The sequence below is a fragment of the Paenibacillus sp. O199 genome (assembly GCF_001636635.1).
Taxonomy (GTDB): Bacteria; Bacillota; Bacilli; order Paenibacillales; family Paenibacillaceae; genus Paenibacillus; species Paenibacillus marchantiae.
The window spans coordinates 1-86,616 of sequence record NZ_LGRP01000021.1 but is presented as its reverse complement, the minus strand read 5'-3'; the positions used below and the strand labels follow the sequence as shown (position 1 = coordinate 86,616).

Annotated in this window: 82 protein-coding genes and 1 other RNA gene; 77 read left to right on the top strand and 6 right to left on the bottom strand. The window is 46.5% G+C overall.

Translation table 11 applies throughout. From position 1 onward, the window contains the following. From A6049_RS23860 to rnpB, 26 genes are all read left to right on the top strand, one after another. Nucleotides 1-1,242: SbcC/MukB-like Walker B domain-containing protein (locus A6049_RS23860; RefSeq protein WP_275078663.1), on the top strand; the 1,242-nt coding region annotated here is incomplete at its 5' end. A 423-nt stretch (nucleotides 1,243-1,665) separates the two neighbouring features. After that, nucleotides 1,666-2,004, top strand: coding sequence for a hypothetical protein (locus tag A6049_RS23855; protein ID WP_063567035.1), 339 nt, complete (start codon nucleotides 1,666-1,668; stop codon nucleotides 2,002-2,004). Nucleotides 2,005-2,207: 203 nt separating this feature from the next. After that, nucleotides 2,208-2,567 carry a histidine triad nucleotide-binding protein gene (locus tag A6049_RS23850; RefSeq protein WP_024628477.1) on the top strand — a complete coding sequence of 120 codons (360 nt, stop codon included), beginning with the start codon at nucleotides 2,208-2,210 and terminating at the stop codon, nucleotides 2,565-2,567. A gap of 189 nt (nucleotides 2,568-2,756) precedes the next feature. After that, a complete protein-coding gene (gene rpsU, locus A6049_RS23845) occupies nucleotides 2,757-2,930 on the top strand; it encodes a 30S ribosomal protein S21 (RefSeq protein ID WP_005547957.1) in 174 nt (57 codons plus the stop codon). Between the two features lie 15 nt (nucleotides 2,931-2,945). Beyond that, nucleotides 2,946-3,389, top strand: coding sequence for a GatB/YqeY domain-containing protein (locus A6049_RS23840; RefSeq protein WP_053781272.1), 444 nt, complete (start codon nucleotides 2,946-2,948; stop codon nucleotides 3,387-3,389). 336 nt (nucleotides 3,390-3,725) lie between these two features. Then, a complete protein-coding gene (locus A6049_RS23835; RefSeq protein WP_090810045.1) occupies nucleotides 3,726-5,048 on the top strand; it encodes an NfeD family protein in 1,323 nt (440 codons plus the stop codon). Nucleotides 5,049-5,210: 162 nt separating this feature from the next. After that, nucleotides 5,211-6,221, top strand: coding sequence for a flotillin-like protein FloA (floA, locus tag A6049_RS23830; protein WP_162493573.1), 1,011 nt, complete (start codon nucleotides 5,211-5,213; stop codon nucleotides 6,219-6,221). A gap of 13 nt (nucleotides 6,222-6,234) precedes the next feature. Continuing rightward, complete coding sequence (locus A6049_RS23825; RefSeq protein WP_063567032.1) at nucleotides 6,235-6,852, top strand: hypothetical protein; 618 nt, start codon at nucleotides 6,235-6,237, stop codon at nucleotides 6,850-6,852. Nucleotides 6,853-7,024: 172 nt separating this feature from the next. Then, complete coding sequence (gene yqfC, locus A6049_RS23820; protein WP_024628472.1) at nucleotides 7,025-7,318, top strand: sporulation protein YqfC; 294 nt, start codon at nucleotides 7,025-7,027, stop codon at nucleotides 7,316-7,318. Next, nucleotides 7,315-8,508, top strand: a complete 1,194-nt coding sequence (yqfD, locus tag A6049_RS23815) for a sporulation protein YqfD (RefSeq protein WP_063567031.1) — start codon at nucleotides 7,315-7,317, stop codon at nucleotides 8,506-8,508. Before yqfC ends, yqfD begins: the two co-directional genes overlap by 4 nt. Before the next feature lie 6 nt (nucleotides 8,509-8,514). Further along, the gene (locus tag A6049_RS23810; RefSeq protein ID WP_063567030.1) at nucleotides 8,515-9,486 is read left to right on the top strand and encodes a PhoH family protein; all 972 of its coding nucleotides are present in this window, start codon (nucleotides 8,515-8,517) and stop codon (nucleotides 9,484-9,486) included. A 15-nt stretch (nucleotides 9,487-9,501) separates the two neighbouring features. Further along, entirely contained in the window at nucleotides 9,502-11,751 is a 2,250-nt protein-coding gene (locus A6049_RS23805; RefSeq protein WP_063567029.1) for an HD family phosphohydrolase, read from the top strand. Nucleotides 11,752-11,784: 33 nt separating this feature from the next. After that, nucleotides 11,785-12,282, top strand: a complete 498-nt coding sequence (ybeY, locus tag A6049_RS23800; RefSeq protein WP_063567028.1) for an rRNA maturation RNase YbeY — start codon at nucleotides 11,785-11,787, stop codon at nucleotides 12,280-12,282. Continuing rightward, nucleotides 12,282-12,653 carry a diacylglycerol kinase family protein gene (locus A6049_RS23795; protein ID WP_063567027.1) on the top strand — a complete coding sequence of 124 codons (372 nt, stop codon included), beginning with the start codon at nucleotides 12,282-12,284 and terminating at the stop codon, nucleotides 12,651-12,653. Before ybeY ends, A6049_RS23795 begins: the two co-directional genes overlap by 1 nt. Nucleotides 12,654-12,940: 287 nt before the next feature. Beyond that, on the top strand, nucleotides 12,941-13,354 hold the full coding sequence (locus A6049_RS23790; protein WP_063567026.1) for a cytidine deaminase: 414 nt from the start codon (nucleotides 12,941-12,943) through the stop codon (nucleotides 13,352-13,354). A 41-nt stretch (nucleotides 13,355-13,395) separates the two neighbouring features. Beyond that, complete coding sequence (gene era / locus A6049_RS23785) at nucleotides 13,396-14,295, top strand: GTPase Era (protein WP_063567025.1); 900 nt, start codon at nucleotides 13,396-13,398, stop codon at nucleotides 14,293-14,295. 104 nt (nucleotides 14,296-14,399) lie between these two features. After that, nucleotides 14,400-14,540 (top strand): YqzL family protein, encoded by a 141-nt coding sequence (locus A6049_RS32710; protein ID WP_079696207.1) that lies wholly within the window; start codon nucleotides 14,400-14,402, stop codon nucleotides 14,538-14,540. A gap of 33 nt (nucleotides 14,541-14,573) precedes the next feature. After that, nucleotides 14,574-15,326 carry a DNA repair protein RecO gene (gene recO, locus A6049_RS23780; protein WP_063567024.1) on the top strand — a complete coding sequence of 251 codons (753 nt, stop codon included), beginning with the start codon at nucleotides 14,574-14,576 and terminating at the stop codon, nucleotides 15,324-15,326. Between the two features lie 408 nt (nucleotides 15,327-15,734). Next, entirely contained in the window at nucleotides 15,735-16,622 is an 888-nt protein-coding gene (glyQ, locus tag A6049_RS23775) for a glycine--tRNA ligase subunit alpha (RefSeq protein WP_063567023.1), read from the top strand. Further along, nucleotides 16,615-18,690 carry a glycine--tRNA ligase subunit beta gene (gene glyS, locus A6049_RS23770; RefSeq protein WP_063567022.1) on the top strand — a complete coding sequence of 692 codons (2,076 nt, stop codon included), beginning with the start codon at nucleotides 16,615-16,617 and terminating at the stop codon, nucleotides 18,688-18,690. Before glyQ ends, glyS begins: the two co-directional genes overlap by 8 nt. Before the next feature lie 228 nt (nucleotides 18,691-18,918). After that, nucleotides 18,919-19,386, top strand: coding sequence for a YaiI/YqxD family protein (locus A6049_RS23765; RefSeq protein ID WP_371121653.1), 468 nt, complete (start codon nucleotides 18,919-18,921; stop codon nucleotides 19,384-19,386). A 47-nt stretch (nucleotides 19,387-19,433) separates the two neighbouring features. After that, the gene (gene dnaG / locus A6049_RS23760) at nucleotides 19,434-21,254 is read left to right on the top strand and encodes a DNA primase (RefSeq protein ID WP_063567020.1); all 1,821 of its coding nucleotides are present in this window, start codon (nucleotides 19,434-19,436) and stop codon (nucleotides 21,252-21,254) included. 43 nt (nucleotides 21,255-21,297) lie between these two features. Then, entirely contained in the window at nucleotides 21,298-22,437 is a 1,140-nt protein-coding gene (gene rpoD / locus A6049_RS23755; protein ID WP_053781258.1) for an RNA polymerase sigma factor RpoD, read from the top strand. A 184-nt stretch (nucleotides 22,438-22,621) separates the two neighbouring features. Beyond that, nucleotides 22,622-23,380, top strand: coding sequence for a tRNA (adenine(22)-N(1))-methyltransferase (locus tag A6049_RS23750; protein WP_063567019.1), 759 nt, complete (start codon nucleotides 22,622-22,624; stop codon nucleotides 23,378-23,380). Further along, on the top strand, nucleotides 23,356-24,471 hold the full coding sequence (locus A6049_RS23745; protein ID WP_063567018.1) for a Nif3-like dinuclear metal center hexameric protein: 1,116 nt from the start codon (nucleotides 23,356-23,358) through the stop codon (nucleotides 24,469-24,471). The genes A6049_RS23750 and A6049_RS23745 overlap by 25 nt, the downstream gene beginning before the upstream one ends. Before the next feature lie 81 nt (nucleotides 24,472-24,552). Next, an RNA gene (rnpB, locus tag A6049_RS23740) (RNase P RNA component class A) lies at nucleotides 24,553-24,962 on the top strand. Between the two features lie 237 nt (nucleotides 24,963-25,199). Here rnpB and A6049_RS23735 read toward each other — a convergent pair. Further along, a complete protein-coding gene (locus A6049_RS23735; RefSeq protein WP_063567017.1) occupies nucleotides 25,200-26,429 on the bottom strand; it encodes an aminotransferase-like domain-containing protein in 1,230 nt (409 codons plus the stop codon). 109 nt (nucleotides 26,430-26,538) lie between these two features. On the opposite strand from A6049_RS23735, the gene pdxR reads away from it, so the two are divergent. Together pdxR and A6049_RS32705 are read left to right on the top strand one after the other, a co-directional pair. Next, nucleotides 26,539-28,059, top strand: a complete 1,521-nt coding sequence (gene pdxR, locus A6049_RS23730; RefSeq protein ID WP_063567016.1) for a MocR-like pyridoxine biosynthesis transcription factor PdxR — start codon at nucleotides 26,539-26,541, stop codon at nucleotides 28,057-28,059. A gap of 84 nt (nucleotides 28,060-28,143) precedes the next feature. Beyond that, entirely contained in the window at nucleotides 28,144-28,401 is a 258-nt protein-coding gene (locus A6049_RS32705; protein ID WP_064636406.1) for a hypothetical protein, read from the top strand. Between the two features lie 96 nt (nucleotides 28,402-28,497). On the opposite strand, the gene A6049_RS23725 is transcribed toward A6049_RS32705, so the two are convergent. Continuing rightward, entirely contained in the window at nucleotides 28,498-30,375 is a 1,878-nt protein-coding gene (locus A6049_RS23725; RefSeq protein ID WP_063567015.1) for a S8 family peptidase, read from the bottom strand. 288 nt (nucleotides 30,376-30,663) lie between these two features. On the opposite strand from A6049_RS23725, the gene A6049_RS23720 reads away from it, so the two are divergent. From A6049_RS23720 to thiI, 6 genes are all read left to right on the top strand, one after another. Further along, nucleotides 30,664-31,170, top strand: a complete 507-nt coding sequence (locus A6049_RS23720) for a YpuI family protein (RefSeq protein WP_063567014.1) — start codon at nucleotides 30,664-30,666, stop codon at nucleotides 31,168-31,170. 167 nt (nucleotides 31,171-31,337) lie between these two features. Beyond that, nucleotides 31,338-31,556, top strand: coding sequence for a DUF1540 domain-containing protein (locus A6049_RS32700; protein WP_064636410.1), 219 nt, complete (start codon nucleotides 31,338-31,340; stop codon nucleotides 31,554-31,556). Nucleotides 31,557-31,590: 34 nt separating this feature from the next. Further along, nucleotides 31,591-32,010 carry a hypothetical protein gene (locus tag A6049_RS23715; protein ID WP_371121652.1) on the top strand — a complete coding sequence of 140 codons (420 nt, stop codon included), beginning with the start codon at nucleotides 31,591-31,593 and terminating at the stop codon, nucleotides 32,008-32,010. A 242-nt stretch (nucleotides 32,011-32,252) separates the two neighbouring features. Next, nucleotides 32,253-33,014 carry a lytic transglycosylase domain-containing protein gene (locus tag A6049_RS23710; RefSeq protein WP_063567013.1) on the top strand — a complete coding sequence of 254 codons (762 nt, stop codon included), beginning with the start codon at nucleotides 32,253-32,255 and terminating at the stop codon, nucleotides 33,012-33,014. Between the two features lie 174 nt (nucleotides 33,015-33,188). Then, nucleotides 33,189-34,337, top strand: a complete 1,149-nt coding sequence (locus tag A6049_RS23705) for a cysteine desulfurase family protein (protein ID WP_063567012.1) — start codon at nucleotides 33,189-33,191, stop codon at nucleotides 34,335-34,337. Nucleotides 34,338-34,343: 6 nt separating this feature from the next. Continuing rightward, on the top strand, nucleotides 34,344-35,588 hold the full coding sequence (thiI, locus tag A6049_RS23700) for a tRNA uracil 4-sulfurtransferase ThiI (RefSeq protein WP_063567011.1): 1,245 nt from the start codon (nucleotides 34,344-34,346) through the stop codon (nucleotides 35,586-35,588). 129 nt (nucleotides 35,589-35,717) lie between these two features. Here thiI and A6049_RS23695 read toward each other — a convergent pair whose 3' ends face one another. After that, nucleotides 35,718-36,419: a TerC family protein gene (locus A6049_RS23695; RefSeq protein ID WP_063567010.1), complete on the bottom strand. Its 702-nt coding sequence runs from the start codon at nucleotides 36,417-36,419 to the stop codon at nucleotides 35,718-35,720. A gap of 105 nt (nucleotides 36,420-36,524) precedes the next feature. Here A6049_RS23695 and A6049_RS23690 point away from each other — a divergent pair, with 105 nt between their 5' ends. From A6049_RS23690 to A6049_RS23665, 6 genes are all read left to right on the top strand, one after another. Further along, nucleotides 36,525-37,184, top strand: coding sequence for a TerC family protein (locus tag A6049_RS23690; RefSeq protein WP_063567009.1), 660 nt, complete (start codon nucleotides 36,525-36,527; stop codon nucleotides 37,182-37,184). A 288-nt stretch (nucleotides 37,185-37,472) separates the two neighbouring features. Then, nucleotides 37,473-37,967, top strand: coding sequence for a hypothetical protein (locus tag A6049_RS23685; protein WP_063567008.1), 495 nt, complete (start codon nucleotides 37,473-37,475; stop codon nucleotides 37,965-37,967). A 177-nt stretch (nucleotides 37,968-38,144) separates the two neighbouring features. Next, complete coding sequence (typA, locus tag A6049_RS23680) at nucleotides 38,145-39,986, top strand: translational GTPase TypA (RefSeq protein WP_063567007.1); 1,842 nt, start codon at nucleotides 38,145-38,147, stop codon at nucleotides 39,984-39,986. Nucleotides 39,987-40,297: 311 nt separating this feature from the next. Further along, entirely contained in the window at nucleotides 40,298-40,594 is a 297-nt protein-coding gene (locus tag A6049_RS23675) for a YlaH-like family protein (RefSeq protein WP_053781242.1), read from the top strand. Nucleotides 40,595-40,684: 90 nt separating this feature from the next. Continuing rightward, nucleotides 40,685-41,746, top strand: coding sequence for an LCP family protein (locus A6049_RS23670; RefSeq protein WP_063567006.1), 1,062 nt, complete (start codon nucleotides 40,685-40,687; stop codon nucleotides 41,744-41,746). A gap of 99 nt (nucleotides 41,747-41,845) precedes the next feature. Further along, nucleotides 41,846-42,298, top strand: a complete 453-nt coding sequence (locus A6049_RS23665; RefSeq protein ID WP_063567005.1) for a pyridoxamine 5'-phosphate oxidase family protein — start codon at nucleotides 41,846-41,848, stop codon at nucleotides 42,296-42,298. 7 nt (nucleotides 42,299-42,305) lie between these two features. Here A6049_RS23665 and A6049_RS23660 read toward each other — a convergent pair whose 3' ends face one another. Next, nucleotides 42,306-43,001 (bottom strand): YhcN/YlaJ family sporulation lipoprotein, encoded by a 696-nt coding sequence (locus A6049_RS23660; RefSeq protein WP_063567004.1) that lies wholly within the window; start codon nucleotides 42,999-43,001, stop codon nucleotides 42,306-42,308. 153 nt (nucleotides 43,002-43,154) lie between these two features. Between A6049_RS23660 and A6049_RS23655 the strand changes: the two genes are divergently transcribed. Together A6049_RS23655 and A6049_RS23650 are read left to right on the top strand one after the other, a co-directional pair. Continuing rightward, nucleotides 43,155-44,489: a PhoH family protein gene (locus A6049_RS23655; RefSeq protein WP_024628438.1), complete on the top strand. Its 1,335-nt coding sequence runs from the start codon at nucleotides 43,155-43,157 to the stop codon at nucleotides 44,487-44,489. Between the two features lie 221 nt (nucleotides 44,490-44,710). Then, nucleotides 44,711-45,991, top strand: a complete 1,281-nt coding sequence (locus A6049_RS23650) for an extracellular solute-binding protein (RefSeq protein ID WP_063567003.1) — start codon at nucleotides 44,711-44,713, stop codon at nucleotides 45,989-45,991. On the opposite strand, the gene A6049_RS33570 is transcribed toward A6049_RS23650, so the two are convergent. Both A6049_RS33570 and A6049_RS23640 read right to left on the bottom strand, forming a co-directional pair. Further along, the gene (locus tag A6049_RS33570; RefSeq protein WP_095206202.1) at nucleotides 45,983-47,062 is read right to left on the bottom strand and encodes a coiled-coil domain-containing protein; all 1,080 of its coding nucleotides are present in this window, start codon (nucleotides 47,060-47,062) and stop codon (nucleotides 45,983-45,985) included. The two genes, A6049_RS23650 and A6049_RS33570, sit on opposite strands and share 9 nt — an antisense overlap. 181 nt (nucleotides 47,063-47,243) lie before the next feature. Further along, nucleotides 47,244-47,480, bottom strand: coding sequence for a DUF2626 domain-containing protein (locus tag A6049_RS23640; RefSeq protein ID WP_053781237.1), 237 nt, complete (start codon nucleotides 47,478-47,480; stop codon nucleotides 47,244-47,246). A 316-nt stretch (nucleotides 47,481-47,796) separates the two neighbouring features. On the opposite strand from A6049_RS23640, the gene A6049_RS23635 reads away from it, so the two are divergent. The 35 genes from A6049_RS23635 (at nucleotide 47,797) to A6049_RS23465 (ending at nucleotide 86,394) form a co-directional block, all read left to right on the top strand. Further along, the gene (locus A6049_RS23635; RefSeq protein WP_063567002.1) at nucleotides 47,797-48,447 is read left to right on the top strand and encodes an RsfA family transcriptional regulator; all 651 of its coding nucleotides are present in this window, start codon (nucleotides 47,797-47,799) and stop codon (nucleotides 48,445-48,447) included. Between the two features lie 144 nt (nucleotides 48,448-48,591). Continuing rightward, nucleotides 48,592-49,554: a ketopantoate reductase family protein gene (locus A6049_RS23630; RefSeq protein WP_063567001.1), complete on the top strand. Its 963-nt coding sequence runs from the start codon at nucleotides 48,592-48,594 to the stop codon at nucleotides 49,552-49,554. Continuing rightward, nucleotides 49,554-49,928 carry a DUF3397 domain-containing protein gene (locus tag A6049_RS23625; RefSeq protein ID WP_063567000.1) on the top strand — a complete coding sequence of 125 codons (375 nt, stop codon included), beginning with the start codon at nucleotides 49,554-49,556 and terminating at the stop codon, nucleotides 49,926-49,928. The genes A6049_RS23630 and A6049_RS23625 overlap by 1 nt, the downstream gene beginning before the upstream one ends. A gap of 151 nt (nucleotides 49,929-50,079) precedes the next feature. Next, a complete protein-coding gene (locus A6049_RS23620; RefSeq protein WP_063566999.1) occupies nucleotides 50,080-51,777 on the top strand; it encodes a peptide ABC transporter substrate-binding protein in 1,698 nt (565 codons plus the stop codon). Nucleotides 51,778-51,966: 189 nt separating this feature from the next. Further along, complete coding sequence (locus A6049_RS23615) at nucleotides 51,967-52,899, top strand: ABC transporter permease (RefSeq protein WP_063566998.1); 933 nt, start codon at nucleotides 51,967-51,969, stop codon at nucleotides 52,897-52,899. 47 nt (nucleotides 52,900-52,946) lie between these two features. After that, nucleotides 52,947-53,828, top strand: a complete 882-nt coding sequence (locus tag A6049_RS23610) for an ABC transporter permease (protein ID WP_371121656.1) — start codon at nucleotides 52,947-52,949, stop codon at nucleotides 53,826-53,828. Between the two features lie 17 nt (nucleotides 53,829-53,845). Further along, nucleotides 53,846-55,609, top strand: a complete 1,764-nt coding sequence (locus A6049_RS23605; RefSeq protein WP_063566996.1) for an ABC transporter ATP-binding protein — start codon at nucleotides 53,846-53,848, stop codon at nucleotides 55,607-55,609. 155 nt (nucleotides 55,610-55,764) lie between these two features. Further along, nucleotides 55,765-57,396 carry a bacillithiol biosynthesis cysteine-adding enzyme BshC gene (gene bshC / locus A6049_RS23600; protein WP_063566995.1) on the top strand — a complete coding sequence of 544 codons (1,632 nt, stop codon included), beginning with the start codon at nucleotides 55,765-55,767 and terminating at the stop codon, nucleotides 57,394-57,396. A 45-nt stretch (nucleotides 57,397-57,441) separates the two neighbouring features. Beyond that, complete coding sequence (locus A6049_RS23595; protein WP_063566994.1) at nucleotides 57,442-58,707, top strand: adenosylhomocysteinase; 1,266 nt, start codon at nucleotides 57,442-57,444, stop codon at nucleotides 58,705-58,707. 275 nt (nucleotides 58,708-58,982) lie between these two features. After that, nucleotides 58,983-59,420, top strand: a complete 438-nt coding sequence (mraZ, locus tag A6049_RS23590) for a division/cell wall cluster transcriptional repressor MraZ (protein WP_063566993.1) — start codon at nucleotides 58,983-58,985, stop codon at nucleotides 59,418-59,420. A gap of 18 nt (nucleotides 59,421-59,438) precedes the next feature. Next, nucleotides 59,439-60,389: a 16S rRNA (cytosine(1402)-N(4))-methyltransferase RsmH gene (rsmH, locus tag A6049_RS23585; protein ID WP_063566992.1), complete on the top strand. Its 951-nt coding sequence runs from the start codon at nucleotides 59,439-59,441 to the stop codon at nucleotides 60,387-60,389. A gap of 27 nt (nucleotides 60,390-60,416) precedes the next feature. Beyond that, nucleotides 60,417-60,845, top strand: a complete 429-nt coding sequence (locus A6049_RS23580) for a hypothetical protein (protein ID WP_063566991.1) — start codon at nucleotides 60,417-60,419, stop codon at nucleotides 60,843-60,845. A 50-nt stretch (nucleotides 60,846-60,895) separates the two neighbouring features. Continuing rightward, entirely contained in the window at nucleotides 60,896-63,226 is a 2,331-nt protein-coding gene (locus tag A6049_RS23575) for a penicillin-binding transpeptidase domain-containing protein (RefSeq protein ID WP_063566990.1), read from the top strand. Between the two features lie 93 nt (nucleotides 63,227-63,319). Beyond that, on the top strand, nucleotides 63,320-65,284 hold the full coding sequence (locus A6049_RS23570) for a stage V sporulation protein D (RefSeq protein WP_053781224.1): 1,965 nt from the start codon (nucleotides 63,320-63,322) through the stop codon (nucleotides 65,282-65,284). Nucleotides 65,285-65,414: 130 nt separating this feature from the next. Next, nucleotides 65,415-66,902: a UDP-N-acetylmuramoyl-L-alanyl-D-glutamate--2,6-diaminopimelate ligase gene (locus A6049_RS23565; protein WP_063566989.1), complete on the top strand. Its 1,488-nt coding sequence runs from the start codon at nucleotides 65,415-65,417 to the stop codon at nucleotides 66,900-66,902. After that, entirely contained in the window at nucleotides 66,902-68,314 is a 1,413-nt protein-coding gene (locus tag A6049_RS23560; protein ID WP_063567039.1) for a UDP-N-acetylmuramoyl-tripeptide--D-alanyl-D-alanine ligase, read from the top strand. The genes A6049_RS23565 and A6049_RS23560 overlap by 1 nt, the downstream gene beginning before the upstream one ends. A gap of 12 nt (nucleotides 68,315-68,326) precedes the next feature. Beyond that, nucleotides 68,327-69,295: a phospho-N-acetylmuramoyl-pentapeptide-transferase gene (mraY, locus tag A6049_RS23555; RefSeq protein WP_063566988.1), complete on the top strand. Its 969-nt coding sequence runs from the start codon at nucleotides 68,327-68,329 to the stop codon at nucleotides 69,293-69,295. A gap of 3 nt (nucleotides 69,296-69,298) precedes the next feature. Next, complete coding sequence (murD, locus tag A6049_RS23550) at nucleotides 69,299-70,720, top strand: UDP-N-acetylmuramoyl-L-alanine--D-glutamate ligase (RefSeq protein ID WP_063566987.1); 1,422 nt, start codon at nucleotides 69,299-69,301, stop codon at nucleotides 70,718-70,720. 48 nt (nucleotides 70,721-70,768) lie between these two features. Next, nucleotides 70,769-71,866, top strand: a complete 1,098-nt coding sequence (gene spoVE, locus A6049_RS23545) for a stage V sporulation protein E (RefSeq protein WP_063566986.1) — start codon at nucleotides 70,769-70,771, stop codon at nucleotides 71,864-71,866. A gap of 7 nt (nucleotides 71,867-71,873) precedes the next feature. Then, a complete protein-coding gene (gene murG / locus A6049_RS23540) occupies nucleotides 71,874-72,983 on the top strand; it encodes an undecaprenyldiphospho-muramoylpentapeptide beta-N-acetylglucosaminyltransferase (protein ID WP_063566985.1) in 1,110 nt (369 codons plus the stop codon). A gap of 148 nt (nucleotides 72,984-73,131) precedes the next feature. Next, nucleotides 73,132-74,037, top strand: coding sequence for a UDP-N-acetylmuramate dehydrogenase (murB, locus tag A6049_RS23535; protein WP_063566984.1), 906 nt, complete (start codon nucleotides 73,132-73,134; stop codon nucleotides 74,035-74,037). A 17-nt stretch (nucleotides 74,038-74,054) separates the two neighbouring features. Then, nucleotides 74,055-75,338 (top strand): UDP-N-acetylglucosamine 1-carboxyvinyltransferase, encoded by a 1,284-nt coding sequence (gene murA / locus A6049_RS23530; protein WP_063566983.1) that lies wholly within the window; start codon nucleotides 74,055-74,057, stop codon nucleotides 75,336-75,338. Nucleotides 75,339-75,396: 58 nt separating this feature from the next. Next, the gene (locus A6049_RS23525) at nucleotides 75,397-76,164 is read left to right on the top strand and encodes a cell division protein FtsQ/DivIB (RefSeq protein ID WP_063566982.1); all 768 of its coding nucleotides are present in this window, start codon (nucleotides 75,397-75,399) and stop codon (nucleotides 76,162-76,164) included. Nucleotides 76,165-76,457: 293 nt separating this feature from the next. Beyond that, the gene (gene ftsA, locus A6049_RS23520; RefSeq protein ID WP_063566981.1) at nucleotides 76,458-77,741 is read left to right on the top strand and encodes a cell division protein FtsA; all 1,284 of its coding nucleotides are present in this window, start codon (nucleotides 76,458-76,460) and stop codon (nucleotides 77,739-77,741) included. Nucleotides 77,742-77,891: 150 nt separating this feature from the next. Beyond that, nucleotides 77,892-79,004, top strand: coding sequence for a cell division protein FtsZ (gene ftsZ, locus A6049_RS23515; protein ID WP_063566980.1), 1,113 nt, complete (start codon nucleotides 77,892-77,894; stop codon nucleotides 79,002-79,004). Between the two features lie 253 nt (nucleotides 79,005-79,257). Then, entirely contained in the window at nucleotides 79,258-80,238 is a 981-nt protein-coding gene (gene spoIIGA / locus A6049_RS23510) for a sigma-E processing peptidase SpoIIGA (protein WP_063567038.1), read from the top strand. Between the two features lie 11 nt (nucleotides 80,239-80,249). After that, nucleotides 80,250-80,972 carry an RNA polymerase sporulation sigma factor SigE gene (gene sigE, locus A6049_RS23505; protein WP_017687308.1) on the top strand — a complete coding sequence of 241 codons (723 nt, stop codon included), beginning with the start codon at nucleotides 80,250-80,252 and terminating at the stop codon, nucleotides 80,970-80,972. A gap of 111 nt (nucleotides 80,973-81,083) precedes the next feature. After that, the gene (gene sigG / locus A6049_RS23500; protein ID WP_063566979.1) at nucleotides 81,084-81,866 is read left to right on the top strand and encodes an RNA polymerase sporulation sigma factor SigG; all 783 of its coding nucleotides are present in this window, start codon (nucleotides 81,084-81,086) and stop codon (nucleotides 81,864-81,866) included. Nucleotides 81,867-82,102: 236 nt separating this feature from the next. Next, nucleotides 82,103-82,456, top strand: a complete 354-nt coding sequence (locus tag A6049_RS23495) for a YlmC/YmxH family sporulation protein (RefSeq protein ID WP_063567037.1) — start codon at nucleotides 82,103-82,105, stop codon at nucleotides 82,454-82,456. Nucleotides 82,457-82,507: 51 nt separating this feature from the next. Beyond that, nucleotides 82,508-83,401, top strand: coding sequence for a peptidoglycan editing factor PgeF (gene pgeF, locus A6049_RS23490; protein ID WP_063566978.1), 894 nt, complete (start codon nucleotides 82,508-82,510; stop codon nucleotides 83,399-83,401). Between the two features lie 6 nt (nucleotides 83,402-83,407). Beyond that, nucleotides 83,408-84,109, top strand: coding sequence for a YggS family pyridoxal phosphate-dependent enzyme (locus A6049_RS23485; protein WP_063566977.1), 702 nt, complete (start codon nucleotides 83,408-83,410; stop codon nucleotides 84,107-84,109). Beyond that, a complete protein-coding gene (locus A6049_RS23480) occupies nucleotides 84,100-84,567 on the top strand; it encodes a cell division protein SepF (RefSeq protein ID WP_063566976.1) in 468 nt (155 codons plus the stop codon). Before A6049_RS23485 ends, A6049_RS23480 begins: the two co-directional genes overlap by 10 nt. A gap of 7 nt (nucleotides 84,568-84,574) precedes the next feature. Further along, entirely contained in the window at nucleotides 84,575-84,844 is a 270-nt protein-coding gene (locus A6049_RS23475; protein WP_301290087.1) for a YggT family protein, read from the top strand. A 16-nt stretch (nucleotides 84,845-84,860) separates the two neighbouring features. Continuing rightward, a complete protein-coding gene (locus tag A6049_RS23470; protein ID WP_063566975.1) occupies nucleotides 84,861-85,643 on the top strand; it encodes a YlmH family RNA-binding protein in 783 nt (260 codons plus the stop codon). A gap of 241 nt (nucleotides 85,644-85,884) precedes the next feature. Beyond that, nucleotides 85,885-86,394, top strand: a complete 510-nt coding sequence (locus tag A6049_RS23465) for a DivIVA domain-containing protein (protein ID WP_063566974.1) — start codon at nucleotides 85,885-85,887, stop codon at nucleotides 86,392-86,394. Nucleotides 86,395-86,616: the final 222 nt, after the last annotated feature.

Sequence of the window (86,616 nt, the reverse complement as noted above, 5' to 3'; positions counted from 1 at the left end):
CGAGACGTGCGCGCAGAAGACATCAAGGAACGGCTGAACAAGAGCGTGACGTTCCTTGAAGAAAAGGAACAGTTGGTACAGTCCCTTCAGCAGAAGCTGGTTGAATTGGACAAACAGCTGATTCAATGGCAAACGGAATGGCAAGGAAACAGCAAACAGCTTGCCGAGAAGGAAGAACGTCTGCGTCAATGGGTTGGCGAGCAACGGGTCGAGGATTTGATTGCTGCGGCCCAGACTCGTCTGGATGGACTACGGAAAATTGCTGCCGATTCAGCACAGCGTTTCAAGGAAGCGGATGTGTTGAAACAGGAATCGGCCAAGAAGGATGTCATGGCTCAACAAGCAGCAGCCTCGGCAGCAGAGCATTTGCAGCAGGCACAGGAACGCTGGAAGCAATTGATGGAACAATCGCCATTTGATTCGGAGAATGATGTTGTGGAGGCAGCCCTCCCTTCCCAAGAAGCGGAGCGTCTTGCCGCGGAAATTCAGCAGCATCGTGAGCGTGATCGTGAACTTATTTCTCAATTGCGTGAGCTGGAACAAAAATTGGGCGGAGTCGTTGTATCCGAGGAACAATGGTTGGCATGCTCAGAGCGACTGAAACTGTCTCGTGCAGAGGATGAAGCAGCTCTTAGAGCCAAGGCGCGTGCAGAGCGGGATCTGGAAGATGTGCAGCAGCGACACGTTCGCTGGACCGAGTTGGAGAACAAACGGGTAGAAGTGAGCAGACAAGGTGAGATGCTTAGCAAACTGCAAGCAGCTTTCAGAGGTAATGCATTTGTCGAGTATATTGCAGAAGAACAACTGATGCAGGTAAGTCAGGCTGCTTCACAGCGTCTGCGCTTCCTGACCAAACAACGTTATTCACTTGAGGTGGATTCAGGCGGGGGCTTTGTCATCTGTGACGATGCAAACGGTGGAGTTAAACGTCCGGTGTCCACCTTGTCTGGTGGAGAGACGTTCCTGACCTCATTGTCACTGGCCCTGGCTCTGTCTGCCCAGATTCAGCTGCGCGGTCAGTATCCGCTGCAATTCTTCTTCCTGGATGAAGGGTTTGGCACATTGGACCCTGAACTGCTGGATACCGTCATTACATCGTTAGAAAAATTGCATGATGACCGTCTTGCCGTCGGTATTATCAGCCACGTTCCGGAGCTGCGAGCACGCTTGCCACGCAAACTTGTAGTTATTCCAGCGGGCGAGGCCGGAGCTGGCTCTCGCGTAGTATTGGAAACATTATAGGAACTTGAACACAGAACACATACGAATGAATGACCCCAATTGGGATGCCCTCAGGAACCGGCCGTACAAGGTTGTTCCTGAGGGGGAAATCTCCTGATTGATTGAGTTTTGTTGGTTTGAATCTCATTTATATACTCGTTGTAACAGTTGAGTGAGATAGCTCACAGATACAGGTTCATCCTGTTGTTATACTACAGTTAAGCCGACAAACTTATGTTAAGCACCCCGGCGGACGTCTGATCAGGAATGATCCTGGTTAGACGTCCGCGACAGCAGACTTCCGCATGGAAACTGCAACGGGGTGCTTCTTTTTTTAATAGGCCCTTATCTTGAAACTCTTGTCATTCACAGTGTCATTTCGCCCAGATCTGAATACGATGAAAGGGTGATGAAGAGCAGAACAGATTCGGGAGGCGATCGAACGTGGAAAAGGTAGAAGCGAAGAAACTGTGTAAGGAACACATGCATCGCTATGTATGTATACAGATGCATGACGGTGCCCATTATGATGGCATTGTGGAAAATGTGGATGATGACATGATTTATTTGGCTGTTCCCGTGGGGCATGAAGCTGTGGTTAATCATGCAAACGCAAACTGGGGACCCAATATGATGCCAGTTACTTATCCCGCTCATGCACGGGGATTCTTCCCGGGCTATGGCTACCCATACCCTTATTATGGTTACGGTCGCAGACGGTTTAACAGGCTGGTCCTTCCGTTGGTCGGCCTGACTGCATTATCTTTGTTACCTTATTATTAATAGGGCCTTGAAAGCATTATCTTTTACCAATGAAAACTGAACCTTTCACATCTTCGGTGTATTCTTTGCACTTCACTGAGATGTGAGAGGTTCTTTTGTTGCTATTATTATTGAATTGAAACAGGTTAAATTGGACGTGAGTTTTCAGTTCCGGTATGATAGTAGGGTATACATAATTTTTAATTCGAAGGAGGGTATGAACAATGGATTGCTTATTTTGCAAAATTGTAGAGGGCAGCATTCCCTCCAATAAGGTACTGGAGAATGACCATGTCATCGTCTTTCATGACATCCAGCCCGCTGCACCGACCCATGTACTCGTTATTCCCAAGAAACATATTGCTTCCATGAATGAAGTAACGGCGGAAGACTTGCCGTTGATCGGTGAGATTCATTTGGCTGCGCAGGAAGCGGCCAAGCGTCTCGGCGTGGAAGAAACAGGTTACCGACTGATTAATAACTGCGGCAAGGATGGAGAACAAACCGTTCATCATCTGCACTATCATTTGCTTGGTGGGACCCGACTTGGCGTGTTGACAAGTTTGTCAGACTCACACAAATAAACGATCCAAGTTACTTTAAATCAGGATGATTCATATATGCCATAAAAGGCATGAATATGGAGCTGAAGTTCACATAAAATAAATGATCATTACGTTAAGGTTGACACCTTTATTACCTTTCGCCTATAATGAAAGGTGATGAACCGTGTTATTGCTCTTGGACGGTCTGGTCGGAGGGAGGGAAAACTGGTGTCTGAAACTAAAGTTCGCAAAAACGAGACTATTGATGCTGCACTTCGTCGCTTTAAACGTTCCATCGCAAAAGATGGCGTATTGGCTGAGGTGAAGAAACGTAAGCATTATGAGAAGCCAAGCGTAAAGCGCAAGAAAAAGTCCGAGGCTGCTCGTAAGAGAAAGTTTTAGGAGGATTTTAACTACATGAATCTTAGCGAACGATTGAACGAAGATATGAAGCAAGCGATGAAGAGCAAGGACAAGTTCAAGCTCTCCAACATTCGGTTGATTCGTTCGACGATCAAGAATCTTGAAATAGATTTGAAAAGAGATTTGGATGATAACGAAGTGCTTGATATTCTGAGTCGTGAAATCAAACAGCGCAAAGATGCCCTCCAAGAATTTGACAAAGCGGGCCGTGAAGACCTCGCGGCAAATGCAAAAGCGGAAATTGAATTACTCAGTCAGTACCTTCCCGCACAGCTTACCGAAGAAGAAATTAAAGTTATTGTACAGCAGACCATCCAGGAAACCGGTGCTTCTTCGAAAGCCGAGATGGGGAAAGTCATGTCTGCCCTTATGCCGAAAGTCAAAGGCAAAGCGGATGGCAAACTGGTAAATCAAGCAGTTCAACAATTTCTGCAATAAAGCAAATCAATAAACACCTCCTGACTTGTCAGGGGGTGTTTTTTCCATTTTACATCATTGATACGGTAATCATTTCCCAGAAGAAATTTGAAACGTAATTAGTAATCGTTCATTGGTTCATGGAAATTCACAAATATTGCTTTTAAATGGATAATATATATGATTATGGATTTAAAATGTTGCAATTGCTTCCGGTTTCAAATATAATTTTAAGATTTTGAAACGAAATGTTGCATTGTACGTAATAAATACCATAAGCTGGACAGTATAACATTAATGGAAAAGGGGGGACTATTTGTGAAGGGAAAGCGCCGGAAGAAGCTTACGGGGCCATTGATGCTCATGATGCTACTGACGCTGCTGCTTCCTGTCTGGATTGGATCACCGTCAGCGCATGCAGCTGAGAAAAGTGGCGCCGTATATATCATTCCGGTGGATAAACCAATCGAGCAGGGACTTGGCAAGTTTATGGAACGCGGGTTCAAAGAAGCAGAAGAGATGAATGCTGGCCTGATCGTTCTGGATATCAATACGCCGGGAGGGCGTGTCGACACGGCAGAAGAACTGGGTACATTAATTAAGGAAAGCCCAGTTGAAACCGTTGCATTTGTCCGTGGAGATGCTGCCTCGGCCGGAAGTTTTCTGGCTTTGAATGCAGATAAGATCGTAATGTCGCCAGGGAGTATGATTGGTGCGGCAGCGATGGTAGACAGCACGGGTAAACATGTTGATGATCCGAAGCTGGTTGCATTCTGGAAGAGCAAGATGCAGGGAGCGGCTGAGAAAAGTGGCCGTGACGGCAAAATTGCAGCCGGAATGACGGATGTTAACATGGTCGTGGAGATGCCTGAGATTAATAAAACTAAGCAAAAAGGTGAAATTATTGCTCTCTCGGCCGAAGAAGCGCTGAAAGTGGGCTATGCGGACCATATCAGCAACACGCCGGAAGAAGCTGCAGCTTGGCTTGGTTACAGTCAGGATGATGTGTTCACTGTTCAGAGAACAGCTGCAGAGAACATATCCACATTTCTCACCAATCCTGTCGTCATGACTGTATTGCTATTCCTCGGAATAGCTGGTGTGATCATTGAGTTAATTGTACCTGGGTTCGGAGTGCCTGGTATTGTTGGTATCGTGTGCTTTGTGCTTTATTTCTCAGGGAACTACATTGCCGGTTTTGCCGGAGCGGAGACATGGGTGTTATTCACTGTCGGACTCATCATGATGATCCTCGAGATGTTTATCCCGAGCTTCGGTATTCTGGGGATTTTGGGATCGATTGCGCTTGTCGCTGGTGTCGTGCGAGCTGCCTATGATACAAGTGATGCATTTATATCGTTAGGTATTGCTTTTGGAGCCGCGCTGGTAGTCATTGCAATCGTTGTTATTCTGTTTAAGGATCGAGGCATATGGAATCGATTCATATTAAGTGACAGGCTGTCTGCTGATCAAGGATACTCTTCGGCGACAGAACGCAAAGAGTTGATCGGTTTGCAGGGCATCAGTTTGACTCCACTTCGTCCCTCGGGAACAGCGATACTTAACGGAGAGCGTGTCGATGTGGTGTCGGATGGAGATTTCATTCCGATTGATACACCAATTATTGTGATCAAAGCGGAAGGTACCCGGATTGTGGTTCAACAAGCATTACCGGTGTAACCCGCTCTGTTGCCGGAGTTGATTAAAGCTTCGGCAATGTACATAACCATTCTACGGAGGCTGCTAGTCGAGTGGTGTAAATCAATGTACAGCAGCAAAGTTCCACACTGTTTTTATCATGTTTCTTACAAAAATTAAATTGCAAATGGAGGAATTTTGACTATGGAACCAACCTTGATTACGGTTTTGCTTATTGCGGTAGTTGCGATTATCGTATTGAGCGTATTCTTCAGCTTTTTCCCGGTTATGCTCTGGATCTCAGCCCTTGCATCGGGCGTACGCGTGGGGATTATCACGCTGGTAGCGATGAGACTAAGACGTGTAACACCTAGCAGGATCGTAAATCCACTGATTAAAGCAACCAAAGCTGGACTTCAATTGACAATGAATCAACTGGAGAGTCACTTCCTAGCCGGTGGTAACGTAGACCGAGTGGTCAACGCCCTGATTGCTGCACAACGTGCGAACATTCCACTCGAATTTGAACGTGCTGCTGCGATCGACCTTGCGGGTCGTGACGTATTGCAAGCCGTACAGATGAGTGTAAACCCACGTGTTATTGAAACGCCGATTGTTTCTGCGGTAGCCAAAGATGGTATCGAAGTTAAAGTAAGAGCGCGGGTTACGGTTCGTGCCAATATTGACCGCCTCGTCGGTGGTGCGGGTGAAGAGACGATTATTGCCCGTGTCGGTGAAGGTATCGTAAGTACAAACGGTTCCTCGAATTCCCATAAAGACGTCCTGGAAAATCCGGATCTGATCTCCCGTACCGTATTGTCCAAAGGTCTGGATGCAGGTACCGCTTTTGAAATCCTGTCTATTGATATCGCGGACGTGGATGTAGGTAAAAACATTGGTGCCTTCCTGCAAACGGAGCAGGCAGAGGCTGACAAACGTATTGCACAGGCAAAAGCGGAAGAGCGCCGCGCAATGGCCGTAGCCCAAGAACAAGAGATGAAAGCGCGCGTAGTGGAAATGAGAGCGCGTGTAGTTGAATCTGAATCCCAAGTACCTCTTGCTATGGCTGAAGCACTCCGTAGCGGTAAAATTGGTGTAATGGACTACATGAACCTGAAAAACATTGAAGCAGATACTCAAATGCGCAACACATTAGGAAAACCTGGTGAAAATACAAACTCCAACGATCACGGTGATTCCAAAAACGGAAGATAGGCGGTGAGTGCATATGGGCCTATTTGAATGGATTTTTAACAATCTGTATATTGTAGCAGTCATCGCTTTTGCACTCTTTTCCTTCCTTGGAAAAGCAGCCAAATCGGCTGATCCGAACAAAAAGCGTGCAAATAACGGGATGCCTACGTTTGGAGGGAGTGGTGATTCGGACCGGAATGATCGCTCGGGGGGAAATACCGCACCGCAGCAGTCATCAGCTCCTTCAGATCCCCGCTATGATGAGCAGTATGACGAACGATACGACGAGCGGTATGATGACGATCAGTACGATGATCGATATGATCAAACCTATTCGCAGCCAGCAACGACATCTGCCCGTCCTGTGAATGACGACTTTGGAGGGCAGAGTTCTCTGGGTGGAATGGAAAACTCCCTCGAAGAACAAATGAAAGTGATGGAGCAACGACAACGTGAAATTCGGGAGCGACTCGATCGTATCTCTACTGCAAATACACCGGTTGTGTCTGACTCCAGTTGGGATGAAGTTTCATCCAGCGAGTCCGGACCGTCCCAGCTCCGCCGGGAAGACATTCGTACTGGTGTGTTGTGGGCAGAGGTTCTCGGTTCTCCGCGCTCTAAACAACCCTTTGGAACACGAGGAAAACTATAACTTTATATTATATTAATAAGTGAAAAGCCGTCTCTGGTGAGCATAAATCCAGACGACGGCTTTTTTCTGTCTCGGTCTCTTTTTATTTTCACATCTAACACGTTCCGTAGTTTTCATAATTTCAGGAATCTGCGCATAAGTTGAACTGTAGAGGAAGGGGGAAGACCTTCGAATGACCCGGATCAGCCGCAAGCTGCGCAGATGGACCAGTGAAGTTCTGGATCTGCCGCAGGACGTGCTTTACGATATGCCACGGTTAACCCTGATCGGCACAAAGCAGTTGTATATAGAGAATCATCGTGGTGTCATTCATTTTACACCGGATCGCATCGTTCTGGCTCTCTCACAGGGTCAGCTGGAGATCAAAGGAACTGAACTGATGATTCGCAATATTTTGCCGGATGAAGTGGCTGTTGAAGGAACAATTCTGGATATTCATATGAATGGAGCGGAGGGGAACGGATGAAGCAGCCCAGTCTGTACAAACTGCGCGGAGCAGTCCGAATCACGGTCACTGGGGGGGATATTGAAGCATTAATCAATACGGTGGCAGAGCAGGGACTGGAAGTATGGGACCTGCGTGCCTATGATGGACGCAAGGCAGAAATGAATATTCTGCTACCGCATTTTTTCAGGCTGCGTCCTTTGCTGAAACGGACAGGCTGCCGGGTAAAGGTGACACACCGGAGTGGATTTCCTTTTTTTGCAGCCCGTTTGTTAAGAAGGAAGTTCTTTCTGGGCGGCATGCTATTTTTTGTAGCAGCTCTGTTTGCGTTATCATCAATGGTTTGGAATGTAGAAGTGAAAGGCAATGTGACGATTCCCACGGATGAAGTGCTCGCGGCAGCAAAGAAAGAAGGCATCTACCCCTTCCAGTGGGGATTTCGGCTGCAAAGCCAGGACAAGCTCTCCAGACAGCTCGCGCTGGCTCTGCCAGATGTAACCTGGATTGGGGTGAGCAAAGAAGGGACAACCATCACCATCCAGGTTGTGGAGTCAGCACAGCCCAAGCGTGAACCGCTGCTGAACCCGAGACATCTAGTCAGTAAAACAGACGCTGTAATCACTCAAATTTACGCGGAGCAGGGGCGCCCTGTCGTGCAGAAGGACATGCGTGTCAAGAAGGGGCAGGTACTGATATCCGGTATTTTGGGAGATGAAGAGAATACAAAGACCATTGTAGCCAAAGGGGAAGTGCGCGGACTGGTGTGGCGTGAATATCAAGTCGAAGTCCCTCTTGTGCAGAAACATAATACGATGACTGGAGATAGCAAGGAACGTTTTTACATTGTGCTGGGAAAATGGGCGATACAACTCTGGGGATACGGGAATACGCCTTTTACCACATTTGATACCGAAAGTGATCATAAACCGCTGACCTGGAGATCCTTCACACTTCCCATGGGATGGCTGACTGAGAAAGATTTGGAAACTCGGGAAAAAGAGGAGCAGCATACGATTGAATGGGCTAGAACGAAAGGATTGGAAGGAGCAAGAAACGATATTATCGCCAAAAACGGCAAAGGAACGAAAATTTTAAGCGAAAAAATTTTGCATGAGAAGAAAGAGAATGGTAAAGTTTATATGAAAGTATTATTTGAAGTGGAAGAAAGCATTGCGGAAGAACTTCCGTTAGTCCATAGTCAAGGAGAATGAGGCTATTTGTCAGAGCAAACACGCAGCATACGAATCTCCCTCCAAAGTGCGGGAGAGGGTCAATCTCTTTTTGGACCCCAAGATATTTTTCTGAAACTGATTGAATCCGAGATTCCCGCCCAGATCGCATCCCGTGAAGCGGAGATTGTGATCCATGGCAACATCCAGAATGTGGAATCGCTTGAACAATTATTTGATGTGTTGTTGCAATTGGTACGTAACGGATATGTGTTAACCGAAAGGGACGTTAAGTATGCCATTGAGCTTGCAAAGGAACTGCGTGCAGACCAGCTTCTGGATCTGTTCAAAGGCGAGATTACAACGACGTACCGTGGGAAGCCGATCCGTGTCAAAACGATTGGACAGAAACACTATGTAACTACAATTAAAAAACGTGATGTTGTATTTGGTATCGGTCCAGCCGGTACAGGTAAAACGTATCTTGCTGTTGTCCTGGCTGTGGCAGCAATTAAGGAAGGAAGCGTCAAGCGGATCGTGCTCACAAGACCTGCTGTTGAAGCGGGAGAGAGTCTTGGTTTCTTGCCTGGTGATCTTCAGGAAAAAGTTGATCCTTATTTACGGCCGCTTTACGATGCTTTGTACGATGTTATGGGACAAGAGCAGACTGCGAAGGCACTGGAGCGCGGTTTGATCGAAATTGCACCTCTTGCCTATATGCGGGGACGTACACTGGATGATTCGTTTATTATCCTGGATGAAGCTCAGAATACGACACCGGAGCAGATGAAAATGTTTCTGACTCGTCTCGGTTTTGGTTCCAAAATGGTTATTACCGGTGACGTGACACAAATTGATTTACCGCGCGGCAAAAAGTCAGGGCTTGTGGAAGCCAATGCAATACTGGGCCAAGTGGAAGAGATTGGATTTGTCTATTTTGCCGAGCAAGATGTTGTACGGCACTCCCTCGTCCAGAAAATCATCGTCGCCTATAACCACGCCGCAGAAAATCAAGAATAGAAAGGGATTGTCTCGATGACCTCGAAGGAACTGTCAAAAGGCAAATCTTTTCAAAATAGAGCTACAGGATGGAAGTATAGCGTGTGGGCACGCTATCTTCTGTTTTTGTTTCTGGTGATCCTCTTCTACGTGAGTCTTGCTTCCAAGCTACTCCCAGAGCGGTATGATATTCAGGAAGGCACACGAAGTGAAGTGAATATTGCTGCGCCCATGCAGATCCCGAATACCAAGGCTACACTGAAAGCACAAGAAGAAGCCGCTGAACGTGTACAGCCGATGTTTCAGATCGTGCAGATGCGGAACGAAAATCTGATGACGACTCTGCTTGATCGTATTGATCGACTGAATCAGGATGATCAGATTTCCAGTCAGGACAAGATTGACATCTATCGTGATGAAATACCGCAGCGTCAGAAAGATTTTGTTTCCAATTTCATCAACAACAACCGGAAAGCGGGTACATACTCCGAAACTCTGTTGGAAGAGATCAGAAATGTGGTACAGGAGCAAAGCTACCGTATCCCGGAAGAGACATATATCAAAATTTCACGTCTGACTTCGGATGATATTCAGGAGATGAAGGCCGTTGCTCGGGATATCGTCTCTAGATTAATGACCGACCAGATTAGTGAGGCTACAACAGCTCGTGCCAAAGTGGCCGAGATGGTGAGTGTGAGCTCTCTAAGCAAGCGTACGCAGCGTGAAGTTGTACAGGAGCTTGCTCGTCTTGTGGTAACGTCTAACCGCTTCTACGATGAAGAGGGTACAAAAGAAGCTAAAGTACAGGCTCGTGAGAACACTCAAACGGTCTTTATCAAGCAAGGAGATACGCTTGTTGCCAAGGGTGAGATGATTACCCCGGAGATGTACACCCTTCTGGGCGAGAACGATTTGCTGAAAAACGAAGTGAACTATTGGCCTCAGCTTGGACTGCTTATGCTGTCTTGTCTGTTGTCGGCAGCGATTCTCATGTATATTCAGCAATTCAGCGGAACGCATTTCAAATATAATAATGCTCAGCTGCTGATGCTTGTTCTCATATTTATTATTACGATTGTGGTTATGCATGTTACAGCGATACTCCAGACCAGTGAGAATTCATACGTAGGCTTTCTTGCTCCTGTTGCCGTAGGCGCAATGTTAATTGCATTGCTGCTGGATACATCGCTTGCCTTTGTCTGCTCGATTATTATCGGCATGCTGTCGAGCATTATTTTGAATACACATCAGGGTCAGATTTTTGATTTTGAACTTGGATTCTTCGCGGTGTTGGTATCGTTTGTTGCGATCTTCGCCACCCATCGGGCAAGTCAGCGGTCTACGATTCTAAAAGGCGCCATTATGGTCTGTCTGTTCGGATCGATCGCAGTCTTCACACTGGCTCTGATTGACTCAAGTGACTGGAATCGGACGACAACGCTCTATGGCATTGGATTTGCGTTTGCCGGAGGCGTACTGACCGCCATATTGGTTATTGGGCTAATGCCATTTTTCGAAACCTCATTTGGCATCTTGTCTGCGCTGAAGCTGGTGGAACTGTCTAATCCCAATCACCCGCTACTACGCAAACTCTTAACAGAGACACCGGGAACCTATCACCACAGTGTGATGGTAGGAAACCTGTCAGAAGCCGCCGCAGAGGCGATCGGTGCCAATGGGTTGTTATGTCGGGTCGGCTCGTATTACCATGATATTGGCAAGACCAAGCGACCGATTTATTTCATTGAAAATCAAAACAATATGGAAAATCCGCATGATTCGATTGATCCAAAGCTGAGCAAGTCCATTATCGTGGCTCACGCACGCGATGGTGTGGAAATGCAGAAGGACTACAAGCTGCCGAGGCCTATTCGGGACATTGCTGAGCAGCATCATGGAACAACCTTCCTGCATTACTTCTATCACAAAGCACTGCGTCAGGCTGAGGAAGCAGGAGTGGAACCTGATTTTACGGAAGATGATTTCCGTTATCCGGGTCCCAAGGCTCAGTCCAAAGAGTCGGCGATTGTTGGTATTGCTGACAGCGTGGAAGCTGCGGTCCGTTCCTTGCGGAAGCCTACTGTAGAGCAAGTGGAGTCCATGATCGAAAAGATTATTAAAGGTCGACTGGACGATCATCAGTTTAACGACTGTGATCTGACAATGCGGGAGCTGGATATCGTCGCCAAGACCCTTAAGGAAACCGTCATGGGCATATTCCACTCCAGGATTGAATATCCGGAAGAAATGAAGAAACCGAAGCCTACCTCGCCGGAAGCGGGTTGATTCGCTAATATAAGAAGACAGGAGTATGAAAGAATGAGTCTTAACCTAGCATGGAATAATGAACAACAGGATAAAGAAATCACCGAACCGATGATCGCAATGTTGGAGCAGCTGCTGAACCTTGCAGGGGAAGCAGAGGGTGTTGCGGACGGGGAAGTGGCCCTGACTTTCGTAGATGATGAGCAGATTCATGAGCTGAACCGTGACTATCGCGGCATTGATCGTCCAACAGATGTATTGTCTTTTGCAATGAATGAGACTGTGGATGAGGAACTGGATATCATCTACGAACTGGACGAAGATGAAGAAATGGAAGAAATGCCGGATGTTCTGGGGGATATTATTATTTCTGTTCCACGGACCATCCTGCAGAGTGAAGAATATGGGCATTCATTTGAACGTGAGCTCGGGTTCCTGTTTGTTCATGGCTTCTTGCACTTGCTTGGATATGATCATCAAGATGAAGCCAGCGAAGCCGAAATGATGGGCAAACAGGAAGCGGTACTCGCCCAAGCCGGGTTGACACGATAATGAAAAGGCGCTCCTGGGGGATGGTATTCCGCAATGCTGCGGAAGGAATCGTATACGGGCTGCGGACTCAGCGGAATGTAAGAGTTCATACAGGAGTCGCCATTTTGATGTGTGCAGCCGGCTTTTTTTTCGGGATTTCCAGAACGGACTGGATGTTTGTACTGACAGCCGTTTTTCTGGTTCTTGTGACGGAGCTGATGAATACAGCAGTGGAAGCTGCTGTAGATCTGGCGCATCCGCATATACATCCGCTGGCAAAAGCGGCGAAGGACACCGCGGCCGGTGCAGTTTTGCTGGCTGCGGTGTTCGCCGTCATCATCGGGAGTATCGTTTTCATTAAACCGGTGATGAGCTGGCTGGGTTTGCTGTGATTTTGTTTTTGTTTTGATTTTAATATTACACACAAATTATAAAGTTGGACTCATTTTTAAGTTGAACTTCTGGTTTGCACAATAACGGAGAGGTCAGAAATAACCTGTAGAAGCGAAGCGTTCGCCTTTATCACCGGATTTCACTTTGGAAAAGGGAATCAATAAAATCCGGGGATAACAGCGATCGTAAGGTTGTTCTGACAGCGGAGAGGCCAGTGCAAATATTTTTAAGTTGAACTTAACTCATTGAGTGCAACTTTATATACACCCTAAGGGAGAGATTAATTATGGATAATGATTTGTTGATGCAAGAAGCAATCAAGGCACGTACGAAAGCGTATACGCCTTATTCTCATTTTGGTGTAGGTGCAGCTTTGCTTGACAGTGAGGGACATGTGCATCATGGTTGTAATATTGAGAATGCTGCTTATACGCCAGGCAACTGTGCTGAGCGTACAGCCATGTTCAGTGCGATAGCAGGAGGTAAGCAACCACGCAGTTTCAAAGCCATTGCCATTGTAGGAGATACAGACGGCCCGATTGCTCCATGCGGCGTATGTCGTCAAGTGATGTATGAACTGTGTGAACCGGATATGAAAGTTATTCTGGGTAACATGAAAGGTGATCTGCAGGAGACTACAGTTGCCGAGCTATTGCCATGGGCTTTTGGACCATCTGATCTGAACTCTGCTAAAAAGTAAAAACCAATATATTCCAGGCCTAGGCGCCTGAGGAGGAACATATGAAAAAACAAGCATTCAAATCCGGCTTTGTAGCCATTATTGGACGTCCCAATGTAGGTAAATCCACACTGATGAACCAAGTCATTGGACAGAAAATTGCGATTATGTCGGACAAGCCACAAACGACTCGTAATAAGATTCATGGTGTTTATACATCGGAACACCAACAAATCGTTTTCCTGGATACGCCAGGGATTCACAAACGTCAATCCAAGCTGGGCGATTACATGAACCAGACCGCTTTGAATACGCTCGGAGAAGTCGAAGCTGCTCTGTTCCTGATCGATGCCTCGGAAGGCATGGGCGGTGGTGACCGTTATATTGCAGAACAATTGAAAAATGTACGGACGCCTGTCATTCTTGTCATGAACAAAATTGATAAAATTGAGCCGGAAGCATTGCTTCCGCTGATTGAGGAATATCGCAAGCTGCATGATTTCGCTGAAATCGTACCTGTTTCTGCCATGCTCGGCAGCAACGTAAGTACCTTGCTTGAGCAGCTCGGCAAGTATTTGCCGGAAGGTCCGCAGTACTATCCAGATGACCAGGTTACAGACCATCCGGAGCAGTTCGTTTGTGCTGAGTTGATTCGGGAGAAAATTTTGCAAATGACGCGTGAAGAAGTGCCTCACTCCATTGCGGTCACGATTGAGGATATGAAAGTACAGGACAACGGCGTCGTTTATATTTCTGCCGTCATTTTTGTGGAGCGTGATTCGCAAAAAGGGATCATTATCGGTAAACAGGGTGCCTTGCTTAAAGAAGTGGGGAAACGTGCCCGCCATGATATTCAAAACCTGTTAGGTTCCAAAATCTTCATGGATCTGTGGGTTAAAGTGAAAAAAGACTGGAGAAATCAGGATCGAGTTCTGCGTGACCTTGGCTTTGGCCGCGACTAATCGTCGGAATTGTATCCAGTAATTGCAACACATAGTTTACCTTGCAAGACTCCATCCTATCTGGTAGAAGCAGACGTCATTTCCGAAGAGAGGATGAAATTCCGATGCGAGATTTTTCGTGGAAGGTTTTTGCGATGACGGGGGATGTGGAATCCTATCTGTTGTATGCCGAGGCATGTAGCTCAGTGGGACAGGAGTCGGAACCTGCAAGGGAAGTGATTGAAGATGAAGAAGCCGAAGGTTAATTGGCTAATTCGGGAATGGTTAGGTGACGAGGCATGCTATACAGGGTGGAAGGGATTGTCATCCGCAGCATGGACTACGGCGAGGGAAACAAAATCATTACGCTTTGCACCGAAAGCGGCGGGAAAGTAGGGGTACTCGTCCGCGGTGCCAAAAAGCCCAAAAGCCGACATGCTGCACTGGTGCAGCCATTTACGTACGGTCAATATGTATATTTTCGTAACACCGGTCTGGGAACACTAAACGCAGGTGAGATCATCGAATCTTATCATGAGCTGCGTGAAGATCTGATTAAGGCCTCCTATGCATCTTATGCTTGTGAACTGTTGGATCGTGTGTTGCAGGATGAAGAGACAGGTACGTTCTGGTTCAAACAGTTGAAAGCCTGTCTTCAGGCGTTGAAGGAAGAGAAAGATCCGGTCGTCATCACAAGCCTGTATGAAATGAAAATATTACAGGCAGCCGGGTACGGACCTCAGCTGGATGATTGCATTTCTTGTGGTCACGAGCGTCCGGATGAGCAATTATTTGTTAGTCCAAGGCTTGGAGGCGTTCTGTGCCGTGCTTGCAAACACTTTGATCCTCCGGCGATGTCCGTGAGTCCGAAGGCGTTGAAACTCTTGCGTCTGTTTGCACAGCTGGATCTGCAAAGGCTTGGTAATATATCGGTTAGCGAAGGCACCCGGGATGAGATCAAAAAGATCATGCGGGCCTTTATGGATCATCAACTTGGCTTGAATCTAAAATCCCGTTCTTTTCTTGATCAAATGGAAAAGTACGGGATTTGAGTCGTCTTGATGTGAAATAACTAATATATCTTGACTTCGTACTTATTTTTATATATTATGAACTATAATTTCTCTTTTGGAGACATGCATTGAACGAGAAAGTAGGAGACTTGATTTATACATTCAGGAGCAGAAGAGGTCGGTTGACCTTACTAATCTTGTGTGAGCGAGCCGGGGATGGTGGGAGCCGGGTTGAATCGGTCTGTGAAACGGCACTCGGGAGCATGAATGACACGGAAAAGTGGGCTTGAATGAACAGGATCTCTGTTTATATCTAAGCCAAGTAGGGTGGAACCGCGGGAATAGCTCTCGTCCCTATGTCTGTATAACAGGCGTAGGACGAGGGCTTTTTATTGTCTGTACCGTTCTAGGCTTGTTCATCACAAACCATCGAAAAGGAGCATGATTATGAATTTTCAGCAGATGATTCTCACGCTGCAACAATTCTGGGCCGCGCACAACTGTATTATTGTTCAACCATATGATACGGAAAAAGGGGCAGGTACGATGAACCCGATGACCTTTTTGCGTTCGCTTGGACCCGAGCCTTGGAAAGTAGCTTATGTAGAGCCGTCCCGCCGTCCTTCGGATGGTCGTTATGGAGAAAATCCAAACCGTCTCTATCAGCATCATCAATTCCAGGTTATTATCAAGCCTTCGCCAGACAATATTCAGGAGATTTACCTGGAAAGTCTGAAACAGTTGGGTATTGATCCGCTCAAACATGATATTCGGTTTGTTGAAGACAACTGGGAGAACCCTTCCCTCGGCTGTGCTGGTCTTGGCTGGGAAGTCTGGCTGGACGGTATGGAAATCACCCAATTTACGTATTTCCAACAAGTCGGTGGAATCGAGACGAATCCGGTAGCAGTTGAAATTACGTATGGTATGGAGCGTCTTGCTTCATACATTCAGGAAAAAGAAAATGTGTTTGAGTTGGAATGGGTAGACGGAATTACATATGGTGATGTGTTCCGTCAGCCTGAATTCGAACACTCCAAATATACGTTTGAAGTATCTGATGTCAAAATGTTGTTTACGCTCTTCAACATGCATGAAGAGGAAGCGAACAAGGCTATGGCACAGAATCTGGTTTTCCCGGCATATGACTATGTGTTGAAATGTTCCCATACGTTCAACCTGTTGGATGCGCGCGGAGCAATCAGTGTAACGGAGCGTACTGGGTACATTACCCGTGTCCGTAATCTGGCTCGTCAAGTGGCTGCAACATATGTGGAAGAGCGTGAGAAGCTCGGCTTCCCGCTGATCAAGAAAGGGGGAGCTGAGCATGTCTAAGGATCTGTTATTTGAAATTGGTCTGGAAGAAGTGCCTGCACGCTTCATGCGAGCAGCAATTGAACAGCTGCAGGATCGTGTCGTGAAATGGCTGGATGCATCCCGCATTTCTTACGGTGAAGTGAATGCCTATGCCACACCGCGCCGATTGGCTGTTTTGATCAAAGATGTTGCCGAGAAACAGGAAGACGTGGAGGAAGAAGTTAAAGGACCTTCCCGTAAAATAGCACTCGACGACAGTGGTAACTGGAGTAAAGCTGCACTCGGATTTGCCCGTAGTCAGGGAGTTGAACCGGATCAGTTTACATTCAAGGAACTGAGCGGCGTGGAATATATCTACGCGACCAAGAGCAGTAAAGGCGTTGAAACCTCATCTGTAATTGGTCAAGGTTTGCTGGCTATACTGCATGCAATGACGTTCCCGAAATTCATGCGTTGGGCTTCGTATGATTTCAAATTTGTGCGTCCGATTCGCTGGATTGTTGCTCTGCTGGGCAGCGATGTTATTGAATTGGAAGTTGCAGGCGTAAAGTCTGGCAATGTAACACGTGGACATCGTTTCCTCGGAAAAGAGGCGATCATTTCGGATCCCGCTTCGTATGTGGAAGTGCTTCGTTCCGAGCATGTCATTGCGGATATCAAAGAACGTGAGCAGATGATTGTATCCCAGATCCAGGCTTTGGCTTCCGAGAAGAAATGGGATATTGCGATCAAGGAAGATTTGCTGGAAGAGGTCCTGTTCCTGGTTGAGACACCAACAGTGCTGTTCGGAACATTCGAATCTTCATTTTTGAATATTCCACAAGAGGTACTGATTACTTCGATGCGTGAGCATCAACGTTATTTCCCGGTGCTTGATAATGATGGACAATTGCTGCCATACTTCGTTACGGTTCGCAACGGCGGCAGTGATTCACTGGATGTCATTGCAAAAGGAAACGAAAAGGTACTTCGTGCACGTCTGTCTGATGCCAAGTTCTTCTACGAGGAAGACCAGAAGCTGGAGATTAAGGATGCATTGTCGAAACTGGAAAGTATCGTCTTCCAGGAAGAGCTGGGAACGGTTGGAGATAAAGTTCGCCGTATTCGCAAAATTGCGGATGGTCTGGCTAGCAAGCTGCAAGTACCAGCCGATGTAGCCGAAGCGGTGAATCGTTCTGCGGATATCTGCAAATTCGACCTTGTTACACTTATGGTGGGAGAATTCCCTGAACTGCAAGGTGTGATGGGTGAGGATTATGCCCGTAAAGCTGGTGAAAAAGAAGAAGTGGCCAAAGCGGTATTTGAGCACTATCAGCCACGATTCGCTGGAGATCAATCTCCTGCTTCGCTTGTTGGTGCTATTGTGAGTGCTGCGGATAAAATAGATACAATTGTAGGTTGTTTCTCGATCAATATTATTCCTACAGGATCTCAAGATCCTTACGCGCTGCGCCGTCAGGCAGCAGGGATCGTACAAATTTTGCTGGATCACAATCTTCCGCTGACATTGTCCGATGTATTCGGCGTTGCACTTCAAGTGCATGCTCAGATGAACCTGTTGAAACGTGCGGATGAAGAGGTTCGTAAAGATTTGCAGGACTTCTTCGGTCTTCGTGTGAAAAAACTGTTGTCGGAAACGGTCCGTTATGATGTTGTGGACGCAGTGATTTCTTCCGGATTTGATGATATCAGCGCGGTAGTTCCAAAAGGTGAGGCACTCATGGCAGCTGTCCAAACGGGAGATGCCTTCAAAACAACCGTCGAATCCTTCAACCGTGTCGGTAATCTGGCTGCCAAAGCATCCAATGCTTCGGTACATGCAGAACTCTTCACAGAAGAAGGAGAGCGCCAGCTGCATGCAGCATGGAGCAAAACCAATGAGGAATATCGTCAGGTATTGTCTCAGCATGCTGCTGCTGAAGCGCTCGCGATTGCATCAGCTTGGAAGGAAGCTATCACCGTATTCTTCGATTCGGTTATGGTTATGGCTGAAGACGAGGCTGTGCGTGCGAATCGTCTGGCATTGCTTGCAGCCATTGACCGTGATCTGAAAGCTTTTGCTGATTTCTCCAAATTGGTCTGGTAGTCGGGTCCTTTTCTGCTCTGAGTGGACAGATCTGCGGCAAAGCATAAATTCAGTATTAAAGAAGGATATATGAGGGTATAAATATACGGAACGGATTGTGAAAAATTTATATTTACAGCCGTTCCGTATTTTAGCCTTTGATTTCCATAGACCGGTCAGAAGGATTTTGACTGGCTGGGGTCGTATATTACAATATGCAGCTATTTTATGAAACCGGGTGGTCTGGCTTTGAGTGAGTTGAATGTACGCCACATTGTTGTGGATGGTGATGCTTGCCCGGTCAAGGCTGAGATCGCAGAAACAGCTCTCCAATTCAAAGTTCCTGTATTGATGGTTTCTTCATTTGATCATTTTCTTCAGGGCGGAGAAGGAGTGCGTACCGTTCAGGTAGATCGAAGTGATCAGAGTGCAGACCTTTACATTGCCAATCACATCAAGCCATACGATGTGGTCATTACACAGGATTATGGACTGGCGGCGCTCGCACTTGGCAAACGTTGTTATGTTTTATCATTTCGTGGTCGTGAATTTAATGATCGTGACATTGATTTCATGCTGGATTCCCGTCATACTGCCGCCAAAGCACGAAAAAGAGGACATTATGGAAAAGGCCCAAAGCCTTTCACAGAGCAGGATCGGGAAATTTTTCAACATAAACTGACAAAACTTTTGAAAGATTTGCAGGAGAATGTGTAAGTTTATCGAATAATATTTACGTGTTAAAGAGATGAAGGTGGACCAAGATGAGTACCGGACAAGGCGGTATACCCGAAAGCATTATTGAATCGGTGTTACAGCAGCATGATATCGTCGATACGGTGAGCCGATTTGTACATCTGACCAAACAGGGGAAATATATGAAAGGCCTCTGTCCTTTTCATTCTGAGAAGACGCCTTCGTTTACAGTTACGCCTGAGAAACAAATTTTCTATTGCTACGGTTGCGGCACGGGTGGAAATGCCATCAAATTCAGGATGGAAATCGAAGGGTTATCCTTTCCCGAGGCCGTCAAGACGATGGCAGAAGAAAGCCACATTTCAATGGGGGACTGGCAGGGGCGTGAATCGGCTCATGTTAATCCAGAAACCGAACGTTTATTGGAAGCATATGAGCTTACCGCGAAGCTGTATCATTTCTTATTGAAAAATACAGAGCACGGTAAAGTGGCTATGGAATATTTACGCTCACGTGGGTTTAGCGACAAACTCATTGACCAATTCCAGATTGGCTATGCGCCTAATCGCTGGGATACCTTGGTACAATTTCTGGAAAAGCGCGAATTTCCGCTTGAAGAGATGGAAAAGGGTGGTTTACTGTCACAGCGAAACGAAGGTCAGGGTTATGTGGACCGTTTCCGAGACAGGGTGATGTTTCCGATTAACGGCAGGAGCGGAAAGCCGATTGCATTTGCAGGTCGCATTTTGGGAGACGGGCAACCGAAGTACCTAAATTCACCGGAAACCCGGTTATTTAACAAAAGCCGTGTTCTCTACAATCTGCATCATGCCAAAAATGCAATTCGCAAACAAAGGCAGGCCATATTGTTCGAAGGGTATGGGGATGTTATCTCCGCCTGGGATCAGGATATCCAGAATGGTGTAGCGGCAATGGGTACCGCGCTCACTGAGAATCAGGCATTGATGCTTAAAGGCATGTGTGATGAAGTCATTGTATGTTATGACGGTGATCGAGCTGGACAGGCTGCGGCGCTCAAAAACTTCCCTATACTCGAGGAAGCTGGGTTACAGGTCAAAATTGCTCTGATTCCGGATGGACTCGACCCGGATGATTTTATCCGAAAGCATGGTGGCGAGCGGTTCCGAAACCAAATTGTGGATGGCGCCGTAACGACTACAAAATTTAAGCTTATAAACCTTAAAAAAAACCATATACTGCTAGAAGGCGGCGGACAAATCGCTTATTCCAAGGAAGCGGTGAAACTTATTGCTCCATTGTCTTCTCCTACAGAACGGGAAGTATATCTTCGGGAACTGGCTGCGGAAGTGGACGTATCTTATGAAACACTGAAGCAGGAGTGTAATGAAGAACGGGAGGCCATGAAAAATAACCTCCAGTATGGGGATAATAACCCGAAAAGGTGGAATAATGGTAGGCAACAAAATAGGCAGGTGCCTACACCCAATCTGTTGCCGGCTTATCACGCTGCTGAACGCAAACTGCTTGCCTGGATGCTTCAGGATGATGAGGCTGCCCAGTACGTGAATGAGCATCTTGGTGAAGCTTTTAACTTGGATGATCATGCAGCTATTGCTGCTTATCTATATGCCTATTATGCGCAAGGCAAACCGTCGGATACAAGCCGTTTTATGTCTTCACTTCATGACGACCGACTGGAAAAGACGGTCAGTTCAATCTCAATGATGGATGGTCCAGGTGAATGGAGTATTCAAGCACTTGACGATTGCATCAGGGAAGTGCTGAAGTATCCGCGTAAGAAAGAGTACGATCTGAAAAAAGAAGAAATGATTGCTGCAGAGCGGGCAGGTGATTCTGTACGCGCGGCACAAATTGTACTTGAAATGATTGCCCTAGAGAGACAGTGAACATCTGAATGTTGGATGTTTCTAGGGAGGAGGGAGTCGAGTTATGGCGAATGATCAGCATACTGAACTAGAAACAGAATTGACGCTGGATCAGGTTAAAGATCAATTGATTGAATCAGGTAAGAAAAGAGCTTCGTTGAACTACAAGGAAATTATAGAAAAACTCTCCCCGTTTGAGCAAGACGCAGAGCAGATGGATGAGTTCTATGAACAACTGAGTGACCTGGGTATTGATGTCGTGAACGAAAATGATGAAGAGGTAACCCTTCGCCCTAGTGAAGATTCCGAGAACAACACCAGAGAGGGAGACGATGAATTCCACTTTGATGATGATCTGAGCCTTCCACCAGGAATCAAAATCAACGACCCTGTTCGGATGTATCTCAAAGAAATCGGTCGTGTACCTTTGTTGTCTGCGGATGACGAAGTGCAGTTGGCCAAACGGATTGAAAACGGGGATGAAGAAGCGAAACGTCGTTTGGCTGAAGCTAACCTTCGTCTCGTGGTAAGTATCGCCAAGCGTTATGTTGGACGTGGCATGTTGTTCCTGGATCTGATTCAGGAAGGTAACATGGGTCTGATCAAAGCGGTTGAGAAATTCGACCACAAAAAGGGTTATAAATTCAGTACGTATGCGACATGGTGGATTCGCCAAGCGATCACCCGTGCGATTGCGGACCAAGCACGTACGATTCGTATTCCTGTGCACATGGTGGAGACGATTAATAAGCTGATCCGGGTATCCCGTCAGCTGTTGCAGGAACTTGGGCGTGAACCGACACCGGAAGAAATCGCTGCCGAGATGGATCTGAGTGTGGAAAAAGTTCGTGAGATTACGAAGATTGCTCAGGAACCGGTTTCCCTGGAAACACCGATTGGTGAGGAAGATGATTCCCATCTGGGTGATTTCATCGAGGATCAGGAAGCATTGGCTCCGGCGGATGCTGCTGCTTATGAGTTGCTAAAAGAACAGCTCGAAGATGTCCTGGATACATTGACTGAGCGTGAAGAGAACGTGCTTCGTCTGCGTTTTGGTCTGGACGATGGACGTACAAGAACGCTGGAAGAAGTGGGCAAGGTATTTGGTGTTACGCGTGAGCGTATTCGTCAAATTGAAGCCAAAGCTCTTCGCAAATTGCGTCACCCTAGCCGCAGTAAACGGCTTAAAGATTTCCTCGAATAACATCACTATGGGAGACTTTCCGCAAGACGCTTTAGCGGCGGCGGGGTCTCCTTTATTTTTAAATTGAACATCTAAATTTCTTGGTTTTGGTAATTCATCCTTGAAATGTTTTATTGGATTTCATTTTATCGCTTTTCGTTGTTCAATGCAAATCATTAAATTAAATGAATGGTGTAGGTGCTTCATGAAACTTTCGAATCGATTACAGCGGATACATGATCAAATTCCCGAAGGCAGCCGCTTGGCTGACATTGGCTCAGACCACGCTTTGCTTCCAGTTGCGGCAGTACGCAGCGGGAAAGCAGCAGGTGCAGTAGCCGGAGAAGTCAACCCAGGCCCTTATGAAGCTGCACGCAAGCAAGTCAGCGATGCAGGCCTGAAGGAACGAATTACAGTACGTCGTGGAGATGGCTTGGATGTCATCTCTGCAGGAGAAGTGGACGTTATCACCATTGCCGGTATGGGAGGAGCACTCATTGCCTCCATTCTGGACCGTGGCCTCTCCAAACTGGATGAGGTCAAGCTTCTTATTTTGCAGCCTAATGTTGGTGAGGATATTCTCAGACGTTGGTTGTTGGAGCATCACTGGGTGGTCGTTGCAGAACAGCTGCTTGAGGAAGATGGCAAAGTGTACGAGATTATTACAGCAATGCCGCAAGAACTCAGTCCGATTGCCAATGAGGAAGTGTATCGCTCACGTCCGCTTGAAGGCGGAGTGGAATTGACATCAGATTTGCTGCTGCGCATGGGGCCTTATTTAACAGACCGTCCAACGGATGTGTTTTTTGCCAAATGGGAGAGCGAAATCGTCAAGCTGCAAAGTGTCGCGCAGTCCATCTCCAAATCTGATCAGGAGTCTTCTCGGGACAAGGCGGCTGAGGTGGAGCGTCTTATTGTGAACTTGAAGGAGGTACTCTCATGTTTGCCAAAGGTCAAACTGTAATTCAATTGATGGAGCAGCTTGCTCCCAAACATCTGGCTGTGCCGGACGATCGGATTGGTCTTCAGCTTGGCAGTTTGCAAAAGGAAATTACGCACGTTCTTATCGCACTTGATGTTACGAACGAAGTTGTAGACGAGGCCATTCGGATTGGAGCCAATCTGATTATTGCGCACCATGCCATCATTTTCCGTCCGGTCAAGTCATTGAATACCGATACACCCATGGGGAAACTGTATGAGAAGCTAATCAAGCATGATATTGCGGTGTACATTAGTCATACCAATCTGGATGTGGCTGAAGGCGGCATGAATGACTGGATGGCCGAGGCCATTGGTATTGAGAGCAAGGAATCACTTGAGGATGTACATACAGATCATTTGTTCAAACTGGCTGTATTTGTACCTCGCACCCATCATGAGCAGGTACTCCAGGCGGTTCTCGAAGCGGGTGCTGGCAGTATTGGGCAGTACAACAAGTGCAGCTTCAATACGGAGGGCACAGGTACTTTTGTACCGGGAGAGGGGACACAACCTTTCATCGGTACAGAGGGGCAGATGGAGCGTGTAGAGGAAATGCGGATTGAGACCATTGTACCGCAGAGTCTGCGCAGCAAGGTTGTACAAGCAATGCTTAAGGCGCATCCGTATGAGGAAGTGGCCTATGACCTGTATGCAATGGATTTAAAAGGCCGTACGCTGGGTCTGGGGCGCTTGGGACCACTCAAACAACCAAAGACACTCGGTGAGCTTGTGGAGGTCGTTAAGGCCCAACTGGATGTGCCGTACGTTAGGGTAGTAGGCGATCTCAATCGGCAGATCAAAAAAGCAGCAGTGCTTGGCGGTTCAGGTAGCCGTTATACTCTTCCTGCACGATTCAAAGGTGCCGATGTCATCGTAACTGGAGACATTGATTATCATACGGCTCACGATGCGCTGATGGCGGGTATGTGTATCATCGACGCCGGGCATAATGCCGAGAAAATCATGAAACCGAAAACTGCGGATTGGCTGCGCTCACGTTTGGACGACAAACGTTATGACACGCAAGTGACTGCATCGGAGGTAAATACGGAAGTATTCCAATTTATCTAAAAGCACTCGGGTTCAATGCTTCCTGTAAGATTAAGCTTGTTTGTAAACTAAAATGCCTGTATACTATGTAATGTTGTTCGGAAAGCTTGACAGACAATCGCTGGTGGCCTTCGTTGCCACGAGAGGAAAGTCCGGGCTCCACAGGGCAGGATGCTGGATAACGTCCAGTCAGCGCGAGTTGAAGGATAGTGCCACAGAAATGGACCGCCGATGGCCGGATTTTCCGGCACAGGCAAGGATGGAACCGAGGTGTAAGAGACCCCGAGGAACGCTGGTGACTTCGTTCCTGGTAAACCCCATCTGGAGCAAGACCTAATGGGACACAGTCGACTCTTCGGAGAAGGCAGCCTTAGCCCGAGGTGTGTCTAGGTTGGTCGCTTGAGCTGTGCAGCAATGTATGGCCTAGATAGATGATTGTCGCTTGTGGTGGGAGGGTAGTTCCCGTCTGAACCACGAAGAGCACAGAACCCGGCTTACGGTAAGCTTTCCTAACTACAACACAAACAGTAACAAGTGCAGTCCACTGTCAGTCACAGGCAAACAGAACGATTTTACCTGATGTGCCTGACTGATCAGAAGGATGCGATTAAACTTCAAAAGAATTCCTGCACTTGCAGGTCATATAAATAAGGCGTCAGACTTCGAGCTTTCTCAGGTCTGACGCCTTATTTTTGTGTTATTCGTTGGAATGAGAAATTGTTCCTAATGATACAGTGGATGACAGTTCGTTACAGTGTAACTACACTGTCTGACTGTAATGATGCATGCCAGCGTTGAATGGCACGATCCATACGCTCTACAGCCTCGGGAAGCAGATCTGGATCCGTATGAGTAAAGTTGATCCGCATACGGTTCAGCTCCGGTGTACCCGCATAGAATGAATCCCCTGGTACAATACATACTTTTTCCTGAATTCCATAGGTAAACAGATTGCTGGCCAGCATGCCCTCAGGCAATTGCAGCCACAGGAACATTCCGCCTTGCGGTGAGTTCCAAGAGATACCTTCCCACGATTTTGCAGCCATGAGAGTGGTCATTTTTTTCATCCGTTGTTCATAATCCTGTGAAATATTGCGAATATGGCCGTCCAGATCGAAAGATTCCAGTAGTGCATGAAGTGCTCTTTGGTCGATGCTGCTGGAATGCAAATCTGCCCCCTGTTTGGCGCGGGCAGCTATTTGGATAACATCCGGAGCAGCCAGTATCCAGCCAGTGCGGAGGCCAGGAGCAACTGTTTTGGAGAATGTGCTGGTGTAGATGACATTGGATGGACCCTCATAGGATTCCGCATCCAGTTTCGCCAGTGCAGGGGCATCTAGTTGTTCCGGTTTAAAGCGGATTTCACCATAAGGATCGTCTTCCAAGATCAGTACCCCATATTTCCGGCACAGGTCTACGGCTTGCTGACGTCTGGCGCGACTCCATACTTTACCTGACGGGTTGGAGAACGTAGGGTTAATGTAAACGAGCTTTGGACGATGCAATTGCAGCTGTTCCTCCAGTGATTCAGGCAACATTCCGTCATCATCACAGGCAACACCGTGCGCCTCAGCCTGATAGGAATGAATGACTTGAAGGGCAGCCAGATAGGTTGGTGATTCAACTAGCACGCTGTCGCCTGAATCGAGCAAGATTCGGCACACCAGGTCAATGGATTGCTGGGAACCTGTAGTCAGAAGCATATGATCAGGTGAAGCGGGAATGCCCTTGGATTCAAGACGTTCTGCAATTTTGGCACGTAGTGGTCGGAAACCTTCCGTCTCTGCATATTGAAGAGCCGCTGAACCACCCATGAATACCTTTTCGTATGCGTCACGGATGGCTTCAAGCGGGAATGATGACTGGGCAGGTAAACCGCCGGCTAGAGAAATCATTCCAGGCGCCTGTGCAGCCTGTAACATGTCGCGAACGACAGAGGACGGGGTATTTTGTGCCATTTTGGACCAAGGGGTATTCATATTATTCTCATCTCCTGTTATTCACTGTTATACTGATATTATAAACTATAATAGACGGACTGCAGTATAACAGTAAAATGCTGATCATAACAGTTGGGAGGGTGCATGTGTGCATATTGAATTGAAACGGGGAAGCAGCACCAAATTGTATGTTCAGATTGCCCTTACACTTGCTGACCGAATAAGGTCTGGACTAATCGAGCCTGGAACCCGTCTGCCGTCTGTTCGTAAAATGACCACAGATCTGGGCGTCAGCCTGGTCACTGTGTCCAAAGCCTATGCCGAGCTTGAAGCCATACAGCTAATTACGTGTTCCCAGGGGAAGGGTTGTTATGTACGGGGGGCGCATGAGCTGGAGATAACGGAGGATATGGAGAGGACTCACCGCACTCATGCAAAAAATGAATCCAGCACACCTTGGAACTGGCAGATGGCCCTTGTGGATTATTTGCCCCGAGCTCAGCTCTGGAGACATTTTGATGCATCTCCACAAGTTAGATATGAGCTGCATATGTCGGCAATTCAGCCTGAATTGTTGCCAACCCGAGAGATTATCGATAGTGCGTACCGGCTTTCCTCGGATCATCCAGAGCGCATGGCTGCCTATGGGTCTTTTCAGGGAGATCGCGAACTGCGTCAGACGTTTTCCGGGCATTTTGCGGAAAGAGGTTTGCGGGTAATGCCCGAACGGATGCTGATTACGAGCGGTACCCAGCAGGGAATCGATCTTGTCGCGCGTACGTTTGTTGGTCCTGGTGACGTCGTATACATGGAAGCACCAAGCTATACCGGAGCAATAGATGTGTTTACAAGCAGAGGAGCAAAGATTATTACGGTGCCAATGGATGACGAAGGTATGCGTATAGATCTGTTAACCCGGTTATGTGATACATACCCGCCCAAGTTGATATATACCATTCCTACGTTTCACAATCCTACAGGCATTACGATGAGTGCCAAACGGCGTGCGCAACTGCTTAATCTTGCTCAAAGTTATCATTGTCTCATCCTGGAGGATGATCCGTTCGCCGATCTGTATTTCCGTGATCCTCCCCCTGCTTCCATTAAATCCATGGATGGGACGGGGCATGTGATATATATCAAAAGCTTCAGCAAAGTACTGTCTCCAGGCTGCCGTGTGGCGTGTGCGGTTGCAGACGGAAGTGTGCTCACCCGACTTGTTGCAGCCAAATCCACTGCGGATCTCGGGAGTCCGCTGCTTACACAAAAGGCCTTGCAATCGTTCATACAGCATCAATACAGTGCGTATACAGCGCGATTGAGGGATGAGTTATATTCCCGGCTTCTTGCCGCATCAACGGTACTGGAGGAACATGGTTCTCCCGGGATGTACTGGACTTTGCCTGATGGTGGACTAAACTTGTGGCTGCAATTGCCTGATGGTTTGGATATGCGTGAACTGCACCGCCAGTCGCTTGTCGCAGGTGTTTCCTTTTTACCTGGCTCTGCCTGTTATGTAGGGGAAACGGATATGGCGAGTCTGAGGATCTGCTTCACGGTTACGAATCAGGAGCTGTTATGTGAAGGTCTACGGGTATTATGCAGGGTTATTAAGAACATTACCCCTCAACAGGGTGGGGCTAAAGCGGACAGGCTCCCGCTTATTTAATTTTTGGAACACGGACATACATCCAATCCACATTGGACCCAGTGCAATACGTTATAGTATCACTTGAAAGGGAGTTGGTTTGAAATGAACCATTTCTGTCCACCGCTTTGTCCGATTGTTTGTGACCCAATCCAGGTTGTTGAAGATTATTACATCCCACAAATCGTACCCGTAATTCACCCGATCGAAGTCATCAAAAAACATCACTGTGTGCCGATCCATCATCACATGTATCCTGTCGTGGTCAAAGAAGAAGATCCTTGTTATGTTTCAAGCCACAACGGTAAGAAAAAATCCGTGAAAAAATCAAGCAAATCCCGCACAACTTCTCGCAAGCGCTAGTCGCAGCGGGTGCCCCGGGGAAATAGGTAAACATACCAAAGAGCAGCATACGCCCCGGGGCGCAGCTGCTTTTGTTTTTTTATATCCAGTGTACGGTTATTGTTTGATGTACTTTTTCATTGTATTATCCATTTGCTGTCTCACATGTTGTGGCCAGAACTGGAGTGGGGCACTGTTACCAGAGGCCGCCTCCAATGCTTTAAACACATCGATTTGACCATAACCGAAATACTTGTCATGACCTGGGTCTCCGAGATCTATGACGCTTTGACGCATGAGATCCATGACTTCTGTGTTGGTCAGATCAGGATTGAGTGAGCGAATCAAGCCTGCAAGTGCCGCTACATGGGGGCTTGCCATCGACGTTCCGGACAAGGCTGCATATTGGTTGTTCGGATACGTACTTGCAATGCTGGAGCCTGGAGCCGTCACATCGACGTAATCCCCGTAGTTGGAATAGGAAGCTTTGTTCATGTCCGCATCCGTAGCGGATACCGCAAATACTTCTGGATAAGCGGCAGGGTATCCCGGACGCTCCGTATTATCGTTACCGGTCGCTGCAATTAATACGATGTCGCGATCAAAAGCGTATTTGATAGCATCATGAAGAAATTGGGCATCGGCGTAGTTACCCAGACTCATGTTAATGACCTTGGCTCCATGATCAGCGGCCCAAATGATGCCTTCTGCCACAGCATAGGTTGTGCCTGACCCCGAATTGTCGAGCACTTTAACAGGTAGTACCTTGTTATACCAGCTCATGCCTGCTACACCTTCGTTGTTATTCACAACAGCGCCGATGATGCCTGCTACATGTGTACCATGTCCTACGTCATCAAGTGGTTTGCTCGCTGGATCGACAACGTTATAACCTTTCAGCAGCTTGCCCTTCAAATCAGGATGAGTCAGATCGACGCCGGTGTCTACCACGGCAACGATAACATCCTTGTTGCCCTTCGTAATATTCCAGCCACGGTTAGTCTCAATGGCGGGTAGGTTCCATTGGTAGTCGGAGAACAAAATATCATTGGGCACGGTTACATCTTTTTGTTCAGGTACGGTTTCATTGGTTAAATACATGTAGTGGGGTTCCATATACAGCGGATTCCATTTACGTTCGAAATAAGCATGTAATTGTTGATAATTCATATTTTCCGACCGAAAAACATACGTGTATCCCAGCTTGCGTGCCGATTGCGTCCGCAGGTCAGATTTAATGATGCGCATATCCCGTTCACCTGGATCCTGACGGAAACGGATGACGATTTCATTTTCGTAAAAATGGCTGGCATTGGCATTATCATGTCCTGTTTTTACAGTGATTTCTTTAAGGGTGTCGGGGTGCACAGACTCGATTTTGAATTTACCTTCACGCGGATAAGGGATCATGCGCAAATTTTTGCGCTGATGCTGTTCCACGGCATTCAGTACATTTTGGCTAAACAGAGCGATGACGGCACGTTCTCCATCCTTGGAAGGTTGCGCCATAACAAAAAACTTTTCCTTGCCGAGAGGAAAGGAAGAAGATTCGAAGCTTTGACGTTTGCTCACAGCTTTTTTGGCTAGGGCGAGAGAATGTTCCAGCTTTTGCTGTTCCATCTTGCTTCCTTTTGCTGCTGTTTTGTCAAAGTGCCGGCTGCGAGATCCCTTGGTATTCATTACATCAATAGACCGTATATGATCATGTGTTTGTTGTAGCTCTTTAACGTATTGACTTATTTGCACATCGTTCATTTTGGAGGTCTTATCAAGCATGATGTTAAGGTGTTGTTTGGCATCCGCACGGGTCAGCAGATCGGTTGATTTTACATCCTGAACTTTAAGACGTTGTTTGCTCGCATGCTCCTCGTGTGGAGAATCGGGCATGGCACTTGGAGCAGGAACAGGGCGATTGGACGTCGGAAGCAAAAGCGTCAAGGCAAGTGCGCCCGCACCCGCGGCAATGGCCCAGTTAACCCATTTCGGTCTGGACATAGGGGATGGAACCTCCTCGTTTATTTTGACAATCATCTTACAGTGCTCTGATTTCATCGTTGTCACTGGATATATCTATCGTTAGGAAAAGCGGTTATTTTTATGCAGGTGAACATCAGGTGAGCTGTGTGTAATGGGCATGTTCAGGGACAGAAAGGGAAAGCCTGATTAAGGGATACCGCTCGTCATCTTTTTATGGTAGGATAGTACCTGAGAATTCAAGGTCAGGGGAGAATCTCCCGTTGGCCGATCTATATGTAAGGACTTATTTAAGGGGGAGCTACCTTTATGTCAGCAGCCAATGTACAGAAAACATGTGAGTCAACTAGGGAAAAGTTAAAACCGGCTATCGATCGGATCGAAAAATTTTTGAATGAAAATGCCTTGCCTGAACTGGATCAGAATCAGACGGAGGAGTCATCAGCCTTCTACAAAGGATTTCTTTCGGATCTCCGTCATTTGCTCGTTTTTTCTGAAGTTTCTTACGAAAAACTTGGCGTTGTGCTGCGTCGTGCCAATTTTGATGTCGATTTTGCCGAAAAGGCTCTCTATAACACATACCATCAAAGCATAAACAGCTTTTTTTATCCTAAAAATGAATGTTACTCCGAAGATGGAAGATATGCTTACACTGGTCAGGATGCGATCCGATTCCGTGATAAGCCAATTCGTGCAGTACGGGATGTTATTCTTGAAATATCAAAAACGTACGAAGAGTTGCGTGATGATCTGGCCTTTTATGAAAGTGACTACCTCACGCAGCGTCGGATGCAAAATCAACGCAATCACGCGTAAATACATTTTTTAACTTATATGCGAATTGGACAAAACCGCCCTTGTGGCGGTTTTTTTGCGTGTTCTTTCAACTGGCATCGCGGATAAAGGAGCATGTCATCATCTGGCATTTCGTTGGAGAATAGCCGATTTACGGTGCGGAGACAATAGATGTCGAGGTGATAAAAATGAGCCAAGAGAAGCCGATCGTCAAATGCAGTGTTGCTAACTGTCACTTTTGGGGAGAAAACAATTTCTGCCAGGCTGATGCCATCATGATTGACATTGACCAACATGCCACCCGTCGCTTACATGAGGAATTTGCAGGAGAGACCTTTGATTCTGATCATCATGATCATGCCCGTACTTCATCTGCAACTTGCTGTCACACATTCAAACCGAAATGAGCAGTCATTCCCATTTGTATGGAGGTGCTTTGCATTGAATAATGACCGTAGAGATGATCACCCGTTGCAACGTCCAAAAACGACTCCGTTAGATGAAAAGCAGCGTCAGCGTGTAGACTATCCAAGACGTAGCCACAGGGAAGAGTATGGTGCAGAGGTAGCGCCCCCAACAGGTTCTATTCGAACAGAACCTACGGAAAGAACCGATCATACCCCTGTGAAGCGTGAAGATGACGACGGTGTCATGAAATCTACTGGCCGAATCTCCGGATATATGGGTCTGGCCTTTGGTATCGCATCCTTATTTATGTGGTCCATTGTCCTTGGTCCAGCTGCAGCGGTACTTGGTTACTATGCTTACGTCAATGGCCGGAAAACGGCGGGTGCGTGGTCTATTGGACTTGGCGCAGTGGCAACACTTAGCTATTTCTTCATGATTCCATTCGCCCGTTAATAAAGCAAAAACATGATCTGATTATCAGTACAAAAAATGATAACCGAACTGGATATGAGTTGGTTATTTGCAGCCTTCTGCTTCCACCTTACTTAAGGGGTGATTGCAGAAGGTTTTTTCGCATATACGCAATGAAGTTGTAAAATCGGTCTATTTTTTTGAAAACAATGGAACCTGCCTGTAAAATAATGTAGAATAAAGTCATAATCTACGTTTACATTATACGGGAGTGAATATAACTCATGCAGATTGATCCGCGCGCGTCGCGGCAGTTGCTGGAACTGCAATTGTCCAATAGTCTCAACGAAACAAATGCATCGGATGGAAACTCCGCTTCAACAGTGGATTTTGCCAGTATGATGGACGGGCTGCTCGGTACGAATTCAAATACTTTGAACAATACTGGTACCGTAGGCGAAGACGTGAATTCTGCTGCGATCTCCAAACGATCCAGTGACGGTCTGTTGTGGCTGCAACTGGGCAGCATGTATAACCCGGATGCAAGTTCTGTTTCTTCCTCGAACAGTAATGTGGTTTCTTTATCTTCCCTGTTAAATACTGGAGCAGTCGATTCGGGTGCATCTGTACCTACAGATTTTGAATCTTTGATTGCCTCAGCGAGCGCCAAATATGGGGTGCCTGAATCTTTGATCAAGGCGGTTATTGATACAGAATCCGGTTTCAATCCGAATGTAGTGTCTTCCGCAGGTGCCAAGGGACTAATGCAGTTGATGGATGGGACGGCAGCAGGGTTGGGAGTAAGCAACGCTTACGATCCCGCTCAAAATATAGATGGTGGAACCAAATACCTTTCTCTCCAGCTCCAGCGTTTTGGTGGCGAGGTGAAGATGGCACTTGCTGCTTATAATGCCGGACCGGGACGGGTTTCGAGTCTGGGTGTATCGAGTGACGCTGAACTGATGAGTGTACTTAACCGCCTCCCTTCGGAAACACAGGCTTATATCTCCAAAGTGGAGAAAGCACAGTCGAAATATTCGGTATAAATGGTATAGACCAAAGAAATGGCAACACAACAGTACGCCCAGGAAGAGATCAAACGCGGGAACAGCAGTCTTAAATGTGCTTAGTTCCTGTTTGGTCTTTTTGTGTTGAGCGGGGATCGTGTTACAATGCTCACTGTAGATTCCACAAAGAAGAGACAAGGAGGGGAACCTCATTTGAAATATTTTGATTATGCAGCAACGACGCCTCCTCATCCGGATGTCGTTCGTACAATGGCCGAGATTATGGAGGCGCAATATGGGAATCCGTCATCGATTCATGGATATGGTGAGCGAGCCCATCAATTGTTGCGCCGAGCGCGATCTGGTTGTGCCGCCGCAATTGATGTGAAACCGGAAGAAATCGTATTTACCTCAGGCGCAACTGAGAGCAACAATCTTGCCATTAAAGGGGCGGCATTACAGTATCAGTCTCGGGGCAAACACATTATTACAACTGCAACGGAACATGCTTCAGTTTACGAGAGTTTTGTGCAGCTACAGCAGTGGGGATGGGAGGTCACTTGGCTTCCCGTGGATTCCGATGGTCTGGTTAGCGCCCAGCAGGTAGTGGATGCCATAAGATCGGATACGGTGCTTGTGAGTCTGATGCATGTGAACAATGAAACAGGAGCGATACATCCAATTGCTGAAATCGGTGTACGACTGAAAAAGGAAGCACCAAAGGTGCTTTTTCATGTAGATGGTGTGCAGGGTTTTGGCAAGATGGAAGCTAAACCTGCGGCATGGGGCGCGGATCTTTACAGCTTGTCTGCTCACAAGATTCGTGGTCCCAAAGGAGCTGGTCTTCTCTACGTACGAAGTGGAGTCGAGCTAACGCCTTTACTGTCAGGGGGTTCCCAAGAGCAGGGACTAAGAGCGGGTACTGAAAATGTACCTTTGCTTGTGGGTATGGCGAAGGCGATGCGTCTCGCTGCGGAACGTCAGGCTGACTTTGCACAGCGTACAACGATTTTGCGAGATCGTATCATGGAGGTCATAGATACTATTCCCGGACTTGTGTTAAATAGTCGTAAGGAGGGTGCGCCGCACATTGTTCATTTTTCCTATCCTGGAATGAAGGCAGAAGTGGCGCTGCATACCCTTGAACAACTTGGAGTAACTGTTTCTACACAATCTGCCTGCTCTTCGCGATCGGCTGAACCCAGCAGGGTATTGCTTGCCATGGGCAGGGATAATGCTTGTGCTGCTGGTGGATTGCGTATTAGTCTTGGAGATGAACATACAGAAGAAGATGTGGCACTGCTGGAGCAGGCTTTACATCAGATGGTGGCGCAGCTGCGCCCGTTGGAAAGGCGGATGTGATTTTAGATGAAATATGATATGCTGCTTCTCCGTTTCGGAGAGTTTATGTTAAAAGGAAAAAACCGTGCCCGGTTCGAAAAAACAATCATCACCCAGGTACGTTCCCTGCTCAAACCTTATCCAGGTGCAAGTCTGCGTAAGGAGTTTGGACGGTTGTATGTTGATCTGGGTGGCGAATCTCATACAGAGCTGATCACTGTGCTGAAACGAGTATTCGGCGTTATGTCGATCAGTCCGGTTAAAGTGACCCCATCGGAGACTGACCAAATCGTGGAGACAGCCGTTGCTTTTATGGATGAAAGAGAGTCTGAATTCAAAGACGGTACCACGTTTAAAGTTAATGCACGGCGTGTTTGGAAAGAGTTTCCCAATTCTTCGCATGAAATGAACCATCTGGTAGGTTCTCCTATTCTTCGGAAATTCCAGCAGTTAAGCGTCGACGTGCGTCAACCTGACATTGAACTGCGCGTGGAAATTCGGGATCAGGGCACGTATATCTTCAGTGAGGTGATTCCGGCCGTAGGCGGGTTCCCCCTTGGCACAAATGGAAAAGCGATGCTGTTATTATCGGGTGGCATAGACAGCCCTGTAGCGGCATGGTCTTCGATGCGTAGAGGCCTGGAAGTGGAATGTGTACACTTTTACAGTTATCCGTTCACAAGCCAGCGTGCCAAAGAAAAGGTCATTGATTTGGCGCGTGCACTTGCTGATCATGCAGGCACAATTAAGCTGCATCTGGTCCCTTTTACGGAAATTCAAACTGCATTTACCCAACTGGGACAGGATAACTTGATCATCACACTGATGCGCCGCTCTATGTTACGTATTGCAACCAAGCTGGCTGAACGTGAGCGTGCGCTTGCACTGATTACCGGAGATAGTCTGGGTCAGGTAGCGAGCCAGACCCTGCCAAGCATGAATGTCATTGGACGTGCGACGGATCTGCCGTTGCTGCGACCACTTGTCATGATGGACAAACAGGAAATTATAACTTTATCCAAACAGATCGGGACGTATGATATATCGATTCTGCCATATGAAGACTGTTGTACTCTTTTTGTACCGAAATCCCCATCCACCAATCCGAATCTTCGCATTGTGGACAAGATTGAAGCAACCATGAGTCAACTGCCGGAATGGGTGGAGCAGGCGGTGGAGCAGACAGAAACAATTACGCTTCATGCAGGCGAGAACTTTATGGTAACCAATCAGCAGAATGAAGTTAATGACATGAAAGAAGAGTGGTTCTGAGGAACCGTATTCTGGATTGAATAACATAATAAGGACTATGTTATCTTCTTGAAGAAAAGGACTGCCGATGTATTATCGGTCAGTCCTTTTTTTATGGTTGTGTTTGATGGGAATCCCATTTAATAAAGCTTAGGAATAGGAGTGCTGCCGTTCTCCACCTGGTTTATTGCTGCTTGCACGTTTGCGATATCCTGCAAATACAACACCAGCAGTAACGAGAACGATAAATAAGATTCTCAGTGCCGGATGCTCAGTGAAGAAAGGTACAAGACGCTGCTCCTCTGTGATCATGTTTGAAGCCGTATACCCAAGCACGATAGCTCCAAGATAAATGATCCAAGGGAAATGGTTAATTAATTTGATAAACAACGTACTGCCCCACACGATAATAGGTACACTGATCAGCAGTCCGAGTATAACAAGCACCAAGTGCTGCTGTGCTGCACCAGCAACGGCGATGACGTTATCCAGTCCCATGGCAGCGTCTGCGATGACAATCGTTCGCACGGCTACCCAGAGAGAACTGCCAGCCTTGATATCCGAATGCTCTTCCCCTTGATCTGCCAATAGCTTGTACGCAATCCAGATCAGGAGTAATCCCCCAACAAGGAGTAGCCATGGCACTTTAAGCAGCCAGAGCACAATCACGGTGGCTACAATGCGAATCAAAAGTGCACCGCCTGTTCCGTAAAGAATCGCCCTTTTCTGCACAGAAGGGTGCAAATTTCGAGCTGCGAGACCAATCACGATGGCATTATCGCCAGCCAGAATTAGATCAATAAATACAACGTTCAACAACGCTAGCCAAAAAGCGGGGCTAAACAGCTCCATACGATGTCACTCCTTCTATATATCCAAACCTGAGAAAGCTTGTTCAACGTTTAAGAATAGCATGGACAACTTTGACATACAAGTTAGAGTGGGGGGATGAGGAGCATGGATACGCTATGGCTGCTGACCGAAATATTAATGATCAATCTGGTTCTGAGTGGAGATAACGCGGTTGTTATTGCACTTGCAAGCAAGGATTTGCCAGCGAGACAGCGCAAGCAGGCGGTATGGTGGGGGGCTTTCGGCGCTGTTGTTTTGCGTTGTTTGTTAACCTTTGCAGCCGTACTGCTGTTGGGCATTCCTTTTATTCAGGCGGCTGGTGGTCTGCTGTTGCTCTGGATTGCTGTCAAGCTGCTGCTTCAGAATGAAGATGAAGTACATATTCGTAAGGCGTCCACGACCTGGAAAGCGATCCAAACGATTTTGATTGCTGACTTTGTTATGAGTCTGGATAACGTTCTCGCGATTGCTGCGCTGGCGGATGGGGATTTGGCGCTCACGGTCATCGGAATTGCCATAAGTATTCCGATTGTGGTGTGGGGCAGCGGATTAATTGTCGGTTTGTTGAAGCGGTTTCCGATTCTGGTATTTGCCGGTTCAGGTATTCTGGCCTTCACAGCAGGTGAGATGGTGATGAATGATCCGAAGCTGGGACAGTGGCTCGGTGGATTGGCAGCTGAGGCACATACACTGCTGCCTGTAGCTATGGCTTGTCTTGTAATTGCGATTGGAGGAGCGCACAAGTTTGTTCGTCGAAACGTGTAAGTTGATTTGAACAAATGGAAATGTGAATTTTCTGGCGAACTGCCCGTAAAGGGCAGTTTTTTGCTGTATTTATTTGTTCAGAAGAAATGGGTGAACTTGAATAAGTCATAGACCGATCATTTTAGGGTAATACAGGATAATGGAGAGAGGCGAAGTACGACATAAAGTGTAGTTTTTTGCATACACATCGGCTACACTAGAAGAAGGCTGGGAACAGTCAGTCATCATGTTGTGCTTATAGTTTATCTTACGGGGTATATAGCCAAATGTTATAAGAGGTGATTGTAGATGAGGATGAGAAATGAAAAAGCAATCGGAATATTTATTTTTGTTGCAGGTTTAATAATTTTACTCGGTAAACTAGGTGTGTTTGGCTTTATTGGACGGCACTTCTGGCCTTTGCTCATCTTGTTGCCTGGTATTGCTCTTCATGCATTATATTATGCAAGGCTCACGCCATCATGGTCACTCGTTCCAGCAGGAACATTAACCGTCTATGGTCTGTTGTTCGGAATCACGAATACATGGGGCAGCGGATTGATGAGCAACCTGTGGCCTGCTTTTTTGCTTGGAATTGCCGTTGGTTTGCTTGAATATGCACTGGCTGATCATCGAAGACCCGCAATGGTACTTCCGGTGGCATTGGGCGTTGGCATCCTTTCAATTATTTTATTCGGATTTACACTGCTTCACACCGGTATTATCTATGTGCTGGCGGTAATTTTGATTGTAGGCGGGATGTGGTTGCTGTTTGGCCGAGGACGCCAAGGGAGAGGCTGGTAACATTCCCAGTGGTCTTTAAAGCGAAATATCTTGATTTTTACCTATGATCAACTATAATATAAGGGATATAGGCATGCGTCGGGATATCACCGACGCTTATTTTGGGTGAGTAACCTGCGAATTTGCGGGAAGTTTAGTAGATAAGAATTGAAATTGGAAAGGATATGGATACAAACCATGCATTCAAGAGAACACATTCGCAATATTGCGATTATTGCCCACGTCGACCACGGGAAAACAACGCTCGTCGACAAGTTGCTCCAGCAATCCGGTACTTTCCGTGATCACGAAACGGTACAGGAGCGCGCAATGGACTCCAACGATTTGGAGCGTGAACGCGGTATTACGATTCTGGCCAAAAACACAGCTATTACCTATAAAGATTACCTGATCAATATTGTGGATACACCAGGACACGCCGACTTTGGTGGTGAAGTGGAACGTATCATGAAAATGGTTGACGGCGTTTTGCTCGTTGTTGATGCTTACGAAGGATGTATGCCGCAAACGAAATTCGTACTTCGTAAAGCTTTGGAGCACAACCTGACACCAATCGTTGTTGTAAACAAAATTGACCGTCCAGCGGCTCGTCCGACTGAGGTTATTGATGAAGTACTGGACCTGTTCATTGAACTGGGTGCCAACGATCAACAACTTGAATTCCCTGTTGTATATGCTTCCGCATTGAACGGAACATCCAGCATGGATAATGATCCTGCAAAACAGGATGACAACATGATGGCGATTTACAATACCATCGTTAGTCATATCCCACACCCTACCGAAAATGTTGAAGAACCACTTCAATTCCTCGTTACTTTGATGGACTACAATGAATACCTTGGCCGTATTGCCATTGGTCGTGTTAACCGCGGTGTGATCCGTCAAGGACAATCGGTAACGGTTATTATGCGTGATGGTAAGAGCAAAACTGCACGTATCGAGAAACTGTTCGGTTTCCAGGGTCTCAAACGTATTGAGACGGAAGAAGCAGGAGCAGGTGACATCGTTGCGATTGCAGGAATCAAGGACATCAACATTGGTGAAACCATCGCTGATCCGAACAATCCAGAAGCACTTCCAGTTTTGAAAATTGATGAGCCTACACTGCAAATGACGTTCCTCGTGAACAACAGTCCATTCGCAGGTCGTGAAGGTAAATGGGTAACTTCCCGTAAACTTCGTGAGCGTTTGTTCAAAGAATTGGAAACTGACGTATCCCTTCGTGTTGACGAAACGGATAGCCCGGATGCATTTGTCGTTTCTGGACGTGGTGAGCTTCACTTAGGTATCCTGATTGAAAATATGCGTCGTGAAGGATATGAGCTTCAAGTATCCAAACCAGAAGTTATCGTTAAAGAAGTTGACGGTAAGAAAATGGAACCTCTAGAGCGCTTGTTGATTGATATCCCTGAAGAAAGCATGGGTTCCGTAATGGAGAGCCTGGGCGCACGTAAAGCAGAGATGGTTAACATGGTCAACACAGGTAGTGGTCAAGTTCGTCTGGAGTTCCTGATTCCAGCACGTGGTTTGATCGGATATAGCACCAACTTCCTGACATTGACTCGTGGTTACGGTGTAATGAACCATGCATTTGACAGCTACGCTCCAGTAGTATCCGGTCAAGTAGGTGGACGTCACCAAGGCGTGCTGATCTCAACTGAAACTGGTACATCTACGTTCTATGGCATGATGGGCGTTGAGGATCGCGGTACGCTCTTCTTGGAGCCGGGTACTGAAATCTACGAAGGTATGATTGTTGGTGAACATACACGTGACAATGATATCGTTGTTAACATCTGCAAAGAAAAACAACTGACTAACGTTCGTTCTTCTGGTAAAGATGATACGGTTAAAATTAAAACTCCGATTATCTTCTCGTTGGAACAGGCGCTTGAATATCTGAATGAAGATGAATATTGTGAGATTACACCAAAATCTATTCGTCTCCGTAAGAAGATCCTGAACAAATCCGAGCGTGAGCGTGCAGAAAAACAACGCAAAATGGCTACAAAATAACACCTAACTACAACTAAAATAAATGATATAAGTTAACGTTTGATGGAACACATATACACCATCGACGTCGATTACAACCCGCTGAAGTAGTGGAGGATTCGGAATCGATTCTGTAGGAGCGAAGCGTTCGCCTTTATCCCCGGATTTTACCATTGAGAAATGGATCAAAAAAATATGGGGATAACAGCGACCGAAAGAACAATCCGAATCCGAAATGGTCACATGCAGAGTTTTGTAATTTATGTTGTTGGTGTGGTTCCATCAACCAGTTAACTTATATCTAGCATGAACACGAAAGGAGCTGGCTGTGCATGCAAGCATGGTTCGCATCAAACCCGATCGTAGCCTACATCGTCATCTTTGTATTGATTACTTACGTATATAACAAGGTGTTTCGGGTACGTCAGAAATTGCCACTTGGTAAGGAAATCGTTCTCTATATATTGATGGCGATGGGCACATTCATGCTTCTTGTTTTTCAAATCGACAAGTTGCCAATTATTCAATGTTTGCTGGTGGCTGTTGGTTTGATGCTGTTAGTGAGAGTGCGCTATTTTATTGAAGGTCGTCAAAAGAAAAAAGCGGAAGCTGCCGCTCGAAACTCATAAATTCTGTATAGTATAGACCATCCGTTTTCCTTAGGGAAAGCGGTTGTCTTATATATAGGCCAAAACAGATGTGATAAAGGTGTTGAAGATATGAACTCGAATTCGAACGGCCTGCCTCCACGGAGACAGGCACCGACTCAATCCGGCGCTTCTGGATCGAAGAACGGCAAAGGCAAGCAACCAAAGAAGAAGAAAAAGATGCGAACCTTTGGCAGACTGATTTTAAGTTTATTGGTTATTGCAATTGTGGTAGGCTGCGGATATCTCTATTGGGTATACAATCAGGTAGCTGATACGGGCATTGACAAGCCAGTACCGGCTGGAATGTCAGCGAAAACCAAACCCATTACGATGTTGCTGCTAGGTACGGATAACCGTCCCGAAACAGGTACGTATCTATCGGATGTGGTTATGGTAGCTTCTCTGAATCCGGAGACCAAGACGGCAACCATTGTATCTTTACCTCGGGATACCCGTATTCAGTTGGATGGATATAAGGCGAATAAATTAAATTCCTATTATCCTAAATTTAAAGCCCAAGAAAAAACCTCTGGCAAAAATGCAGAGGAACAAATGAAAGAAATGATGGGCAAATATCTAAATGTGGATATCAATTATACAACGGTACTGAATTTTCAAGCGTTCCGTGATGCGGTTAATGCTGTAGGTGGCGTGGATGTGACAGTGGATAAAAACATGTGTTACAAAGATACGGCCGATGGCACGGATATTAACCTGGTAGCTGGTGCACAGCATTTGGATGGAAAAGAAGCACTTGATTTTGTTCGTTACCGTAAATCGAATTGTAAGCCAAAGACAGATGAATCCAACGACTTTGACCGAAATAAACGTCAGAATCAAGTGTTGAATTCTATGTTGGATCAGTTGAAATCACTGGGAGGCGTAACGAAGATTGGTAAAGTGATAGGCGCTGTTGACGATAACATGACAACAGACGTGGAATCGGAGCAGATGAAGAACTTCATTTCAACCTATTGGAATATTTCCAAATCGGATGTGCACTACACACCTGTAACCGGAGAGTGGAGAAGTCCATATGTATATATCAACGAAACTGAATTGGCTAATGCCAAACAGGCGTTGCAGGATACACTTTCAGGTAAAGTAACGGCATCTCCAACAGCCGAGTAACATTCATTCTTTTGGGATTGGAAGCGAGTTTGATGGTATGCTATAATATCATCAACAACGAATCAAGAATTGCATAAAGAAGATTAGGGGGCTGGTTGGATGTCCGAAGCCGTCACACAATTGACTGAATCTCTTTTACAGCAATTCAAGAACGAAACCTTTGTGCTCTTGAGCACCGTGGACATTGAATCTGGAGGTCCGACATCAACAGCAATCTCCTGGATTTATGCGGAGAATGCTTCTACCCTTCGTGTGGCGATTGATCATCGTTCACGTCTCGTGAACAATATGATCGAGAATCCGGCTATTACGGTCACCATTTTTGGAGAAGAGATGGTGTATGCGGTAAACGGACGTGCTTCCGTACGACAAAATCCGTTACAGGATGTTCCGTTTAATATGTGCTGTTTCGACATTTCCATTGAAGCGGTAAGGAATGCCCTTTTTTATGGAGCCCAGCTATCTTCTGTGCCTCAATTTGTCAAAATATATGATCAGCGTGCTGCTGAGAAATTAGATGAGCAGGTTTTTACTGCAATGAAAAAAGCCTAGTGAGAGATCACTGGGCTTTTTGTTGTCTTTTGTCAGAAGAATGCAGCTGCTGCATTTGTTGTTCACGTTCAACATGTTCATCCGGATTTTGACGGACTTTGACATCTTTGGGTAGTTGGGGAATGATCCGGCCCACCATGTCTGCTAGTTCTGAAGCGAAACCGGATATTGGATGACCTTGACGAATATGTTCACCGATTTCCTTAATACGCTCGGTGACATCAGCATCTGCGGTAACAATTGAATCCACACCTTCCGGATCTTTGCGGAGGGCTTCGGCTACTGAGTATTTAATTGTACCTACTCGTGCACGTTCCAGTTCACCGTCAACATCAATGCCAACTACGGCTGTATTTCCAAGAATGACACAGTTGGCATCTTTGACACCTTCCACTTGCTTGGCAAGTGTTTTGAGGTGCGTGACCCTTTTTTCATTTGGCATCCGATCGGCCTTGGTGTTGTCCATGACGTTTTTTTCATGAACCTCACCTGTATTTTCGGTCAGATGGTCCACAGCTGAAGGGTGCAACCGATCTTCCTGAGTATTGAGCATGTGAGATCCTTTCCTTTGGTCTTGCTGAGTTGTAACATTTCCTCCGTAACCTTTGGCATGCTGACCTTGTTGCTGCGAGGCATTACGTATAGAACTGTTGCAGCCTGTAAGTATAAAGATCAGAAGCAGCGTGCAAACCCAATATTTCATAAATGTTCATCCTTTCCTGGAGTTTTTCAGAATGGTTGACAATTATTTTGTCCTAGTCGAATACATTTATGTATGGGAGCATGATTGTCCATGTCGCTGCTGAAAGATCAAACTTATCCATGCCTTTAACGACGCCGCTTTGGAGGGGATTGAATGAAAAAGATTTTTGTATTGGATACGAACGTGCTTCTGCATGACCCCAATGCCATATTTGCCTTTGAGGAACATGAGGTAATCATTCCCGCGGTTGTACTGGAGGAGATCGACTCCAAAAAAAGAAATGCCGATGAAATTGGGCGTAATGCCCGTAATGTATCGAGACTTCTTGATGGGTTGCGTGAATTGGGACATTTGCACAGTGGCGTCCCTTTAGCTAATGGAGGCAATCTGAAAGTGGAACTGAATCATCGTAGTTTTGTGAAAGTACAGGAAATGTTTGGAGAAGTGTCCAACGATAATCGGATTTTGGCCGTCGCCCTGAATTATCAGATTGAGGAAAATGAGAAAGAGGTCGTTGAACGACAGGTGGTTCTGGTCAGCAAGGATGTGCTTGTTCGTATCAAAGCGGATGTACTCGGTCTTTTCACACAGGATTACTTATCAGATCGCACGGCAGGTCTCAGTGAATTATATCCAGGCTACACTGCCCTCAAGGTTCATCCTTCGGTCATTGATGAGTTTTACACATATCGCTTTCTACCGATCAAACCATTACAGTTGTCTTATTCGCTTTACCCGAATGAATTTGTAATTCTCAAGGATGAGATGGGAACCAATAAATCGGCTTTGCTCAAAGTAAATACAGAAGGAACGAAGTTGGAACCACTGTTCCTGAGTAATGATAATGTATGGGGCATCAGTGCACGTAACGCGCAACAGCGTATGGCCCTAGAACTGCTCCTGAATGATGATATTCCACTTGTCACGATTACAGGAAAGGCGGGTACAGGGAAAACCTTGTTGGCGCTTGCTGCAGGTTTGCTTAAAGTGGAGGATGATCATAAGTACAAAAAATTATTGATCGCTCGTCCAGTTGTTCCGATGGGGAAAGATATCGGTTATCTCCCTGGTGAAAAAGAAGAAAAACTAAGACCATGGATGCAGCCGATTTATGATAACTTGGAATTTTTGTTTGATACAAAAAAAGCAGGCGACATTGATAAAATTTTGATGGGTCTTGGCAGTATTCAGGTTGAGGCACTCACTTATATTCGTGGTAGGTCTATACCAGGACAGTTTATCATTATCGATGAAGCGCAGAACCTGTCTCGACATGAAGTGAAGACCATTGTATCGAGGGTGGGCGAAGGCAGTAAAATTATTTTGATGGGTGACCCTGAGCAAATAGACCATCCTTATCTGGATTCAGCAAGTAATGGTCTGACGTATATTGTGGAGCGATTCAAGCAAGAGGGAATCAGCGGACACATTATGCTGGAAAAAGGAGAACGTTCCAAGTTGGCTCAGCTTGCAGCAGATTTATTGTAAGGTAACGGAAAGTTATTTCCCGGAAAATGTTTCTATTAAACCGGCTCTTCGAGCCGGTTTTTTTGCTGAAAAAATAAAAATCAGTTATTGCACAGAACTCGATATGCTCGAAGTATGCAAAATATCGGAAAACTGTTTTTTGGCAGGATAGGACAAGAGCACTACTTATTTGTTACAATGAGTGTTGCAGGAAAAAATTAGGGAGCAAGGAGGGAAAGTTAATGAAGCGTGGACACCAGGTTGTTTTGTTCGCAGTGCTGCTGCTTTCGTTAACGATTCTGTCTCCCAGCTTTGATTTTAGAGGTTCACAGCTTAATCAGGAACGAGATCAGGAAAAAGATGCATTTCCCAACACGTCATCTCGTAGCGAAGACCAACATGCCCCACTAGAGATTGTAGTCTCGATGTCTGAGACCGACTTTAAATCATTTAAAAAGATGGCTAATGAAGTAGCAACTTCTCAACATGTGGAAATCAGTCTTCGGAATTTGGAGCCGGATACATATAAGCGAGTGCTTGATAATAAATTTTCGGTAGGAGAAAGCGGAGATATCATTCTTCTGGATAGCGCGGAAGTTCAATATCATGCCAAAAAAGGACATCTGTATCCGTTGAATGGTACAACACTGTCCAAGTCTTTGGGAGAAACTGTGGTAGGCTTACGAGAAATGACAGAGTGGAATGGTTACCAATGGGGGATGCCGTTTGATTTTGACGCTTATGTACTTGCAGCTCGCTCTCCATTCCTGGACGAAGCCGGTTTGGCAGGTTTACCGAAAAATAAGGAACAGTGGAACAAACTTGTACAACAAGCAACGCAGGATGAAACGGATTTAATAAGCATAAATTTAAATGACCCTCACGCGGTAAGTGCGTGGTTGAATCAGTTTGATCCAGGCATGGCTCCCGACAAAATTAAGAAAGCGCAAACTTCTTCGCAAACGGAGGCGTACCAACAGATCATACAGTTGATAGATCAGATCCAGTCGCATATTAACGTCGAATCAATGAATCCGACGATCTCTTCTTCGGGTGAGCAGACGGGAGTTCCTATGGTAGTAACGTTGCTGTCTCGTTTGTTGAGTGGAGATCAAGGCGTGGCAGGCGAACAGGAATCATCGGAGAAGATAGCTCTCAGTGCGTTAGAACCGCTGAGATCAAGAAGTCTTGTTATCGCAGCTGGATCACTTGAGGCGGAAGAGGCCAGCCGCTGGATTGAAGGGATGACATCCTCTGCCGTGCAATCGGAGTGGTACCAACAGGCTAACTATTTACCAGCAAAGCAACAGGAACTAGATCTTGAGTCACAGAAACTAATAACGAAGTATAATACGACTGATGTAAAATCCTGGTTTCCAGTTGACTCTTCGCAGGCTGTTATGACGGAAAGTCCTATACTAACTTCTGCCTTTCAAAAGAAGATCCAACAACTTCTCGCGGGAGAGATCACGGCTAATCAGTACGTCAAAAGCATTATTGCCTTGCAAAGCTCGTCAAAATGAAATGGCGAGCTTGACTTCAAGTATGCCTTCGCTTGTGGATACCTCTGTGGCTTTGACAAACGACAGAATTTTCTGTGGGTAAAATCCGAGATCGAATTCTCGTTCCAGCATACGACGTGTGGTATCGGGCAGTTCTAACTGATTAAACACAAGTTTATCTACATGAAATCGAATTGAATTCTGAGGTTCATTCTCAACCGTATAATGGCCTTCAATGCTTAATTGCAACTGATCACGCTGCCCAGAAGCAGTAATCCGATCTTTGTCGAACTGAAAGGCAAAGTCTTCAAAGATCGGATTCTGTGATCGTAGAAACGTATTTAACTCATCTTGTCCAATTCGAATGGTGTACGATGTTCCGGTAGTGGAGATTCCTCCGTTTTGTTCCTGGATAAACTGTGGCAGGTTCTGCATAGCTGATGCCAAAGCTTTAAAATATCGCTTGACCTCGTATATGCCAATGTTCTCCCAATAGATGGTCAACTCATCCATCAATTTCTGCATAGCTGCAGCATCCCCGCTGGCAGCTACTTTTCCGTCCACTTCTTTCTGCAAAGCTAGTACTCGTTCACGTTGATTTTGAAGATTGTTTTTGAGTTCAGACAGTTCTGCAGAGGTCTGATTAATCTGGGCAGACGTTTGCTGCATGGTGCGATATCGATCCTGATACTTGTTCAGTACGGCCTGATCCCTGCCAATAATAATCTGATAGTAATCGTATAGAATGAACAGGTCCTTAAAGGATCTTGCCCCCAGTACCGTCATCAAGAGACTATCACGCTCCCCGGTATAGTAGGATCTTACAACTGCACCCGCTCGGTCTTGCTGAGTATGTATCTGGTCTTCCTGTTCCTGAAGCTGAATGGATAACGTCTGACGCTGTTCGTCTAGCTGTTTTTGTTTGGCTGCAATACGTTCGATTTCATGATCGATTTCGACGATGGATAGGCTTTGTTGCAGTATTTCGCGTGTTTCCTCAGATGAAGGTTCTCCATAGGCATAAGTCCAAGGTAGCTGGATCAAAAATATAATACATACGATGAAGCCAGGAATGCCGTATCGACGTTTCACCTATCATTCTCCTTTCCATATCTACATATGATGCGAACAGGCTTATCTCTTCCAGACAATATATGAAATAGATACGTGAAATATCCGTAGTGGTTACATAACACAAAGAATAGTCATTTAATCTGAAAACGACAAAAAAGCAATCCGACATTAGCCGGATCGCTTTGATGCTGCTGGCGGATTAGAGCGGCAAATCCATTTGGAATACGGTCCAGTAGCTGAACCCTGTGAATGTCACGATCATATAACCCCAGAAGAGCAATATGTACGTACGTTCGGTAAATTTCAAATATCCCAAAATGACAAAAAACGCAGTCTGCAGGAAAAAAAGCAAAGCCATTTCGACCAGGTCTCCTGCAAAAGCCATCAGGCCAATCGCTAGCGTGAAGAACCCGAGTACCCGAAACATGCGCGCCACGGTAAGTCCTCCTCTCCTATGTACGATCATAGATTGTCTACACAACATTATACCGGGAAAGGAAAAAGGTGTAAACAAAATTGGATATGAAAGCGAATTCTTTTTTTTGGCCTAAAAGAGTTAAAGTATGGTTTGTTTTGCATGTGTAACGTATGAGTACTCATAAATGTGGAAATACATTTTAGTATGAAATCAATTCTATGAACTCTATGAGAGGCATAAGAATGAATGAAGCAGCTTTTATACCTAATTCACATACCGGGAAATCGGTTATGGGGACGGTTATTTTAGGATGTTGTTAGGAGGGTATTATAGCATGACTGCAGTGAGACAGGATGCTTGGAGTACAGAGGACGATTTGATTTTGGCTGAAGTTACTTTGCGTCATATTCGGGAAGGAAGTACACAACTAGCTGCTTTTGAAGAGGTTGGCGAAAAAATAGGCAGAACTTCTGCCGCTTGCGGTTTTCGCTGGAACAGCTGTGTACGTAAGAAGTATGAGTCTGCTATTAGCAATGCTAAGGCTCAACGACAAAAACGGAGTTATCTCCGCAAACAACCGGCTTTGCTTGGACCACAAGTAGCAGCTTTGTCCACCCTGGATACAGAAGAAAATCTGTACAAGGCGGATGGTATTTCGGAAGATTCTCTATCCATTGATGCAGTTATACGATTCTTGCGGCAATGGAAGGGAACTGTGCAGGAAAACGGTCGTCAGCTCAAGATGCTTGAGAAAGAGCTTCGTGAAAAAGAGGATGAACTTCATGAACTGCGTTGCGAGAATGATCGTCTGTCTAAGGAAGTGAATGAAGTACAGACTGATTATCGTGTTGTAAACGACGATTATAAAGCACTGATTCAGATTATGGATCGTGCTCGCAGACTCGCATTTCTGACAGAAGAAGAAGAGGAACTCAAAACGAGATTCAAAATGGATGCCAACGGGAATCTGGAACGAATTGAATAAAAGCAAATTGTATCTGATGATCAGCATTAGATTAGGACCCGTCACACCTCCGTTACATAACGGCGGGTATGATGGGTTTTTTGTTTGCTGTTTTTGTTCTATTATAGATGAAAGCAACTATTGGAGCAGAGGTAGGGATGCAGCATGATCATTGACGTTGTAGGATCAGGGTCACTGGGTCTTTTGTATGGAGGTAAGCTACAGGACGCAGGCAACGAGGTTCGGTTTTGGACCAGAACGGCTGAACAGGCAAATAAACTGAGTATAGAAGGATTTAAGGTCATCGAACGGGAGAAAACCATCCAGATTAAGCCTGATCATATCCAGGTCAAGCCGATTACGGAGTTAACCCGAGTGTGGCAACACTCACCTGGAGATTGGCTACTATTAATGGTGAAACAGACAGCGATACTTGATGTTATACGTGAAATTGGTTCATTGAAGACGCAAGTGCTCAACATCGCATGTTTCCAAAATGGGGTTGGGCATCTGGATCATGTGCAATCCAATATGCCGCATTCTAATATATACAGCGTCATAACTACAGAAGGGGCGAAACGTCAGCAAGATGGAGTCATCCGTGCAGGTATAGGAGAGACCTGGTTGGGCAAAAGTGCAGATGTACGTATCTCACCTCTAACGCCAATGAATCAAAATGACCCCATTCGTTTACAGGGACTTTTGCAGCAGGCAGGATTTGGCTGTACAGTGTCGAATGAAATCGATAAGCTGATTTATAGGAAGTTGTTAATCAATGCTGTCATTAACCCTCTTACCGCGATATGGCGTATTCCTAACGGTGAGTTAATTACAAAGGAAGAGCGAATCGTGTTTATGCGTCAGCTGTACGATGAGGCATTGGCGGTATACAGAGCAAGCGGAATACTTCTTGATGTTGATGTGTGGGAACAAATCCTCTCCGTCTGTCGTTCTACAGCCTCAAATACATCTTCCATGCTGTCGGATGTTCTGCATGGACAACAAACGGAGGTGCAATCCATTAACGGGCAAATCGTAAGCATGGCGTGTCGGTGTGGCCTGTCCGCTCCGATGCATGAAGTACTGCTTCATCTGATTGAAGGTATGCAACCGGAAGGAGTGAGTTAATGGGATTTTTTATTGTGCTGAGCATACTGCCGTTCTTTCCATTTTTTCTTGTGTATTGGATCATGTATGGATGGAAAAAAGATAAGCGTGTGGCGCTGCGCTCGGCAATGGATGTAACAACCTTATTCCTTATATTCTCTGTATCGGCGTTATTCAACTTAACATTTGATTCGAATTTTGGATTTTATTTAACACTAATACTCATACTAATAGCGCTTGGATTCATCGGAGGTGCACAAAATCGGCTCAAAGGTAAGGTCGATAGGGGTAGAATGTTCCGGGCCGTTTGGCGCATGGCTTTTGTCATAATGAGTTTTGGGTATGTTTTGTTTACTATATTTGGATTATTTAGATACTTCATGAAACAGATGTGAGGATACATAACGCAAAAGGGCTAAAAAATGTGTCGATTTTGTCGAAAACTGAAAAAAACATTACTTTCTGAAAAAGTAATGTAGATTTTTTTGACCGGTGGTTGTATAATCTATAAACATATACCACATCAATTTAGGGGGAAAGTGTTAGATGAAAAGGAAAAGTCTATTAGTCCTTTTGACGCTGATTTTGGCGTTCGGTACCGTACTTGCAGCGTGCGGATCGAAAAACGAAGGCACAGGTAACACCGATACTGGTTCTGCAACCGAAGGAAATGGTCTTGCTAAAGATCAAGTCCTGAAAATTAACCTGTCAGCTGAACCTCCTACGTTAGACCCGGCTCAAGCAAAAGACAGCCAAACCAACACTGTACTGAAATTCTTGTATGAAGGTCTTGTGCGTATCGACCCTGATGGCAAAGAAGCTCCAGGTGTTGCTAAAGACTGGACAATTTCCGAAGATGGTCTGAAATATGTTTTCAACCTGAACCCGGATGCTAAATGGAGCAACGGTGATGCAATCACTGCCGAAGACTTTGTACGTTCTTGGGAACGCGCTTTGAAACCGGAAACAGCTTCTCCATATGCTTACCAATTGTATTACATCAAAGGTGCTGAGGGTTACAACCTGAGCAAAGACGAAACATATAAAGGTACTAAAATCACAGACTTCTCTCAAGTAGGTGTTAAAGCTACTGATGAGCACACACTGGAAGTAACGTTGGAAAACCCAACACCTTACTTCTTGGGTCTGACAGCATTCTACACGTACTACCCAGTACACAAGTCTGCTGACACGAATGACAAATTCTTCACAGACTACAAAAACATGATCGTTAACGGACCATTCACAATGGATCAATACGCTAAAGGTCAAAAAATCGTCGTGAAGAAAAACGAAAGCTACCATGCAGCTTCTGACATCAAATTGTCTGAAATTAACATGTCCCTGACAAACAGCAGTGCTTCCGAACTGCAAGCTTATAAGTCTGGACAATTGGACTACACAGGCGCACCTAACGGTGAAATTCCTTCCGACCAAATTCCTTCTGTAAAAGCGGAATTGCCGGACGAGTTTAAAGCTACTGGTATTGCAAGTACTTACTACTACCAGTTCAACGTTAATGAAGCTCCATTTAACAACGTTAAAATCCGTAAGGCTTTTGCAATGTCAATCGAGCGTCAATTGATCGTTGACAAAGTAACACAAGGTGGACAAATTCCAGCTTTCGGCTTTGTACCTCCAGGTATCCGCGGTGAAAACGGCGAATTCCGTGATGAGCACAAAGATGACTACTTCACTGAGAACGTAGAAGAAGCTAAGAAATTGCTTGCTGAAGGTATGAAAGAAGAAGGCTACACAACATTGCCAGCAGTAACTTTGATCTACAATACTAGTGATGGTCACGCGAAAATCGCGCTTGCTGTTGCTGATATGTGGAAGAAAAACCTTGGTGTTGACGTGAAAACGGAAAACCAAGAGTGGGGCGTATTCCTTGAGAACCGTCAAAACCAAAACTTCCAAATCGCTCGTGCGGGCTGGTCTGCTGACTACAACGATCCGTACAACTTCTTGGAAATGTGGACTACTGGAAACACAAACAATGATTCCAAATTCAGCAACGAACAGTATGATAAAGATGTTAAAGAGACTGTAAAATCTGCAGATCCAGCTACTCGTATGGCTGCTTTTGCTGACGCTGAGAAAATCCTGATTCAAGATGAAATGGGCGTATTGCCGATCTATTACTACACTAACGTATCTTTGACTAAGCCTTACCTGAAAGGCATACAACTTGATTTCAGTGGAGCTATTGACTTCACTCGTGCATATCTGGAAGAGAAATAAGTTGTTCTGAAGTCTATATGATTACTTCGGGATATATATGTGGAATTCCATATATATCCCGATTTTTTTGTATGTGCACCGATTTTCCTTATAATTCTTGAAATTTCCGATAAATGGATTGGACATTATTCATGTCTAATTCTACAATCGATTTGTATACAAAATATTGTTTGTGGAGGTGTGCAAGGGTTGGTTAAGTACGTGCTGAAAAAACTGCTATTTATGCTGCTATCGCTTTTCATACTCGCATCAGCAACCTTCTTCCTGATGAAGGCCATTCCGGGTGACCCTTTTACATCCGAGAAAAAAGTATCTCCTGAAATCCGGGCACTTTTGGAAGTGAAGTATGGTTTGGACAAACCGATGTATGAACAATACCTGAAGTATATGGGTGGAATCATCAAAGGTGATTTCGGGGTTTCTATGAAATACCTGAATCAAGATGTAACTGGTATGATCACTCAAACGTTTACAGCATCGCTGAAGCTAGGAATCTTTGCGATTATTATCTCAATTGTTGTGGGTGTCTTGTTGGGGCTTATTGCCGCAGTGTACCATCGCAAGTTGATTGATGATATTACGATGATTCTGGCTGTTATCGGGATTGCTGTACCGAGTTTCTTGCTCGCATCCCTGGTGCAATATGTTTTTGCATTCAAACTCGGCTGGTTTAATGTTATGGGCTTCGATGGCCCGCTCGACTATGTGCTTCCGGTTGCCGCATTGTCAGCATCTCCAATTGCCTTTATCGCACGTTTGACGCGTTCAAGCATGTTGGAAGTGTTGCATGCAGACTACATCAAGACAGCCAAAGCCAAAGGTTTGAAATGGCCTGCTATCATGTTTAAACACGTTTTACGGAACGGTATTCTGCCAGTCGTTACTTACGTTGGTCCGATGACAGCAAATATTATCACAGGCTCCGTTGTTATTGAGCAAATCTTTAATATTGGTGGAATTGGTAAAGTATTTGTAGAGAGTATTACGAATCGTGATTACACGATGATCATGGGGATTACAATCTTCTATGGTATTCTCTTGATGCTTGCACGTTTCCTGACAGATATCGCTTACGTGTTGATTGATCCTAGAATTAAGCTAGAAAGCCGGAAGGGGGCATAACGTTGTCTGGCAAGAATAACAACAATAATGAAACGGCGAACACAGGCCTGGATAGTCAGGCAGCGTTGAAATCGCAAGAGAGTGTATCGCTATTCAAAGACGCTATGTACAGACTTGCAACCAACAAGGCCGCTATGATTAGTTTGGCTGTTCTAGTCCTTGTTGTCATTTTCTCTATGATTGGTCCAACTTCGTTGTTCTCAAGCTATAATTATTATTCCAATGATTTGTTGAATGCCAATGCTGCACCGAGTGCTGAACACTGGTTCGGAACAGATGAACTGGGTCGTGATGTATGGGTAAGAACCTGGGTAGGTGCACGTGTGTCTCTTACTGTAGGTTTGGCTGCTGCTTTGATTGACCTTGTCATCGGGGTAATTTATGGAGCCATTATGGGCTTCTACGGTGGACGTGTTGACGGCATCATGAACAAGTTCTCCGAGATCTTGTACTCCCTGCCATACATGCTCGTTGTTATCCTGTTGCTGGTTGTATTGGAGCCAAGTCTGACAACGATTATCATTGCACTTACCATTACAGGATGGATCAGTATGTCCTGGATTGTGCGTGGTGAGATTATGCAGCTCAAAAACAGAGACTTTATCCTTGCTGCTCGTTCCATGGGCGCAAGCACTGGACGTCAACTCTTCCGTCATTTGTTGCCAAATGCTGTCGGACCAATTCTCGTTACATTGACATTGTCCATCCCAAATGCCATCTTCGCAGAAGCATTTTTGAGCTTCCTCGGATTGGGTGTATCTGCACCTAAATCCTCTCTTGGATCTATGATCAATGATGCACTTACAGGCTGGACGCTGTATCCTTGGCGGATGTGGTTCCCTGCAGGTTTGATGGTTATGACAATGCTCGCATTTAACTTGCTTGGTGACGGCTTGCGCGACGCGCTTGATCCAAAATTACGTAAATAGAAATAGGAGGTGGGATTATGGAGCCGATTTTAACAGTCAAAGACCTGAGTGTGTCATTCACGACGCGTTCTGGTGAGTTTGATGCCGTTAAAAATGTGAGTTTTGAACTTGGCAAAGGAGAGACGCTGGGGATCGTAGGTGAATCCGGTAGTGGTAAGAGTGTTACTGCCCAAACCATCATGAAATTGATTCCCTCCCCGCCTTCGAAGGTCAAAAGCGGAGAAATTACTTTTCACGGGCAGGACCTGCTGAATAAGACAGATAAACAGATGGAAGCCATCCGTGGTAAAGATATCGGCATGATCTTCCAGGATCCAATGACTTCTTTGAATCCTACCATCAAAATTGGTAAGCAAATTACCGAGGTACTGCGCAAGCATCAGAATATGTCCAAAAAAGAAGCTGAAAAAAGCGCATTGGAAATGCTCGAACTTGTAGGCATCAAAAATGCGGAATCGCGTATGAACCATTATCCACACCAATTTTCCGGTGGTATGCGCCAGCGTGCTATGATTGCGATTGCCTTGGCATGTCGTCCATCCCTTCTGATTGCGGATGAGCCAACAACTGCACTCGACGTAACGATTCAAGCACAAATCTTGGATGTTATGAAAGACATGCAGCAAAAGCTTGGAACTTCGATCATGCTTATCACGCATGACCTTGGAGTAGTGGCAGGAATGTGTGATCGTGTTGTCGTTATGAAGGAAGGCGAAGTTGTTGAAACAGGAACAACTGCTGAAATCTTCAGTAATCCTCAACATCCATACACGATTAAATTGCTGAATGCTCTCCCTCGTCTGGACGAGCCTAAAAAAGAAAAGCCTACTCCAGTTGGTATTATCAAAGGTGCCAACAAGCCGCTGGTTCAAGTGAAGAACCTGAAACAATACTTCAACTTGGGCAAAGGCAACATTCTAAAAGCGGTTAATGATGTTAGCTTTGATATTTTTGAAGGCGAAACACTTGGAGTTGTAGGGGAGTCGGGCTGTGGTAAGTCCACAACTGGCCGTACAATTCTGCGCCTTTATGAGCCAACAGGCGGAAACGTTAACTTTAATGGAACGGACATCTACAAGCTGTCTCCGCGCAAGATGAAAGAAATGCGTAAAGATATGCAGATGATTTTCCAGGATCCTTATGCATCTTTGAACCCACGTTTCAACGTTATGGATATCATCGGTGAATCTCTTGATATTCATGGTCTGGCGTCAAGTCGGGCAGAGCGGAAGAGACGCGTTGAAGAATTGCTTGATCTTGTAGGTCTGAATCCTAGCCATGCACTCCGTTATCCACATGAATTCTCAGGTGGTCAAAGACAACGGATCGGGATTGCCCGTGCATTGGCTGTAGACCCTAAATTCATCATCTGTGATGAGCCATTGTCTGCATTGGACGTGTCCATTCAGGCTCAGGTCGTTAATTTGCTTGAAGAACTTCAGCAACGCCTCGGCTTGACATACCTGTTTATTGCACATGACTTGTCCATGGTTAAACATATCAGTGACCGTGTAGCTGTAATGTACATGGGTAAAGTGGTGGAGTTGGCAGAAAGTGAAGAACTTTATGCTAATCCAATTCACCCTTACACCAAAACATTGCTGTCCGCAATTCCTGTACCTGATCCGGAAGTAGAAGCGAGCAAACGTCGCATTTTGCTGCCGGAAGAACAAGCACTTAAGAATGGATCTGGTGGTCCTGCAAATGATCCATACAACCTGCAGAACGCTCAATTGATTGAGATATCCAAAGGTCACTGGGTTGCAGAACCTTACGTATAAAAAGTACAATTTTCATTTGGACTTATCCATGAATATCAAACCGCCGACTTTGTTCGGCGGTTTTTTATTTTTTGATGCACTTTCTTTTGACGAAGAGGGCTCTCATTCGGTACAATCAAGAAAGGCTCTTTGAAGCAGAATAGGAGGCAGACCTCATGAAAGGTATTACCGAGGCACTCCGCAGCGGAACGCGACTTGCAGAAGACTATGTCTGTTCAAGGGATGCTGCGCGTGGCCTTTACCAATATGACATTCGCTGGGAATCGGGGCTTCATACGCGTGCCGAGTGGCTAGACCAATCGGAGAACACACGTATTCCTCGTCAACATCTGGCAGAGTATCTACGTATATATAATAAACGTGTGAACGATCATGGTGCAGTCCATGAATCCATCACACGTCTCGCGGAACAAGAAGCGTTGGTTGTTACGGGAGGACAGCAAAGCGGCCTGCTTACAGGTCCGTTGTTTGTAATTTATAAAGCAGCAAGTGTAGTTGCAGCTGCGCGGGAAGCGGAGAACAGGCTACAACGGCCGGTCGTTCCCGTTTTTTGGATTGCAGGCGAAGACCATGACTGGGATGAAGTGAACCACACATACTTGCCTGACGCCAACGGTGACATGACGAAGATCAAGTTACAAGGGCGGTTTGCAGGCAGGGATTCTGTGAGTTATGTCCATGTGGAAACAGAACAATGGATGACCGTGCTGAAGCAGGTGGAGCATCTGTTACCGGATACGGTGCACAAACCTGGTTTGATGAAGCTGGTTACGGAAATTCATCAGTCGAGTTCGAATCTGAGTGATGCGTTTGCTCGGTTAATCTCAGCATTGTTTGGCAGCAGTGGACTTATTCTGATGGATGCTGCAGATCCAGACTTGCGCAGGCTTGAGCAGCCTGTATTTGAGCGTTTGATTCGTGAAAATGGGACATTACGCCAAGCATATGCACAAGGTGCCTCCGCATTGGAACAAGCCGGATATGCCATGCCAGCTGAAGTCGCGGAAGATGGGGCCAATCTGTTTTACATACATGAAGGGGCACGGTTGCTTCTGATGTTGAAAGACGGCTTGTACAGCGACCGTAAAGGTCTGGTTTCATTTACAGAAGAGCGACTGCTTCAGGAACTGGCTGAACATCCCGAGCGGTTTAGCAACAATGTATTGACCCGGCCATTGATGCAAGATTCCATTTTACCTGTAGCGGCTGTTATCTTAGGTCAAGGTGAGATCGCGTACTGGGGATTGACACGTGAAGCGTTTGGCCGGTTTGGGCTGCAGATGCCTATCTTGCTTCCACGTCTGTCCTTTACCATTTTGGAAGATGTTCATCACAAACATATGAAGCAGTACGGTCTTTCTTTCCAGGACGTTCAATATCATATGGAAGATAAGAAGGAACAATGGCTGGCACAGCAGGAGACCTTCCAGGTCGATGAACAATTCGAGCGCGTTCAGCAAGCATTTGCCGATCTATATCGTCCATTACTTGATCAGATCACAGAGATCCATCCTGGTCTGGACCGAATTGGAGATACCAATGTAGGTAAGATCAGCGAACAGATGCAATATCTGCAAGAGCAGACCCACAAAGCCATCAAAGATAAACACAATGTGAGTCTAAGACACTGGAACGGGATGCAAAACTCACTCTTTCCCATGAACAAACCACAGGAACGAGTACATAACGTACTCTTTTACCTGAACCGTTATGGAACCGAGTGGATCGGACAACTGATTGAAAGTCAGAACGAATTCCGTGGACAACACCAAGTGATCACATTGTAGTGACCTTTTATAATAGAAGGAATAGATAATCGAGGAGGATGAGGAATGACTACCCCTGCATTGCAAAACAGTATCGTTAAGGATATGGGACTCGCTTCGGAAGGTCATCTGAAAATTGATTGGGTAGAAGCACATATGCCGGTGTTAAACCGCATTCGTCGCCAATTTGAACAGGATCTTCCGTTTAAAGGTTTGAAAGTAGCCATTTGCCTTCACCTTGAGGCCAAAACAGCTTACCTGGCGAAAGTCATTCAAGCTGGTGGTGCAGAAGTGACGATTACACACAGCAACCCATTGTCAACACAGGACGATGTTTGTGCTGCTCTGGTGGAAGACGGCGTTACTGTGTATGCCAAACATAATCCGGACCCTGTTGAGTTCAAAGAACTGCAACTTCGTGCACTTGAAGTGAAACCTGATCTGATCATTGATGACGGTGGAGACTTTGCCACTATCATTGCATCTGAACGTCCTGACCTAGCTGCCACCATTCGTGGTGGAGCAGAGGAAACGACAACGGGCATCATTCGTTTGAAAGCTTTGGCGAAAGAAGGACAATTGCGTTTCCCAATGGTTGCAGTCAATGACGCTTATTGCAAATACTTGTTTGATAACCGTTACGGTACAGGTCAGTCTGCATTCGATGGTATCATCCGTACAACTAATCTGGTCGTTGCAGGAAAGAACGTAGTTGTAGTGGGTTATGGATGGTGTGGTAAAGGTGTAGCGATGCGTGCCAAAGGGCTAGGAGCAAATGTCATCGTAACTGAAATTGATCCTATTAAAGCCGTAGAAGCACATATGGACGGATTCCGTGTCATGACGATGGTAGAAGCTGCAAAATTGGGTGATTTCTTCATCGCTGTTACCGGCAATAAAGATGTGATTACTGGAGAGCATTACGATGTGATGAAGGATGGAGCAATTCTTAGCAATGCGGGTCACTTTGACGTGGAAGTAAACAAACCTGAACTTGCTAAACGTTCCGATTCGATTCGTACCGTACGCCGCAACATTGAAGAATATCGCTTCAAAGATGGCCGTAAGATGTATTTGCTGGCTGAAGGACGCCTCGTAAACCTGGGTGCAGCCGATGGACACCCTGCTGAGATTATGGATACAACGTTTGCATTGCAAGCGCTGGGTCTGCGTTATGTGAGCGAGAACTATGCGGAACTGGGTAAAACCGTTGTTAATGTACCTTATGATATTGACCAACAGGTTGCCAGTTACAAACTAGAAAGCTTGAATATTGCCATCGACTCTTTGTCCGCCGAGCAGGAAAAATATCTGGACAGCTGGAAATTCTAAGAGGCATCCATTAATTACAAGCTGATTAAGTGCTTCAAAGGGTTTAAAATGGTTTATTAATGATATGGCTCATATGCGGGTGTACGTGCGATTGCCCGTAAACGGGAAACGTCTTTGATCCTGAGTGACAGGATCAAAGACGTTTTTTTGCGGTTGGAAATTTAAAAAAAGTAAAGTCCGTAAGAAGGGTTTTGATTTTTTTGTGCGAATCTATTATGCTTAGGTGGTGGAAAGTGGGGCAAAGTGGGAGAAACGGGTGAGGAGTGAGTGGGCCAATGTTTATGGGGGAGTTCCAACATAGCATTGATGACAAGGGTCGGGTTATTATTCCGGCTAAATTCCGCGAATCTCTGGGACCGTCTTTCGTTGTCACACGGGGTTTGGACCAGTGTCTTTTCGTGTACCCCATGGAGGAGTGGGGGGTCATGGAACAGAAGCTCAAAGCACTGCCGTTGATGAAATCCGATGCACGTGCGTTTACCCGGTTTTTTTTCTCGGGTGCCACCGAATGTGAATTGGACAAACAGGGCAGGGTAAATTTGCCGGGCTCTCTTAGAGAGTATGCCAAGCTGGACAAGGATTGCGTTGTTCTTGGCGTGTCGAACCGGGTGGAGATTTGGAGCAAAGGCATATGGGAGAGTTATTTCAATCAATCCGAAGAAGCATTCAACGACATTGCCGAAAAGCTGGTCGATTTTAATTTTGATCTATAAAGTCAGGAGGGGTGCAGGTTGTTTCACCACATAACCGTACTCAAAGAAGAGGCAACAGAGGGATTAAACATCAAGCAGGACGGTATATACGTGGACTGCACTTTAGGCGGTGGCGGACATAGCTCCGTGATTGCATCCAAGCTCGGTCCAGGGGGACGTCTGATCGCACTGGATCAGGATGATTGGGCTTTGGATAACGCGCGTGAAAAATTGGCTCCATATGGAGAGCGGATTACATTGGTGAAAACCAATTTCCGTGATCTCGAACAGGTACTGAAAGAACTGGATGTACCGATGAAAGATGGCGTGCCACAGGTAGATGGCATTTTGTACGATTTGGGGGTATCATCGCCGCAATTCGACGAAGGAGAACGTGGATTTAGCTACAATCACGATGCTCCGTTGGATATGCGTATGGATCAGGACGCATCCCTTACCGCCAAAGAGATTGTTAACGAATGGCCGGAAGAGGAGATTGCCCGCATTTTGTATCGCTATGGTGAAGAGAAATTCTCTAGACGAATTGCGCGTGTCATTATTGAAAAGAGGAAGCAATCCACTATTGAGACTACTGGCGAACTGGTGGAATTGATCAAAGAAGGGATTCCGGCGGCGGCTCGTCGTACCGGAGGACATCCTGCAAAACGCAGCTTCCAGGCATTGCGAATTGCGGTTAATGATGAGCTGGGCGCGTTCGAAGAAGCGTTACATCAGGCCGTTCGGTGCTTGGCACCAGGCGGACGTGTATCTGTTATTACTTTTCACTCACTTGAGGACCGAATTTGTAAACAGATTTTTAGCAGTTATCTGGAGAAATGTACATGCCCTCCCGATTTTCCGTTGTGTGTTTGCGGCGGTAAGGGTACCATGCGTTTAGTGAACAGAAAGCCGCTGATTCCAACGGAAACGGAACTGGCCGAAAACTCCCGTGCTCGTTCAGCGAAGCTGCGCGTAGCCGAGAAACTGTAAATCAAGAGCGGAGGAGAGAGTCGGAGTATGGCATATACACGTGGTAATCTGGCAGTGAAAGAAAAAGCGTCCCAAGAACGTGTGGCCCAGCAGCGGTACAAGGAAACTACCAAAGTGGTGACCCGTCGTACCGGTCTTCCGGCACGCGAGAAATTTTTGTATCTGATTACTCTGGTTGCAGTCATTGTTGTGGGTGGTGTAATGATGTCGCGTTACGCTCACATCTATGATCTGAATAAGCAGGCACAGACGACGTTGTCTGATGTGAGAGACGCAGAGAAAACGATTGCAGATCTGCAAGTGGAGAAAGAAAAACTGAACAATCTGGTCATCGAGAATGCTCGCAAACTTGGTTATGTTGAGGCTTCCGGTAAGGATGTCATTTTTGTACCTCGCTCAACAAGTGCAACGAACTCGACAGGTACTGAATCGTCCTCGGATACAGCAAATAAGTAGAACATTTTGTATCAATCCATACAAAGTGCTGAAGCAAAAGAGGTGTACCGATGGTAAAAAGAATAAAGATGCGCACGCTGCTTATAGGGGGATGTATTACCCTCTTTTTTCTTGTATTAATAACCCGCATATTCTTTATTCAGGTTGTTAATGGCGGTATTTGGCAGGAGCGAGCAGCTGGTTTGGTCGAACGTGAACAAACCATCAAGGCCAGTCGCGGGACAATCACAGACCGCAATGGTAACATCCTGGCCACAGATGCACCTGCTTACACGGTATCTGTAAACCCGGAGATGATTAATAAACTTGGGATTGAAGATGTGGTTATTAACAAATTATCTAGTTTATTGGGTAAAAGCGAGAGTGAAATGCGCGCACTTGTAACAGCTAAAAAGAAAGATGGGTCATTCTTTCAACAACGTGAAGTGCGCAGTGAAGGGTATAAAATTAGCCCTGAACTCGCTGCTAAGGTAGACGAATTTCGCGAAAAACTTCAGGATGACTACAAGGCTAAAAACGCGATTGTCATGACACAGGAGTCGAAGCGATTTTATCCGGAAGAAACGCTCGCCTCTCATTTGCTGGGATACATGAGCCGTGATGGCAAAGCGGTTAACGGACTTGAGGTCTCCTATGATGAACAGCTTACAGGTACAGATGGTTATCTGAACTATCAGAAAGATGCCAAAGGGTACAAGCTGCCTGATTCCCAGGACAACTATCTTCCACCGCAGAATGGAAGTAACTTGAAACTGACGATTGATGATACAATTCAGTACTACATCGAAGATGCAATGAAAGAAGCGGTGGCCCAGTACAATCCACTGAGCATGACTGTCATTGCAGCAGATCCTAACACGATGGAAATCTTAGGTATGGCCAATTGGCCGACCTTTAATCCTAATACGTATGCGGAAACGCCGGATCAGAAAAATTTTATCAACCATGCGATACAATCCATCTATGAACCGGGGTCTACTTTTAAAATTGTTACTTTGGCGGGTGCAGTTGAGGAGAAGCTGTTTGATCCGAATGCTACGTTTGAATCCAAGCGAGTCTATATCGGCGGCTACCCAATCAGTGATAACGGTCACGCCTATGGCCGGATTTCCTACTTGGAAGGTGTCAAACGTTCAAGTAACATTGCGTTCGTTAATCTGGGCTATAACATGCTTGGCGGTGAACGTTTGCGTCATTACATAGACCAATTCGGTTTTGGTAAAAAGACGGGCATTGATCTGCCGAGTGAATCGGCTTCACCAATCAAGCCGCTGGTTTATAAATCGGAAATTGCCACAGCAGCATATGGTCATGGTCTTGTACAGGTAACGCCAATCCAGCAGGTAGCAGCCATTTCGGCCATTGCCAACGGCGGCAAACTTATGGAACCGCATCTGGTAAAGGAAATTATTAACCCGAATGACGGTACATCAGAAGTAATCAAGCCGAAGATCGTTCGTCAGGTCATTTCCAAGGAATCTTCCAAACTGGTGAGCGGGTATCTGGAACAGGTTGTAGCCGACCAAACGATTGGTACAGGGCGCAATGCTTATATCGAAGGATACCGTGTGGCTGGTAAAACGGGTACAGCAAGAAAAGTTGTGAATGGGACATACAGTAAATCCAAAGACGTCGTTTCGTTTATCGGATTTGCACCTGTAAATAATCCCAAAATCGCGATGTTAATTGTGATTGACCAGCCTGATGGTTCCAATATTGGCGGAGGTACTGCAGCTGCTCCGGTATTCAAGAAGATTGTGAGCCAGACCCTTCAATACATGGGAGTTCCCAAAGATACAGTAAAGACCACTGACAAAAAGTCAAAAACAACGCCGGTCGTTCAATCTAAAGCTCCTGATCTGTCAGGCAAGACAGCCAAACAGGCTAGAAGCCAACTTTTGAACGCAGGAATTGCCTATGAGACGCTTGGTCAGGGTGAAAATGTCATTCGCCAGTATCCTGTGGCGGGTGCAGCCATGAATCCTGGCCAACGAATCTACCTTTTGACCGAAGAGAGCAGCAAAATGAAGATCCCTGATCTGACTGGCGAATCTCTACGAGATGCACTTGAAGTGCTCTCCCTCATGAAAGTGGGCGTAACCGTTAAAGGTGAAGGATATGTGGTGAAGCAAACGGAGCAGGTGGCAGGCGAACAGAGAACGGTTGAGCTTGTGCTGCAGACGGCCAAAGCGGCAGTTACCGGTATAGCAGATGAAGCTCCTGAGTCTTCTGATCCAGCATTAGGGGACGAGACTAACAATCAGGGAGCAGCTGATGGAACGGGGAACACCGAAGAAACGGGCAAAACGGATACTACAAATCCACCTTCAAATGAGACAAAATCGTCTGGTAACACTTCGGACGGGGCTTCGCTACCATAGAGATCACAGACAGCTTGTTCTAACCCCCGGTTGTCCTGAATATTCATGAATTGAACACAATCATGATTTTGGGACGAGTGGGGGGATCTTTTCGTGAAGGGGTCAAGCGTAAATCTGCGGCGCAGGTTGTTATGGAGTTTAGTGATTTTAGTTCTGTTATTCTCAGCCTTGGTGATCAGGCTTGCTTATGTACAGTTAGGGAAAGGACCGGAACTATCTGCGAAAGCGGAAGAGTCTTGGCGGCGGAATATTCCTTATTCAGCCAAACGGGGAGAGATCCTGGATCGAAATGGAACCTCTCTCGCCTACAATATAACCACACCAACCATTATGGCGATTCCTGCCCAGGTCAAGGAAGCGGAGACAACAGCAAGAGCACTGGCTCCTTTGCTGGGGATGACCGAAGAGAAAGTGCTGGCAACCATCAAGAAAAGAGAACTAATTGTACGACTACAACCCGGTGGCCGCAAAATTACGATGGAGAAAGCTCAGCACATCCGTGATTTGAAGCTTCCGGGTATCGTTGTTGCTGAGGATAATAAACGCTTTTATCCTTATGATGATCTGGCGGCTCATATTCTTGGTTTTACGGGTATTGATAATCAGGGCTTAACGGGTGTGGAGAAAAAGTATGATGATAAACTGAACGGTTTGAATGGCAGTGTGTCCTACTTGTCCGATGCGGCCGGAAGGCTAATGCCGGGCTCATCTGAGAAGTATGTGGAACCGAAGGATGGTCTGAACCTCAAGCTGACTATTGATAAATCGATTCAGTCCATCATGGAACGCGAGCTGGATCAGGCTATGGTCAAGTTCCAGGCCAACTCGGCGCTTGCCATTGCAATGAACCCTAAGACGGGTGAAATCCTTGGCATGGCCAGTAGACCCGGATACGAACCAGCCGATTATCAGCAATATCCGGCCGATGTATACAACCGGAATTTACCGATCTGGATGACGTACGAACCGGGTTCAACGTTTAAAATTATTACGCTCGCAGCAGCACTTGAAGAGAAAAAAGTAAATCTGACGCAGGATCAGTTCTATGATCCCGGATTTGTTGAAGTTGGAGGCGCTCGCCTGCGTTGCTGGAAAAAGGGCGGCCATGGAAGTCAGACCTTCCTCCAAGTCGTGGAGAACTCCTGCAACCCTGGATTTGTTGCACTGGGTCAGAGGCTGGGCAAAGAATCATTATTCTCCTATATTAAAGACTTCGGTTTTGGCACCAAAACAGGCATAGATCTGAGTGGTGAGGCCAGCGGGATTCTGTTCAAACTGTCACGGGTCGGTCCTGTGGAGCTTGCGACCACTGCTTTTGGTCAGGGGGTATCCGTTACGCCAATTCAGCAAGTAGCGGCTGTGTCAGCAGCTATTAATGGTGGTAAACTATACAAGCCATATGTTACAAAGGCTTGGGTTCATCCCGAAACGGGTGAAGTGATGGAAGAGGCCAAGCCGGAACTGGTTCGTCAAGTCATCTCGGAAGATACGTCCAAGCAAGTACGTGAAGCACTTGAGAGTGTCGTCGCCAAGGGTACGGGACGTCCGGCGTTTATTGATGGATACCGGGTTGGCGGAAAAACGGGTACGGCCCAGAAGGTAATCAATGGACGTTACTCCTCTACCGAGCATATTGTATCCTTTATCGGTTTTGCTCCAGCGGATGATCCGCAGATTGTTGTGTATACTGCGGTGGATAATCCGAAAGGAATTCAGTTCGGCGGCGTGGTTGCCGCACCGATCGTACAGAACATTCTGGAGGATGCGCTGCATTATATGAATGTTCCGGTTCGAAAGGATCAGGTAGCCAAAGAATACAAGTATGGAGAAACCAAAATCGTGACGGTTCCCGATCTGACAGGAGCTACGGTCGAAGACCTGTATGAGGATCTGAATATGAACTTTATGCTGGCCAAATCCGGCAGTGGGAAATATGTCATTAACCAGGCTCCAAAACCAGGAGCACGGGTTGATCAGGGTTCTACTATACGCATCTATATGGGTGATGTTCTGAATGATATTCATGATCATACCAAGGAGGAAGGACAAGAGCCCTGATGGGGCTCTTGATCCCCACCGCAACAAAATGCACTGAGTTGCGTTTCATTAATTGGCTGTGTTTACGATATTAATGATTACAGAGAACTGTTGAAATTGAAGTAAACTTGGAAAAAGTGAGGTTATTCATGTGCTTTTAAAACAACTTTCATCAATGCTAACAACCGCCCGTGTCATTGGCGAACCAAATACAGAATGTCAAAACCTACAGACAGATTCTCGCCAGGTACAACCGGGAGATCTGTTTATCTGTCTTCCAGGGCATACAGTTGACGGACATAACTATGCTGAGAAGGCTGTAAACGCTGGAGCTGTCGCTCTGGTTGTGGAACGAGAGCTGGATCTGCCTGTTCCGCAGTTGCTGGTAAAAGACAGCCGTTTCGCCATGGCTGTACTGGCAGATTCCTTTTTTGACTCACCAAGCCGTAAGATGAATATGATTGGTGTAACGGGAACCAACGGAAAAACAACGACTACCTATTTAATTGAAAAAATCATGAGTGACTTTGGTCAAAAAACAGGATTAATCGGGACCATTCAAATGCGCTATGACGGGCGCACATACCCGATGTCAGGTACTACACCGGAAGCACTTGATCTACAGCGCAGTCTGAATGATATGGTTCAAGCAGGCACGGACTGTTGTGTTATGGAAGTTTCATCCCACGCTTTGGAGCAAGGTCGGGTGAAGGGGACGGAATTCCGTACGGCTGTATTTACCAATTTGACGCAGGATCATCTGGATTACCATCATTCCATGGAAGAATATCGTGGAGCGAAAGGACTGTTCTTTGCACGGTTGGGTAACGGATATACCGAGGATGCTTCCAAGCGCAAATTTGCAGTAATCAACGCAGATGATCCCGCTGCAGCTTACTTTATATCTGTAACGGCAGCTGAAGTCATTACATACGGCATGGAGGAAAATGCGGATGTACGCGCATCCCAGATTTCAATTACCTCGCAGGGGACTTCTTTCCATGTAGACACATTCAGAGGCAGCACTGATATTCGTTTACGCATGGTAGGCAAATTCAATGTGTATAACGCAATGGCTGCCATCGCTGCTGCTCTGGTTGAAGACATTCCGCTGGAGGAGATCAAACGTAGTTTGGAAACGGTACCCGGCGTAGATGGACGTGTTGAGGCTGTTGACGAAGGACAGCCGTTTGCAGTCATTGTTGACTATGCTCATACCCCAGATGGCCTGGAGAACGTATTGCGGACGGTGAAGGAATTTGCTGAAGGCCGTGTGATCTGCGTATTTGGATGTGGTGGTGACCGAGATCGCACGAAGCGGCCTCTAATGGGCAAAATTGCTGCGAAGTATAGCGATATCGTATTTGTTACTTCCGACAATCCGCGGACAGAAGATCCCGATCTGATTCTCAAGGATATTGAACAGGGCTTGATTGAAGATGCCATTCAACCTGACCGTTATACGATGATTGTGGATCGGCGCCAGGCGATTCATGAAGCTATTGAAATGGCAAGCCCTGCCGATGTAGTATTGATTGCGGGCAAGGGGCATGAGACCTATCAAATCATCGGCACAACCAAGACGGACTTTGATGATCGGATCATAGCGAAAGAAGCGATAAGGGGCAAATCCAATTGATAAAAAGAACATTGGCACAATTGGCCGAGATGTGTGGAGGAACACTAACTGACATTGCTGCTTATGGTGATGTTGGTGTTGAAGGTGTATTTACAGATTCGCGTAAGCCCGTTCAAGGCAGTCTCTTTATCCCGCTTGTTGGCGAAAGGTTTGACGGACATGAATTTGTGCAAACCTGTGTAGAGAAGGGCGCTGCCGGAACTTTATGGCAAAAGGATCATGGAGCTGCACCTCAAGGTGCTGTGATTATTGTGGAGGATACCCTGGTTGCATTGCAGGAGCTTGCGTCCTCCTATTTAAAAGAAAACAAGGCCTCCGTTGTAGGCATTACAGGCAGCAATGGTAAAACAACAACAAAGGACATTGTGGATGCCATTCTGTCTACCACGTTCAAAGTGCATAAGACCCAAGGCAATTTCAATAATCATATTGGTTTGCCGCTTACCGTACTTAGCATGGAACCAGACACTGAGATCGTAATTCTGGAGATGGGCATGAGCGGCCGAGGAGAGATTGAAGAATTATCTTTAATTGCCCAGCCGGATGTCGCAATCATCACGAATATTGGTGAATCCCATCTACTTCAACTGGGATCTCGATTGGAGATTGCTCGGGCAAAAGTTGAAATTGCTGCTGGCATGAAACCAGGTGGATTGCTGATATACAACGGCGACGAACCGTTGATTGAGCAGGTTCTGGCGGAGCCAGCGACTAAGCTGCCTGAAGGACTTCAACGGTATACATTTGGCTTGCAGACGGATAACGATGATTATCCTACTGGAATTATGAATGCACAGAGTGGGGTTGCGTTTACAACCAAGCAGTTTGGAGAGGATGCTCTTACACTGCCATTATTGGGGACACATAATGTGGTCAACTGTCTTGCTGCATTAGCGGTTGCCCGTCATTTTGGAGTGGCTGCTGAACAGATTGTAGCAGGACTGTCACGTTTGAAATTAACCGGCATGCGCATCGAGATTATTAACGGGGTCAGTGGTTTGACCATGCTCAATGATGCTTACAACGCTAGTCCAACCTCCATGAAAGCCGCTGTGGATGTGCTGGAGGGCCTTAAGGGGTATCGGACCAAAGTTGCCGTGCTCGGTGATATGCTAGAACTGGGGCCTCAGGAGCATGAGCTCCATCGGGGAATCGGTGAATATATTACACCCGACAAAATGAATATGGTGCTGGCTTATGGCCCTTTATCTGCGAGTATCGCAGAAGGAGCAAGACAAAACATGCCAGCAGAAGCCGTACACACTTTTGAGAGCAAGGAAGAATTGACCCGATATCTACTGGAGAATCTCCAATCCAGAGATGTTGTCTTGTTTAAGGCCTCCCGAGGCATGAAGCTTGAGGATGTGGTCGAAGCGCTAAAAATAGCTCCATTACAGAATAGAGTAGACTAGAGGGGTGAACCCATGGATTTTCAGGTATTACTGTTAACAATCGGTGTTTCATTTATTTTGGCGGTGATTGCTGCACCGCTCTTGATTCCATTGCTGCGTCGAATGAAGTTCGGACAGCAGGTTCGGGAAGATGGGCCACAGAGCCATCTGAAAAAAAGCGGAACACCTACAATGGGCGGAGTAGTTATTTTACTCGCGTTCACATTGGCCTTTTTGAAATTTTCAGCGGTCAAAAATACGGACTTTTACGTCCTGCTGGTGGCTACACTCGGCTTCGGTCTGATTGGTTTCCTGGATGACTACATCAAGATTGTATTCAAACGTTCACTGGGGCTGACGGCTAGACAAAAGATGATTGGTCAGTTGTTTTTCAGTGCAGTGATGTGCTATTTGCTTATCCAAAATGGACACAGCACAGCCATATCGATTCCAGGTACATCAGTCTCCTTTGACTGGACGGGATGGTTCTACTATCCGTTTGTGGTATTCATGATGCTTGCCATCACGAATGCAGTTAACTTTACCGATGGTCTGGACGGCTTGCTGTCCGGCGTGAGCGCCATCGCGTTTGGGGCATTTGCCATTGTGGCGATGCAGGCAACATCCATGCCAGCAGCGGTATGTGCGGCGGCGATGATTGGTGCGGTACTTGGATTCCTGGTATACAACGCACACCCGGCCAAAGTGTTTATGGGAGATACAGGCTCACTCGGAATTGGTGGTGCGATTGGTGCCGTCGCCATTGTGACGAAGACAGAACTTCTTTTTGTCATCATTGGCGGTATTTTCGTCATCGAAATCCTGTCCGTTATCATTCAAGTAGTATCTTTCAAAACTCGTGGCAAACGCGTGTTCAAAATGAGCCCGATTCATCATCACTTTGAACTGAGTGGCTGGTCGGAATGGCGAGTTGTCATTACTTTTTGGGCGGTAGGTGCCATTTTGGCCGCTCTCGGACTTTATCTCAACAAGGGGTTGTAAACAATGAATCATCCTGAATCATATCGTGGACAACAAGTGGTCGTGCTTGGACTGGCCAAAAGCGGCGTGCAGGTCGCCAAAGTACTGGATCGTGCCGGCGCAATCGTTACAGTTAATGATAAAAAAGAGAGAGAACAGTGTCCCGAAGCATCCGAATTGGAGGCTTTGGGAATTTCTGTTGTATGCGGGGGACATCCGGACGATCTGATTCATAGTGATGTGAAGCTTGTAGTCAAAAATCCGGGCATTCCTTATCAGGCACCTCCTGTGCAACAGGCACTTGCCTTAGGCATAGAAGTGGTGACTGAGGTGGAGGTAGCTTACCATCTATGCGCTGCGCCTATGATCGGGATCACGGGCTCTAACGGGAAAACAACCACAACAACGTGGGTAGGCAACATGTTGGAGCTTGCCGGTTTGAAACCAATCGTTGCCGGTAATATTGGAACGCCATTGTGTGAGGCGGCAGAGCAGGCTTCTGCGGATAACTGGATGGTGGTGGAGCTTAGCAGTTTCCAACTGAAAGGCACATCCGATTTCCGTCCACGCATTGCAAGTTTGCTAAACGTGGCGGAGACTCATTTGGATTACCATGGGGACATGGATGATTATGTGGCTTCCAAAGCCAAACTGTTCTCCAACCAGCAACCGGAGGATGTAGCTATCCTGAACTGGGATGACCCGGTATGTCGCGGACTGGTTCCTTATATTAAAGCAAGACTGCTCCCATTCTCGCTGACAGAGAAGCTTGAAGCAGGGGTATATGCCGATCCTCCATACGTGGATGGGGAAGAGGATGATGTGAAGCGCCAGGTGATCTATGCAGACGGTGAGGGCAACCATCACGTCATTATTGATGTGGAAGACATCGGAATACCAGGACGATTTAATGTGGGAAATGCATTGGCAGCAGTAGCTATTGCTGTCTCCGCTGGAGCCGATCCATCTGTGCTTGCTGCGCCTCTGGCTGAGTTCAAGGGGGTTGAACACCGTCTTGAGTATGTACTTGAACATAATGGAGCTAACTATTACAACAATTCCAAAGCGACTAACTCCAAAGCAACCGTAATGGCGTTGAACTCCTTCAAGGAACCGGTCGTGCTCATTGCCGGCGGACTGGATCGTGGATCAGACATGATGGAATTGCTGCCATTGTTCCAGGAGCGGGTGAAAGCTGTGGTTGCTCTTGGAGAGACACGAGAGAAAATTGCCAAGGTTGCGGAACTGGCTGGATTAAAGCAAATTAAGGTCGTCGATAATGAGGAGGACGCTGCCCAGACGTTAACCGCTGCCGTGCAGGAAGCTTCACAGTTTGCAGCTCCAGGTGATGTGGTCTTGTTATCACCAGCGTGTGCAAGCTGGGACATGTTTGCTTCCTATGAAGAGCGGGGACGCATTTTTAAAGAGGCGGCGCATAACTTGTAAGTAGGGGGGTGGAAAAGCCCCTACTTCCATGCAAGGGGTGGCCTCCTGATGAAACAGACGCGACCGGCGCCGGATTTCTGGCTCCTAATTTGTATTCTGGCATTGCTTGCCATCGGCATTATTATGGTATACAGTGCGGGCTCGGTGCTTGCTTTTCATGACTACGGTGATTCATTTTACTTTGTCAAAAGACAGCTGCTGTTCGCCGGACTTGGACTTGCTGCCATGTTTGTTACGGCAAATGTGGACTACCGGGTCTGGAGAAAGTATGCAAAGCCTATACTGATTGCCTGTTTTATAATGCTGATTGCGGTGCTGATTCCTGGCATCGGAGTGGTTCGGGGAGGGGCACGAAGCTGGTTGGGCATTGGCTCGTTCGGCATACAACCTTCAGAATTCATGAAACTGGGTATGATCCTGTTTCTCGCTCACTGGTTAAGCAAGGAACCTGGCAAAATCAAAACGTTCACGACGGGGCTTCTGCCACCGCTCGGCTTGATTGGTTTGGCCTTTGGTATTATTATGCTTCAGCCCGATTTGGGGACAGGCACCGTGATGATGGGTGCATCGATGCTGATTATTTTCACAGCAGGAGCACGGATGAAACATCTATCACTGCTTGCCCTCGGCGGTATAGCAGGGTTTGCCGGACTGATTGCGGCAGCTCCCTACAGATTGCAGCGAATAACGGCTTTTTTGGACCCGTGGTCTGATCCACTTGGTGCCGGATATCAGATTATTCAATCTTTATATGCGATCGGCCCTGGAGGACTTGCGGGCTTGGGGCTGGGTATGAGTCGACAAAAATACAGCTACGTACCCGAGCCACAAACGGATTTTATTTTTTCCATTTTGGCAGAAGAGCTAGGCTTCATTGGTGGAATGATTGTATTATTGCTGTTTCTGGTCCTGGTGTGGAGAGGGATGCGCGTAGCGATGACGGTACCGGATGCTTTTGGTAGCCTTCTGGGTGTAGGCATTGTGGGTATGGTGGCTGTGCAGGTCATTATCAACATTGGTGTCGTGATCGGGCTTATGCCGGTTACGGGGATTACGCTCCCGCTCATCAGCTATGGCGGTTCATCTCTGACCTTGATGTTGACAGCGCTAGGCATATTATTGAACTTATCCCGTTATGCGAGGTGAATGTACGATGCGAGTCGTTCTAAGCGGCGGCGGTACCGGTGGGCATATCTATCCGGCCGTTGCTATAGCAAGGCAATGTGAGGCGGAGAATCCCGACTCGACATTTTTATATATCGGTGGTACCCGTGGACTGGAAAGTAAACTGGTGCCACAAGAGAATATTCCGTTTCAATCGATTGACATTACAGGTTTTCGCCGGAAATTGTCCTTTGACAACGTGAAGACTGTGATGAGATTTCTGCAAGGTGTTCGCAAAGCCAAGAAAATGCTCAAGGAATTCAAACCCGATGTTGTCATCGGTACGGGGGGCTATGTGTGTGGGCCTGTCGTATATGCAGCAGCCAAACTTGGTATTCCAAGTGTCATTCATGAACAGAATGCCATTCCCGGGTTAACTAACAAGTTCCTTACCCGGTATGTGGACACGGTAGCTGTTAGTTTTGAGGGTTCGGAGAAAGCATTCTCTGGAGCCAAAAGGGTTGTGTATACCGGCAATCCAAGGGCTACAACGGTAGCTCAAGCTAGCCGTGATCGTGGTTTTGCGACACTGGGTGTACCGATGGACAGCCGAGTTGTTCTTGTGGTTGGTGGTAGCCGTGGTGCGAAAGCAATCAATAAAGCCATGGTGGATATGGCACCGATGCTGGCCAAGCTTGAAGATGTGCACGTGGTCTACGTGACTGGTGATTCTTATTTTGATGAAACGCGTGAAGCGATTCGCAGTTCCCTTGGAACGATGCCAAATCATCTGCATGTGCTGCCCTACGTACACAACATGCCTGAGGTTCTTGCATGCACGTCGCTGATTGTAAATCGTGCTGGGGCATCATTCCTTGCCGAGATTACATCTCTAGGTATTCCATCCATTCTGATTCCGTCACCTAACGTGACGAATAATCATCAGGAGGCGAATGCTCGTACACTTGAGGGTGGTGGTGCATCGCTTACGATGCTGGAGAAGGATCTGACAGGCCAGGCGCTATATAAAGCGATTGCTGGAATTATGAATGACGAAGCGGCGCGCAAAAGGATGGCGGAAGCCTCCAGGGAACTGGGGAAACCTGATGCAGCCGAGGTGCTTGTGAGCGAGATTCGGCGTCTTGCTGCAGGGCGTTAAAGTGCGTTTTGGGCGATTGTCACACACACGGCGGGACTGACATAAGATACCCTATAAATCGTGACAATCGTTCCATGGCGCCGCAACACGGCTTGCAGCAACGAAAACTGCCGTGCTCATCGGTTTTGAAGTAAAGGAGGATGTTAATATGCAGCAGTGGATATCGTTACTATCCCAGAACAATGTCGGCAAAGTTCTTGAAAACGAGCCGCTAGCCAAATACACCACATGGAAGATCGGCGGTCCTGCAGATGCGCTGGTCATACCGGAAAACAAGGAGCAGATGATCAATCTCATTCAATTGCTGCACAAGCATCAGATCCCATGGATGCAGCTTGGACGGGGTTCAAACATGTTGGTGTCTGACAAGGGAATACGCGGAGTTGTCGTGAAACCGGGAGAAGGCTTTGATTATGCCGAATTTCACGAGGGCGGGGTAACTGCCGGAGCGGCACATTCCTTTGTTAAACTCAGTGTTGTTGCTGCAAAGAAAGAGTGGACCGGTTTGGAATTTGGTAGCGGCATCCCCGGAACGGTCGGCGGAGCCGTATATATGAATGCTGGTGCCCATGGATCGGATGTGTCACGGATATTTCAATCCGCTGAGATTGTACTGGAGACAGGGGAATTGGTACGTTACAGCAAGGAGGACATGGAATTTGCCTATCGCCACTCTGTTCTTCATGACCGGAGAGGTATCGTGCTGGAGGCTACATTTGCACTCCAGCAGGGAGAACGCAAAGTCATTTCGGAATCGATGGCCGCTTATAAAGACCGTAGACGCCGTACACAGCCACTGCAGATGGCGTGTGCTGGCAGCGTGTTCCGGAATCCACCTGGTGATCATGCCGCCCGCCTGATTGAAGCAGCGGGGCTAAAGGGTATGACTCAAGGAGGCGCACAGGTATCCACCATGCATGCCAATTTCATTGTCAATACAGGCCAAGCAACAGCAGAGGACGTTATCACCCTAATGCAGCAGATTCAGAACACTATATCATCTCAAAACGGTATTAACCTGGTACCGGAAGTCTTCGTAGTGGGTGAACGGTAAACCCCGGAGGTGATACATTGGACAAATTGGTGATTGAAGGCGGGAAACCCCTCTCAGGATCCATACGCATCCATGGAGCAAAAAATGCCGCTTTACCGATTATGGCCGCAAGTTTGTTGGCAGACGGAGAAGTTACGCTGCACAACGTTCCACACTTGCTGGACATTGAAGTGATGCTGTATATCCTGGAACGACTTGGATGCACGTGTCGGCATGAACAGGGAACAGTGACGATAGATACATCGTCCATCCGGTCATATGATGTGCCTGAGGATCTCATGAAGCAGATGCGTTCTTCCATTTTTTTAATGGGACCATTACTGGCTAAGTTTGGGCAAGTATCCGTGTACCAGCCAGGTGGCTGTGCCATTGGGGAACGTAAAATTGATCTTCACCTTCGGGGCCTTGAGACGCTCGGAGCTTCGATTGAAGAGCTGGATCAGCAGATCATATGCCGCGGGCGCAAGCTGGTGGGTACAGACATTCATCTGGATTTCCCCAGTGTAGGAGCCACAGAAAATATTATGATGGCAGCTGTTACGGCTGAGGGTACAACAACGATATTTAATGCAGCCAGAGAACCTGAGATACAGGATTTGCAACATTTTCTGAATGCAATGGGTGCACGGATTATCGGTGCTGGAACGGATACGATCACCATTAATGGTGTGGAGAAACTCAAGCCTTGTTCTTACGAAATTATACCTGATCGGATCGTTGCAGGAACGGTGATGATTGCAGCCGCAGCAACGAGAGGGAATGTAACGCTTACACACTGCAATCCGGCTCATCTTACTTCCCTTATACATGTGTTGAAGCGTACTGGTGTTCAAATCACAGTCTGCAATGATATAATGACGGTGAGCTGTATGAGCCGTCCCAAATCAGTAGACCGCATTGTGACTTCTCCGTATCCTTCATTTCCAACAGACCTGCAGTCGCAAATTATGGTGCTGCTCAGTCTGGCAGACGGTTTCAGTGTGATGAAGGAAACGGTATTCGAGGGTCGGTTCAAACATGTGGATGAGCTGAATGTCATGGGAGCCGATATTTCGGTAGACATGAATGCAGCATTTATCCGTGGCGTTCCCCGTTTGTACGGGGCTACAGTGGAAGCAACCGATCTGCGTGCAGGTGCAGCACTAGTCATTGCTGGCCTTGCTGCCCAGGGAAAAACGGTTGTGGAGCAAGTACATCATATTGATAGAGGGTACGATCGTATCGAGAAGCTCTTTCAGAGTCTTGGAGCTTCGGTTGAGCGACAGTCCCCCGTTTCGAAGCAGCTGGATTTTGCCAATTAACGTCCTTTGAGTCCCCTTCTTAAGGGAAGGGGGCCGGAGGCTTTGTGGAGCGCGACCTATGCCTAAAAGTCAAATTCCGGTTCTGAAGAAGAATCGGCCCAAACGAAACACAAGCCGTAAAATCGTATTTATTCTTTTACTTCTTTTTATTGTATTACTTGCTGTACTTTTTTTTCGTTCTTCGATGAGTCGGATTTCGGCAATTGAGATTACGGGTAATGTATACACAACAACTTCGGAACTGCTGGAGAAAAGCGGTCTGAAGGAGGGCGAACAGTTTTTTGGGACAACCTCTGCTGATGTGATTGAGCGACTGAAAACGATCAAGGCTATATCAACCGTAACTGTGGATAAACAATTTCCGGGTACTATTCTTATCAAGGTGCAGGAATATCCAACGGTTGCGTATGAACTTGGTTCTGACGGTACGCTAAAAGCCATACTGGCAAGCGGGACAAGCTTAACGGTTCCTGCCACCATTGGCGTTGCGGTTGAGAAACCGATTTTGACCCAGTGGAAGGCGGACGATCCGCTCAAGGCCAAGCTGAGTGAAGCGTTGGCCAAGATCCCGAATGAACTAACGACGGATATTTCAGAGATTATTCCGAATCCTACACCTTCATTCCCGGATCAGATTCGGATGTATACCAAGTCACAGTTTGAAGTGATTACAACTGTTTCTCTATTGTCCGATAAGGTAGAGTATCTCAACCAGGTCATTGAGACGGAACGGCCAGGGAAAATCACGATGCTAGAGGCTGATACGTACGTGCCTTTCATTCCGGATAACCCGGAAGAAGATGCTGAACCAGGAGCAACTCCCTGATTTCCGCCTTTATTCGGTAGAGAAGTATTCAAAACCAGGCGGGATCGGGGTTTAGCCCCTTTTATCCAATGAAAGTTGTTCTTTCTGAGACGAAGAAAAAATGATACACTTGAACTTATGGCACTTGAGTTGCCTCCTTCTTTTTTCTTCAAGGTTTTATGTCTCGCAACCAGATCTTGGCACCCAAAAAAATTGTAGAAAAAAGAGGGAAAGCCTAAAGTGTGTTGAATATATTTTAAGAGTGTTTAAACCCGAACGTATTTTACTATTTGGAGTCAGGAGGTGCCACAGACTTGAGCAACAATGACATCATTGTTAGTTTGGACATCGGTACATCCAAAATTCGCGCTATTATTGGGGAAATGAATAATGGAACCTTTAATATTATTGGAGTTGGATCTGCCGACTCGGAGGGAATTCGCAAAGGTGTAATCGTAGATATCGATCAGACGGTGCAATCGATCCGTAATGCAGTGGATCATGCAGAACGTATGGTAGGTATTCAAATATCCGAAGTATATGTTGGAATCTCGGGAAATCATATCGGACTGATGAGCAGTCACGGCGTCGTGGCAGTGTCTAACGAGGATCGTGAAATCGGAGAAGAAGACATGGAGCGGGTGTTGAAAGCAGCCGAAGTGATTGCGGTTCCACCGGAACGGGAAATTATTGATGTTGTAGCCAAGCAGTATGTTGTAGATGGCTTGGAGGGCATACAGGACCCCCGTGGTATGATTGGTGTTCGTCTGGAAGTAGAGGCGACCATCATTACGGGTGCAAAAACCGCGATACATAATCTTTTGCGCTGCGTGGAAAAAGCGGGTCTGAAAGTAAGTGATTTGGTACTCATGTCACTTGGAGCAGGTCAGCTTGCATTGTCCAAGGATGAAAAAACGATGGGTTCCGTGCTTGTTGATATCGGAGCAGGGGCTACAACCATCGCCATCTTCGAAGAAGACAGTCTCGTTGCAACTTCAACGCTACCTATTGGTGGGGAGTTTGTAACGAATGATATTGCCTATGGTCTGCGCACATTAACAGATCAAGCCGAAAAGGTAAAATTGAAATATGGCTGCGCATGGCTGGATGATGCTGCTGCGGATGTCATGTTCAAAGTAACACGGATCGGCAGCAACGTAGACAAGGAATTCTCTCAAGAGGATCTGGCGGCTATTATCGAACCGAGGGTTCAAGAAATATTCCAGATGATTTCTCAAGAAGTGAAGCGTCTTGGTTACAATGATCTTCCTGGAGGTTATATACTAACGGGAGGTACGGTCTCTATGCCGGGTGTTCTGCAGGTAGCTCAGCATGAGCTTGCTGCTTCGGTACGAGTTGCGGTGCCGGATTATATCGGTGTGCGTGACCCTGGCTTCACGAGCGGAGTCGGCATTTTGCACAGTGTAATCCGCAGTTTGCGTATTCGTCCCTCGATCAACAACGGCGGTGGAAATAACAACAACAATAATAACAACAAAAAACCGACCAACCGTCCTAAGCCGAATGCGGCCCAGGAATCGGAGCAAAAACCAGGTCTGTTCGAACGGCTGAAAAATATGTTCAGCGAATTTATATAACAGGTTGAATCCATTTCATACAATTCTTGAAGCCGTTTGAATGCGCTGGTTCTAAAATAAACGCTTTCGTTCGTCGATATATGAAATTGATTCGGTTCAATCAAAAATTGGACGGGCCATCCATGCACATTGAGGGGGAGATGGAATAATATGTTGGAATTTGATTTCGAGATGGAGAGCTTGGCTCAAATTAAAGTCATCGGTGTAGGCGGCGGCGGAAGCAATGCAGTCAACCGTATGATCGAAAACGGTGTACAAGGTGTAGAATTTATTACGGTAAATACGGACGCTCAGGCGTTGCACCTCGCGAAATCCGAGCATAAATTGCAAATCGGTGATAAATTAACCCGTGGTCTTGGCGCTGGCGCCAACCCGGATGTAGGTAAAAAAGCAGCGGAAGAATCCCGCGACTTGATCATGAACACCTTGAAAGGTGCAGACATGGTATTTGTTACAGCGGGTATGGGCGGCGGTACGGGTACAGGTGCGGCTCCGGTTATTGCCGAAATCGCCAAAGAGTGCGGCGCACTTACCGTGGGTGTTGTAACACGCCCGTTCACATTTGAAGGACGTAAACGTTCCAGCCATGCAGAGCAAGGTATCGAAGCTCTCAAGGAAAAAGTGGACACGCTGATCGTCATTCCAAATGATCGTTTGCTTGAGATTGTAGACAAAAAGACCCCAATGCTTGAAGCGTTTCGTCAAGCAGATAATGTATTGCGTCAAGCGGTACAAGGTATCTCTGACTTGATCGCTGTACCGGGTCTGATCAACCTTGACTTTGCAGACGTCAAAACGATCATGCACGAGCGTGGATCTGCGCTGATGGGTATCGGTGAATCGACTGGCGAGAACCGTGCAGCTGAAGCAGCTCGTAAAGCCATCATGAGTCCTTTGCTGGAAACGTCCATCGAAGGTGCACGTGGTGTCATCATGAACATTACGGGTGGCATTAACCTGTCCCTGTATGAAGTCAATGAAGCAGCTGAGATTGTTACTTCAGCTTCCGATCCGGAAGTGAACATGATCTTTGGTGCCATCATTGATGAGGATCTGAAAGAGGAGATCAAGGTTACAGTTATCGCGACCGGATTTGAGGACAAGCCTGCTTCGCCTCCACCTGGACGCAAACCTGCTCCAGCAAGTGAGCCTGCGGATAACCGTTCGCCGAACCTGCGTCCTTTCGGAAATCAGCCGAGCAATGATCAGCTGGATATTCCGACATTTTTGCGCAATCGTTCACGCAATAATAACAACGATTAATACTCCAATAGATTTCAATGAAGACCCGGTACTCCTGATAGGAGTAACCGGGTCTTTTTGTTTTTTATTATCCTATCACATCGTATTGAACAAATTCTGAACAACGGGTCTGAGCAATTCCGACAAAAAAAGTTGGAACGATCCCCCCATGATTAGACAGACTTTGAAAAGTGAGCTCCTTATACTTGTGAATATGCTCATGAATATCGGGATAACGTTATTTCGATATGTTGCGCGCAGGCAGGTGAAGAATGTGGTTGTATATGTGGATCTTATTTTTTTGACGAACCTGTGTATTGACGGTGCACTCATCGGACTGACGGCCTGGATGCGCAAAACGAAGCTGGTCTGGTGGAGATGGTTGCTGTCCGCGATCGTGGGTGCGCTGTACGTAGTCATGATGTTTGTACCGGAGTTTGATTTTATGTTCACCTTTTTGATCAAGTTTGGATTGTCTCTGGTGATGCTGAGTATTGCATTTGGGTTTAAGGGTCTTCAGGCATTTATGAGGACCTTGGGTACCTTCTATGTAATCAATTTTGTCGCCGCAGGGGGAATTCTGGGTGTGCACTACATGCTGCAAAGCTCTGGGGAATTGTTCAACGGCATTTGGTTTACGGCATCAGGTGGAATGTCTTTTGATTTGAAAATTGCCTTTTGGTTCACGTTTGTCGTCTTTTTTGCCGTGCTTTTTCTATTCAAAGCCGTGCAGAGCTCGAAACGAAAAACAGACCGAATGACAACGTACTTGGGTAAAGTGGAGGTTTTTATTGATGATGTGACTATTTCTTGTACAGGCCTTCTGGATACAGGAAATCAACTCACAGACCCTCTTTCACGTATGCCCGTCATGGTAATGGAGGTATCGTTATGGCAAGACATGCTGCCTGCTGCATGGAAGGGCAGGTTGAAGGATGAGGCGCCGGACAACCTTATCATGGAGCTCGATCAGGAGGATTTCCACTGGCAGGATCGTTTAAGGCTTGTACCCTATCGGGGTATTAACAAAGGAACTGCATTTATGCTGGCGATGAAGCCAGACCGGGTGAAGGTAACGATGGATGAGATGTGTTATGAGACGACAAAGGTATTAATAGGGTTGGACGGGGGCGTACTGTCATCCGATGGAAAATACCAGGCCGTGATTCACCCTGAGCTTGTGCAAGACGCTGCTTCTGCGCAGTCTACGGCTATCTCTGCGGGAGCAACAGAAAAGCCGCTGAATGTGGTATAGGAGGAACGTACATGCTTGTAAAATGGAAACTGGTGGCGCAGCTGCAGTACTATCGTTTATTATTTCTGCTTGGTTTGAAAAGTGAAGAGATTTATTATATCGGAGGCAGTGAGGCGCTACCGCCCCCATTAACACGTGAAGAAGAAGAATTTTTGTTGCAAAAGTTGTCTTCAGGGGATTCCGCTATCCGTGCCATGCTGATTGAACGGAACCTGCGACTGGTGGTATACATCGCACGCAAATTCGAAAATACAGGTATCAATATCGAGGATTTGGTGTCCATCGGTGCGATCGGGTTGATTAAAGCCGTTAATACATTTGACCCGGAAAAGAAAATTAAACTGGCAACCTATGCTTCCCGTTGTATCGAAAATGAAATTTTGATGTACCTGAGACGTAACAGTAAAATTCGTACAGAAGTTTCTTTTGATGAACCACTCAATATTGATTGGGATGGAAATGAACTATTATTATCCGATGTACTCGGTACAGAGAACGATACAATCTATCGGAATATCGAAGAACAGGTAGACCGGAAGCTTTTGCATAAAGCATTGGAAAAATTAACCGAGCGTGAGCGAATGATTATGGAGCTTCGTTTTGGCTTGACGGATGGGGAGGAAAAGACACAAAAAGATGTCGCCGATCTGCTTGGAATCTCCCAATCCTATATCTCTCGTCTCGAAAAAAGAATCATTAAAAGACTCCGAAAGGAGTTCAACAAGATGGTCTGAACAGGAGCATTTTTCATAATGGGTATTAATGGCAAGGATGCCAAGTGCGAATAAAATAGCCTGCCCCGGAGATAATGTACATTAATGTTTCTCCTTGGGAGGTAAGTCACGATGACCCGAAACAAAGTCGAGATTTGTGGCGTGGACACCGCAAAATTGCCTGTCCTCACCAACATAGAAATGCGGGAATTGTTTCATTCCCTACAGCAACACCATGATCGCTCAGCAAGAGAGAAATTAGTGAATGGCAACCTGCGCCTGGTGCTCAGTGTCATTCAGCGCTTTAACAATCGGGGAGAGTTTGTCGATGATCTGTTCCAGGTTGGATGTATCGGCCTGATGAAAGCCATTGATAATTTTGATTTATCCCAGAATGTCAAATTTTCAACCTACGCGGTGCCGATGATTATCGGTGAAATCCGTCGATACCTGCGCGATAATAACCCAATTCGGGTATCTCGCTCCTTGCGGGACATTGCTTATAAAGCACTTCAGGTGCGTGACAGCCTGACGAATAAAAATTCCCGTGAACCGACGATATTTGAAATTTCTGAGGTACTGAATGTGCCGAAGGAAGATGTGGTTTTTGCATTGGATGCCATTCAGGACCCGGTTTCGCTCTTCGAACCGATCTATCATGATGGTGGAGATCCGATCTATGTGATGGATCAGATCAGTGATGACAAAAACAAGGATGTGTCCTGGATTGAGGAAATTGCACTGCGTGAAGCGATGCACCGTCTCGGTCAAAGGGAGAAAATGATTCTGTCGATGCGGTTTTTCGAAGGGAAAACCCAGATGGAAGTGGCTGATGAAATTGGCATTTCCCAGGCGCAGGTATCCCGTCTGGAGAAATCAGCGATACAACAAATGCAGAAACATGTGAAGTCGTAACAAGGGGTAAGCCAGGAGACGATCAAAGGGAAGAAATATCCCTTTGATCGTCTTTTTGCTTTTTGGATTTCGACATCAGAGGGATTTGGAATTGTTCCATTGCCTTTCCTTCGAAAAAGAGGACATTTTTCGCGTATGAAACATATATTGTATAGAAGCGGAGAACGGGCAGAAGCGGATTAATCGGGGGGCGGGACCAAATGAAAGTGAACACAGGTGAACCGGTCGGTAGCGGGATGAAAATTTCGGATTTTCAAACCAAAGATGTTATTAACATTACGGATGGCAAACGTCTGGGTCAGATTAGCGATTTGGAGCTGGATCTGAAGCAGGGACGAATTGAAGCAATTGTTGTGCCAGGTTACAGCCGTTTTATGGGGCTATTCGGCGGGGGAACGGATCTAATCATCCCTTGGAGGAACATTGTGAAGATCGGTTCGGATGTGATTTTGGTTAAAATGGATGAAATGAAGGAAAATAACTACGATGAGCGTGACCGTGAAGCCCGCTTGTATGACGAGCAGAACGGCCGGGTGGACCGGGTGGAACGTATTGAACGGTTGAATCGGAACCAGCGTCGAACGATATAACCGAGACAGAACGGGGTTCATTTGGTACACTGGAAGTTGTGAGGTGAGAAGATGGAACCGTTTATTTTGGATAAGGAAATACGGTCGGGAAGCCAGAACTCAAATTGGGGTCCTGACCCGTTGTTATTATATGTGGAGCCGTGGAAATTGCAGTTTAAGCATATGAAAGCCGGTTTTACGACAAGGCAGGGTGGTGTTGGAAGCACACCTTACGCCAGTCTAAACTGTGCCTATCATGTGGGTGATGATCCGGCTAACGTGCTGAGTAATCGCAAACTTGTGGCTGAAAAGCTGGGTTTCCCTTTGGAATCCTGGACTTGTGGAGAACAGGTACATGGTAAACATGTCGCTGTAATCACGGCTGAAGAGCGGGGTAAAGGTTTGCTGGATCGACAGTCTGCATTTCAGGATACGGATGGTTTGGTCACCAATGTGCCTGGTGTGCTGCTGACTTCCTTTTATGCAGATTGTGTACCCCTTTATTTCTATGACCCCGTACAACAAGCGGTGGGGCTTGCTCATGCCGGATGGAAAGGTACTGTTGCCGGTATAGCCGAATCGATGGTCGAAAAGATGGAGCAGGAATACGGAAGTCGCAGACAGGATATCCATGCTGCAATAGGTCCCTCCATTGGGGATTGCTGTTATGAAGTGGATGAAGCGGTTATGCAGCATGTACGGGTTTGGTTGGACCACTCCTCGGGTAATGATGAATACAAGAACTCTGCATCTAATCAAGTATATCGGCCTGCCACAAATGGCAAAACGATGTTAAACTTGAAAGAATGCAATCGACACATTATGATGAAAGCAGGAATATTGCCGGATCATATCGAATGTACAACTTGGTGTACAAGCTGCAATCCCGAGCTATTTTTCTCGTATCGTAAAGAAAATGGCATTACCGGGAGAATGGCGAGCTGGATTGGGCTGGAAGAGAGGTGACCCTCTGTGTCATTGGAGGAGCGTATACAACTGGTAAATCAGAAGATCGAAGCCGCGTGTCAGCGCAGTGGCCGTCAACGTGAAGATGTGAATGTGATTGCTGTCACGAAATACGTCTCACTTGAAACAACGGGAGCTGTGCTGGACCACGGTCTTGAGCATATTGGCGAAAACCGCTGGCAGGATGCACAAGCAAAATGGGAAGCATTCGGTCAGCAGGGAACCTGGCATTTTATCGGTCATTTACAGACGAATAAGGTGAAGGACGTCATCGGTAAATTCCGTTACATACATTCACTGGATCGTTTGCCCCTGGCCAAGGAGTTGGATAAAAAGGCGGCGTCTCTTGGCATCCAGGTGGAAACACTATTGCAGGTGAATATTTCGGGTGAAGAAAGCAAGTATGGCTTGCAGCCTGAACAGGCGAGTTCCTTTTTGCGTGAAATCAGTTCGTTCAACAACCTGAAGGTCATCGGCCTGATGACCATGGCACCCCATGAGGAAGATCCGGAGCTTACACGTCCCGTATTTCGCGGACTGCGTGAGCTTAGAGACCATTTGAATGGACAAGCTTTGACAGCGGAGCCATTGACCGAGTTGTCGATGGGCATGTCCAATGATTTTGAAGTGGCGATTGAAGAAGGGGCAACCTGGGTTCGGCTTGGATCGATTCTCGTAGGAAAAGAGGAGGGTTCGCAATGGGCGTAATGAATAAGTTTATGAATTTCCTCGGGCTTCAGGAAGAGGAAGAGATTGTGGAACGTGAGCGTATGGCGGCACAAGAGGAACATGATCCTGATCAGCAGGAAGCTGAAACCTCAAGTCTAGACAAACGTAGAAACCAAAGGGGTAATAATGTGGTGAGCATTCATTCCCAGAAAAATGTTAAAGTCGTCCTTTATGAACCGCGTTCTTATGACGAAGCACAAGAGATTGCTGACCATCTGCGCTCCCATCGTACAGTTGTAGTTAACCTGCAGCGGGTGCGTCAGGATCAGGCACTTCGCGTCATTGATTTCTTGAGTGGCACAGTGTATGCACTGGGAGGCGGTATTTCAAAAATTGGCGGCAACATTTTTCTCTGTACGCCAGATACGGTTGAAATTCAGGGATCAATTACGGAAATACTGGCTGACAGCGAGCAAGATTATAACAGAATGAGGTGAGCCACTTTTGTATCAGATTGAAAGCGTGTTGTACACGTTATACCAGATTTACTTTTACATGGTCATTGTCTACATATTGATGTCATGGCTTCCCAACGCACGGGAGAGTTTCATCGGTGAATGGCTAGGTAAGTTTGTGGAACCATATTTAAGACCTTTCCGCCGATTTATTCCGCCTTTGTTCGGTGTGTTGGATATTTCACCGATTGTGGCGTTGATCGTTCTTCAACTCGCGCTTAATGGGCTGATCTCCATCCTCCGATACTTTGTATATTAAGGTAGGGTGAACATAGATGAGCGGTGAAATTTACGAGCATTTTAGTCATGACGAGCGCGATTTTGTGGATAAAGCCTCAGACTGGGTTGAACGTGCAGGTAAGTATCATGACATGAAGCTAACTGACTTTCTTGATCCCAGACAGGCCTTTATTTTACAAACGCTTGTGAACCGTCGAGATGATGTACAGATTCGTCTGGATGGTGGTTATGAAACAGCTGAACGTAAGCGTGCGCTGATTGCACCGGATTATCGATATCTGGACGATGAAGATATGGGTATGCAGGTGATGAGCATTACGTCTGACGATCAGAAAATCAAAGAGCTGGAGCATGGGGACTATATGGGTGCCCTGCTCGGGCTTGGCATGAAACGTGGCAAGATCGGTGATATTCAAGTGCTGGAGGACGGGTGCCATACGGTGGTGGCGTCGGAAACCGGCGCTTTTTTATCGCTTCAACTGAATCAGGTGCATCGAGTACATGTGTTTACGGAGTTGTTGGCACTGGATCAGCTGAAATGGTCCGAGAGCAAACTGGAGACGATGGATATTACCGTGGCTTCCCTGCGTTTAGATGGCATCTGTGCAGATGTGTATCGGCTTAGCCGTAGTAAAGTTCTCGTTCCGATCAAGGCTGGCCGCTGTCGGGTGAATTGGAAAGTGGAGGAAGATCCGTCCAAAGCGCTAAAAGCGGGAGATGTGGTATCCATTCAAGGATTTGGTCGATTCAAGGTGATGGAACAGGATGGGTTGACCAAAAAGGGACGCTGCCGCGTAAAAATCGGCAAATTTGCCTAAGAGTGTTGCAGGAAAACCCGCTTTCTTGTCGAAATGTTTAAGGTAAAGGTGCAAAAAACATTCGGTGTTTCCGATATACATTAAAGTGCAAAGGTTGATATGACCGCCAAAGGATCAGAGTCTGATCCTGCATTCCGTGTTAGTGCCAGGATTAGGCATCACATATACGGCCCCTTGGGTGGAACCCATATGCTGCAAACCTTCTCAGTCCGGGAAGGAACTTTTACAGGAGGTGGACAGCATGCCATTAACGCCGCTGGACATACACAACAAGGAATTTTCCCGACGTTTGCGCGGGTATGACGAGGATGAGGTCAATGAATTCCTGGATCAAGTCATCAAAGATTACGAAGGCGTCATTCGCGAAAACAAAGAGCTGAGCAATCAGTTGCTGTCCGTTCAGGAGAAGCTTGATCATTTTGCAACGATTGAAGAGACGCTGAGCAAAACGATCATCATTGCGCAGGAAGCTGCGGATGATGTGAAGAACAATGCGAAAAAAGAAGCACAGTTGATCGTGAAGGAAGCCGAGAAAAATGCGGACCGGATCGTAAACGAATCTTTGTCTAAATCACGCAAAATTGCTTTGGAAGTCGAAGAGCTCAAAAAGCAGGCGTCCATCTATCGTGCTCGTTTCCGTACACTTGTGGAAGCACAGCTTGAATTGTTGACTCAGGATGGTTGGGAAGCGCTGGAGAGCCGGGAGCAGGAAGTCCGTGACCGTGAGCGGGAAATGAAGGAAATTTATTAGTCTATCCGCCTGGTTGACTTTTGCCTGTAAAGAGGCTATAACTATATTCATAATGAATAGTGATTCCATGACGGGTTCAGTACGTTATGATCTCATCCCTCAGAGAGTTGGCGTCTGGTGCAAGCCAATGGATGAGTTATAGCCGAATATCTCCCCGGAGAAGTGACGCTGAAGCGGTGAAGGATTGGCCGTGTGTAAGCGAAACCGTGAGCCGAACGTTAT

Coding starts and splice junctions, on each gene's coding strand:
- dnaG (WP_063567020.1), top strand. CDS start 19,434: ATGAGTACCGGACAAGGCGGTATACCCGAAAGCATTATTGAATCGGTG.
- A6049_RS23720 (WP_063567014.1), top strand. CDS start 30,664: ATGTCAGCAGCCAATGTACAGAAAACATGTGAGTCAACTAGGGAAAAG.
- era (WP_063567025.1), top strand. CDS start 13,396: ATGAAAAAACAAGCATTCAAATCCGGCTTTGTAGCCATTATTGGACGT.
- yqfD (WP_063567031.1), top strand. CDS start 7,315: ATGAAGCAGCCCAGTCTGTACAAACTGCGCGGAGCAGTCCGAATCACG.
- A6049_RS23465 (WP_063566974.1), top strand. CDS start 85,885: ATGCCATTAACGCCGCTGGACATACACAACAAGGAATTTTCCCGACGT.
- A6049_RS23650 (WP_063567003.1), top strand. CDS start 44,711: ATGAAGCGTGGACACCAGGTTGTTTTGTTCGCAGTGCTGCTGCTTTCG.
- spoVE (WP_063566986.1), top strand. CDS start 70,769: ATGAAACAGACGCGACCGGCGCCGGATTTCTGGCTCCTAATTTGTATT.
- A6049_RS23710 (WP_063567013.1), top strand. CDS start 32,253: ATGCAGATTGATCCGCGCGCGTCGCGGCAGTTGCTGGAACTGCAATTG.
- sigG (WP_063566979.1), top strand. CDS start 81,084: ATGACCCGAAACAAAGTCGAGATTTGTGGCGTGGACACCGCAAAATTG.
- murG (WP_063566985.1), top strand. CDS start 71,874: ATGCGAGTCGTTCTAAGCGGCGGCGGTACCGGTGGGCATATCTATCCG.
- A6049_RS32710 (WP_079696207.1), top strand. CDS start 14,400: ATGCGAGATTTTTCGTGGAAGGTTTTTGCGATGACGGGGGATGTGGAA.
- A6049_RS32705 (WP_064636406.1), top strand. CDS start 28,144: ATGAACCATTTCTGTCCACCGCTTTGTCCGATTGTTTGTGACCCAATC.
- A6049_RS23745 (WP_063567018.1), top strand. CDS start 23,356: ATGTTTGCCAAAGGTCAAACTGTAATTCAATTGATGGAGCAGCTTGCT.
- floA (WP_162493573.1), top strand. CDS start 5,211: ATGGAACCAACCTTGATTACGGTTTTGCTTATTGCGGTAGTTGCGATT.
- A6049_RS23790 (WP_063567026.1), top strand. CDS start 12,941: ATGGATAATGATTTGTTGATGCAAGAAGCAATCAAGGCACGTACGAAA.
- bshC (WP_063566995.1), top strand. CDS start 55,765: ATGAAAGGTATTACCGAGGCACTCCGCAGCGGAACGCGACTTGCAGAA.
- pgeF (WP_063566978.1), top strand. CDS start 82,508: ATGGAACCGTTTATTTTGGATAAGGAAATACGGTCGGGAAGCCAGAAC.
- recO (WP_063567024.1), top strand. CDS start 14,574: ATGCTATACAGGGTGGAAGGGATTGTCATCCGCAGCATGGACTACGGC.
- A6049_RS23825 (WP_063567032.1), top strand. CDS start 6,235: ATGGGCCTATTTGAATGGATTTTTAACAATCTGTATATTGTAGCAGTC.
- A6049_RS23805 (WP_063567029.1), top strand. CDS start 9,502: ATGACCTCGAAGGAACTGTCAAAAGGCAAATCTTTTCAAAATAGAGCT.
- A6049_RS23690 (WP_063567009.1), top strand. CDS start 36,525: ATGGATACGCTATGGCTGCTGACCGAAATATTAATGATCAATCTGGTT.
- A6049_RS23580 (WP_063566991.1), top strand. CDS start 60,417: ATGGCATATACACGTGGTAATCTGGCAGTGAAAGAAAAAGCGTCCCAA.
- A6049_RS23660 (WP_063567004.1), bottom strand. CDS start 43,001: ATGAAATATTGGGTTTGCACGCTGCTTCTGATCTTTATACTTACAGGC.
- typA (WP_063567007.1), top strand. CDS start 38,145: ATGCATTCAAGAGAACACATTCGCAATATTGCGATTATTGCCCACGTC.
- murB (WP_063566984.1), top strand. CDS start 73,132: ATGCAGCAGTGGATATCGTTACTATCCCAGAACAATGTCGGCAAAGTT.
- A6049_RS23835 (WP_090810045.1), top strand. CDS start 3,726: ATGCTCATGATGCTACTGACGCTGCTGCTTCCTGTCTGGATTGGATCA.
- rpoD (WP_053781258.1), top strand. CDS start 21,298: ATGGCGAATGATCAGCATACTGAACTAGAAACAGAATTGACGCTGGAT.
- glyQ (WP_063567023.1), top strand. CDS start 15,735: ATGAATTTTCAGCAGATGATTCTCACGCTGCAACAATTCTGGGCCGCG.
- A6049_RS23670 (WP_063567006.1), top strand. CDS start 40,685: ATGAACTCGAATTCGAACGGCCTGCCTCCACGGAGACAGGCACCGACT.
- murD (WP_063566987.1), top strand. CDS start 69,299: ATGAATCATCCTGAATCATATCGTGGACAACAAGTGGTCGTGCTTGGA.
- yqfC (WP_024628472.1), top strand. CDS start 7,025: ATGACCCGGATCAGCCGCAAGCTGCGCAGATGGACCAGTGAAGTTCTG.
- sigE (WP_017687308.1), top strand. CDS start 80,250: ATGCTTGTAAAATGGAAACTGGTGGCGCAGCTGCAGTACTATCGTTTA.
- A6049_RS23635 (WP_063567002.1), top strand. CDS start 47,797: ATGACTGCAGTGAGACAGGATGCTTGGAGTACAGAGGACGATTTGATT.
- A6049_RS23605 (WP_063566996.1), top strand. CDS start 53,846: ATGGAGCCGATTTTAACAGTCAAAGACCTGAGTGTGTCATTCACGACG.
- mraZ (WP_063566993.1), top strand. CDS start 58,983: ATGTTTATGGGGGAGTTCCAACATAGCATTGATGACAAGGGTCGGGTT.
- A6049_RS23685 (WP_063567008.1), top strand. CDS start 37,473: ATGAGGATGAGAAATGAAAAAGCAATCGGAATATTTATTTTTGTTGCA.
- A6049_RS23665 (WP_063567005.1), top strand. CDS start 41,846: ATGTCCGAAGCCGTCACACAATTGACTGAATCTCTTTTACAGCAATTC.
- A6049_RS32700 (WP_064636410.1), top strand. CDS start 31,338: ATGAGCCAAGAGAAGCCGATCGTCAAATGCAGTGTTGCTAACTGTCAC.
- A6049_RS23495 (WP_063567037.1), top strand. CDS start 82,103: ATGAAAATTTCGGATTTTCAAACCAAAGATGTTATTAACATTACGGAT.
- A6049_RS23795 (WP_063567027.1), top strand. CDS start 12,282: ATGAAAAGGCGCTCCTGGGGGATGGTATTCCGCAATGCTGCGGAAGGA.
- mraY (WP_063566988.1), top strand. CDS start 68,327: ATGGATTTTCAGGTATTACTGTTAACAATCGGTGTTTCATTTATTTTG.
- A6049_RS23525 (WP_063566982.1), top strand. CDS start 75,397: ATGCCTAAAAGTCAAATTCCGGTTCTGAAGAAGAATCGGCCCAAACGA.
- A6049_RS23750 (WP_063567019.1), top strand. CDS start 22,622: ATGAAACTTTCGAATCGATTACAGCGGATACATGATCAAATTCCCGAA.
- ftsZ (WP_063566980.1), top strand. CDS start 77,892: ATGTTGGAATTTGATTTCGAGATGGAGAGCTTGGCTCAAATTAAAGTC.
- thiI (WP_063567011.1), top strand. CDS start 34,344: ATGAAATATGATATGCTGCTTCTCCGTTTCGGAGAGTTTATGTTAAAA.
- A6049_RS23620 (WP_063566999.1), top strand. CDS start 50,080: ATGAAAAGGAAAAGTCTATTAGTCCTTTTGACGCTGATTTTGGCGTTC.
- A6049_RS23575 (WP_063566990.1), top strand. CDS start 60,896: ATGGTAAAAAGAATAAAGATGCGCACGCTGCTTATAGGGGGATGTATT.
- A6049_RS23595 (WP_063566994.1), top strand. CDS start 57,442: ATGACTACCCCTGCATTGCAAAACAGTATCGTTAAGGATATGGGACTC.
- A6049_RS23725 (WP_063567015.1), bottom strand. CDS start 30,375: ATGTCCAGACCGAAATGGGTTAACTGGGCCATTGCCGCGGGTGCGGGC.
- A6049_RS23695 (WP_063567010.1), bottom strand. CDS start 36,419: ATGGAGCTGTTTAGCCCCGCTTTTTGGCTAGCGTTGTTGAACGTTGTA.
- A6049_RS23735 (WP_063567017.1), bottom strand. CDS start 26,429: ATGAATACCCCTTGGTCCAAAATGGCACAAAATACCCCGTCCTCTGTC.
- A6049_RS23625 (WP_063567000.1), top strand. CDS start 49,554: ATGGGATTTTTTATTGTGCTGAGCATACTGCCGTTCTTTCCATTTTTT.
- A6049_RS23480 (WP_063566976.1), top strand. CDS start 84,100: ATGGGCGTAATGAATAAGTTTATGAATTTCCTCGGGCTTCAGGAAGAG.
- ybeY (WP_063567028.1), top strand. CDS start 11,785: ATGAGTCTTAACCTAGCATGGAATAATGAACAACAGGATAAAGAAATC.
- A6049_RS23470 (WP_063566975.1), top strand. CDS start 84,861: ATGAGCGGTGAAATTTACGAGCATTTTAGTCATGACGAGCGCGATTTT.
- glyS (WP_063567022.1), top strand. CDS start 16,615: ATGTCTAAGGATCTGTTATTTGAAATTGGTCTGGAAGAAGTGCCTGCA.
- A6049_RS23630 (WP_063567001.1), top strand. CDS start 48,592: ATGATCATTGACGTTGTAGGATCAGGGTCACTGGGTCTTTTGTATGGA.
- A6049_RS23850 (WP_024628477.1), top strand. CDS start 2,208: ATGGATTGCTTATTTTGCAAAATTGTAGAGGGCAGCATTCCCTCCAAT.
- A6049_RS23675 (WP_053781242.1), top strand. CDS start 40,298: ATGCAAGCATGGTTCGCATCAAACCCGATCGTAGCCTACATCGTCATC.
- A6049_RS23840 (WP_053781272.1), top strand. CDS start 2,946: ATGAATCTTAGCGAACGATTGAACGAAGATATGAAGCAAGCGATGAAG.
- A6049_RS23655 (WP_024628438.1), top strand. CDS start 43,155: ATGAAAAAGATTTTTGTATTGGATACGAACGTGCTTCTGCATGACCCC.